The sequence below is a fragment of the Pseudomonas sp. CCC3.1 genome (genome assembly GCF_034347405.1).
Taxonomy (GTDB): Bacteria; Pseudomonadota; Gammaproteobacteria; order Pseudomonadales; family Pseudomonadaceae; genus Aquipseudomonas.
In genome coordinates this window covers 921120-1034827 of sequence record NZ_CP133778.1, presented here as the reverse complement: position 1 = coordinate 1034827, position 113708 = coordinate 921120, and the positions used below count along the sequence as shown (strand labels likewise).

The window sequence follows — 113708 nt, the reverse complement described above, 5'->3', positions numbered from 1 at the left end:
CCAACTGCTGCAACGCAACGATCTGGACCTGACGATCGTGACCCGTCAGCCGGGCAACGAAATGGGCCAGTTGCTGCGCCACGAACGTTTCGTGTGGATGGTGGCTCAAGGCTTCTCACCCCACGAACAAACGCCCCTGCCACTGGCCATGTTCAACACCGACTGCTTTTGCCGAACCTGGGCCTGCAATGCACTGGATATTCAGCAGCGCGAATACCGGGTGGCTTACACCAGTGCCAGCTTGGCGGCGATCAATGCCGTGGTCAGTACCGGGCTGGCTGTGACCGCCCAACTGGAAAGCCTGCTGACCCCGGATTTACGCATTATTGGCGAAGCCGAGAACCTGCCCGCGTTGCCTTCGGCCAGCATTGTGCTGATGCGCAAACACAGCGGCGCGGCCTCGCCGATCATTGAGTGCTTTGCCGAGTACATCGTTGAGGGCTTTAAGCTTTGACCGCCAGCAACGCCGCACACAGCAGCAGAAAACAGCAGTACAAGCCACGCAGCAAACGCTCAGGCATGGCATAGGCCACCTTCACGCCCCAACTGATACTCAACAAGCCACCCACGGCCATCGGCAGCCCCATCAGCCAGTTGACCTCGCCGTGCGCGGCATAGGTCAGCAAGGTGACCGTGGTGCTCGGCGCCGCCAGCGCCAGAGACAGGCCTTGAGCCACGACCTGGCTGGTTCCGAACACACTGGTCAGCACTGGCGCGGCGACCACGGCCCCGCCGACACCGAACAGCCCGCCCGTGGTGCCTGCCAACACACCCAGCGCGCCATACGAGGGCCAGCCAAAGCGCGAGCCGTTAACCGGCTGCCGGACTGAGCCATACAGTTTGAACAGGTTGTAAAGGGTGATGGCCAGCAAAAAGCCAATAAAGCCCCAGCGAATAAGGCCCGCATCCACGCCGACTGCCAGCATTGCGCCGAGCCAGGCAAAACAAAAGCTCATCAACACCAGCGGCAATGCCTGACGCAGTTCGATTTTGTTGCGCTGATGGTAGCGATACAACGCGAGATACACGTTGGGCACAGACATCACCAAGGCAGTGCCTTGCGCCATTTGCTGATCGAGACCAAACCACATCCCCAGCACCGGGATCGCGATCAAAGCCCCACCAATCCCGAACAGCCCACCCAACGCGCCTAAAACGACGCCCAACGCCCCGTACATCGCAAAATCAATCAGCATTACCAACCCCCAGTCAGAGTGGCCATGCTAACCAGTCAATCCTGCGCGGCAAAGCTTAAAACCGCAGCGGGGGCATGTTTTCACAGCCCAAAAAAAACCCGACGTTCAAGTCGGGTTTTTTATCGTGCGGTAACGCCAGAGTTACTTGGCGCGGCCCTTGTAGGAGCCACCTTCACGGGTGTCGATCTCGATCATGTCGCCGATTTCGATAAAGTCAGCAACGCTCAGCTCGGTACCGTTTTTCAGTTTGGCAGGCTTCATCACCTTGCCCGAAGTGTCACCGCGAGCGGAACCTTCGGTGTAGTCAACCTGACGCACGATAGTGGTCGGCAGCTCTACGGAAACCAGACGCTCTTCAAAGAAGACCGCTTCGCAAACGTCGGTCATGCCTTCTTCGATGAATGGCAGAACAGCTTCGATGTCTTCAGCGTTCAGCTCGTACATGGTGTAGTCAGTGGTATCCATGAACGTGTAGGTGTCGCCGCTGATGAAGGACAGGGTCGCTTCTTTGCGATCCAGGATCACGTCTTCCAGCTTGTCGTCTGCGCTGTATACGATTTCAGTCTTGTAGCCAGTCAGCAGGTTCTTCAGCTTGGTCTTCATGATTGCGCTGTTACGACCGGACTTGGTGAATTCAGCTTTCTGAACCAACCAAGGGTCGTTTTCGAGCTTGATGACTGTACCGGGTTTAAGCTCTTTACCAGTTTTCATTACGAATATCCGAATTTGGATTGAGATTTACAAAAATCTAGGCCGCGTATCATATCCAATTTCTATAAAACAGTACCAGCGCTTGCGCAAGATCAGCCTGCAATGACTGTTCCAGACACCATTGTTCGGCGTGATCGCTGATCTCTTGCCAGTGTTCCTGCACATCATTCCAACGTTGAGCCATGTCGGAACCGGCATTCCAGGCGTGCCACAACCCGGTGAACGCGTGCGCGGCGGCGGGCGAGAGGCCTTTTACATACAACGCCAAAAAGGCATTGAGCTTGACCCAATGCGCGTCTTCTTCCTGTTCATAGATGTGCCACAGCAGCGGACGCCCCGCCCATTGCGCCCGCACGAACGAGTCTTCGCCGCGCACTGCATTGAAATCACAGCTCCACAACAGGCGGTCGTAATCTTGTTGCCGGACGAATGGTAGCGCCTGAACGGTCAATGACCCACGCTGTTCAACCTGCCCGAGCGCCAGTTCATCAATGTCCAGCCAGCGCAGCAGATCGCCCATGATCCGGCCCTGCGGGACCAACAGGTGGGTAGGCGTGTTGCCCGTTGCCATGGCATCCAGCCAACTGGCCAGCCCGCTGTTCTCATAGGCAAACAGAGAGATCAGCCGCGCATTGTCTGCCGCAAAAACCCCCAACCCCTGCAAGAACGTCTGCCGGGCTTGTGCGTCTTGCTCAAAGGCCCGGCGCCGCACCAGCAAGTCAGCCTCGCGCAACAGGCCACCAGTCCCGGCGTCAAAACCCGGAAAAAAGAACATCCGCTTCAAGCCATCCGGCCGCAGGGAGGGCAAGCCATGGCAGCCGCTGACCCAGTCTTCAGCACTCAAATACTCAAGGTTTATCCACAGCGCCGGTTTTTCCCGCGCCTTCATGGCCTGCCGGTAACTGTCCGGCAAGGTGCAGGCGAAGGCTTCGATCACTACATCAGCGACCTCCACCGGCTGCCAGTCCTTGGGCCACACGCGCACCTCTACGCCCTGCTGCCATTGCTGAGCAGCGCTGGCATCGGCCTCGGGACAGAGCGGCACAAACGCCTGCACGTCATCGACCCACAACCGAACATGCACCTGATGCTCAGCCACCAACTGGCGGGCCAAACGCCAGGTCACACCAATGTCGCCGTAGTTATCGACCACACTGCAAAAAATATCCCAGGAGGCTTTCATTCCGGGCTCCAACATTCAAAGGGCTGATTGTCCGTATAAATCAACGCGTACAGAAGGCTTAAGGCGGATTAATCTGCCGAAGAGTCGTGCGACAATCGCCGCTCGCCTCTATCAAGCCCCCACCTATGAACAAGACCGCCGTGTACCAGCAGATGCTGGAAAAACTCGCCATCGACCTCGACGTGCTCCAGCGTGCCGCGCAAACCGCTTATGAAGCCGCGACCCACGAAGAGAACATCGCCGAGAACAAGTACGACACCCTTGGGCTTGAAGCATCTTATTTGGCAACCGGACAGGCACGCCGGGTTGAAGAAATTCGTCAGGCGCTGAAAAACTGCCAGGCCATGACCCTTGCGCCGTTTAACCCGGCGCAAGGCATTCAGGTCGGGGCATTGGTGCGGCTTGAAGCCGAGAATGGCAGCGAGCAGTGGTTATTTCTGGCCCCGGAAGCCGCCGGGCTCAAGCTTGAGCATGAAGGCAACACCGTGACCGTCATCACCCCGCGTGCACCGTTGGGCGCAGCGTTGCTCGGTAAGCAGATGGAGGATGAGGTGCAGATCAGTGTGGGTGGCGCAGTGCAGGGGTTTATGGTTTGCGAGGTTGACTAAAAGCTGCGCACGGCCACCTGTAGGAGCGAGCTTGCCTTGCGATCTTTTGGTCGTGTAAAAGATCGCGAGGCAAGCTCGCTCCTACAGGTTTGGGGATTACTTGGCCGCCATCAAGCGGTTCACTTCACTGCGCACCATGTTGGCGTATTCCGGCGGGGACATCGCGTCCAGCTCCGAACGCACCCACTCCGACCATTTGCCCTTGCGCTTGGCGCGCTCCCCGAACAGGCGCGCCGCGTCTGCTTTGGCTTTGCCCAAGTTACTCTGCCAAAGCTCGTACAAACGAGACTTTTCATCTTCAAGCGCAGCCCGCTCAGCGAGTGACTTATTGGCGAGGTTGAAGCTCATGAGATTTTCCTGCGGCGTAAATTAGGCGACATCTTACACCTTCAAAAGAAGTGTCTCAGTCTGGATTTTAACTACGCTCACACCTCAGCTTCACAATGCGTTTAAAAACAGATGCAACTTTTTAGCATTGGGTTGACTCCATTAGGGTCTGTACGAAATGTTTTCGAGCGAAGGTTAGGCAAGGCGAAAACAGGCTAGGAAGCGGAGTTTACGGGTTGTAAATGAGCATTCCGAGCCTGTTTTCAACGCCGCATAACCGAGCGCAGATACATTTCGTACAGAGCCTAGTGATCACCCTATTCACCTGCAAGGAGTACCGCAATGGCTCGAAAAAGTGCCGTACAAGCCGCTGAAGATCAAATCAAGGATCAAGCGTTCAGCGAGCTTCAAGAACTGATTGCCGAATCTGACAAGCTGCTTAAAGACAGCGCGTCTCTGCTGGGCGAAGAAGGCGAGACCCTGCGTGCGCAGGTCGGTTTGAAACTCAAGCAAGCGTTGGACTCTGTGAGCAACGTGCGCGAGCGCAGCAAACCCGTGGTCGATGCGACCGAAAACTATATCGGTGGGCACCCGTGGCAAACCGTGGCCATCTCGGCCGGTTTCGGCCTGGTGGTCGGCCTGCTGCTGGGACGTCGCAACTGATTCAGTGGCAACGCCCACACACCAAGCCCTCTCGCGATTAAGGCGAGGGGGCTTTGTGGTTTAAAAATCAAAATCTTTGACATATTCAGTGACATTACACTCAAGCATTCCGGATACTTCACCGTATTCCCCCTATGCCAACGAGACAGTCAATGTCCGAGTCCACTGTTGCTACAAAACCCTTGAGCACTGCCCTGATACTGCTGATGGCGATTGCCACCGGCCTTGCTGTCGCCAGTAATTACTACGCACAACCTTTGCTGCACACCATCGCCAAAGAGCTGGGCTTGACTATGGAAAGTGCCGGCACGGTGGTGATCACCGCTCAACTGAGCTACGGCGCCGGGCTGTTATTGCTAGTGCCGCTGGGCGACCTGTTTGAACAACGCCGCCTGATCGTCACCATGACCGTGCTCAGTGCCTTGGGCCTGTTGTTGAGCGCTTTCGCCCCGTCACTGACCTGGCTGTTGATCGGTACCGCAGTCACCGGGATGTTTTCGGTGTCGGCCCAGGTACTGGTGCCAATGGCCGCCAGCCTGACCGACCCGCAAAGCCGCGGTCGCGTGGTCGGCACGCTGATGAGTGGCCTGCTGCTGGGTATTTTGCTGGCCCGTACCGTGGCCGGAGCGCTGTCATCGGCCGGTGACTGGCGGGCCATTTACCTGCTGGCAGCGGCCCTGATGCTGATCAGCGCCATTTCCCTGTTCTGCGCCCTGCCCAACCATCACCACAGCGCTGGCCTGAGCTACCCCAAGCTGCTGGGCTCGGTGTTCAAGCTGTTTGTCGAAGAACCGGTGCTGCGCCTGCGCTCATTGCTGGGCCTGCTGACCTTCTCGCTGTTTGCCCTGTTCTGGACGCCGCTGGCGTTTTTGCTGGCCGTACCGCCTTACAACTATTCCGACGGCGTGATTGGCCTGTTTGGCCTCGCAGGTGCGGTGGGTGCAGTGGCCGCCAACTGGGCCGGGCGCATGGCCGACCGCGGCCGTGGACAAATGGCGACGACCGTCGGTCTGCTGGTTCTGCTGGCCTGCTGGCTGCCCATGGCGTTTGCTGGCCATTCATTGATCGCGCTGATTATCGGCGTGCTGGCCCTCGATTTTGCCGTGCAACTGGTGCACGTGAGCAATCAGAACGCCGTGTTCCAGGTCCGCCCTGCGGCGCGCAACCGCTTGAATGCTGGCTATATCACCTGCTATTTCATTGGCGGGGCGCTGGGTTCCTTGATCGGTGCACAGACCTATCCGGCTTATGGCTGGAGCGGCATCGTAATCGTCGGCGCCGTGATCGCAACCCTGGCGCTGGCCATCTGGGGCTATGTGCTGCAACGCGAAAGCACGCTGCAAACCGTCGGTTAACGGGCCATGTAGCGCTTTTCATCACCTAGCGAACTCGCTAGCATGCGAAAAACGCCCTGAAGACGGTCTGCCGCGCAGACCGTCCTAATCATCCGAGACGCCATATGATCCCTAAAGAATCCCGTAACGAACTGGCCCTGGATACCTTCATCAAGGCGCACCCAGAACTGCTCGAAGAAATGAAAGAGCTGAGCGCCGAAGACCGCCAGCAACAAATTTTGTGGGCCTTTGAAGACGAGGCCGAAAGCCGCGGTCTTGAAGCCTGGGAGTTGGCACTGGAACTGATTGCGCGCTCACCTGAGGAACTCAAGGTCATGCGCCTCGAAGTCCATCAGGAAGTGGCCGAAGCCCTGGACATGAGCTGGGAAGAGTACTGCGGGTTTAACGACATTGCCGTCTGAGCCCCGACGATCCAAAAGCGATGCACGGCCAGCCCGCCGTTCGTCGCTTGCCCCACGCCTCAGAGTGAATCAAGACTCGCTATAGGTGCGTTCCAGCGACTTTGCCACCGTCAGATTGTTTTCCAATTTCGGCAAGTACTTCTCTACAAAAGCCTTCAGCTCAGGCGAATCACTGTTGTCGGCCTCCTGCTTATAAAGCGCGATGGCAACCTCCTGAGCGCTCACTTGGCTGGCGATATAAGCAGCATCAAAATCATCGCCTTCTGGCACTTGAAGCATTAACGTCTTCGCCTTGCTGGCTATTTGGTCATCGCTCGACATCGGCAGGTCATGCTTTTTCACGATCTCCTTAAGGTCCCGATTCGCGTCCGTATAGTCCTTGATGATCTCCACCGCAAAACTGTTGATGCCCGTCGACGAGGTTTGGCTGATCGCCATTCGGCTGGTTTCAATCTGAGCAATCGCAGCGGCGGATGCCTCGTCAACAAAATGAGCCGGATTGGCAGCGACAGCATTGCCCGCCACAGCCAAGGCGCAGGCCAAAGCACAGCCTGCGACGAAGCGTTTGGGGCCCATCAGGTTTTTCATAACGTCCTCCAGAAAAGGCAGGTTTATTCCCTGCACAGAATCTGAAGGCCTGTGGCCGCAAAGGTTTAGATAAAAGCCGTATTTCTGACCAGCGGTTTCAAGCGTCGCGCACTTCACGCCCGCGCCCTGCTCCAGAGCATCACTTATGCATTCAGGTCATAACGTGGGGGCATTGTCAGAAGGTTCGCGATGATACTAATATAGAATCATTCCCATTTAAGCTGCCGACCATGAAACCTTCCACCCCCAGCGACACTGACAGTCTCGACGCGCTGTACAAGGGCTATCACGGGTGGTTACTGGTGTGGCTGCGTCGGCGTTTGGGCTGCCCGCACAACGCGGCCGACATGGCGCAAGAAACCTTTATCCGTTTGCTGACAACAGGGGCGTATGTCACCCCGCGCGAGCCGCGTGCGTTTTTGGCCACCGTGGCACGTCGATTGATGGTCGATCGCGGACGTCGGCAAAGGCTTGAGCAGGCCTATCGCGAAGAGCTGGCCCGGCATGTCGAGCACCTTGAACAGGCGCCCTCCCCCGAGCAAATACTCGCGGCGGTGCAAGCGCTGGAACATATCGCCCGCGCACTGGACAGCATGCTGCCGCGCGCGCGCCAGGCGTTTGTGCTGCGCCACCTCGAAGGCCTGAGCCACGCTCAGATCGCCGAGCGCCTGAACGTGTCGACCAAAACCGTGCAGAACTATCTGGTGCAAGCCCTGCTGCACTGCCATGCCGCAACCGAAGAGCCGCTGTGAGTCGCGCGCCCTCCCTCAAAGTCATGCGCCAGGCGGCGGTATGGCTGGTTCGTCTGGACGACCAGCCCAGCGACGCTGATCAGCGTGCATTCAGTGAATGGCTGGCCCTTGCGCCGGAACACGCCAATGCGATTGAGCGCCTGCAAGGCAGCCTCGCGCCGTTACGCAAGTTGCCACGCGCCCCGGCCCGAGCGGCGTTGGCCACATTGACGCACAAGACTTCTGGCGGGCGCGCGCTCAAAGCCTTGGCGCTGGCTGCGTTGGTCGTGGTGCCCGGCGCGCTGGCACTGCAACAGTTTCCGCCCGCTTACCTGATGGCTGACATTCGTACCGGCACCGGAGAATGGCGCGAGCAGCAACTGGCGGACGGCACATGGCTGCGCCTGGACGCACGCTCAGCCGTTGACCTGAATTTCGATGCGCAAAGCCGTACGTTGCATTTGATCAGCGGCGAAATCCTGCTGGACGTGGCCAAGGACGCCAATCGCCCGTTTAGGGTTATCACCGACCAAGGCAGCGTTCGCGCACTGGGAACACGTTTTGTGGTCGAGCGTCTGGACGGGGCCACGCGCCTGGCAATGATCGAGTCGAGCACCGAAGTCAAAAATGCCGAGCAGCAGCGCACGGTCCATGCCGGTCAGCAAGTGCGTTTCGATCACTCAGGCATTTACCCCCAAGCCGCCGTCGACGGGGCCGAGATTGAACAGGCGTGGACCCGGCACCAGCTCATCGTCAAAGATCAGCCGCTGTCGGAAGTCCTCGATCAATTGAACCGTTACCACAGCGGTTACTTGATGTTTGACCGAACCGAACTGGCCAAGATCAAGGTCACGGCGGTACTGCCCGCCGATGACAGCGCACGCGCTTTGCGTCTGCTGGCTCGCAGCCTGCCGATCCAGATTGCAACGTTTACCCCGTGGATGACCCGCGTCTCACTGGATTCAAACCCACCCAAATAAAAATTATTGTCGGCTGCTTCCAGTTCTCATTTCCCGACCGTCCTTGTAGTAGCCAAATCCACTAGAGAGTCGGGAAAATGCCTTCAACATCGCCCTCGCGCCCCCCATTCATTCCTGTCAGCGCCCTGACACTGGCACTCAAGCTCAGTGTCGGTAGCCTGGCACTGGCAGCCTTTGCGCCCGCAATGGCCGCGCCATTAAATCACTACGACATTCAGGGCGGGCCCTTGGCTGACGTTTTGAGTCGGTACGCACGCGAGTCCGGCGTGTCGATTTCTTTCGAGACGCGCCAGCTTGCCAATCAGACCAGCAGCGGCCTGAAAGGTGATTACGGGGTGGATGAAGGGTTTGCTGCGTTGCTGCGCGGGCAAGGTTTGCAAGCTGTGCCGAGCAGCGATGGTTACGTGCTGGTCGCCGTGCCGCAGACACAAGGGGCGGTCGAACTGGGCGCCACGCGGGTCAACGGCAACACCGTGGGCCTGAGTTCCGAGGACACTCGCGCCTACACCGTTGCTTCAACCAGCACCGCCACACGGCTGCCGATGAGCCTGCGCGAAACCCCGCAATCGGTGAGCGTGGTCACCCGCCAGCAAATGGACGATCAAGGCATGAAAAACCTCGACGACGTCATGCAAGAGGCGCCGGGGATCACCATCGTTAAAAACGGCGGCGAGCGCTCGCTGTACATGGCACGCGGCCAGTTGGTCGACACCCTGCAAATTGATGGCGTGCCGACCAACATCAGCAACGCCTATTCGATGGACGCCATATCCAAACCCACCACCGATATTTATGACCGCATCGAAATCGTACGCGGGGCGACCGGGTTGCTGGAAGGCGCCGGCAGCCCGTCAGCGGCGATCAATCTGGTGCGCAAGCGCCCGACCGCCGAGCCTCAGGCGCTGATCGAAACCTCAGTCGGCTCGTGGGACGACTACAAGACCATGGTCGACCTGTCGTCGCCCTTGAACGAGCAAGGCACGTTGCGCGGGCGCACAGTCATTACCTACAACAACGCCAACAGCTACATGGACACCGCGCAAAAAGAAAACCAGGTGTTCTACACCCTGCTCGAAGCCGACCTCAGCAAAGACACCCTGGCGACGCTGGGCTTTACCTATCAGAAAGAGCGCAACTCCGGGTATGACTGGTCCGGCTTGCCAACCATGGAGAGCGGCAAATTCTACCCGCTCTCGCGCTCGACCTCGCTGACCGGCAAATGGAACCATTTGGACAAACGCAACACCACAGTGTTTGGCGACATCCAGCATTACTTCGCCAACGACTGGAAGCTGGTGGTCGCTGCCAACCAGACCTGGGCCAAATCGGACTTTCTCGGCAACTACACTCAGCGTGTGGCCGGCACCGAGAATATGTTCTCGCTGAACCCGCGTCATTTCCGTTACGACGACACCCAAACCAGCGTTGACACGTACCTGTCCGGGCCTTTCAGCTTTATGGGCAAACAACACGATTTCGTGCTCGGCAGTAACGTGCGGATCGACGACTTCGACTATCACGGCGGTCGCGATGCGAGCTACAACTACGTGTTCGACATCACCGACCCCAGCAGTTTTAATCCGCCTACGCCTACAGGGCTTAACGTCAACCAGTGGAAGTACAACATCACTCAGAAACAGGCCGGGATCTACGCTGCGGGCCGCTTTAGTCTGACCGACAGCACCAAGCTGATCCTGGGCAGCCGCATCAGTTGGTTCAAAAACGAAAGCCTGTCGTTCGTGAGCAAAAAGGTTAACAACGCGTACGCAAAAAATGGAGAAATCACCCCGTATGCGGGTTTGGTCCAGGAGTTAAACGACAACGTCTCGGCCTACGCCAGCTATACCGAAATCTTCAAACCGCAGAACAACCTCGACAGCAGCGGCTCGATCCTCAAGCCGATGACCGGCTCCAACTACGAGCTAGGGCTTAAGGGTGAGTTCCTCGACAAGCGCTTGAACACCTCGGCCGCGTTGTTCCAGACCGACCAGACCGGGCGCGCTGAAGCCTATAGCAGCGCTCAAGCCAGCGCGCTGTGCCCTGCGCTGCCGAACGGTTGCTACAGGGCGTCAGAAAAAGTGCGTAACCGCGGGATTGATCTCGAACTGAATGGCGCACTGACCTCCGACTGGAACGTGTCTGCCGGTTACACCTACACGCAATCCAAGTACGTCGCGGGCAGTCAGAAAGGTGACGATTATTCAGCCCTGTCACCGCGCCACCTGTTTAAAGTGGCCACGGACTATCGCTTGCCGGGCGCCTTGAACCAGGCCCGAGTAGGTGGCAGCTTCTTTGCGCAAAGCAAAATGACCAACACCTACCCGGGCGATGATTACAAAATCCAGCAGCAGGGCTATGCCTTGACCAACCTGCACGCCATCTACGAGGTCAACAAAAGCCTCGAAGTCCAATACAACCTGGACAACGTATTCGACAAGAAGTACTACCAGACAACCGGCAACCCCAATTACTGGAACTTCTATGGAGCGCCGCGCAACTTTAATCTGGCGTTGCGGGCGAAATTCTAAGGCTCACATAAATCCTTGTGGGAGCGGGCTTGCCCGCGATGGTATCAGCGCGGTGCATCAGGCAAACCATGTTGCCTGCATCGCTGGCAAGCCAGACTCCCACAAATAATGTGTCGCCTATTACAACGACACACCCGCCGCCTTGGCCCGGGCCGCGTGCAGTTTTTTGTAGCTGTCGATCAGGCGCAGGTGTCGGTCCAGGCCTTCCAGCTTCATGCTGGTCGGCGTCAGGCCATAGAAACGCACGCTGCTGTTGACCGAGCCAATCGCCGCGTCCATCCGCTCGTTGCCGAACATGCGGCGGAAGTTGGCTTCGTAGTCTTCCAGCTCCAGATCTTCGTCCAGGTGCATTTCAAGCACCGCATTCACCGCCTGGTAAAACAACCCACGCTCAACGGTGTTGTCGTTGTACTGCAGGAACATTTCGACCGCTTCTTTCGCCTCTTCATACTGCTTCAAGGCCAGGTAAATCAGCAGTTTCAGCTCCAGGATCGTTAACTGGCCCCACGCGGTATTGTCGTCAAACTCGATGCCGATCAAGGTGGTGATATCGGTGTAGTCATCCAGCTCACTTTCGACCAGACGCTCAACCAGGCTCTCAAGACCGGCCTCGTCCAGACTGTGCAGGTTCAAGATATCTTCACGGAAAAACAGCGCCTTGTTGGTGTTGTCCCAAATCAGGTCATCCACCGGGTAAATCTCGGAATAATCCGGCACCAGAATCCGGCAGGCCTTGGCCCCAATGTGTTCATACACCGCCATGTAGACTTCTTTGCCCATGCCTTCAAGAATGCCGAACAAGGTCGCGGCTTCCTCAGCATTGGCGTCTTCATCTTGGCTGGTGAAGTCCCACTCCACAAACTCGTACTCCGGCTTGGCGCTGAAGAAGCGCCATGACACCACACCGCTGGAGTCAATAAAGTGCTCGACGAAGTTATTCGGCTCGGTCACCGCATGGCCTTCAAACGTCGGCTGCGGCAAATCGTTCAGGCCTTCAAAACTGCGGCCTTGCAGCAATTCAGTCAGGCTGCGCTCCAGCGCCACTTCCAAACATGGATGCGCACCAAACGAGGCAAACACACCGCCGGTACGCGGGTTCATCAAGGTCACGCACATCACCGGGAACTCACCGCCCAGCGACGCGTCCTTCACCAGAACCGGAAAACCCTGCTCTTCCAGCGCCTGAATGCCCGCCAAAATGCTCGGATATTTCGCCAGCACTTCTTGTGGCACGTCCGGCAGCGCGAACTCACCCTCGATGATTTCGCGCTTAACCGCACGCTCAAAAATCTCGGACAGGCACTGCACCTGCGCTTCAGCCAGGGTATTGCCCGCGCTCATGCCGTTGCTGAGGTACAGGTTTTCGATCAGATTGGACGGGAAATACACCACTTCACCGTCTGACTGACGCACGAAGGGCAACGAAACGATGCCGCGCTCTTCATTGCCGGAGTTGGTGTCGATCAGGTGCGAGCCGCGCAACTCGCCTTCGCGGTTGTAAATCTTGAGGCAGTACGCGTCGAGAATTTCAGTCGGCAGTTCATCTTTGCGCCCCGGCTTGAACCAGCGCTCTTCCGGGTAATGCACAAACGGCGCATTGGCGATGTCTTGGCCCCAGAACTGATCGTTATAAAAGAAGTTGCAGTTCAGGCGCTCGATAAACTCGCCCAGCGCCGACGCCAATGCACCCTCTTTAGTCGCGCCCTTGCCGTTGGTGAAACACATCGGCGAATGCGCATCGCGGATATGCAGCGACCAGACGTTGGGCACGATATTGCGCCATGAGGCAATTTCAATCTTCATGCCCAAGTCAGCCAACATGGCCGACATATTGGTGATGGTTTGCTCCAGCGGCAGATCCTTGCCCGCTATATAAGTGCCTGCTGTAGAAGCCGAGTCGGAATTAGACGCCGGCATCAGCAATGCTTGAGCATCGGCGTCGAGGTTTTCCACCTCCTCAATCACAAACTCAGGCCCGGCTTGCACCACCTTCTTCACCGTACAACGGTCGATGGAACGCAAAATGCCCTGGCGATCCTTGTCGGAAATGTCAGCGGGCAACTCGACCTGAATCTTGAAAATCTGGTTATAGCGGTTTTCCGGATCAACAATATTGTTCTGCGACAGACGAATATTCTCGGTCGGAATATTGCGCGTCTGGCAGTACAGCTTCACAAAGTAAGCCGCACACAACGCCGACGAAGCCAGAAAATAATCAAACGGGCCGGGTGCCGAACCATCGCCCTTGTAGCGAATCGGTTGATCGGCCACCACCGTGAAATCATCGAACTTGGCTTCAAGTCGAAGGTTGTCGAGAAAGTTGACCTTAATTTCCATGGGGGAATTACCACAATAACGAGCTAAAAAATATGGCCGCCATTATCCGATTTTTCAGCAGGAAGTCCCGCGCTTTTCCGATAGGGCGCGAATTATCCCCACGCATTCGGCGGTTCATTGACTCGCACATAACGTCATTTAGAGGGGAGTTACGAGCAGCTTCGCAAAAGACATTGTCTGCTGGCACCTCGATTCAGCTTCCACCTATCCAGGCAATTTGCATGCAGGGCTCGCGCAGATCAAACTCGCCAAGACTCCCACTTTTTCTGTAACTCAATATGCCTGATATGTTGCTAAAACCTTCGTTACCTGGGGTCATGCTCCGGCGATGGCGTCTCTTGCACCAAGTCAAACAATCCCATGCCGCAGAGTTGTTTAGCGTTACCCAATCGACTATCTCTCGCTGGGAAAGTGGCGTACTGGATTTGGATTCCCGCGCACACGAAAAGCTTGAGAAGTTGCTGGCTGCTCGCCTCACTACAGCCGCTGATCAAGCGCTGGGCCGAATGGTTCGTGAAAGCTCGCGCCCCGTTCATCTCATTTGTGATTTGACGCACCGTTTGCTTGCTTGTTCATCTTCGCGAGCAGCCCAGTTCGCGAGTCCTATCAGCGAGCTGCTGGGTAGTTCTTTATGGCGCTTCGCTACGCCAACTATTATCAGCATGGAAGCTGACCTAGATAGATTGGGTTGGCGGGAAGCCTTCGCACCACCAGCGCTGGAATTTCTAACGGGCGACAATCATTCGTCCATTGTTCCGATCAGCCAAAGCTTATGTCGCTGGACACGAATCCCCCTTTCGGACGGAGCAACAACACGCTTGGTTGAGTCGCTCTGACTGCACCCTGCATATTTTATGCGTAGACGCTAATCATCTTGAAACTTAGTCTGGCTGAATCAGGTGAGCGGACATTCCGTCCGGCCCACAGAGTCAGAGGTGTTCATGGACATCGAAAAAATCAAAGGGCGCCTCGAATTTCTACGCGAGGCGGAAAAGCTCAAGGATGTACTTAGAAGCGCGCACACCTCTTCCGGGCGAACCGAAAGCACGGCAGAGCACAGCTGGCGCTTATGCCTGATGGCCGTCGTCTTTGGAGATTATCTGACCGGTCTCGATAGGTTAAAAATGCTCAAGATGTGTGTCATTCACGACTTGGGAGAGGCCATCAGCGGTGACATTCCCGCCGTCAATAAAGATTCGTTTCCCAACAAGAGCGAGCAAGAGAGGAGCGACCTCATTCTCTTGACCAATGCTCTGGATGAATCATTAAAAGCCGAAATATTGGCACTTTGGGACGACTACGAAAATGCGTTGTCACCAGAGGCGGTAGCCGTCAAGGCGCTAGATAAGTTGGAAACAATGCTTCAGCACAACCAAGGCAAGAACCCATCGGACTTCGATTACGAATTCAATCTTGCCTATGGCAAAAAATACACAGATGCCGCCCCTCTATTCGAGGCGCTTCGCAATATCATCGACGAAGAAACCAAAGCTAATATGCTTTTGAATCCGAAGTGAACACGCTCACAGCATCGACAAGAACCCCCGGCCAAGCGAGGCGGACGTCGTCCGACCTGATGTGTATCCGTGTAAAAACCTGCTGGGAACTTTTTGAGTCGTGAGACGAAGAGACATGAGCCAAAGGGCGCGTAACCAATCCATAAAAGCCCCCCAGCCCCATTTCAGCCCCATATCGCCCATTTTCAGACGCCAGAAACCACAAACCCCCGACTTTCTCTAGGAAAATCAGGGGTTTGTGTTTACTTAATGTGGCGGTGAAGGAGAGATTCGAACTCTCGATACAATTTCTTGTATACACACTTTCCAGGCGTGCTCCTTAAGCCACTCGGACACTTCACCGTATCTCTTCAAACATGTTCTGTCTGTCGAGGCGCGCTAATGTAGTCGAAAGCTTTCGATATGACAAATGTTTTTTTCAGAATTTTCATGCGCTTACGGGTTTTGCCTTTTTTTGACCGCTTCCTGTGCGGGTGAATCTGCCAATTTCCAGCCTGGGTACTGCAGCGTCTGCACGGCAAACCTCAGGTACGCTGCCGTCTATATAGAAGGCACCGGGCATTTGTCTGACTCATCAGTCAGTCTCCGTGCTTTACCTGCGCCGTGGGGCTGGGTAACGTCTGCCTCACTTCAATACAAGGAATTGCGCCATGAGTGACTTGATTGCTTATCACCTGGAAGACGGTATCGCGACGCTGACCCTGAGCAATGGCAAGGTGAATGCTATTTCCCCGGATGTGATCGCGGCCTTTAACGCAGCGCTGGATCAGGCGGAGCAGGATCGGGCAGTAGTGATTATTACCGGGCAGCCAGGCATTTTGTCGGGCGGTTATGACTTGAAGGTGATGACGGCAGGTCCCGAGCAGGCAGTTGATTTGGTCACTAAAGGGTCGACGCTGGCTCGTCGCCTGCTGGCGCATCCTTTCCCGGTAGTGGTTGCCTGCCCAGGCCATGCAGTGGCCAAAGGTGCGTTTCTGCTGTTGTCGGTGGATTACCGCATCGGCGTCGAAGGCCCATTCAGCATTGGGCTGAATGAAGTGCAAATCGGCATGACGATGCACCACGCCGGAATTGAGCTGGCCCGCGACCGGTTGCGCAAATCGGCTTTTCATCGCTCAGTGATCAACGGTGAGATGTTTAACCCGACTTCCGCGGTAGACGCAGGTTTCCTCGACTTGGTGGTCAAGCCCGAAGCGTTGCAGGCGACAGCCCTGGAAGTGGCCCGTCAGTTGAAGAAGATCAATATGAAGGCGCACAAGAACACCAAACTCAAAGTGCGCAAAGAGCTGCTGGAGACGCTGGATAAGGCCATCGAGCTGGATAAGCACCACGCCGTCTGAATCTGACTGTCCCGGCTGCTACCTGCGGCCGGGCACGCGCCTGCCCCGCCCCCTTTGTTTTCCCGCTAACACCTCTGGGCCGTACCTCACAGCCTTCTTCGAAACATAAGCTTAAACATCAGTAATCTCCGGCGTGTATCCGAGTAATTGCCGAATACAGTGCACGTCCGTACACTGCGCCACCTTTTGTTTTGGCGTATCTGTAAATGCTACTTTCGTTTCGCATGGTGTTGATGAGTCTGCATTTTGTCGCTGCGGGCGTGCTCGGCGTGCTGCTGGGCATGTGCCGACCCTTCAATCCGGACAACAGCCGATTGTGCGCCCGGCTCTATGCCTGGCCGGCGAAATGGATCCTGGGCTATAAGCTCAAGACTGAAGTCGGGCCTTTGATGGATAAGCCTCAGAGCTGCGTGGTGGTCGCCAACCATCAGTCCAATTACGACCTGTTTGTGTTCGGCAATGTCGTGCCGCGCCGTACGGTGTGTATTGGTAAGAAGAGCCTGAAATGGGTGCCGCTGTTCGGCCAGTTGTTCTGGCTGGCTGGCAATGTGTTGATTGATCGCAGCAACGCTCAAAAAGCCCGTCAATCGATGCTGACCACCACCCGCACCCTACAAGAGAAGGACACCTCGATCTGGGTTTTCCCGGAAGGCACGCGCAACCTCGGCAAAACCTTGCTGCCTTTCAAAAAGGGCGCATTCCATATGGCTATCACTGCCGGGGTGCCGATTGTGCCGGTGTGTGTCAGTACCTATAGCCAGCACCTCAAGCTCAATCGCTGGCACAGTGCTGATATTCAAATTCGCTCGTTGCCTGCCATTCCCACGGCGGGCTTGACCCTGGATGATCTGCCTCAGTTGATGGAGCAATGCCGCGAACAGATGCGCGAGTGCATCGAGGCGATGGACCGTGAGTTGCTGGCAGAGCAAAAGCGCCGTCTGCCACCTGTTCCCGCCGACAAGACGACAGCCTCTAACCCGAACCTCTGAACGTTTGTAACGTCGAAGTGGTGGAATGCACGCTAAGCTGCATCTTCGAGCCATAACCCTTTGATGAAGAAGCGATTAGAACTATGGGCAGAGTTGTTGCTGCTGCGGTTTATAGCGAAGGCAAAAAAATCACCAACATCACTCTGGACGAAGGCAGTGCCTGGGCTGAAAAGCCCAACCACTTCGTCTGGATAGGTCTGGAACAACCCAATGCGCAAGAGCTGAGCAACTTGCAGCGTCAGTTCAATCTGCATGAGCTGGCCATCGAAGACGCCCTTGAACAACATAGCCGGCCAAAGCTTGAGACCTTTGGCGATGCGTTGTTTATCGTCATCTACTCGCCGATTCGCAATGAAGGCAAGTTAGAGTTCGTAGAAACCCATATCTTTGCGGGCAACGGTTACATCATCACCAGCCGTAACGGCCACTCCGCTTCGTACCGGGCTGTACGTCAGCGCTGCGAGGCACGGCCGCTGCTGCTGGAGCACGGCGAAGACTTTGTGTTGTATGCCCTGCTCGACTTTGTAACCGAGAGCTATCAGCCCGTCAGCGCAGCCATTCACGCCGAAATCGAGCAACTCGAACGCAGCATCATGGGCAATGCATTGAATGAAGCGGACATCATTCAATTGCATGATTTGCGCCGCGATGTGTTGCGGTTACGCCGCTACGTGGCGCCCATGGTCGAAATCAGTGAAGAGTTGCAGCGTCTGACCTTTCCTTTTATCGACAAGAACATGCGCCCGTATTTTCGGGATGTGCAGATTCACGTCACTCGGCAAATGGAAGACCTGACCACCTTGCGCGACATCGCCAGCCAAACGATTGAGATCGTTGTACTGCTGGAGTCGTCACGCCAGAGCATCGTGCAACGCAAGTTCGCCGCCTGGGCGGCCATTCTGGCGTTCCCTACGGCGGTGGCGGGTATTTACGGGATGAACTTTCAGAACATGCCGGAACTGACCTGGCATTACGGCTATTTCGGTGTGCTGAGCTTTATTGCGGTGGGCGTGACGGGGTTGTGGGCGAGCTTCAAGCGTTCTGGCTGGCTTTAGAGACCCCGTTTAATGTAGGAGCGAGCTTGCCTCGCGATCTTTTAAACAATCAAAAGATCGCGAGGCAAGCTCGCTCCTACAGATGTATGCGCCTAAAGCCCGGTGTTACACCGACTCGACCGCGGGCTTGTTTGAGACAAAACGCATCATCCACTCGGCAACGGTCCGGCCGTGGTGGTCTTGTTCCAGGCTGGCAATGCCGTTGTTGTAGATCGGCTGACCCAATTGTTCCTGGCGCAAATCAAGCAACGCCCGTGAGTAGTCGTGAATGAATTCAGGGTGCCCCTGGAAGCACAGCACCTGATCATTGATGTGGTAAGCCGCGAATGGGCAGAACTCGCTGGAGGCGACCACTGTCGCGTTTTCCGGCAGGGCCGTTACTTGGTCCTGGTGGCTGATCAACAGCGTCAGGTCTTCTACCACCGGGCTCATCCACGGTGCTTTGGCCGCCAATTTGTATTGATGGGTGCCCACGCCCCAGCCCTGAGTTGCCCGCTCACTCTTGCCGCCCAGCAGCAACGCCAGCAGTTGATGACCGAAGCAAACGCCGAGCAGCTTGTCGCCACGCTCGTAGCGGGTCAGCAAGAAAGCTTTCAGGGTTTCGATCCAAGGATCGGTGCCGAACGAGTCCGCCTTGCTGCCGGTCACCAGGTAGGCATCAAACACTTCATCATCGGATGGGTATTGGCCGTTCATCACATTGAAGATTTTGAATTCGGCGGGGATGGGCTGCTGGGAGAACAGGCGTTTGAACATCTGCCCGTAGCCCTGGTATTGATCAATAAACTCTGGACGCAGGATGTCAGTTTCCAGAATGCAGATGCGTAGCGACATAAAAATACCTGGCACGATAATGACGAAAGTAATAGCGGCAACACGCTAGAGCCTGCCTTGAAACAGTAATTAATGGCAAGCACTGAACACTACTGAGCGTACTGGAGCCTTGGACACCCGACTTCGTCGGGCATTTGGCGCCTGAATAATGCTCCCTGACGAACGGTAGGGTACTAATAATCTCCCGACCCCGAGTGTTCATTGCGTCTAGCTACGGGCTGACAGGGCACGCTTATAAAAGCTAATAGCGTTTTAGAAACCTAATGCACTTGGATGATGTAAAAGGGTTCTAAGCCATGTGTTATGAGGCCTCTAAGGTTAACTCTGTCAACGGGCAAGACGCTTTTTAAGGATGTGCGCCCTTACCGTGGAGCATTGGGGTTCAGGAATAACAACAAAAGGCAGGTCGCCATGTTCAAACACACGAAAATACGTCAAGCCGGGCTTATTCTCCTCGCCACCACTTTGCTGTTGATTTTGCCGAATCTGACCAAGGTGATCGGCTAAGGTGTCGTAACCCCGTTCGAGTCGATGCACTCAAACCACCGACAATCCATAACAGCAAATCCATTGAAATTACTGACGCTCTTCATCATCGCCTTATTCAGCCTGCCCGTTTGCGCTGCTCAACTCACCCTCGATTTGGGCAGCGGCATCCGGACGTGGCAAACCGCCGAGCTGTTGCAGCACCCGACAGCGCAAACACTGCATATCGTTGACGACGTGTCTTACAAACGGGACATGACTTACCGCGCCGTGCCACTGGCCACACTGCTTGAAGGCATCACGCCCGGCGACCACTTGCAAGCGGTCGCTCTGGACGGCTTCGCGGCTGAGCTGGCGGCTGACCCATTGCTGAGTCAAACCGGCGCCAAAGCCTGGCTGGCGATTGAAGACCCCGCTCATCCATGGCCACCTCTGGGCGCAGGCAAGCACAGTGCCGGACCGTTTTATCTGGTGTGGACCGACCCTCAAGCGGGCCGTATCAGCCCAGAACAATGGCCTTATGCACTGGCCACCCTGAAGCGCCTGCCCCCGGTGGCTGAACGTTTCCCGGCCTTGCGGCCCGATCCGGCGCTGACGCCTGACTCACCGATCAATCAGGGCTTTGCGCTGTTTCAGAAAAACTGTCTGGCGTGCCATCGCCTGAATGGCGCGGGTGATGCGCAGTTCGGTCCCGATCTGAACATCCCCTACAACCCGACCGAGTACTTTGGCGCCGACTTTCTCAAGCGTTACATTCGCGACCCGCAAAGCTTGCGCCAATGGCCGCAAGCGCGCATGCCCGGCTTTGCGCCCAACGTACTGCCTGACGCCGAGCTGGAGCAGTTGATCAGCTATTTGCAACACATGGCCAAGCGCAAAGTCACCACCCCGTAACAACAGAAACCCTCGCGCATAAACCAAAACGGCCAGCCTCAAGGCTAGCCGTACGTTGCGTTAATGGACATCAGGACGTCAGTTCAGCAGGCCACGCACCTCCTGCTTGACGCCCCAACCTTCGATAATGCCGCCCAGCGGTACCACGACCGCTTCGAAGTCCTGCTCAAAATCACCAATGCCGCCATACGTGGCGTACATCACTTTGCTCAACTCCAGATGCCAGGCACCGTCATCACGCACGTTGATCTGGGCATTCAGGGACTCACCACAAAATTTGCCTGCTGCTCTGCGCGCCCGCTCCTCATCCGGGAAGATCGCGTAAAACTCAATGGGATGGATTCGTGCAAAGTCAAAACCGCCTTCTTTCATGCGGCGCAGCACATAGCTGCTGAGGTCTTCTTGATGGGCTGTGCTCATGAAACGTCCTCCTCGCAATGGATAGACATTCAGCGCTCTCGGTACCGCAGTCAATGTGCCGTGGCCGAGAGAAATAAGCATGTAGCGAACAAGATCAGAGCCAGTCGATTACTTCGCTGGTCTGGGTGCAGAGTAGACCTGTCCGATATTCTCTGCCAAGAGGGAAATAAAATTTTACGCTTTTAAAGGGCGACTGATAACACTCAAAAAAATACAGGGTCAGGCACCTGGACAGATGCGCTGTCCAGGACCAGACCTATAGCCGTACGGGCCGCGTGTTACTTCTCCGCGCGCTCTTTGAGCCCTTTGAGGGTATTGAACGGTGCATCCACCACGAACTTGTTGGCGACAAAAGAAGGCACGCTGCCGCCTGGCTCGGTGTGCACCTGATACGTCACTTCGGTCAGGTTGTCGCCTTTAGGGACCAGCTTCCAGAAACCGTCCACCTGGGCCACCCGCACGAAGCCTTTTTCTTCAGGCTGATAGGTCGGTACGCCTTTGAGGGTACGGGTCAGCGTGCCGTCTGGGGCAACCGATGAGGTGACCTCCAGAATCGAGTCACGCGGGGTTACGGGCCACGGCGTATTGAATTGGGTATAAGTCCAGCTCTTGTCGCCTTCAATCTTGAGCAGCTTTTGCGATTTGCACTCATGAATCCAGGCACAAGCCCCTGCCACGTCCTCTTGCAGCGCTTTGATTTTAGCCAGCGGGGCCTTGATGGTGGTCACCCCCTGATAAGCCTTGTAGGCGGAGCCCGACACTTCACTCAACGAGACTTTAATACCGTCTTCGTTCTTCGCCACTTTCCAGTCTTCTGCGTGAGCCACGCCCACCAGCAGAACACTCAAACCACACGCCAATGCCACTCGATGCAACGAACCCATTGTTTTATTCCTTATTGTTGAAGGTCTGTTCATGGAACATGAACGCACTAGGCCGCCGTCATCTGTTCCCACCAGCCGATCAGATTGATAGCTTCTTCCCGGTTGCTGCCGCACACCTCAATGTCTGCCTGAAACGAACCGCACACGGCAGGACGCTCTGGCTGGCCGAACAAGCCACATAAGTAGTCGACAGATAGATGCAGGCAGCGTTCCCCGGCAGGTTTGCCATTGGGCATGCCAGGGATCGGTGTACTGATGGAGGGGGCTATACAGCAAGCGCCACAGCCTTCACGGCAGTTCATGACGTTAGCTCCTCGTTTGGGGCAAAGTGCGTTGATGACAAGGGATAGTACTCGCTGGAACGGGCGTTTGAAATTGACCGTCCAGCAGAATATACAGTGACTGAACAGTCAGTTTAGAAGTCCGTTTTCAGGGATTGGGCACTTATTGCTTGAATTCAAAATCAAGTGCCGCGCCATCGATCTCATTCTGCCGTGCTTCGTTGCGCAGTTGCAGGCCCATCTCATTGCTGAGCAAGCGCCCATTCAACTGAAAAGGGCTCTCTTCGGCAGGCTTTTCGCCGAACATATTGGGCAGCAACGGCTTGTGCTGAGGCATGGGAATGGTGCCCAGAGGTCGTAGCTGTCGAACCATATCGGGCGGCAGGCTCAAATCAAGCTTGGCGGCCGGTAAACGCTTTTGGGCGACTTCATGCGCTGACTTGGATTTCGAGGCGACCGGTGCGCGCTTTGGGGCCGGTGTTTTTCCCGCAGCGGCCGCAGGTTTGGTCGGGGTATGAGCGGTTTGAGACTTCGTAGTGACGGCCTCGGACTGTGATTGATTTGCGGGTGCCGCCACCGCGAAAAACGCAGTTAAAACGCCGACCAACATGAACCCCACACAATATTTCGCTCTCATAACTCCCACAGTTTTCATAGATAAGGCGCACATGCTCGCGCTTTAGGCTCGCGGAGACAAGCCGAATATGACCAAATGGCTATCACGCATGCCGTTCAGCCCTCAATAGAGGTTGGTCGTTTCCTGGCACAGCTGGCTGGCAAGCATACCTAATGTCATCAAGGCCCGTTCAGCCTCTTTGTTCCAGGGCGTGCCGCAGTTCAACCGGATGCAGTGATTGAATTGCTCGGTGTTACTGAAAATAAGCCCCGGCGCGATGCTGATCCCTTGCTGCAACGCGCGTACGTGCAACTCTTGGGTATTGACCCGGCCCGGTAAACTCACCCACAAAATGAAACCACCACTGGGGCGCGACATTTGTGTGCCTTCCGGGAAGTATTGCTGAACCGCCAGCTGGAACGCGCTCAGATTCTTGCGGTATTCCTGGCGTATGTAACGTAAATGACGGTCGTATCCGCCGTTTTCAAGGTAGGCCGCCACGCCCATTTGCGTCACGCTGCACGCCGAATGCGTGGTAAACGTTTGCAGGCGCTGGATCTCCTGCTGATATTTCCCAGCAATCATCCAGCCGATTCGCACACCCGGCGACAGCGTTTTGGAAAAGCTGGAGCAATAAATCACGCGATCCAGACGGTCGTAGGCTTTCAGCGCCTTGGTGCGACCGACTTCAAACATCAACTCGCCATAGATATCGTCTTCCACCACCTGGATATCGAAGTCCGAAGCCAGGCGCAGCAGTTGTTTTTGCCGCTCTTCCGGCATCGTGCCGCCCAGCGGATTGCTCAGGCGCGTGGTCAGCACCAGCGCCTTGATCGACCATTGATTGGCCGCCAATTGCAGGGCTTCAAGGCTCATGCCTATAGCCGGGTCGCTGGGGATCTCGATCACTTTCAACCCCAACAGATCGGCCAATTGCAACAAGCCGTAATACGTTGGCGATTCAGCTGCGATCAGGTCTCCCGGACGTGTGAGCACCCGCAGTGACATTTGCAGGGCGTCGACACAGCCGTGAGTAATGATCACTTCCGAAGGGTCGACCACCACCCCGGCGTCACGCATGCGAATCGCAACCTGACGGCGCAATGGCTCAAAACCGGGGCTGAACATGTAACTGAATGCGCGAGGGCTATGAAAGCGCGTGACCTTGGCCAATTGCTGATGCAACGCACGCACCGGCAAGTAATCGACACTGGGCACCGCAGCGCCCAGTGGAAACACGCCCTCGCGGCGCGACTCGACCAGTACCTGTTGAATGATGCTGCTGCGGGTGACCAACCCCGGGCGCTCTACACGCGCGATGTCCGGCGTGGGAGCCGTCAAGGCCGGGGTCTGATGCACATAGTAGCCAGACTGCGGCCGCGCCCGGATCAGGCCTTGGTCTTCAAGGTTGGCGTAGGCCTGTAACACCGTCGCATGGCTGACATTCAACTGCGAGCTCATCTTGCGCACCGATGGCACACGCTCGCCCGGCTGATAGACGCCGCGCCGAATATCCTCAGCCAGTTGCTGAGCAATACGTTGATAAAGCAAAAGGTTGGTCATGGCGCGGCACTCGATGTTCAGGCATTTTTTTTATAGGAAGCATTTTTGTGATGAACAATACCGGAACAGTTTAGAAGTGTACGGGCACAGTTGTCACCCTTCTGAACCGTACAGTGCAGAGGCGGGATTAACTGTATGGGTGCGGGTGAGTACGAGACAGGATTTGTAAGCAATAAATAATCTGTGGGAGCTTGGCTTGCCAGCGATGGTATCGGCACGGTCGGATAGCAAGACCGTATCGCCTTCATCGCTGGCAAGCCAGCTCCCACAGAAATAGGCGCAAGCCCGCATCCACAAGACAGTGTTGGGCTTAGCGAGCAGCGCCCAGTTGACCTTTTTCGTCGGAGAAGACGATTTCGACCCGGCGATTCTGCGCCCGACCACGCTCGGTGGCATTGACGTCTACAGGGTACTGGTCCCCGTAACCCGCAACTTGAATGCGCTTTTCGTCGATGCCCAGATCAACCAGCACATCAGCCACGGTCTGGGCACGCGCCAGCGACAGAGCGAGGTTGTCTTCGGTGCCACCCGTGTTGTCGGTGTAGCCCTCGATCCGCACGATCCGCTTAGGGTTCAATTGAAGAAACTGCACCAGCTTGAGCACGGTACGGTTAGCCGAGTTTTTCAAGTCCGCTTCGCCAGTGTCAAACAGCACATCACCCAACGTCATGACCAAACCACGATCCGTTTGAGTCGTGGCCAGGCTGATAATTTGTTCCTCCAGCCATTTACCCTGCTCTTGAACGCTCAACAATTTGGCTTCACGCAAGGCCAGTTGCAGGCGCTGACGTTCCAGTTCGAGCTTGGCAGCCCGTTCTTCGTTGAGCACTTTCTGGGTGTGTTCGCGGGCAATTTCGCTGTAGCGCTGGCTCAGATAAGCGTAATGCTCAACGTCTTCACCACTGCCCCAGTAGCTGGACAGCCGATCGGCACGGGCCAGCGACTCACCGGCACGGATCACGTCCTTGGGGGCGATGCGCAGCACGTTGCTGTCTTCTTTGACCGTCTGAAAGTCGCTGTTGGCTTGCTGCATGGCCTGATCGCTGGCGTGATGCCCCGCGCAACCGGCCAGGCTGATGCTACCGAGCAGTACCGCACTGCTGAAAATGCTGGACTTGAGGCTCATTGGGCCTCCGCCAGTTGTTTGCGCAAACGGGTAATGCGGGTATTGAGCACGTTCAATTGTTCCTGGCTTTTCTGCGTCAGCACGCGGGCTTCGGCCAAGCGCGCATCCAGCTCGGCTTGTTCGGCCTGTATGCGGGCGTCTTTGTAGGACTCTTCAACCATGTCGGCCTGAGCTTGGGCAAGCTTGTTTTCGGCGTGTTTGAGTTCAGGCATGTCGTCGGCATTCGCGCCGACTGCCTTGGCTTGCTCCAGGGCTTGTTCAGTCAAGCGTAATTGTTCATTGGGCGCAGGGTCGGTGGCGCAACCCGCCAGAGCCAGAACAGCCAGGGCTGCGAAAAGAGGTCGAATCGTCACTAAAAATTCCTACTGTTTTGGGACGCTGAGCGGTTGTTGCAGTTGAGCCTTCCACCGCTCCAGATTGCGTTGTAATGCCGCCTCGGCCAGACCGGAGGCGGGCAATTCTGTCATCTTTTTGGCGAGCTGTCCGCGCAACCACGGCTCATTGCAGGCCGAGTCATGGGAGATCGCCAGAAACAGCCCTGGCTGATCAATGGGTTGTGGATGTGCCTGCAGGTCATCGGCGATGCCCAGGGTTTGAGCGGTGGCCATCCCGGCATAACGCCCGGCTAAAACATACTCGACCTGCCCCAGCAACAGTTTTTGAAGCGCTTGAGTCAGGCTGGGCTGGGGTTTGAGGGTTAACTGATGCTGAGCAAACGCATCAAAGGTTTCGGTCAAGCGGGCCTTTTCCGAAAGCGCGCCCACGTGCCCGTGCAAATCGGCGGGTGTCTCGTAGTGCAACGTCGAGTCCTTGCGCGTCCACACCAGGTAATCGTTACGCACCAACGGCGGGTGGATGTAGTCCAGCGAGGTCAGTCCGGCCAATGTCAGCGGCGTATCCAGCAACATGTCGATACGTCCGGTGCGCACTTCGTCCTGGGCCTGAGAGCGCTTACCGGCATACAGCACGTCAACCTTAATCCCGAGTTCTTCGCCAGCCTGGCGCAACACGTCAGCACTGGCGCCGATCAAGTGCGTCGGATCGGCCGGATCCCGCCACAGATAAGGGGGCGCATCAGGGCTGCCGGTAACGATCAAGCGCTCGCACTTCCCCGCAGCTTCTGTCAGCAGCGGCAAAAATGCCAACCCCAATAACAACCTGCCTGCCTGTCGCACATCCATATCCCTACACCCCACCCACTCAATTCAAACGCATAAAAAAGCCCGGTCACTCAGGCTGCAAGGAAGGAACAGAACACTCAGTGCCCCGCCCTTCTCCACAGCCCGGAGAACCGGGCTCTTTATAAGTGAAGCGACTGGATTAAACCAGTTTCTCCAACTCTGGGACTGCTTCGAACAAGTCCGCTACCAGACCGTAATCGGCTACCTGGAAGATCGGGGCTTCTTCGTCCTTGTTGATCGCAACGATCACTTTGGAGTCTTTCATACCGGCCAAATGCTGGATCGCGCCGGAGATACCGACTGCAATGTACAGCTGTGGCGCAACGATTTTGCCGGTCTGGCCGACCTGCATGTCGTTGGGTACAAAACCTGCGTCGACCGCCGCGCGGGAAGCGCCAACAGCAGCGCCCAGCTTGTCAGCCAGTGCGTACAGGTGTTTGAAGTTGTCGCCGTTCTGCATGCCACGACCGCCGGAAACGACGATTTTGGCAGCGGTCAGCTCTGGACGGTCCGACTTGGCCAGTTCTTCGCCGACGAACGACGAAGTGCCTGCATCGTGAACCGCTGCAACGGTTTCAACCGCAGCCGAACCCCCTTCAGCAGCAACCGGGTCGAAGCCAGTGGCACGCACGGTGATCACTTTGACCGATGCCGTCGACTGCACGGTAGCAATGGCGTTACCGGCGTAGATTGGGCGGGTGAAGGTGTCAGCGCTGACAACCGAGATGATCTCGGAAATCTGATCAACGTCCAACTGGGCAGCAACGCGCGGCAGGATGTTTTTGCCGTTCGAAGTAGCAGCGGCCAGGATGTGGCTGTAGCTCTTACCTAGTTCAGCGACCAGCGGAGCAATGTTTTCTGGCAGTTGATGCGCGTAAGCGGCGTTGTCGGCCACCAGCACTTTAGCCACGCCAGCAATTTTTGCGGCCGCTTCAGCGACTGCGCCAATGCCCTGACCTGCAACCAGGACGTCGATGTCGCCACCGATTTTGGCAGCGGCGGCTACGGTGTTCAGCGTAGCCGGAGCCAGCGTTTTACCGTCGTGTTCTGCGATTACCAAGATAGTCATTGTTAGATTACCTTCGCTTCGTTTTTCAGTTTCTCGACCAGTTCAGCCACCGACTTGACCTTGATGCCTGCGCTGCGAGCAGCCGGCGCTTCAACTTTCAAGGTTTTGTTGGTCGAAGCTGTCGAAACGCCCAACGCGTCTGGCGTCAGCACTTCAAGCGGCTTCTTCTTGGCCTTCATGATGTTTGGCAAAGACGCATAACGCGGCTCGTTCAAACGCAGGTCGGTGGTGACGATGGCCGGCAGGCTCAGCGAAACAGTTTGCGCGCCGCCGTCTACTTCACGGGTCACAGCAACCTTGTCGCCCGCCACTTCAACTTTCGAAGCGAAGGTGCCCTGACCGTAGCCGGTCAGTGCAGCCAGCATTTGGCCCGTTTGGTTGTTGTCGCTGTCGATGGCCTGTTTGCCCAGGATCACCAACTGAGGCTGTTCCTTGTCAACCACAGCCTTGAGCAGCTTGGCCACGGCCAGCGAGGTCAGGTCTTCGGCGGATTCGACGAGAATGGCGCGATCGGCACCCAGAGCCAGCGCGGTGCGCAGTTGCTCTTGAGCGGTGGTCGGGCCGATGGAGACGACGACGATTTCAGTCGCAACGCCTTTCTCTTTCAGGCGTACGGCCTCTTCCACAGCGATTTCGCAGAAGGGGTTCATCGACATCTTGACGTTGGCGAGGTCAACGCCGGAGTTGTCCGCTTTGACGCGAACTTTAACGTTGTAATCGACCACTCGTTTGACAGCTACAAGAACCTTCATGGATTCCTCGTTACTCTCCGGTGAAAAGAAAGTCGCCTAGGCGAACCTGGCGGTTGATGCTCATCAGAACAAGGGCACCTCCAAAGATCGTTGCAGTGCCCTTCTTATATAAAGAATGACGAGTGCCAAATACTTCCCGTGCGACCGTCTGTCAGGTGTGACTCACAAGTCATCCACCAAAAGGACGTGTAAACTCCGCTCAAAAAATGGCAGGCTCCTACAGGCTTTTGCCTATGCCCTGTCTTTAGAGGTGCTCTTGAAACCAACAATCAGCCTACGGCGAGCGCAAAACCGCCCGTATCTTGACCGGAACGCCTTTTGCGGTCAATACAGCAAATCGGCCACTTTTGAGCCGCGCGTCTTTGATTTGTCTGGCTTGCAGCGAATTCAAACAAACGTTTGTATTGGACGCTGCTAGTGGTGTAGATATAATGCGCGCCCATAGAGAGAGCGGCGCCTCATCCATTGAGTCTTCGACCCCCGGTCGAGGGAATAATGGATGAAACGCCAAACCTCCAATTAGAAAAATACCGTTGAGCCTTGAGTAGGAGAGAACCTGTGGAACGCGAATACATGGAATTCGACGTGGTCATCGTCGGCGCCGGCCCTGCCGGTTTGTCCGCCGCCTGCCGTTTGAAGCAGAAGGCCGCCGAAGCCGGTAAAGAAATCAGCGTCTGCGTGGTTGAAAAAGGCTCCGAAGTCGGCGCTCATATTCTGTCCGGTGCGGTGTTCGAACCCCGCGCCCTGAACGAATTGTTCCCGGACTGGAAAGCGCTCGGCGCACCGCTCAACACTCCGGTCACCCGTGACGACATTTATGTACTGCGCAATGACAGCGCTGCGACAAAAGTACCTGACCTTTTTGTGCCTAAAACCATGCACAACGAAGGCAACTACATTATTTCGCTGGGCAACCTGTGCCGCTGGCTGGCACAGCAGGCCGAGAACCTGGGCGTAGAAATCTACCCCGGCTTTGCGGCTCAAGAAGTACTGTTCGACGAAAACAACGTGGTCCGCGGGATCATCACCGGTGATCTGGGCGTTGACCGCGAAGGCAACCCGAAAGAAGGCCTGTATACCCCCGGCATGGAACTGCGCGGCAAGTACACCTTGTTCGCCGAAGGCTGCCGCGGCCATTTGGGCAAGCAACTGATCGAACGCTTCAAGCTCGACAGCGACGCTGACAGCCAGCACTACGGCATCGGCCTTAAAGAAATCTGGGAAATCGACCCAGCCAAGCACCAACCGGGTCTGGTCGTTCACACCGCGGGCTGGCCGCTGGATGTGATGGCCAACGAAAACACCGGCGGCTCTTTCCTTTATCACCTGGAAAACAACCAGGTGGTCGTCGGCCTGATCGTCGATCTGTCCTACAGCAACACCTTCCTGTCGCCGTTCGATGAATTCCAGCGCCTCAAGCACCACCCCGTGCTCAAGCAGTATCTGGAAGGCGGCAAGCGCATCAGCTACGGCGCCCGCGCCATTTGCAAAGGTGGCCTGAACTCGCTGCCGAAAATGATCTTCAACGGTGGCGCACTGATCGGTTGCGATCTGGGCACCCTGAACTTCTCCAAGATCAAAGGCAGCCACACCGCGATGAAGTCCGGCATGCTGGCCGCTGATGCCGTGGCTGATTCGCTGTTCGCAGGCTCCGAAGGCGGCGATGCACTCAACACCTACGTTGAAGCGTTCAAAGGCAGCTGGTTGTTCGACGAACTGTTCGCCAGCCGTAACTTTGGCCCGGCACTGCACAAGTTTGGTCCTATCGTGGGCGGCGGCTTCAACTGGATTGACCAGAACATCTTCGGCGGCAAACTGCCGTTCACCCTGCACGACACCAAGCCAGACTATGCCTGCCTGAAGCTGGCCAAAGACAGCAAGAAGATCAACTACCCGAAACCCGACGGCAAGCTCAGCTTCGACAAACTCAGCTCGGTCTTCCTCTCCAGCACCAACCATGAAGAAGAGCAGCCGTGCCACCTCAAGCTGCGTGATGCGAGCATTCCGATCAGCGTTAACCTGCCGCTCTACGACGAGCCTGCACAGCGTTACTGCCCGGCCGGGGTCTATGAAGTGATCACACAGGAAAGCGGCGAGAAGCGCTTCCAGATCAACGCGCAAAACTGTGTGCACTGCAAAACCTGCGACATTAAAGACCCGTCGCAAAACATCACCTGGGTCACTCCGGAAGGTGCTGGCGGCCCGACTTACCCGAACATGTAAGTCATCGCCCAATATGTGGGAGCCTGGCTTGCCAGCGATGCAGACGATGCGGTTTTTCTGCTGAATCGCGTCGATACCCTCGCGGGCAAGCCCGCTCCCACAGGGGACAGGCGTCACTGACTGGCATGAGGCTCCTTCGGGAGCCTTTTTTGTGGTCATTTTCCAGAGCGAGTTTGTTTCTTTTAGCACACCGAGTTTTCATGCCCCGGGCTGCGCTCAAAATAGCGTTTGTACTCGCGACTGAACTGCGAGGTGCTTTGGTAGCCCACCCGCTCCGCCACTTGGGCCACGCCCAGCCCTTCGCTCAGCAGTAACTGCTGAGCCCGCAACAGGCGCAGGCGCTTGAGGTACTGCACCGGCGACAGCAAGGTGCTGCGCTTGAAATGCTCATGAAAGGTCGACGCACTCATGTTTGCGCAACGGGCCAGGGTCTCGACATTCAGCGGCTCGGCAAAGTGCTCATGCAAATGATTGAGTGACGCCGCCACCCGCGCAAACTGCCCCTGTTGCTCGACCAACGCCCTTAACACGCTGGCCTGCGGGCCACGCAATGCGGCAAAGAGCACTTCGCGCAAGCGCGCACGGCCCATGATTCGGCATTCCAGCGGGTCATGCAGACAACGCAGCAAACGCTCCACCGACTGACGCATGTCGTCATCCAGCACCGCCGAGGTCATGGACTCCGGGGTTTGCGCAACGCTGCGCTCAGGGTCCAGGCCCATCGCCAGCACCAACTCGCCCAACACCGCACGATCAATACTGATGGCCACGCCCAGCAAGGGGATTTCTTTTGAGGCAAAGGTTTCGCACTCAAAAGGCACCGACAAGGCTTGCACGAGGTAATGCCCCGCGCCGTATTCCATCGTGCGCGGCCCAAGATAGGCCACCTTACTGCCTTGAGCGATCACCATTAGGCTAGGCTCATAGATCTGCGGCATCCGGGCCACAGCGTTGCACGCCGAAACCACCCGTACCTCAGGCATCAAGGTGTGAACAAAGCCCAATTGGGTGGCCAGCGGTTTGATAAGTGACACCAGGGTGGCGTTCTCATCGCGATGACGCGTCAAAAACATGGAAATGATTTCGCAGAAGAGATAGACCGCCGCATCTTCGCAGAATTGGTCAATAAAGCGACAGTTGCTCCGCGACTCCGGACGAATAGGCATGACAGGCGGAGGAATCGTCATAGTCCTGAAAGGCCCACAAGCGCAGAATTGCGCCCTGTTCACTGTTAACGCTACTCGAGGTTCGCCATGTCTAACGTCACTTACAACGCCATCGGTTATGCCGCTCAAACCTCCACTGCGCCTCTTGCGCCAATGAAGTTCAACCGCCGTGCCCCGCGCCCGGACGACGTGGCCATCGAAGTTCTGTACTGCGGCGTTTGCCACTCTGACATCCACCAGGCCCGTAACGAATGGGGCTTTGCCGTTTATCCGGTCATGCCGGGTCACGAAATCGTCGGCAAAGTGACAGCGGTCGGCGACAAAGTCACCAAACACAAGGTCGGCGATCTGGTCGGTGTGGGCTGTATGGTCGATTCATGCCGCGAGTGCTCGGCGTGCAAAGAAGACCTGGAGCAATACTGCCTGGAAGGCGCGACCATGACCTACTGCACGCCAGATCGGGTTGATGGCACCAACACCATGGGCGGCTACTCGGACAGCATCGTGGTCAGCGAGCACTTTGTGGTGCGCATCCCTGAAAACCTTGACCCGGCCAGCGCTGCTCCGCTGTTGTGCGCCGGTATCACCACCTACTCGCCACTGCAGCACTACGGCGTAGAAGCAGGCGATAAAGTCGGGATTTTGGGCATGGGCGGCCTGGGCCACATGGGCATCAAGTTCGCCAAAGCCATGGGCGCGGAAGTCACCCTGTTCACCCGTTCGGCCTCCAAGGCTGAAGAAGCGTTCAAGCAAGGTGCCGACCATGTGATCGTGTCCACCGATCCTGAGCAGATGAAAGCCGCGGCTGACAGCTTCGACTTCTTGCTGGACACCATTCCGGTGCCGCACGACCTGAACCCCTACCTCGAAACCCTGCGCTTCGACGGCGTGCACATTCTGGTAGGCCTGATCGAGCCGGTTGATCCTGCTCTGAATGCCTTCAACCTGGTGTTCAAGCGTCGCGTACTGGCGGGTTCGCTGATCGGCGGCATCGCAGAAACGCAAGAAATGCTCGACTTCAGCGCAGCCAACGGCATCACCTGCGACATCGAAATGCTCGACATCAAAAACATCAACGAAGCCTTTGAGCGCGTGGTGAAAGGCGACGTGAAATATCGCTTTGTGATCGACATGAAAACGTTAAAGGCTTAACCACCGCCCCCTTGTAGGAGCGAGCTCGTCTCGCGAGCTTTTGATCCTTTAAAAGATCGCGAGGCAATCGAGCGTCGACCGGCTGCTCCTACAGGAGATCGAGTTACCCGCCCAACTCTGCCGATATGCGTTGCGCTGCTTGGGTAATGACCGGGATCAACCCGGTCATTTTCTCCAGTGACAGGTAAGGCACGGTGCTGGCAATGCTGATAGCCGCCACGATTTTGCGGCTGGCATCACGGATGGGCGCGGCCACGCACCGGATCGACGGTTCGTTGTCTTCCAGATCGAACGCATAACCGCCAGCCACGTAGCTGCGCATCCGCTGCTCAAACACTTCCCACGTCACTTCCTGATGATCCGGCCACAGCGGATTTTTGCCGCCCACAGGATGACTCTTCTCATACAAACGGCGCCATTCACCCAACGGCGAATCCAGCAACATGGCTTTGCCGATCCCGGTGCGCGCCAACGGCATTCTATGCCCTACCCGCGAACGCATTTCCGGGCCATTGCGCCCCGGATTTTTGTGCAGGTACAGCACTTCATCGCCTTCGCGCACGGCCAAGTGAATGGTGTCACCGGTCAAGCCCGACAACTGGTCCAGGTATGGCCCGGCCAGAGTCACCAGCGGCAGTTCTTCACGGGCCTGAAAACCCAACTCGATCAGTTTCGGTCCCAGCAGGTAACCCACCTGCGGCAACACCCGCAGGTAACGTTCATCGACCAGGCAACTGGCCAGCCGATGCGTGGTGCTGCGCGTGGTGCCGATGGCACGGGAGATGTCTTTGAGGTCACGCGCGCCATTGGCCACAGCGTGTACAACGGCCAGCCCGCGCAACAGGGTTTGGGTGCCGGTAGGTGCGGTTTTCGAAGCGTCGTCCTGCATAGCCAGCCTTTGCATAGAAGGGAGAGAACCGGGCGGCATTATGGTCGCCCGGCTGTCTGGCGGCTACAGCTCGATGCGCTCTACTTTGCCCACCAGCAAGATGTAGGACAACGCCCCCAGCAACGCCAACACCGAAATGTAGGTGATGGCCGGGGCAAACGAGTCACCGCTGGCCAAAAAGCCAATCACAATCGGCGTGGCAATCGCCGACAAGTTACCGATGAAATTGAACACCCCACCCGTCAGGCCCAGCAATCGGGCCGGGGCCAGGGTCGACACCAGCGACCACGTGATCGAGGCCAGACCGTTGCCGAAAAACGCCAAGGCCAGAAACGCAATCACCAGCGGCGTCGACTCGACAAAGTTGGCGCCAATGATCGAGGTCGAAATCAACAGCCCGCCAATGATCGGCAACTTGCGGGCAAAACCCACCGAATAGCCGCGACGAATCAGCCAGTCAGAGAAGAACCCCGAGCACAACACGCCGACAAACGCCGCCAGAAATGGCAACGATGCCAACAGACCGGACTTGATGAAGTCCATGCCGCGATATTTGACCAGATACGTCGGGAACCAGGTCAGGAAGAACCACAACGTGGAGTTCAGGCAGAACTGCCCCAGGTAAATGCCCCACAACTTGCGCTTGCTGAGCACGATACCCAAGTCCAACCAACTGAACGGGGCTTTACGCTTGGCGGTCTGGCTTTGAATATCCACCAGTCCGCCACCTTCGGCGACCAGGTCGATTTCGGCCTGTCGCGGTACACCGTCGCGGTACACCGCGTACCAGATTCCGGCCCAGATAATGCCCACTGCACCGGTGCAGATAAACACCATATGCCAGCCCCACTGGTGTTGCAGCCATGCCAGCACCGGAGTCAGAAACGCCAACCCGACAAATTGCCCGGAGGTGTAAAAACCAATGGCGGTGGCCCGCTCACGCTCAGGGAACCAGGTGGTCACCACGCGGCTATTGATGGGATACGCCGGGGCCTCCAACGCACCGACCGCCATGCGCAGCACGAACAGCGCAATAAAGCTGGCGGCAAACCCGAGCATGACCGTGGCCAACGACCACAGCAGCAACGCCACGCTATAGAGAATGCGCGGCGGCACGCGGTCCACCAGCCAACCACCGGGGATTTGCATGGCGGCGTAGGTCCAGCCGAATGCCGAGAAGATCAGCCCGACGTGAATCGGATCAATCCCCAGATCGCTGGTCAGCGCGGGGGCGGCGATCGACAGGTTGCTGCGGTCCAGGTAGTTGATCACTACGGTGATAAACAGCAGAACCATGATGAAAAAACGCTTGCGACTCGGCGCCACCAAGGACGCAGACGCGACAGTGCTAGTCATGAGACATGCCTCTTTTTTATGGTTATTGAGGTCGAAGCTGAATCCGTAGTCGCTGCCGCAGGCTGCGAGGGGGGCTGCGGGGAGCTGAAGGAAACGGGTTGCTACGCAACCCTTCGCAGCCTTCGGCAGCGACTACGCCGTGGTGAGCGGACTCACCATTCGGCAAAGCTGCCATCGGCATGGCGCCAGATCGGGTTACGCCAGCGATGACCGACGATCGCGCGCTCACGCACGTATTCTTCGTTGATCTCGATGCCCAGGCCCGGGCCGTTGGGGATTTTGACGTAGCCTTTGTCGTAGTCGAACACAGCCGGATCCTTGACGTAGTCCAGCAGGTCATTGCTTTCGTTGTAGTGGATCCCCAGGCTTTGCTCCTGGATGAAGGCGTTGTAACAAACCGCGTCCAGTTGCAGGCACGCGGCCAGTGCAATCGGCCCCAACGGGCAATGCAAAGCCAGCGCAACGTCATAGGCTTCGGCCATGTTGGCGATTTTGCGGGTTTCAGTGATGCCGCCTGCGTGGGACGCATCGGGCTGAATGATGTCGACATAGCCTTCGCTGAGCACACGCTTGAAGTCCCAGCGCGAGAACAATCGCTCGCCCAGGGCAATCGGGGTGCTGGTCAACGGCGCCAGCTCTTTAAGCGCTTCGTAGTTTTCGCTGAGCACCGGCTCTTCGATAAACATCAGCTTGTACGGGTCCAACTCTTTCATCAGCACTTTGGCCATCGGCTTGTGCACACGGCCGTGGAAGTCCACGCCAATGCCCACGTTCGGCCCCACTGCATCACGCACGGCCGCCACGTTGGCCAGCGCGAGGTCGACTTTTTCAAAGCTGTCGACAAATTGCAGCTCTTCGGTGCCGTTCATTTTGACCGCTGTAAAACCACGGCTCACCGCCTCTTTAGCGGCTTTGGCGGTGTCGGCCGGACGGTCGCCGCCGATCCAGGAGTACACGCGAATCTTGTCGCGCACCTGGCCACCCAGCAGATCACTGACCGAAACGCCCAGTGCCTTGCCCTTGATGTCCCACAACGCCTGATCAATACCCGCCAGCGCGCTCATGTGCACGGCGCCGCCCCGGTAGAAACCGCCGCGATAGAGCACGGTCCAGATATCTTCGATGTTGCGCGGGTCTTTGCCGATCAAATAATCCGACAGTTCATCCACGGCAGCGGCCACGGTGTGGGCACGCCCTTCAACCACGGGCTCGCCCCAGCCGGTCACACCTTCATCGGTTTCAATCTTCAGGAACAACCAGCGCGGCGGAACCAGGTACGTTGTGAGCTTGGTAATTTTCATCGTTTTGTCTCTCTTGTTCGATGGGGGCGCAAGCGCCAATCAATCAGCCTGACGCCCTGCATCCCAGGCGTGCACATAGGCCTTGGCGCGAACCGCCACGTCTTGAGGGCTCATACCGGGCTTGAACAGCCCCGAACCCAAACCAAAACCGGACACGCCTGCATCAAGAAATACCTGCATGTTGTCCGGGGTAATCCCGCCGACCGGGATCAATAAGGTTCCAGCCGGCAACACTGCAAGCCAGGCCTTGACCACGGCCGGGCCCATTTGCTCGGCCGGGAACATTTTCAGCACGTGCGCCCCTTCCGCCAGCGCCGCAAAAGCTTCGGTTGGCGTGGCGACGCCCGGCGACAGGTACAACCCGGCGGCCTTGGCGGCACGCAAGACCTTCGCGTCGCTGTGGGGCATCACAATCACCTGCCCGCCTGCGGCCTTGACCTGCTCCACCTGCTCAGGCGTTAGCACGGTGCCCGCTCCCACCAGACAATCGGCGGGCAAGCTGTCACGCAAAATACGAATGCTGTCGTAAGGCTGTGGAGAGTTGAGCGGGACTTCGAGGATTCGAAAACCGGCGTCGTACAACTCTTTGCCGATGGCCTGCGCCTCTTGCGGATGTAAACCACGAAGAATCGCGATCAGTCCATTCTTTGCCAGTGCTTGCTTGAGCATCTCAGCCCTCCGTTTGCATGTGGTGGAGCAACCCGGCGGCGTGGGCCAGGTGCCATAAACCCTGTTCGGTGGCCTGTTCTGCCAGACGCACGTCAGCGAAGCCGCAAGCATCCAGCGCCCGCCGGTAACGCTCACAGAGCTGGGAATTGCCAATCAGAATGATCGCGGGCAACGGCTGGTCGCCTCGGCGTTGGCGCAGCACTCGGCCCAAGGCAGACAGTTCGTGACCGATCAACAGGCCAGAGACGTAATCGGGTTGCTGCGTGGGCGTCAGCTGTCCGGTCAGCCCGAGCGTACGGGCGCTGAACAATGTCGATAGCGGCCCGAGTTGCCCGTCGGGCGACAGTGCCACGTGCACGCCACGCTCGAACGCGGCGCCATCAAATTGGCCGGAGTGCTGCTGGGTGCGCCCCAGAATGGTGTGTTCACATGCGGCAGCGTACAACTCGCCGGTCATGAAGGTATCGAAATGCACCAGGCAGCCGTCTTGCACCTGCACCCATTTGGAATGGCTACCGGGCAAGCCGATCAGGCAGTCATTGAGGTGCGGCTGGCTTTGCATCACGCCCAGCACTTGGGTTTCTTCGCCCCGCATCACGTTGGGCAAGGCCGAGCGCTGAATCACCCCTGGCACGATGTGCACATCCACCCCGCGCACGCTGCGCACGGTTTGCAACGCGGTGCTCAACGCATTGAGGCTGGCCGGAGTGTCGCGATAAGGGGCCTCGCGCCAGCCTTGGGCGCTGCCGACCATGCCACAGGCAATCACCGGGATGCCGGGGTTGGCGTCTAGCCAGTCGCCGCACGCCTCGTCGAATGCCAGCTCAAAGCCGTCAGCGCAGGGCTGACCTGCCACCTGGCGAGGCGTCGTCGGCAACTGCATGATCCCGCACGCCAGCGAGCGCCTGTTGTGCACCTGCCCTGCGGGACCGAGTAAATAAGCACGAAGGGAAGTTGTTCCCCAATCGAGCGCGATCAATTGCGCCTGCATCGCTTCACCTGTTTTGTTTTTAGCAGTGAATGCTGTGAATCAGTGCGGGCGACTATAAACCTGAGCGGATATAAATCTCAATATATAAATTCAACTCCCATATATTGGGATTTTATAACGAGCATGACGTTTTTAGGCGCGAGCTTGCGCGCGATCTTCTAAAGATCAAAAGATCGCGAGACAAGCTCGCTCCTATGTATGGACTCGCCCCCACTGTCAACCCGCTTTTTCCCACTGATACCCGGCTGCATCTATGTATAAGGCCTATTTTGGGAAGCCATAATCGGCTTCTGGCCAACATTTTATGAGCTCGCGATATGCCAATTACAGTTAGGCCTCAAGGGCCGGTAGGAGCGCAGGCATAAATTCGCGACGGTCTGACCTGTGATCAATGTTCTTAAGCATGGGTTGGAGCGGTTTACACCCCGGTGGCAGAACTCTTTAGATCCTTAACTCATCGCTGCCTCCTGGCCGTTGCTCACTTGGCGGCGATACGTTTGGTCGTTTTGTAACAGCACCCAGATGATGCGCAAGTTTCGGTTGGCTAACCGAACGGCCGCCTCTTTGCGACCCAACTTTGATACCCAGCGTTGCAAGCGCCGGTCATCTGGATCCTCTGAATCAGTGCGTACCTGTCTCAACACCGCGTGAGCGCCCTGAATCGCCAAGCTTCGCAAGTAGGCATCGCCATGCTTGCTCATCTTGCCCAATCGGACTTTCTCGCCGCTGCTGTGCTGCTTGGGCACCAAGCCGAAGTAAGCAGCGAACTGCCGCGCGTTGGCAAAGCGCTCAGGTTCGGTTTGTTTAGCGATCACTGCTGTAGAAATAATTGGGCCGATACCGCGTACGGTCATCAGCCGTTTGGCTGTTTCGTCATTTTTTGCCGCTGTTTCCAGTCGACCGGTCAGTACATTGATGCGCTCGCCCAACTGACTCCATTCGCCCAGCAACTCATCTATCAATTCGCGTAACAGATCAGGCAATGGTTGGCTGGCATCTTCCAGAATCCGGGGGATAACCTGGCTGATTGCTGCTTCGCCCTGCGCCATGGCAAGACCATGCTCTAGCAACAGGCCGCGCATCTGATTACTCATTGCTGTGCGACGGCGCACGTAACCTTGCCGGACACGATGAAGAGCTTGCATGGCCAAGGCAGCAGCACTCTTGACCGGTACCGACGAGATATTGATATCTCGCCCTGCGCGCAAGATAGCCAGTGCATCGTTGCGATCGTTCTTGGGTCCGCTGCGGTGATTGGCGACATGCTGGGCTGGCAATATCCGGACAGGATTGCCTTGGGTTTTCAGCAATTGCGCCCATGCCTGAGCCCCCGGACCTGTCTCCACCAACACGGTTACGCTTGTTGGCAATTTCCGAAGAAATGCATGAAAGGCCTCACGTGAATTGATGCGCTCCTCATACACCGTTAGGCCAAAGGCATCCTGGCCAGCCACCTGGAAGACCCTTTTAGCCAGGTCTACGGCGATGACGGTGCATTTCGAAACATCGGTTGGCATGGACTGATTGGTCGTCGTATTCTTTTTCATGGACTCGCCCTCGCTGTCGTTGGCTTCTAATAGAATGCCACCGTGGCGCACAGACGCCTCGGCTTGGGCGAGTCCATGTAATTACACGGAAAATGGGTGTTTGTTAGACCGGCTCTGGGCCGATGAGGAAGAATTCGCCGCTGCTCCACACGCCTAGCCAGGCTTGGCCGTCGAGGGTCCGCGATACGGCCAGTTCGATCAGTTGGTAGAACACGTTGCGATGGATCAGCGCTTCAAGGTTGCGGCGCACCAGCAGGTAAGGCGCCGGCTCTTGAGTGTCAGGGTCGATCACTACGCGCAAAGGATGCTCGCTGTCGGCGGCGATCTGTTCATCCACGTTAGTGGTAAACCGCAGCACTTGCTGTTCGCCCTGCCCTTCAACCTCCAACGTCACGGCGACAAACGGTGCGTCATCGACTGTGATCCCGACTTTTTCCACCGGCGTGATCAAAAAGTAATCATCGCCATCGCGGCGAATGATGGTCGAAAACAGTTTGACCATTGGCTTGCGCCCAATCGGCGTGCCCATGTAGTACCAAGTGCCATCACGGGCGATGCGCATGTCGATGTCGCCGCAAAACGCCGTGTCCCACAGATGAACCGGTGGCAGCCCCTTGTCGGCTTTGGGGATTTGCGCCAACAGGTTACTGACGTCTACCGGCTCACTCATGCTGCTCTCCTCGACTTATTGATCGCTCAAGCCTATCAAGCTGCGCGCGTACTTAGCCAGCGGCGGGCCAATCAGGTCGGCGGGCTTGTTGTCATGGAACGTCAGCAAACCGCCACGACTGCGGATGGTTGCCGTGTCGATCAGGTATTGGGTGCTGGTTTCGATGAGCATCACCTGAATCACCCCGCTGTCGATGCCCAGGCGACTGACGTCTTCCTGGTCGAGCCATTCGTCGCTGTTGCCAATGCGATCATCGGCCCGCGCAAAACGGGTGTACAGCAAGTAATGCGCACCAAAACCACGGGCTTCGGCCATCGCCTGATCAAGCCCTAGCGGCGCCTTGGCCCTGCGCACCATCGGGAAGTATTCGACAAAGCCGTTAAACGCTTCTTCGGCCACAATATTGGGCCGCACGTCAGGGTCGCCGATAGGGGCAAAAGGCCCTTGGGCGATGTAGATAAAGGAGTCAGGCTGGATACGCAGCGAGTTCGTGCGCCGCGTGTTGCTGTGATCGAGCAGACCGGCGTCGCTCATTTGATAGCGAGCGCCCTCTCCCATATCGCTGACCGTCATACAACCGCCCAGCGCTAAAAAAGCCAGCACCCCAAACAGACTACGCATCCCATTCTCCCGATGGCCGGCGACAGAAAACCGGCGAATAGTCGCGTGATGCAGTTTGCGCGCCAATTTGACTCTGAAGGTAGCGCACAGCTTTTGTGGGAGCCTGGCTTGCCAGCGATACAAGCGATGCAGTTTTTCGGTTAAACCGCGTCGACACCATCGCGGGCAAGCCCGCTTGTGTCTTACGTCGGGATTAGACTGAGGATGAGAGCGGTGAGTGGCAAGCTGAATGCCTGGAGTGCTTAAAGCACGTGTGGGAGCCAACGCTGCCACTCACCTCTCCACTCTGGTTATTGAGCCCGAACAGTTGAACGAGCCCACCTCGAACAGTTACAAGCGCGGGCCAAACCAGAGCGCTCTCATCTTGAGTGTAAGAGGGTTTGGCCATGTTTTCCTATCCTGCAGGGATTGATGTTTCCAAAGACAGCCTTGAAGTTCGGGTTAATCTGCTAGAGGTCGGGGTGAGTTGCCCCAATGCCGAAAGTGATTTCCCCGGGTTGATTGGGTGGTTGTTACTTCACCAAGTCGGCCGCGTTTTGCTTGAAGCTACCGGCGGTTATGAGCGCAATGTGATGAAGGCGCTTCAGACCGCAGGACTTGAAGTCATACGGATCAACCCGTGCCGTGCCAAAAGCTTTGCCAAGGCCATGGGGCAACAAGCCAAAACCGATCCGATAGATGCACGTTTTCTTGCGCAGTTTGCAGCCGTCATCAAAGCCCCTGGCGCCCGAATCACAAGTTCCGAGCAAGATAACTTGCGTGCGCTGGTCCAGCAGCGGGAACACTTTGTTCAGCAAATGGATGACGATAAGCGCAGGCTCAAAACGGCCTCATCCGACGTCGTCAAACCAGCGCTGCAAAGTCATATCGACTACCTGTGCAAGGCCATTAAAGCGATAGAAGTACTCATTAGTGAGTGCGCCGAAAGCCTGGACAGTGAAAAAACCGCTCGTTTGCGCTCAGTGAAAGGTATAGGGCTGATTACAGCGGCCAGTTTAATGTCCTATCTACCGGAGCTGGGCGAAGTTGGCAGGCGTCAGATTGCTGCGTTGGCGGGCATCGCCCCTTACAACGACGACAGTGGTAGACACCAAGGTAAGCGTCATATCAGCGGCGGCAGGTTCGCAGTACGCAGGTCGTTGTATATGAGTTGTTGGTCCGTGATTCGGTATCAGCCTGAGTTCAGCGCCCGATACAAGGCGCTGCGCGAGAAAGGCAAATGCGCCAAAGTCGCGCTCATCGCCTGTATGCGGGTCTTGCTGATACGTCTAAACGCGATGATCCGTGATGGATCTGAATGGAAGGAACACGTCGTCTGAACGGGACGGCAATACCTTCTTCAGACAGCTGCACGGTTAGATACTGTGGGAGCTTTGCTGCCTCTGAGTTGGGCGACTCAATAAAAGTCGCCAAGACAGTTGCTCCCACAGTGTTAACCGCCGATGATTTTCATCACGGTGGCGCCGCCTGAGAACGCAACGTCCTGTTTGTCACTCAAGGCTTTCATCAACAGCCCTTGAAGCGCCGGCAAGGCCTCATGACGCGGCTTGTTCAGCAGATCGCCCACATAGTGGCGATTGCTCGACGACAAACAGCCATGCAGCCAGCCGGTCGAGGACAAACGCAAACGCGAGCATGTTCGGCAAAACGGCACGCTTTCGTTGGCAATGACGCCAAAATAGCCGTGATCCGGTATGTGATAACGCACCGCCGTGGTATCTATTGGCGCGTCGGCTTGCAGGTATTCGTAGCGCTCGCCAATCAACGACAACAGCTGTTGCAGGCTGACAAACTGTTGCAGGAAAGCATTGTTGTCGCTGGCCAGGTGCCCCATGCGCATCAGTTCGATAAACCGCAGTTCGTAGCCGCGCTCCAAGCAGAACGCCAGCAACGGCATGACCTGATCAAGGTTTTGCCCGCGCAGCGGCACCATGTTGACCTTGATTTTCATCCCGGCGGCACTGGCTTGCCGCATGCCGTCCAGCACCGTCGGCAAATCGCCGCCGCGGGCGATGCTGCGAAACGCTGCCGGGTCGAGGGTATCAAGGGACACGTTGAGCCGACGAATGCCAGCATCGAGCAACAGCGGCAATTTGCGCGCAAGCAACTGACCGTTGGTCGTCAGGCTGATATCACTCAACCCCAACTGCCCGACGTCACGCATAAAGGTTTCAAGTTTTGGACTGACCAGCGGCTCACCGCCGGTGATGCGCAAGCGCTCGATCCCAGCCGCCTCAATCAGGTAAGCCACCCCGCGCACCATGGCCTCAGCCGATAGCTCGTCCTGCGCCGCCACCAGCCGCTTGCCGTTGGGCACGCAGTAGGTGCAGGCGTAGTTACAGGCAGACGTCAGACTGATGCGCAAATTGCGAAAGCGTCTGCCTTGGCGGTCAACAATCATGGATAACTCCGGCGCGAGGGGCACAGGCCGCACCAGAACCTGACTCACGCATCACGTTCTGGCAGGGCCCAAGCCTGAGTATAGGCCGCACAGCAATCGGCTCCGCAGGAAAACCTACTCGACCGCCGGCGTATCAGTGTCGCGCTTGCGCTTGTTGCCCATGCGCACACCGATGTCCATCAGGAACTGGAAGAAACCTTCCTGATCTTCCAGCACATTGCTCCAGAACGGCGAGTGATACAGCGCCACAGCACCGTGTACCAACGCCCAGGCAGCGCAATAGTGGAAGTAAGGCGGCACGTCTTCAAGCTTGCCTTCACTGATCCGGCCCTTGATCAACAGGGTCAGGCGCTCAAAGTTGGAGGCGCGGATTTTATGCAGCTCTTCAACCAGCTCAGGCACTTGATTGCCTTTGACGACCTTCTCTTCCAGGCGATCAAACAAGCGATAACGCTGAGGGTCGCGCATGCGAAATTCAAAGTAGGCGCGTGACAGCGCTTCTTTGTCTTTATCAACGTCAGCGGAATGCAGCAGCGCGTTCAAGTCACGCTCATAGTCGAGCATCAGGCGCAGGTAGATCTCGGCCTTGGACTTGAAGTGCTTGTAGATCGTGCCTTTGCCAATACCCACGGCATCAGCAATCATCTCGACGGTGACACTGTCTTCACCTTCTTCGAGGAACAGCTTGAGCGCGGTATCGAGAATTTCTTGCTCGCGGCGACGAAACTCACGGACCTTACGGGGTTCTTTGTGCATAAGAAAAGGTCTGTAGGGGTCAAAATAGAAGCGGAGTATTATGCATTAGTCACGCTAAATTGCACGGACCATCCTGCACGCCGATCTTTACCGATCAATTCAGATGAACAGATTGAGCACTCAAACGAATCACGCGTATTCCAAATCTGTTTAAAAAACGATCAATCGGCCACTGGACGTTCGACAAAGCTGACCAATACTTAGGGGGTCGGCGTTACATCCCCCCCAAGTGCCACGCCGACGATTAAGGCAGCATTGGATGTGTGCCTTTGTTTTACTCCTAATGGTCTTGACCCGGATTCCCCAGATTCCGGGTTTTTTTTGCCCGGCGCTAATGCCGAGGTCAACTGGATCTACTGTAGGAGCAAGCTTGCCTCGCGATCTTTTGATCGTTTAAAAGATCGCGAGGCAAGCTCGCTCCTACAGGGCAGGGTTAGGCTTTAACACGGGCCAGCGGAAACAGACGCTTGAAGTTTTCAGTGGTCTGTTCGGCAAAACGCTCGTAGGACTCGCCGCGAAGCATGGCCAGAAACTCTGCCACTTCACGCACGTATTGCGGCAGATTCGACTTGCCGCGATAGGGAATCGGGGCCAGATAAGGCGAGTCGGTTTCGACCAGCAGGCGGTCAGCCGGAACCTTGCTGGCCACATCACGCAGGGCATCGGCGTTGCGGAAGGTCACAATCCCCGACAGCGAGATGTAATAGCCCATGTCCAGCGCCGCCTTGGCCATGTCCCAATCTTCAGTGAAGCAGTGCAGCACGCCAGCCTGGGGCAGCGCCGCTTCACGCAGCAAGGCCAGGGTATCGGCGCGGGCGCCACGGGTGTGGATCACCACAGGCTTGCCAGTCTGCTGGGCCGCCTCCAGATGAACCCGAAACGACAGTTGCTGCAACTCGGCCGCTTCGGGCTCGTAGTGATAGTCCAGACCGGTTTCACCAATCGCAACCACCTGCGGGTGGTTCAATTCGCCCAGCAACCAGTCCAGCGCAGGCGCGGCGCCGGGCTGAACGTCCAGCGGGTGAACCCCCACCGAACAATCCACATCGCTATAGCGCTCGGTCAGGGTTTTGACGTCAGCGGCGTTGTCAGCACTCACGCCAATGCACAGGAAATGTCCGACACCGCGCTGACGGGCAGCGTCAAGGGCGGCGTCCAGCGAGCCGTCATGGGCGTTCAGATCAAGACGATCGAGGTGGCAATGAGAGTCAACCAACATACAAAATTTACCTACGTGTTTTTTAGCAAAGAGCACATTTCAGTTATATCAGCGCTGGCCGGGCAGGCTTGCCCATTGCACCAGTAACGCTTCGACCAACAAATCACGATTAAGGTTGGCTTTGCTCAAGACTTTCTGGCGCTGGGCAAGTATCCAGTCCTGAATAGTCAGAACCTTGTCTTGCGGGGCCTTCTGCGCCAGGTATTGCAGTACTTTGCGCATGTCCTCCAGCCCGAGACCGTTTTCGTCCTCAGTCAGTTGATAACGCAGGAGCAGGCTCGACCAATCGCAAAACCAGTCAAACAGCAACAACAGCGGGATAGCTTTCCAGCTTTCAGTCAATTGACTGGCTGACAGCTCGCGCTTGAGCAGCTTTTTAACGCCTTCCACCACTGCTGCACGCTGTTCGCGCACGCCCTGCGTCTGCAATTTGACGGCAGCCAACGGCGAACCCGCGGCCAGTGTCAGCAATTGCACGCGCTCCTCCGCGCTGCACTCAGGCAAAGCCTTGGCCAGCCATTCCAGGCTCATGGCTTCGCAGGGCAACGGGCAGGCCTGCTGTACGCAGCGGCTGCGAATGGTCGGCAACAAACGGCTCGATTGGTGGCTGACCAGGAGCAACACCGTGTCACCGGAGGGCTCTTCAAGGCTTTTGAGCAGTGCGTTGGCCGCGTTGATGTTCATCGACTCGACCGGCTCGACCAGCACCACCTTGCGCCCGCCCAACTGGGCGGTTTGCACCACAAAGCTGACCAGATCACGGACCTGATCGACCTTGATCGCCTTGTCGGCCTCTTCGGGCTCCAGGATGTAGTTGTCGGGATGGCTGCCTGCGGCCAGCAGCGAGCAAGACTTGCAACTGCCGCAGGCCTCAAGCCCGACCGGCGATTTGCACAGCAGGCGGGCCATCAGGCGCTCGGCCAGCGCCCGCTTGCCAATGCCCGCAGGCCCATGCAGCAAATACGCGTGCGCATGCTGCGCGCGGCCCGCCAACTGCTGCCACAGGCCGTCCTGCCACGGATAGGCTTCAGCCACGGTACAGTTCCAGCAATTGCGGCAGCAACGTGTCGAGCTGCACCTGAACGTTCTCCAGCGATTGCGCCGCATCGATCAAGCGATAGCGCTCGGGGGACGCTTCAGCCCGCTTGAGGTACGTGCTGCGCACGGCATCAAAGAAGGTGCGGCCTTCCTGCTCAAAACGATCCAACCGCCCACGGGCGCTGGCACGCGCCATTCCCACTTCAATCGGCAGGTCAAACACCAGGGTCAAATCAGGGCGCAACGGGCCCTGAACAAAGGTTTCCAGTGTGGCGATGCGCTCTTGAGACAAGCCTCGACCGCCGCCCTGATACGCGTAAGTAGCATCGGTAAAGCGATCACACAACACCACCGCACCCCGCGCCAGCGCCGGGCGAATCACGTGTGCCAAATGCTGGGCACGGGCTGCAAACACCAGCAGCAACTCGGTATCGGCGCACATGGTCTCGTCACTTGGCGCCAACAGCAATTCGCGGATCCGCTCAGCCAGCGGCGTGCCGCCGGGTTCGCGGGTCAACACCACGTCGATACCCGCCGCGCGCAGACGCTCGGCCAGGTATTCGCGATTGGTGCTCTTGCCCGCGCCTTCGGGGCCTTCCAGGGTAATAAACAAGCCAGTCACAGGCAGCAATCCTTAATCAGTGTCATTGCGGGCTTGGCACGTCGGCCGGAGCAGGCACAGGCTCAGCAGCCGGTTCTGCCGCGGGCGTCGGTGCAGGGCTTGAGCGGTAATCAGCCCGGCGTTTGATCTGGAACTCGCGCACCGCATTGTTGTGCGCGTCCAGGTTATCGGAAAACGTGTGGCTGCCATCGCCCTTGGCCACAAAGTACAGGCTGGTGCCGCTCACCGGGTGCAAGGCGGCATGAATCGCTTCACGCCCTACCATCGCGATCGGGGTCGGCGGCAAGCCGGGAATGGTGTAAGTGTTGTAGGGCGTAGGCTCGCGCAAATGGGCCCGGGTCAGTTTGCCGTTGTAGCGCTCGCCCAGACCATAGATCACAGTCGGATCGGTTTGCAGGGGCATGCCGATTTTCATCCGACGCACAAAGACCCCAGCAATTTGCCCTCGCTCTTGTGGCACGCCGGTTTCTTTTTCGACCAGCGAGGCCATGATCAGCGCTTGATACGGATCGGCATAGGGCACTTCAGGGTCGCGCTGCTCCCACTCCTGCGCCAAGACTTTTTCCAGGCGGTCGTAGGCTTTTTCCAGCAACTGGGCATCGGTCATGCCGCGCACGAAACGATAGGTATCAGGAAAAAAGCGGCCTTCGGGAAATTCACCCGGATGCCCCAGCTTTGCCATGACTTCGCTGTCGCTCAGTCCATCCAGGGTCTGCTCGATTTTTTCATGCTTGGCCAATGCGCTGCGCACCTGCCGAAAATTCCAGCCTTCGACCAAGGTCAGGCTGTATTGCACCACGTCGCCCCGCTGCCACAGACCAATCAGGTCTTGCGCAGTCATGCCGGGGGTCATGCGGTATTCGCCACTGTGCAGGGGCTGGCCATCTAGATTGAATCGCCAGTACAGGCGCAGCCAGAACGCATCTTGCAGCGTGTCGTTAGCCTCTAGACGATTAAATGTACCGGTCGGGGTAGCACCTGCCGGAACGTCGAGCAGTTGCTCTTGCGTCAGGTTAAGCGGTTGCTCCAGTGCCGAATTGAGCTTCCAGGCACTAACGCCCAGCACCAAGCCCGCCAGCACCAGACCCATCTCCAGCAGCACCAAGAATTTACGTTTCACGAATCAAACATCCAATAGGGCGCGAGCAATGCCTTGCAGTTTACGGGTGAGCGGCCCCACCGGCCAGCTCAGGTCTGCAAACGCGCGCACGGGCCAAATGCCATACACGCTGTTGCAGAGGAAGAGTTCATCGGCCTGCTGCAGCTGCGCAAGGCTGATGTCAGTGACTTGATACGCAATTGCCAGACGCTCGGCCTCAGCCAGCAGCGCAGCACGCATCACACCGGCCACACCGCAACGCTGCAGATCCGCCGTGATCAACACCCCGTCACGCACCAAAAACAGGTTACTGAACACCCCTTCAATCACCCGCCCGGAGGTATCGCGCATCAAGCCCTCGGCATAGGCCGGGTCTTGCCATTCGGAGCGCGCAATGACTTGTTCAAGGCGATTAAGGTGTTTGAGCCCCGCCAGCAGCGGCTGCTCGGCTAAACGCGTGGCGCAGTCAAACAGCTGAACCCCGTGCAAGGCGTAGGCCTGCGGGTAAGCAGTGGCAGGGCTGGCTTGAAGAATTCGTCGAGGCTGAGCCTCTGGAGAAACGCTGTAACCACGCTGGCTGTCGCCACGGGTCAGGATGAGCTTGAGGACGCCCTCGCCCATCGCTTGCGCATAGGCCAGCAATTCGCTGCGGATCAAGGCGTGATCCGCAACAATCGCCAGCCGGGAGCAACCGAGCGCCAGACGCTGCACGTGCAGGTCCAGCAGCAGCGGTTGGCCAGCACTGACCGCGATGGTCTCGAACAGACCATCGCCGTAGGCCAGCCCACGGTCTTTAAGCGACGCCAAGGCGCTCGCGGGCTGACCGTCGACCCAGCTTTGCATCAGTCGGCGTACCGGCGGAAAACCAGCGAACCGTTGGTACCACCAAAACCGAAGGAGTTGGACAACACCACATCAATCGGCATTTCGCGGGCGGTGTGCGCCACGAAGTCCAGATCACAGCCTTCATCCGGCTCATCGAGGTTGATGGTCGGCGGAGCTACCTGGCTGTTGATGGCCAGCACGCTGAAGATCGCCTCAACCGCACCCGCTGCACCCAACAAGTGACCGGTCATGGACTTGGTCGAACTCACAGCCAGCTTGTAGGCGTGGTCGCCAAACACCGACTTGATCGCTGACACTTCAGCCAGGTCGCCTGCAGGCGTCGAGGTGCCGTGCGCGTTGATGTACTGCACTTGATCAGCGTTCACTTTGGCGTCACGCAAGGCATTGACGATGCAGCGAGCGGCACCCGCGCCATCAGCCGGAGGCGACGTCATGTGGAACGCATCACCGCTCATGCCAAAGCCAATCAGCTCGGCATAGATGGTGGCACCACGCGCCTTGGCGTGCTCAAGCTCTTCAAGCACCAGCGCACCGGCACCATCAGACAGTACAAAGCCATCACGGCCTTTATCCCACGGACGGCTGGCCCGGGTCGGGTCGTCGTTGCGCGTCGACAGTGCACGCGAGGCGCCAAAGCCGCCCATGCCCAGACCGCAGGCTGCCATTTCGGCGCCACCGGCAATCATCACGTCCGCTTCGCCATAAGCGATGTTGCGCGCCGCCATGCCGATGCAGTGCGTACCCGTGGTACACGCTGTGGCGATGGCGTAGTTAGGCCCCTGTGTACCCAAGTGGATAGACAGAAAACCGGAAATCATATTGATGATCGAGCCTGGCACGAAGAACGGGGAAATCCGTCGCGGGCCTTGCTCGTGCAAGGTACGGCTGGTTTCTTCGATATTGGTCAGACCGCCAATACCTGAACCCATCGCCACACCAATACGCTCACGATTGGCATCGGTCACTTCAAGCCCGGCGTTACGCACCGCCTGAAAGCCAGCTGCCAAACCGTACTGAATAAACAGGTCAAGTTTGCGGGCCTCTTTGACGGAGAGGTAATCCTCAACGTTAAAGCCCTGAACCGAGCCGCCAAATCGGGTGGAATAGGCAGAAAGATCCGTGTGTTCGATCAGACCAATACCACTTTGGCCTGCCAGAATGCCTTGCCAGGTGCTTGGTACATCTGCCCCCAGTGGCGACAACATCCCCATACCGGTGACTACGACGCGTCTACGCGACACAGCACTCTCCTTTATTCTATTGACGACACTTTGCAGCACGCCTAAAGAAAAAACCGCACGCCATAGCGGCAGTGCGGTTTTTCCATGACAGCGCGCAGCGATTACAAACTATTAAGCCTGGTGGCTAGTAACGTAATCGATAGCGGCTTGTACAGTAGTGATCTTTTCAGCTTCTTCGTCAGGAATCTCAGTCTCGAATTCCTCTTCCAGAGCCATCACAAGCTCAACGGTGTCAAGGGAGTCGGCACCCAGGTCTTCAACGAAGGAAGCGCTGTTGGTCACTTCTTCTTCTTTAACGCCCAGTTGCTCGGCAACGATTTTCTTGACGCGTTCTTCGATGGTGCTCATACCTTGTTTTCACTCCTAATGGACAAATTCAGGCAGCTGGCCAGTGGGCAAGTGTATCGAAAGGCTTTTCAGTTTTTCAACTGAAAGCTTTGAACTTACCCATCAATAACCGACTACCTATAAATAGATTGCAGCTTTATAACGGATTTTAGACAGCTCGTATGACATTTTTTTGAAGCAATCCGTCACATTTAACTCATGTACATCCCGCCGTTGACCGGAATTGTAGCTCCAGTCACGTAGGCTGCACCGTCTGAAGCCAAGAAAGCGACCACGCTTGCGATCTCTTGAGCCTGACCCAAACGGCCCAGCGGAATCTGCGCCTGCAAGGCTTCACGCTGTGCTTCTGGCAACTCACGGGTCATATCGGTGTCGATGAACCCAGGTGCTACCGCGTTGACAGTGATTGAGCGCGAGCCCACTTCACGGGCCAGTGCACGGCTGAAACCTTCAAGACCGGCCTTGGCTGCGGCATAGTTTACTTGGCCTGCGTTGCCCATGGCACCCACAACAGAGCCAATACTGATAATTCGTCCCCAACGGGCTTTGGTCATGCCGCGCAAAACGCCCTTGGACAGACGGAACAGACTGTTCAAGTTGGTATCGACAACGTCATGCCACTCGTCATCTTTCATGCGCATCATCAGGTTATCGCGGGTGATGCCAGCATTATTGACCAAGATGGCCGGCGCGCCGAACTGCTCCTGGATGCTTGCCAACACCGCCGCAACGGATTCATCGCGGGTGACATTGAGTTCCATGCCAGTGCCTTGAATACCGTTTTCTTTCAGGGTGGCAGCAATACGCTCGGCACCGGAGGCCGAAGTCGCGGTGCCGATAACCACGGCGCCCTGACGACCCAACTCCAACGCGATAGCCTGGCCAATACCACGGCTAGCGCCCGTTACCAGTGCAACTTTACCTTGCAAGCTCATGCAGGCTTCTCCTAATTCAGATTCAGGCCAGCGCCGCGCGAGCGGCAGCGAAGGCATCTGGGGTATTCAAATTGTGCGTCGTGACGCCATCAGCGCAACGCTTGCTGATGCCAACCAGGACTTTACCCGGACCGCACTCAACCAACTCAACCGGACCATTGGTCGCCAGGTACTGAACCGACTCAACCCAACGCACCGGCTTATACAGCTGTTCAAGCAGATCGCGCTTGAGGGTGATCAGATCGGCGGCAACGCCAGCGCTGACGTTTTGCACCAGCGGGATTTGCGGCGCCTGCCAGTCAATCGCTTCGATGGACTCGGCAAAACGCTCAGCCGCAGGGCGCATCAGCTCGCAGTGCGACGGCACGCTCACCGGCAACGGCAAGGCACGCTTGGCGCCGCGCACCTTGCAGTTTTCCATGGCGCGCTCAACAGCGGCCTTGGCACCGGCGATGACAACCTGGCCTGGCGAGTTGAAGTTCACGGCGCTGACCACTTCGCCCTGCGCCGCTTCAGCACACGCATCAATAACAACAGCATCATCCAGGCCCAGAATCGCAGCCATGGCGCCCTGCCCAGCCGGAACGGCTTCTTGCATCAAACGGCCACGGCGCTCAACCAGCTTCACGGCATCTGCCAGACCCAGGCAGCCAGCCGCAACCAGCGCGCTGTATTCGCCCAAGCTATGGCCCGCAACGAAGTCAGGACGCTTGCCACCTTCAGCCAGCCACAGACGCCACAAGGCAATCGAGGCGGTCAGAATGGCCGGCTGAGTAATATCGGTTTGGTTGAGCTGTTCAGCAGGACCGTTCTGGGTCAATGCCCACAGGTCGTACCCTAAAGCGTCAGATGCTTCTTTAAATGTTTCCAGGACCAGCGGATGTTCCGCGCCCAACTCGGCCAGCATGCCGAGGGACTGCGAACCTTGCCCTGGAAAGACGAATGCGAGGGATGTAGACATGTAACAAGCCCCTAATGATCTTGTCGTCGGTGAATTGACGTCGCGCACTGGCGGACGCAAGAAACTGACAGTTGGATGGCAGATTTGACTGAGCGGTCACATTTAAGCACTCGCCCAACAAAACGCCTACGTTAACAACCCTTCAAGGCGTCCATGCAGCCGCTTTGGCAGGTCTTCATGGATTTCAATCAGTGCGCGCTCTATCGCACTTTGAAAGCCCTGAGCACCTGCCGAACCGTGACTCTTGATCACAATGCCTTGCAGCCCTAAAAAGCTTGCCCCGTTGTGCCGCGCGGGCGCCAGATCAGCTTGTAGACGACGCATCAGCGGCAACGCCAGCGCACCAACCAATCGACTGAACAGCGTGCGCTTGAACACCGCTTCGAGACGACTCGAAATCATCGTCGCCAGGCCTTCGCTGGATTTGAGCAAGATATTGCCGACAAATCCGTCGCACACTACGACATCCGCCTCACCCCGATAAACCCCATCACCCTCGACAAAGCCGATGTAATGCAGCCCGGACGCAGCCTGCAACAAAGCAGCCGCCTCCTTGACCTGCTGATTACCCTTGACGTCTTCGGTGCCGATATTGAGCAAGGCGACCCGAGGACGAAGAACACCCAGCGCCTGTGCAGCCACCGACCCCATGACTGCAAACTGAAACAGCTGTTCAGCCGTGCAATCGACATTGGCGCCCAAATCCAGCACCTGACAATAGCCGGTCTGCGTTGGAACTGCGGCCACCATCGCCGGACGATCAATGCCCGGCAAGGTTTTAAGCACATGCCGCGACAATGCCATCAACGCACCGGTATTGCCGGAACTCACACACGCCTGGACCTTGCCGTCACGCAACAGCTCTAGCGCCACCCGCATCGAGGAATCCGGCTTGCCACGCAAGGCGTGCGAAGGCCGCTCACTCATGGAGATGACTTCAGAGGCCGGGGTTATGGTCAGGCGCGAGCGATCCACAGCCGTATGGCCACTGATCAATTCTTCAAGCAAGGAGGGTTGACCGACAAGGGTCAGATGCAGCGAGGGTGTAGCAGAAAGGCAAGCAATGCAGGCCTGAACAATGCTGCGGGGACCGAAGTCCCCGCCCATTGCGTCGATCGCGATGACCTGAGCGGACAAGTGATTACTCGTCAGCGCCCTTGTCGATCACTTTACGACCACGATATACGCCTTCTGGCGATACGTGGTGACGCAGGTGAATTTCACCGGTGGTTTTTTCTACAGACAGAGTGCTAGCCGAAAGAGCATCGTGCGAACGACGCATGTCACGGGCAGAGCGGGATTTTTTGTTCTGCTGAACAGCCATAATTGATTAACTCCTAAACGTTTGGGTCACGCTTTAACTGCGCCAATACACTGAACGGGTTGGACCGCGTTACCTCGTCCTCGCCTGGTTCGGGCTCATCGAGACCCGCCGGCTGCTGGCATTCTTCCGGATGATGAGCAGGCACAATGGGCAAGGCGAGCAAAAGCTCCTCCTCGATCAGTGACTGCAGATCCAAAGGATCTTCGCCCAGTTCCAGCACGTCATAACCTTTCGGTAACGACTGGGTATTCGCACCCTCTTTCACCACAGCATAACTGCACTCGCTGTGGATCGGCAGGGTGACCAGCTCAAGACAACGCTGGCAAACCATCTTGACCTCGACGTCGATGGAGCTGTGTATTACCACAGATCTTCGCTCGTCGCGCTCAAAAACAAATTTAGCCTGGACCACACCGACATTGTCGGAAAGCGGGTCGCAGAGTCTCTCCAAATCAGCCAGCAGCACTTCACCTTGAAGGGTAGTGCCACGATCAGCTAATTTGCGCGGGTCAACGTGAGGTGGAATCGGGTCATTCAACATAGGCGCAGCATTCTAGGGACGACCCCCTCACGTGTCAAAGGAAATTGTGCCTGTGCGACAACCGATACTCTCGCTAGAATTCCCGGCCGCCTACAGGAGTCGCGCATGCTACCTCTATTACTCGCTTCAAGCTCGGTTTATCGCCGCGATTTGCTGTCGCGCCTGCGACTGCCTTTCAGTTGCAGCTCGCCCGACATCGACGAGAGCCACCGCCCTGGCGAGTCCGCCCTTGAGCTGGTCAAGCGCCTGTCCCTGGAAAAAGCCCAGGCACTGGCTGCCAGCCATCCCGCACACCTGATCATCGGCTCCGACCAAGTCGCGGTACTCAACGAACAGATCATCGGCAAGCCCCACACTTTCGACAAAGCCCGCCAGCAGTTGCTTAACGCCAGCGGCGCCAGCGTGACCTTCCTCACCGGCCTGACCCTGCTCAACAGTCAGACCGGCCACTGCCAGACTGACTGCGTGCCTTTCACCGTACACATGCGCGCACTCACTTCAGAGCAGATCGAACGCTACCTGCACGCTGAAGAGCCCTACGACTGCGCTGGCAGCTTTAAAGCAGAAGGTTTGGGCGTGCGCCTGTTCCAGCGCACCGAAGGCGATGACGCCACCAGCCTGGTGGGTTTGCCGCTTATACGCCTGATCGACATGCTGCTTGCGCAAGGGGTTGATATTCCGTGATCCGCATCACTGGCGCCACACCTTGGCAAACACTTCAGCAATCGGCTTGCGTGGTGAGCGTTTGATCAGAGCTTTAACCCTGGCGCTCAAACGCAGCAAATCGGCGCTGGGCTTGACCCACTGCTCAGGCGGCAAGGGTTCGGACCACTCGCGCATCGACTGCGGCAGCGCTCGGCGGCCGACTTTGGCGATGCGTTTTATCTCCCACTCGACCAAGTGATTGGGTAAGGTCCACAACGTCATCACGTGGTAGACGTACCAAAAAAAGCCATAGATCCATCCTGCCTCTTTTTCTCGAATACGCCGATGCAAACTGGCGCGGGCATTGCGGAAGGTGTGCAAGCCTTCGTGGGACGGGTCGCCGGGTTCATGCAGCTCCAGCGGGTCTTGAATGGCTTGCAGGTCGTTGAGTTCGTACTCCATGTAACCGCGAACCGCCTCCCAATTGGCGATTGCCAGTTGCAAGGCGCCGCATTGGAATTCGACACGAACCAACTCGCCCTCATGCTCAAACCCCATGCCCATTCCGTAGTGGCGAGTGACGCCGTATTGGCTCGCGCTCTGGCCTTGAACGATCCAGGCAGACAGGGATTCCCATGGGACGAATAGAGGTTCAGTGGCGCCGTCGGGCATGAAGCAGACTTCGCGGCGCTGGCGGTTGAAACGGGTGGGGATGACGGTGGTGAAGAGTTTGTGGTGGTAAAGCCAGATACAAAACGCCATAGCTAAAGCTCCACCCCCCCCAAACAGAGCCCACTTCCAAAAAATTGAAAACGACCCCTCAATGGAATCCATAACGTCCTCAACACCAAACCCTAAAGACGCCGCCAATAACCCAGTCAAAAGTGGAAATACGAAAGCGATTAGACACGCACAGCTAAATGGCCCGCCTAAACTGACTTGATACGAAAAAACGTTCGGCTCACCGCCCCCAAAATCTAAGTATGTGTCGTTGTAATCACTGATATATGGACAATGAGGCTCAGCTTCTGTGGGCAACGGCAAGGGGGCCAAATAGGTCTGACGACCGAAAGGGAAAAACTCAATGTCGCCAGCTTTTTTTTGCGCTCCACTCACCGACTGCTGAGGCGATATCGCGTGAGCATTGGTCATTGAGATAACTCCAATGCCATGACATCGACCACCAGCAAAGACATCTCACCATTTACTTCGAAATGCTGATTCGCTGATAGGAATCGCCCGCCTTTAGTCGGGTTAAAACGGATACGGTAATTACGCCGATCCAGTTGCCCCTTGTCATCCAATGACTGGAGCTCAAGCTCAATCAATAACTCTTCAAACACTTTGCCGAACACAGGCTCAGGGTTACGCGGATAAGTGAGCTTCAACAACAAGGGCGCCGGCCCCTTCTCTTCTTTCTCTGGTTTGCTCGCCACACGATACAAACCTGCTTGCACCTGCTCTGTTACCACTTCCCGTTGCTCAACGGGAATACCTCGATCCCCCCGAAGAAACGTAGTGATTCGCTGAGCGCCGATCTTAAGAGCGTGACTGACCCTCCCCTCCAGCGTGACTTGATAGTCGGGCACAGTCAGCCCCGGAAGAATCACGCAAATATCACCCGTTTTGGCGCTGGACAACATGCTTTGCCAAAACGACTCGTCCTCAGAGCGCTTGATCTCTACAAAGGGCGCCTGCTGTTGCACCTCAAGGTAATGCTGAAACTCTTGCAGGGTTAAATCTTCGCGCCTACTTGTATCAAGCCCCCACGGGGTGCTTTGCAACCAACGATCATGGGCGCTGGTGTTGTAACGGTTGTAAAGCCAGGCACCCGCTAGCTCCTGCATCGTAAATAAACCGCCGGCCCAACTGGAGCGAAAAAAAACGCTACCAAGACGAGTTCCCGAAGCCACCCATGCCGCCTTACGGGCCTCTCCCTTGGTAGCCATGAGCACCCGAAAACCTGCTTGTAAGGTGTTGCCAAACCCATAAGCATTCGTAAGCGCCAAACCACCCGAGGCAATCATCGTTATCATGGCCCCGCTTTGAGCACCTCGATTACCGCTACGTACAGCTTGAACCCACTGGCCTTGATAAACGTTAAAACCAGCTGCAGCAGCAAGAAAGCCGAGAACATAAGTAAAAACCCCCAACCCAACATGCAACCTGCCCATGCTGTTTCGCGCATCGTCTCGTGAGAGGTTGACGTTGTTGGGGTTTTTGGGCCTGAAGACAGTCGACATTAATGGGGCTCTCGCAGGTGCAGGGCTCGCCCTGACAGACCCCCATATACATCAACACTCATGCCAACAATTAAAAAATAGATACGAATCAATACGTTGAAATAAACACCCGTCAAAACAGCGACTCTATCGAGCGGAAAACAGGCAAAATTGCGCAATAAGTTGCGCAGCGCTGCGCAACTTATTGCGCAATCCTCTACAGCCCTTTATTCACGAAGCCTGCAGCCATAAAAAACACCCTGAAAGCACATTTAGATGCGCAATTTGTTGCGCACTCTTGCGAATGATTGCCTCCAACAAAAAAAACGTCGCACGCACAAAAAAACCGGCACCCATTATGAGTGCCGGTTTTTTTAAAACGCGAACAGTGCCGATCGAAACCTAACACTGATGACCACACAATTAGCGCAGTGTCGGCCCCTGAAACCCCATCCACATGGCCAACTGCTCAGCCACGCTGGCGCCCAGTTTTTTCGAAAAGCGGTCGAAAGCCGATTCTTGCACCGTGAAGTCAACCAGCTCTTTTTCGCCGATCACATCACGCGCAACCGAACTGGCGCTGCCCAGACCATCGATCAAGCCCAGCGGCAGCGCTTGCTGACCGGTCCAGACCAGCCCCGAGAACAACTCCGGATGATCCTTGTCTTTCAGACGATCGCCGCGACCCTGCTTGACGCTGGCAATGAACTGTTCGTGCGTAGTGTTCAACACACCCTGCCAGAACCTGGTCTCATCCGGCTTTTCAGGCTCAAACGGATCAAGAAAGGCTTTGTGTTCACCCGAGGTGTAGGCGCGGCGCTCAACACCCAGCTTTTCCATCGCACCGACAAAACCGAAGCCGGCCGCCGTCACACCAATCGACCCCACAAGACTCGCCTTGTCGGCGTAAATCTGATCGGCCGCGCTGGCAATGTAGTAAGCGCCAGAAGCCCCTAGATCGGAAATCACGGCATAGACCTTGATCTCAGGGTGCAAGCCACGCAAACGACGAATCTCGTCATAGACATAGCCCGACTGCACCGGACTGCCGCCCGGACTGTTGATGCGCAGCACCACACCCTTGACCTTAGGGTCTTCAAACGCAGCCCGCAGGCTGGTGATCAGGTTGTCAGCACTGGCGGCTTCTTTATCAGCAATCACGCCTCGCACATCAATCAGCGCGGTATAGCCCTCGCCCTTGGTTGCAGTGCGCTCAATATCCAGAAACGGTGTAAACACAAGCAATATCGCAATCAGATACAAGAACGTCAGCGACTTGAAAAAAATACCCCAGCGACGCGCACGACGCTGCTCTTGCACACCGGCCAATAAGGTTTTTTCCAATAACTTCCAGCTTTTGTCATCACCCACTGTTGGCTCACCCTCAGCAGGCGCCTTCCATTGATCAACCATGCTCTACCCCTGCAAAGACTTTAATTACCCTGCCGACCCAGCCAGGCACGCAACTCAGGAAAACTATCAATCGCCAATCGCGGTTCAAACGTGAGCAAACGCTCTATTGATTGAGCACCATAGCTCACGGCTACAGAATCGATGCCTGCATTGCGCGCCATCAGCAAATCAAAGGAGGCATCGCCCACCATCAAGGCTTGCCGGGGCGACACGCCGCAATGCGCCAGAATCTGATTCAGCATCAAGGGATCAGGCTTGCTGGCGGTTTCGTCCGCCGCCCGCGTGACATCAAAGAACCGCTCCCAACCATGCGACTTGAGCACACGATCAAGCCCGCGGCGCGCCTTGCCCGTCGCAACCGCCAGGTGATAGCCATCGGCACGCAAAGCCTCAAGCGAATCCACCACACCAGGAAACAGCGGTGAAGGCTCGGCGTCCATCGCGATATAGACATCGGCATAGTGCTGGCGAAACGCAATTACCTCAGCCTCGGCCATATCGGGATAAAGCGTCAGTATGGCTTCAGGCAAGCCCAAGCCAATAATCCCCCTGACCGACTCTTCATCACGCTCAGGGCGTCCCGAGCGCTGCGCTGCCACTTGCATCGAGGTAACAATCCGACCAACGGAATCAGCCAATGTGCCATCCCAGTCAAAAATCAGCAGCTTGTACTCACTCAGCACTCAGGCGCTCCACAGTTTTGGCCCACATCTCATCAACCGGCGCCTGCAGCTTCAGCTCGCCACCATCCGGCAACGGCACCGTCAGCATGTAGGCATGCAAAAACAGGCGCTTGCCGCCCAGATCGCGGATTTCTTTAGAAAAGCCTTCATCGCCGTACTTGGTATCACCGGCAATGCAATGACCCGCATGCAGCGTGTGCACGCGAATCTGGTGAGTTCGACCGGTAATCGGCTTGGCTTCGATCATGGTGGCAAAATCGCCGAAGCGACGCAGCACCTTGAACACGGTCACCGACTCCTTGCCCTCTTCATTCACCTCAACCATGCGCTCGCCCGACCGCAGATTGCTCTTCATCAGCGGTGCACGCACTTGCTTGATCGAGGCCGCCCAATTGCCACGCACCAGCGCCATGTAGCGCTTATCGACACCGTCACCACGCAGCGCTTCATGCAGATGGCGCAGCATGCTGCGTTTTTTGGCAATCATCAGCAGGCCAGAGGTGTCGCGGTCCAGGCGGTGCACCAGCTCCAGTTCTTTGGCGTCCGGGCGCATCTGACGGAAGGCTTCAATCACGCCAAACGTCAGGCCGCTGCCACCGTGCACGGCAATACCGGCAGGCTTGTTGAGCACAATCAGCGCCTTGTCTTCGTAGACAATCGCGGCTTCAAGTCGCTGCAGCAAACCTTGGGCCACGGGCACCGGCTCATCACGCTCAGGCACGCGAACCGGCGGCACGCGCACGATATCGCCCGCCTGCAACTTGTACTCAGGCTTGATCCGCCCCTTGTTCACGCGCACTTCGCCTTTACGCAAAATGCGGTAAATCAAAGTCTTGGGAACACCCTTGAGCCGGGCAAGAAGGAAGTTGTCGATGCGTTGGCCGGCATATTCCGGCGTGACCTCAAGCAGCTGAACGCTGGGGGTCGGGGGGGTAGTCGTCGTCATGGCGCGGATGATAACAATTTTTTATGGAATTGAAGCACTTAATCATTGCTGCTATAGTCGCGAACGCCGCCAAAAGCGGCCTGGACAGCGGATTAACGGTGAACAACCGGCCCTGACCAACGCTCTTCACGAGGACGCGAGGCCGTCCTACGGGGCTTTTGCTGCATACGGAACACATGGAGTTGTAACAAGCGCAGGTGACATGAGGCCTGAAGCGAGCCTGGAAAGCAGAGTGAAAACTCGCCTTTTACGCCGATATTCACGGCCAGTTCACAAAGTGCAGTCAGCTCCAGGTATTTCGAGCGAATGTTTCGGAAACATCGCCTTTATTAGCCATGATGCGTGAACTCCCCTTTTGGAGAACACGGTAAATGCCAACCCGCTGCGGATTCTGCGCGCGGCAGCACCCGAATTATCAGGGATACGTGTAGGGTGGAGATGCACAACCGTCGGACTGTGTAGCAATAGGCTTTATCAAGACGCTTCATCTCGTCCACAGCCGCTGGTTGATTCCTCCTCCTGACTGAGTGCTTATTAAGTCACCACAGCAAGCAGGAAGCGTAAGTCGCGACTTCGCCCCCATTGGTCGAACCTCGCTGGACACTGGAGTGGCCAACTACTCCTGACGCACCTGACACCGACCATGAGAAGTCGTGTGTGCCGAACGCCGTTTCCGGTAGCCCGGAAACCGACGGTACAACATGAAAAGAATGCTGATTAACGCAACTCAACCTGAAGAGTTGCGCGTTGCACTGGTAGATGGCCAACGCCTCTACGACCTGGACATTGAGTCGGGTGCACGCGAGCAGAAGAAAGCCAACATCTACAAAGGCCGTATTACTCGCATTGAACCAAGCCTTGAGGCTGCCTTTGTCGATTTCGGCTCTGAGCGCCACGGCTTCTTGCCACTCAAGGAAATCTCCCGCGAATACTTCAAGAAAGCACCTGAAGGTCGCGTAAACATCAAAGACGTCCTGAGCGAAGGCCAGGAAGTTATCGTGCAGGTCGAGAAAGAAGAACGTGGCAACAAGGGCGCTGCCCTGACCACCTTCATCAGCCTCGCTGGCCGCTACCTGGTCCTGATGCCAAACAACCCGCGTGCTGGCGGTATCTCCCGTCGCATCGAAGGTGAAGAACGCAACGAACTGCGCGAAGCCCTGAACGGCCTGATCGCCCCTGCTGACATGGGCTTGATCGTACGCACTGCCGGCCTGGGTCGCAGCAGCGAAGAAATGCAGTGGGACCTCGACTACCTGCTGCAACTGTGGACCGCCATCAAAGAAGCCTCGCTGGATCGCTCCGCGCCATTCCTGATCTACCAGGAAAGCAACGTGATCATCCGCGCCATTCGCGATTACTTGCGCCAGGACATCGGCGAAGTGCTGATCGACAGCGTGGAAGCTCAGGACGAAGCCCTGACCTTCATCCGCCAGGTGATGCCGCAGTACGCCAGCAAAATCAAACTCTACGAAGACAGCGTTCCGCTGTTCAATCGTTTCCAGATCGAAAGCCAGATCGAGACCGCATTCCAGCGCGTCGTTGAACTGCCTTCCGGCGGCTCCATCGTTATCGACCCGACCGAAGCCCTGGTGTCCATCGACATCAACTCGGCGCGCGCCACTAAAGGCAGCGATATCGAAGAAACAGCCCTGCAAACCAACCTTGAAGCGGCTGAAGAAATCGCCCGTCAGTTGCGTCTGCGCGACATCGGCGGCCTGATCGTCATCGACTTCATCGACATGACCCCTGCCAAAAACCAGCGCGCCGTGGAAGAAAAAGTCCGCGAATGCCTGGAAGCCGACCGTGCCCGCGTACAAGTTGGCCGTATCTCGCGCTTTGGTCTGCTGGAAATGTCCCGTCAGCGCCTGCGTCCATCGCTGGGCGAAAGCAGCGGCATTGTCTGCCCTCGCTGCAACGGCACCGGCATCATCCGTGATGTTGAATCGCTGTCGCTGGCCATCCTGCGCCTGATCGAAGAAGAAGCCCTGAAAGACCGTACTGCCGAAGTACGCGCCCAGGTGCCAATCCCGGTTGCCGCGTTCCTGCTCAACGAAAAACGCAACTCGATCACCAAGATCGAACTGCGCACCCGCGCGCGCATCGTCATTCTGCCGAACGATCACCTCGAAACACCGCACTTCGAAGTTCAGCGTCTGCGTGATGACAGCCCGGAAGCTCACACCAACCAGTCCAGCTACGAAATCGCTGCCGCTGCTGCCGAAGTAGAAGAAGTCCAGCCAGCCGCCGCGACCCGTACTCTGGTTCGCCAGGAAGCCGCCGTTAAAACTGCACCCGCTCGCGCTTCGGCTCCGGTACCTACCGAAGTTGCCGCCCCAGCTGCCGCACCGGCCCCGACCGTTTCCGAGCCAAGCCTGTTCAAAGGTCTGGTGAAGTCACTGGTCAGCCTGTTTGCCAGCAAGGAAGAGCCTGCCGCCCCGGCCGTGGCTGAAAAACCAGCAGCCACCGAGCGTCCAGCCCGTAACGAAGAGCGTCGCAACGGTCGTCAGCAAAGCCGCAATCGCAACGGTCGCCGCGACGAAGAGCGCAAGCCTCGTGAAGAACGTGCGCCACGCGAAGAGCGCGCACCTCGTGAAGAGCGTGCACCACGCGAAGTCCGCGAGCCGCGCGAAGAAGCACCGGCAGTTGCAGCCGTTCGTGAAGAACGCGCACCTCGTGCACCGCGCGAAGAGCGTGCCCCGCGCGCGCCGCGTGAAGACCGCAAGCCACGCGGCGAAGGTCGTGAAGAGCGCGTACGCGAATTGCGCGAACCTCTGGATGCAGCCCCTGCCGTTGCCGCTGCTGCCGCAGTTGTGACCGAAGAAGAGCGTCCAGCCCGCGCGCCACGTGAAGAGCGTCAACCTCGCGCCCCGCGTGAAGAACGTGCACCACGCGAAACCCAGGCGGCTGGCACTGCGGAAGACGAAGAAGCACTGTCGACCGAAGAGCAAGCGCAGGACGAGACACAGGACAGCGCCGAAGGCGATCGTCCACGTCGCCGCTCCCGCGGTCAGCGTCGTCGCAGCAACCGTCGCGAGCGTCAACGTGATGCCAACGGCAACGTGATTGAAGGTTCAGAAGAGAACAGCGAAGAAGCCAACGCCGAAAACGCTGATGCTCCACAACCGACTGCTGAGCAAGCTGTTGCCAGCCAGGCCATCAGCGCACCTGCTGAAGCCCAGGCTCATCAACAAGCCGAGCGCGCCACTCACGCCGTTCAAGAATCGCCAGCGGTCGAAACCGAAACCACGGCCGTTGTGCAAGCGCAAACAACCGAAGTGACTATTGTTGCAACACCAGCAGTTGAAGCCCCTGTGGTTGAAGCGCCGGCTGTTGAAACGCCCGTCATCGAAACACCGGTTGTTGAAGCACCTGCGGCACACACGCCGGCTGTCGAATTGCCAGTGGCAGAAGCCCCGGTTGTTGAAGCCGTAACCCCGGTCGAAGCATTCAAGGCGCCAGAAGTCGAGGTTGCACCGACTCCAGCAGCCGAGCCTGAAGTTCAGGTCGCTGCACAAGCCCCTGCAATCGAAACCCCGGCCGTTATCGCTCCAGAGCCTGTCGCCGAAGTCGTTGTCGAAGCTCCTGCGGTCGAAGCGCCACGCGCTGAAGCCCCGGTTGACGAGACGCCTGTCATCGAGAAAGCGTCGGAACCAGTCAAGCAAGCCCGTGTTGTTCGCGAGCCTGTTGCCGAACCCGCCGCCGTTGAGGCCGCACCGGCTCCAGCAGAAGAGCCTGCCGCTGCCGAAGTCGTTGTGACGCAAGCTGTGGTTGAAACCCCAGTGGCTGCGCAACCTGAACCAGTTGAAGCGGTTGTCGCCGCCGAAGTGGTTGAGGTTGTGGTAGCCGCTCCGGTTGTCAGCACACTGCCAAGCAACGGTCGCGCACCTAACGACCCGCGTGAAGTTCGTCGCCGCAAACGCGAAGAAGCTGCAGCCGCCGCTGCCGCCGCTCAAGCATCAGCGAGCGAAACCGTCGCCCAGGAAGAGCACGAGTCTAAACCCCTCGTCTAATTCCAAAGGCCACTAAAAAACCCCGCCAGTTCTGAACTGGCGGGGTTTTTTTATGGCATCAGAAGAACCAAAACGAGCGGCGGGCTTTCTCCAGCTCATCACGGCACTGGTTAAGTTGTGCACCGTAGGTTTGCGATTGCTGCTGGACTTTATTCGCCACCTGCATCAGCCAGGGTTTGGCGCGGTAGGTGTTGCGACTGTAACCACCTCGGCCTTCGTGATACGCCAGATACTGGTTGTAAGCATCCCACTTGGAAATCCCCAACTGCTGTTGGGTGCCCGCTGTGTACCAACCAATAAACATGATGGCATCGGCATAGTTATCGCGAGAACCTGAACGACCCATGCTTCCTTCAAAGTCTTTCCAGGCTGGAGGCTGAGCTTGTGCGTACCCGTAGGACGGGCTAACCCGACCCCACGGGATGATCCACAACAGGTAAGCGCGAGGTGGAAGCGCGTCGGCTACAAAGCTGCTTTCTTGCTTCATGATCGCCATTGCCACGTTGGGCGGCGTGCCCCAACGACTCTGCATCGCCACCGAGTCCTTGTACCAGGCTGGGTATTGGCGATAGATGTTACAGAGATTGTTTTGGTCTCTGGGCGGAGCGGTCGTGCACCCGGTCAACGCCACCAGAGTTATCGCTAACGCGCAGAGCGCAAGTTGTTTCATTAATCATCCCGTGGGCGTGAATACCGCAAACTGCGCTGAAACCCTCAATAGACGTTGGGTTCCATCTCCAACTGCACAGCAAACCGTTGCTTGATATCTGCTTGAATCCGCTGCGCCAGATCCAGCAGCTGCAAGCCAGTGGCCGAGCCATGGTTAACCAGCACCAGCGACTGAAAACGATGAACACCGGCATCCAGCTCACGAAAGCCTTTCCAGCCTGCCGCTTCGATCAACCAGCCTGCCGCCAGCTTGACCTGACCATCGGCCTGCGGGTAGCCAATCAGTTCGGGGTGCGTGCGCTTTAACTCGGCAGCCAGTACCGCCGAGACCAGCGGGTTTTTAAAGAAACTTCCGGCATTGCCCAGCACCGCCGGGTCCGGCAATTTTTCGCTGCGAATACTGCTGATCGCGCGACTCACATCACTGGCCGTCGGCTGTTCAATGCCCTGCTCAGTCAGACGCTGACGCACGGGGCCGTATTCCAAATGCAGGCGCGCCACGCGGCTCAGGGCAAATCTCACCCGCAGAATCAGCCAGCGTCCCGGCTGCTGCTTGAATACGCTGTCACGATAGCCAAATAAGCAGTGTGCCAAGGTGAAATCACGCAGCTCACCGGTTTGCCGATCCAGCGCCGTCAGGCCAGCAAAGACATCTTTGATCTCAACACCATAAGCACCAATGTTCTGCATGGGCGCAGCCCCCACTGTTCCGGGGATCAAGCTCAGGTTTTCAAGACCGGATATGCCTTGCGCCAGGGTCCACAACACAAACGCGTGCCAGACCTCTCCCGCCTCAGCTTCGACCACGACCCGTTCGCCATCATCCTCAAGTACACGAATGCCGCGACTGGCCATGCGCAACACCAATGCATGAACATCGCCGGTGAGCAGCAAATTGCTGCCGCCGCCGATGACCAGCAACGGCACCTGTTGATCAACCGAATACTGCAACGCTTCGCGCACGTCAGAGTCGTTGTGCGCCTCGGCGAACAGGCTCGCCAGTACCTCCACGCCAAAGCTGTTGAACGGCTTCAGTGACGCATCAACCTGCAACTGCAAACTCATAAACGTCCCTTCAACTCAATTACCAGCAGGTCGCAGGCTTGCTCGACCAGATCCAGCACTTCTTCAAAACCGTGGTCGCCATCGTAATAAGGGTCAGGGACTTCGTTCTTGACCCCTTCATAGCGGCGTAAAAATAAATCAAGCACAGCCGATGCACCTACTGGCTGCAACGCCTTGAGGTCTCGTAGATTGCTTTGGTCCATCGCCAGAATCAGATCGTAGCGGTTGAAGTCCATCGCCGTGACCTGCTGGGCGCGCTGTGCCGAAAGGTCATAGCCACGATGCTTGGCCGCCCGCTGGCTGCGCGCATCGGGCGGTTTGCCAACATGCCAGTTGCCCGTACCCGCCGAAGCGACCTCGATGCGCTGAGCCAGACCGGCTGCACGCAATTTTTGGCGCAGCACGCCTTCTGCGGTGGGTGAACGACAGATATTGCCCAGGCAAACAAACAGAACGCGCATTACCCCTCCAGCAAACGCCGAACGCGCTCAAGGTCTGCAACGGTATCAACACCGGCTGGCGGCGCTTCAAGCACATCAGCGACGTGAATCCGCACGCCATGCCAAAGGGCGCGCAATTGCTCAAGACGCTCAGTGTTTTCGAGCCAGCACGGGCCCCAACTGACGAAGTCATGCAGAAAACCTGCACGGTAGGCATAGATGCCGATATGGCGACGGTACGGCACACCGGCTGGCAGCACGTCCGGCTGCTGGGCAAAGTCATCACGGGCCCACGGCAACGTGGCGCGGCTGAACGTCAGCGCCAGTCCGTTGATGTCACTGACCACCTTAACCACGTTCGGGTTAAACAGTTGCTCAACGTCTTCAATCGGCTCAGCCAAAGTGGCCATGCTCGCTTCGCTGTGAGCGGCCAGGTTGATTGCCACCTGATCGATCACTTGCGGCGGGATCAGCGGCTCGTCACCCTGGACATTGACCACGATGGCATCGCTGGCCAAGCCCAGTTGTGTAGCGACTTCAGCCAGGCGGTCGGTGCCCGATTCATGGTCCGCTCGGGTCATCACTACGTCGGCGCCAAACGCCTTGCAGGCCTCGACAATGCGCGCATCGTCGGTGGCAACCACCACCCTCTGCGCACTGCTTTTACAGGCCTGCTCCCAGACGTGCTGGACCATCGGCTTGCCGGCAATCATTTGCAGCGGCTTGCCTGGCAAACGGGTTGACGCAAAGCGCGACGGAATCACCACTGTAAAAACCGGAATCATTTATCCAGACGCTCATCAGTGCTCAGGGTACGGGCTTCGGTTTCCAGCATTACCGGAATGCCATCACGGATCGGATAGGCCAGACCGGCACCCTTGCTGATCAGCTCGGTTTTATCGGCGCTGAGTTTGAGCGGGCCTTTGCACACGGGGCAAGCGAGGATGTCGAGCAGTTTGGTGTCCATAAGGGTTCCCTGAAATTAAAGATGAGTTAGGGCAAAAGACGCTGTAACTGTTGATCCAGCCAAAGGGCAAACGCCTCTGACGGAACAGCGTCAACCGCCAGGTACCACCAGTCCGGTGACGCAAAGTCGCGGCATTTCACGGCGTCCTTTTCGGTCATGACCAGTGGCAGTGACGGCGTAAAACTCAAGACCTCAGCGCTGTAGGGCGCATGGTCTGCGAAAGCGTGGGCGACTGGCCGCCAGTGTAGCGCTTCAAGGGTAGTGAAGAAACGCTGCGGATTGCCGATCCCGGCCACTGCGTGCAGCGCTTGGCCAGGCGCAAAAAAGTCCAGCGGCTGGCGTTCTCCGCTGCGCAGATTGATCAGCGCAGTGGGTTGCAACGTAAACGCAAAACCTGTCGGCGGGTCGCTGGCTGCGCCGTTATACAACACCGCATCGACGCTCTCTAAACGTTCGGCAGGCTCACGCAGCGGCCCGGCAGGCAGGCAACGGCCGTTGCCCAGACCTCTGGCGTTGTCGATCAGCACCAGCTCCAGGTCGCGGGCCAGCCGATAATGCTGCAAGCCATCGTCAGACAGAATTAGGTCCAGCGGCTCACTGGCCAGCAAGGCTTTGACTGCACGGCTGCGATCCGGGTCAATCACCAGCGGCACGCCAGTGCGCTGCACGATCAGCAAAGGCTCGTCACCCGCCTGTGCAGCGCTTTGCTGCGCCGTGACGCACCAGGGAAAGGTTGGCGGTTTGGCGCCATAGCCACGACTCACCACGCCGACCCGCAGGCCCTTGCGCTGGCAGTGCTCGATCAACCATAAAATCAATGGCGTTTTGCCGGTGCCGCCCACGGTGATATTGCCGACCACAATCAGCGGCACAGGCGGACGATAAATCTCGCCCTCACCCGCCATAAACCGTGCGCGCTTACGTTCAACCACACGCCGATACAGGTATTCCAGTGGGCTCAACACAGCGAGCAACGGGTGGCCGTTGTACCAGGCACGCAACAAACGATCGGACATGGCCATCAGGGCGTCGCCTGCGTCTCAACAGTGGTCATGCGCAAATGGCTGAAACCGAGCTTGCCGGCTGCGTCCATCGCCGTGATAACGAACTGATGCTGCGCCTTGCCGTCTGCACTGATCGACACCGGCAGGCTGGTATCACCACCTGAGGCGCTGTGCAACGCATCCATCAAACTCGCCAGATCGTTTTTCGGCAGCAACTGATTGTTCACCGAAAACACCCCATCGGCACTGATGGCGATGTCCAGCAGCTTGGTGTTCTGGTCTTCGCTTGGTGTGCCGCTGACGGCCTCCGGCAAATCGACGCGCAGCTGCGTTTCGCGGGTGAACGTGGTGGTCACGACAAAGAACAGCAGCAAGATGAACACCACGTCGATCAGCGACGCGAGGTTAATGTCGACCGTTTCTCGTGGCTTGCGGCGAAACTTCACGCTTTACTCCCGACCATGTCGACTTCGCGGTCGCCCTGCACCACTTCAACCAGCTTGATCGCTTCTTGCTCCATGCCGACCACCAGCTCGTCAACTCGACGCTGCAAGAAGCGATGGAAGAACACGGCCGGGATCCCCACCATCAAGCCTGCCGCAGTGGTGATCAGCGCCTTGGAAATACCGCCCGCCAGCACCGCCGCATTCGTGGTCATGCCCGTGCCCATAAAGGCGCTGAAAATGTCGATCATGCCCAATACAGTGCCCAACAGGCCCAGCAAGGGCGCCATCGCAGCAATCGTGCCCAAGGCATTGAGGTAGCGCTCCAGCTCGTGGATAACCCGGGCGGCGGCTTCTTCGATGCACTCTTTCATGATCTCGCGACCGTGCTTGGAATTCGCCAGACCAGCGGCCAGGATTTCACCCAGCGGAGAATCCGCGCGCAGAAGCTTGAGTTTTTCTTTGTCCAGCTGCTTGTCCTTGATCCAGACCCAGACCTGCCCGAGCAGGTGCGGCGGGGTCACGCGACTGGCGCGAAGGGTCCACAGACGCTCGACAATAATGCCCAGCGCGGCAACAGAACTCAGAATGATCGGCAGCATCATCCAGCCGCCGGATTTGACCAGTTCCCACACAGTGACAATCCCCTCGAAAAAGTGCGCCACTTTACCATAGGGGCAGCCACGCTCCCATGACGTATACACGCTAAGCGTGTGTGCCGCTCTCTGGATAACGGGTTGCTGTGCAACCCTTCGCAGCCTTCGGCAGCGACTACGGTTTTGTTTAGTCTCGCCAAAACCGCCGTTGGTCGCGCTGGCTTTCGGCCACGCCGAAAGCGCCCAGCCGAAAACGGATTGCCCCCTGCTCAGCGCTGTCCAGGATGGTCATGCCCAGCGCCTTATAGCGCGCCATCACCTGTGGATGCGGATGGCCAAAGGTATTGCCGTGCCCCCGAGAGATCAAGACCGCGGCGGGTGACAGTTTTTTTAGAAAAACCGCTGAAGAAGAGGTGCGGCTGCCATGGTGCGGTGCTTGCAGCCATTGCGTGGGCACCGCCAGCGGGCTGGCCATAAAGGCCCGCTCAGCCTGGATGTCTATATCGCCGGTCAACAGCAACCGTTCGTCGCTGGCTTCAACGTGCAGTACGCAGGATTTTTGATTGCCATCGGTCGCACCGGGCCATTGCCACAACGAAAACCTCACCCCGTCCCACTCCCAACTGTCCTCGCTCGTACAAGGTTGCGCCTTCAGCGACTCAGGCAGTCCGGGCACATCGCCGCTCACCACCCGCATCACCTTCATCGCCCGCTGCACCGCCAGCGCGCCGCCCGCGTGATCCGAGTCGGCATGGCTGAGCAGCATCATATCCAGCGTGCCAATGCCCATGGATCGCAGCGCCGGGACCACCACCCGCTCGCCTTGATCAAAGTCCCGGACTTTAGGACCCGCGTCATACAGCAGCGTGTGATGCCGCGTGCGCAATACCATCGCCAGGCCCTGCCCGACATCCAGTTGCAACACCTCGACCTGGCCATGAGGGATCTGCTCACGCGCGGCAAATACAGCCAGCAACACCAATGGCCAACCCAACGGCCTGAGCACCATCCCGGCGGGCAGCAGCAGGATCACGGCGCCCGCCGCACACAGCAGCCATATGCCAAGCGGCACCGTTGCGGGTGACCAGGGCGAGACCGTGTCAGCCAGCAACATCAGGCCGTGGATGAGCCCATTGAGTAATCCGCCCGCCACCCAAAGCAACCCGTCACCCAGCCAAGGCACCGGCAACAATAAGGTACCCAACAAGGCTGTGGGCAGTACCGCCAGGCTGATCCAGGGCACCGCCAGCAGGTTGGCCAGCGGCCCGCTCAGGCTGATGGGCAACCCCAGAATCCACAACATCGGGAACAGTCCCACAGCGATCAAGCCTTGAGGCCGAAGCCACACAGCCTTCCAACCCCATGGGCCCAGGCGCGAACCAAAGGTCAATATCAGCACCGCGACCGCCGCGAATGACAACCAGAACCCAGGCATCAAGCTCGCCAGTGGCTCAGCGATCAACACAGCATTAAGCGCGAGTAAAAAAGGCAGCCAAGCGCCCAAGTGCCGAAACCGCAAACGCCATATAAGCACCAGCCCGAGCATCACGCAGGCGCGCTGAACCGGCACTTCAAAACCGGCGAGCAAGCCGTAGCCCAGCGCGCCTGCGAAGGCCAGACCACAGGCCCAAGGCAGCCACGGCAGTCGCCGCGGCCACAGACCATAACGCGCCAGCAATGCGATCAGGCCGTAGATCAACCCGAAAAACAGACCAATGTGCTGCCCCGATATCACCAGTAAATGCACCGTGCCGGTCGCTTGCAGCAGCGTCCAGTCCTCGCGACTCAAGCCCGAGCCGTCGCCCATGACCAGCGCCGCCAGCCACGGTGCCCGGCCATTGGCATCGCTGCGCAGCAACTGTTGACGCAAGCCGTCACGCCAGGCGTGACGGGCTGGCGCCAATAGCTGCCCCTCTTTGATGGTGCCTGTGGCGCCAACCCGTTGCGCCAATAACCAGGCCTGAAAATCAAAACCTTGAGGGTTCAACAACCCTTTGGGACGTTTGAGATTGACCGCCAGTCGCCAGCGCTCACCACTGTTGACCGGCGGCCCGCCGTACCAGCTCAGACGCAGCGTCGAGGGCAGTTCGGCATGCCGTGATTGCGCGCCTTGCAACTCAAAGCGCACGGACACATCTGAACGCTGCGGCAGACCGACAACCCGCCCTTCGACCCACAGCGTTCGACCATCGAGCGCGGGTGCCAAACGATCATCAAGCGCCCACTGCCCCGAAACACAGGCCCAGCCCAATCCCAACAGAAACAATCCGGGCGGATACATACGCAATCCCAACAGCAGCAGTCCTGCTCCCAGCAACAGCAGCACCCACTCAACGGCGGGTATCACCGGTAAATAGCGCAACGCAATCAAGCCCGACGCCAGCGCCAACATCCTTGTGTGCATAACCCGATCCAAAGCAATCCTTGCCTACGGATTAGTCGGGATTGCGTATCGGGGACTAAAAAATTGTCACAAAGTCTGAATAGTCAGCCTGCATAATTTGGGCATACTGCCCCCTTGCTACGAGCGAGAAGCCCATGCCAAGGCGTTTAATAAAACGTTTCATGCCAGATCCGGCCCGCATAAGGGAACACAAATCCTTACGTTTCTTGGGCACCCTGCTGCATGACCCTAACCTCTGGCACCTCAATCGCCACTCCGCCTCACGGGCCATGGCTGTGGGTATTTTTGCAGCCTTTATCCCCATTCCCTTCCAAATGCTGTTGGCCGCCTGTCTGGCTATCACGGTGCGCAGCAACATGCCGATATCGGTCAGCCTGGTATGGCTGACTAATCCGATTACCATGCCCCCGGTTTTTTATTGCACTTATCAACTCGGCGCCTGGCTCATGGACGTCCCCCCGCGCAGCTTGCCCGATGAACTGACGTGGGAATGGATCAGCAGCCAGCTTTCGACTGTATGGCAGCCGTTTTTGTTGGGGTCAGTGGTGTGCGGCGTGGTGCTGGGAGGGGTGGCTTACGGCCTCACCATGCTGTACTGGCGATGGTGGGTGAATCGTCAATGGAAGCGCCGGAAAAACCAGCGCATATAACAAAGGCCCCGAGTGGGGCCTTTGTTGTGTGGGGCTGCGGGTGCGTTGAGAAACGGGCTGCTGCGCAACCCTTCGCAGCCTGCGGCAGCGACTACTGGCGGTTATTGACGCATCCCGCGGCCGCTGACCAGCAGCTTCGCGCAAGCGATGTACAACACCACCGTCGCCACGACCATAAAGGTCAGTGCCACGCTGATTTTGATGTCCGAGACACCCAAAATACCGAAGCGGAAGGCGTTGACCATGTGCAGCACCGGGTTGGCAAGCGACACGGTTTGCCAGAAGGGCGGCAGCAGGGTAATCGAGTAAAACACCCCGCCCAGGTAGGTCAACGGCGTCAGCACGAACGTCGGGATAATCGAAATATCGTCGAAGTTTCGGGCAAACACGGCATTAATGAACCCCAGCAACGAGAAAATCGTCGCTGTCAGCACCACGACCACAATGGTCAGGCCCAGGTGATGCACCTGCAAATGGGTGAAAAACAGCGACAGCAAGGTCACGATCACGCCGACCATCAGACCGCGCAGAATACCGCCCACAGTAAAACCAATCAGAATGGTGTGCGGCGACACCGGCGACACCATCAATTCCTCAATGGAGCGCTGGAACTTGGCACCGAAGAAACTCGATACCACGTTGCCGTAGGAGTTGGTGATCACTGACATCATGATCAAGCCCGGCACGATGTACTCCATATAGGTGAAACCACCCATATCACCGATTTGCCGACCGATCAGGTTACCAAAGATGACAAAGTACAAGACCATGGTGATCGCAGGCGGCAGCAAGGTTTGCGGCCAAATGCGGGTAAAGCGGCGTACTTCACGATAAATAATGGTGTTTAACGCAACCAGGTTGGGGCGCAGCTCCGAGCTCATATCGCCACCTTCGTCAGGTTTTTCTCGACCAACGACACGAACAACTCCTCAAGGCGATTGGTTTTATTGCGCAGACTCACCACTTCGATGTGTTGCGCGGCCAATTGAGTGAACAAACCGGTAATGCCGACCGCTTTGTCGACTTGTACTTCCAGTGTGCTGCCATCCAGCAATTGGCTCGGGTAACCGATCAACTGCGGAGCGACTGCCAGTGGATTTTTCAAATCAAGCAAGAAGGTTTCGACATGCAGCTGACCCAGCAACTGGCGCATGCTGGTGTTTTCAACAATGGTGCCGTGGTCGATGATGCCGATGTTGCGGCACAACTGCTCAGCCTCTTCCAGGTAATGCGTGGTGAGGATGATGGTGGTGCCCTGCTCATTCAACTCAGTGAGGAAGGTCCACATTGAGCGACGCAGCTCAATGTCTACGCCCGCCGTCGGCTCATCGAGAATCAGCAGACGCGGCTCATGCACCAGCGCACGGGCAATCATCAGACGGCGTTTCATGCCACCCGACAATGAACGCGAAGGCGTATCGCGCTTGTCCCAAAGCCCCAACTGCGTCAGGTACTTTTCGGCGCGTTCCTTGGCGATTTTTGCCGGAATACCGTAGTACCCCGCTTGGGTCACGACGATGTCGAAGGTCTTTTCAAACTGGTTGAAATTGAACTCCTGCGGCACCACACCGATGCTGCGCTTAAGCGCAGCCGGGTTACGGTCCAGGTCATGGCCAAAGATATTCACGGTGCCGCTGGTTTTGTTGACCAGGGTCGAGAGAATACCGATTGTCGTGGACTTGCCAGCACCGTTAGGGCCTAGCAAGGCGAAAAAGTCACCTTCAGCAACATCCAGATCGATACCACTCAGGGCCTGGAAACCGTTGCCGTAGGTTTTGGTTAGCTGCCGTATGGACAGAGCGGAACTCATATCGGATTACGCACCAAGATGGGGAGAAGATGGATGACTCAATAAGGGCGAACTGTCAGTAAGACAAGTCCGACAAAGCCGTTAAACACGCTGCATGGTGCTTGGCCTCGCCGCACAAGTACAGTCGCCCGTATTAATAATGGCTATTAAGTCAACGCAGTCATAACGGCATTGCGGTAGGCCGGACGCAGCTTCAGGCGCTCATACCAGGCGTGCAGATGCGGCAAGGGCGGGCGTTCGATGGGCATTTCAAACCAGGCGTAGATGAACGACCCCAGCGGGATGTCGCCCATGCCGATTTCGTCGCCCGACAGGTAAGGCTTTTCAGACAACGCCTGATCAGGGATCGCCAGCAATTTGGCGCAGACGTTGATTGAAGCGTTTATTTTGTCCCAATCCTGCTGCTCGGCCGGGGTGCGCAAGACGCCCCAAAACACATCACGAAAGGCGCCAGCAAAGGACGAAGTGGTCCAGTCCATCCACTTGTCAGCTTGAGCCCGGACCCGAACATCCGTCGGATACCACGATGTATCCGCCCCGTATTGCGCGCTCAGATAACGCACGATGGTGTTCGATTCCCACAACACAAAGCCATCATCGTCGATCACGGGCACTTGGCCATTTGGGTTCAACGCTCGGTATTCAGGGCTGTTAACGACTCCAAACGCACCACCCGCCTCTTCTCTGACATACGCCAACGCCAACTCTTCAACACACCACAGCGCTTTCCTGACATTTGACGAATTCTTGCGACCCCACACTTTCAGCATGATCCAACTCCTGATTGATAGACGCCGCAGCAGTCTACGCCGTGAAGATGAACTGCGCCTCTTGAACACGGTCACTATTGAACGACCTCGCTCAAGAGTTGCGACTAAGCTCACACGGGTGCCCGCTTGGCTTCACGGAGGATTGGATATGCTTTTGTTGTGGATTGTGGTGTTGATCGTTGGCGTAGCCTGGTTGGCTCATCGCCGCGTTGCGCCCCTGACGGCGATTGCCGTGGTGGCGATTTATCTGCTGATAATGGACTTTTTCAGCCATGCGCCGATTTGGGTGCTGGTGCTGTTGTGGGTGTTGCTGGCAGCGCCAGCGGCCTTGCTGTTATTGCCTGATCTGCGACGCAAGCTGTTCACCGCTCCGCTGTTCAGCTGGTTTCAAAAAACGCTGCCGCCGATGTCGCAAACCGAACGCGACGCCATCGACGCCGGGACCGTATGGTGGGATGGCGAACTGTTCAGCGGGCGCCCCGACTGGGATCAGTTGCTGGCTTACCCCAAGGTTCAGTTGACCGAAGAGGAACAGGCATTCATCGACGGCCCGACCGAAGAACTGTGCGCGATGGTCAGCGACTGGGAAATCGGCCAGGCCATGGACCTGCCGCCTGAAGCGTGGGCGCATATCAAGACTCACGGGTTCTTTGCCCTGATCATTCCCAAGTCGTTCGGCGGCAAGGGGTTCTCGGCGTACGCCCACTCGCAAGTCGCGATGAAACTCGCTACCCGCAGCGGCGACCTGGCGTCCACCGTCATGGTGCCCAACTCCCTCGGCCCGGCAGAACTGCTGCTGCATTACGGCACCGACGAACAGCGTAATCATTACCTGCCGCGTCTGGCACGCGGCGACGACATTCCATGTTTTGCCCTCACCGGCCCGCTGGCAGGTTCCGACGCCGGGGCGATGCCCGACACCGGGATCATTTGCAAAGGCCAATGGCAAGGCGAAGAAGTCATTGGTCTGCGCCTGAACTGGGAAAAGCGCTACATCACTCTCGGCCCCGTCGCCACCCTGCTCGGCCTGGCGTTCAAGGCACACGACCCTGAGCACTTGCTGGGCGACAAAGAGGACCTGGGCATCAGCCTGGCGCTGATCCCCACTGACACACCCGGCGTTGAAATCGGTCGTCGGCACTTGCCACTGGGCGCCGCGTTCATGAACGGCCCGAACTCGGGTAAAGACGTGTTTATCCCCCTGAGCTACCTGATCGGCGGCAAGGAGATGCTCGGCAAAGGCTGGATGATGCTGATGAATTGCCTGTCGGTCGGGCGTTCAATTTCGTTGCCGGCAGTCGGCACGGGCGCGGCCAAGTTCACCAGCCTGGTCACCGGGCAATACGCGCAGGTTCGCGAGCAATTCAATGTGCCATTGGCTGCCTTTGAAGGCATTCAAGAAGCCTTGGCGCGCATTGGCGGTAACGCTTGGCTGATGGACAGCGCACGCATGCTGACCGCCAATGCGGTGGATCTGGGCGAGAAACCCTCGGTGCTGTCGGCGATCCTCAAGTACCACCTGACCGAGCGCGGCCGCGAATGCATCAGCCATGCGATGGACGTGCACGGCGGCAAGGGCATCATCATGGGGCCCAACAACTACCTGGGCCGCAACTGGCAGGGCGCGCCGATTTTTATCACGGTGGAGGGGGCCAATATCCTGTCGCGCAACCTGATGATCTTTGGTCAGGGCGCGATACGCTGCCACCCGTTTGTGCTCAAGGAAATGGCCCTGGCCGCGCGTGAAGACCGCGATCAGGCCCTGATCGAGTTTGACGGCCTCTTGCTCAAACACATCGGTTTTGCCATTAGCAACGCCGCCAGCACCCTGGTCTTGAACCTGGGCCTGGGCCGTTTTGAACACGCTCCCGGCAACACACTGAGCCAAGGTTACTTCCGCGCCCTGAATCGTCAGGCAGCCGCCTTTGCGCTGCTTGCCGACCTGAGCATGATGCTGCTGGGTGGCGAGCTTAAGCGCCGCGAGCGTTTGTCAGCGCGTCTGGGCGACGTGTTGAGCCATATGTACCTGGCCTCTGCGGCGCTCAAGCGTTATCACGACCTCGACTCGCCGGAGCACCTCAACCCGCTGTTCAAGTGGGCCATGGAAGAAAGCCTCGGCCATTCGGAGCGGGCGCTGGACGAACTGCTGAAAAACTTCCCGAGTCGGCCTCTGGGCTTCTTGCTGCGCGGGGTTGTGTTCCCGTTTGGCCGCCGCCACACCGGGCCATCGGATGCACTGGATGCTGAAGTCGCCGCCGTATTGGGCCGTGCCAAAGGCGATCCAACCCTGGAAGCGGTACTTGCAGGCTGCTACCGTCCGCAATCACCGGATGACGCCGTGGGCGCCCTGCAACACGCGTCTGACCTGTTGAGCGCCGCTCGCCCACTGCACAAAAAACTCCACGAAGCACTGAAAAGCGGCCAGCTCAAACCAGTGCCGGGCGAACCGTCCATCGATTCGGCGCTGCACGCGGGCATTTTGCAACCGGCTGAAGCACAAACCCTGCATGCCGCCGAAGCCGCGCGGCGCAAGGTGATTGATGTGGATGACTTCGCCAAGGAAGCACTCACCCACAGCGAAGGAAAGATTCGCTAGCAGGACAGCGGGCGCGCAGGGCTTTATACTCTCGCGCCCGTTTTGCTCTAGAGGACTCCACCATGGCCACTAATGACCTCAACCACAATCTCGCCCTGCTCGATATGCTGCGCAGCATCCTGGTTGCCGTCGGTGACGCCGAGCAAATCCCGGAAGAAAGCCATGCGCTGTTTATTGAACGCTTCGATGAAATGAAAGCCGGTCTGTTGACCGATTTTGATGAAAGCCAGTACCTGGGCCAGGACATCCTCTGCCAGGTGATCGAACGCTACCCGCAGATCGCCCACGTTGTGCCGCGTGATCTGTTGTGGTTCTTCGGCGGCTCCTGCTTCAACTTCCTGGCCGATGAAGAACTGGACTTGTATGAGAAGTTGGAAGAACGCCGCTTTGAAGCCGAGGAAAACGGCGAGCCGTTCGACTGGAATCAAGAAAAACAGTTCATGGCGTTGCCGACCGACCAAGACAGCCCACAGCACTGATGGGTGCACTGAGTGCCCAAGACCCGCCCGGTTAACCGCGCGGGTCTTTTTTTTGCCACGTGCCCAATGTTGGCTCTTGCGCCAGCCGCTCCACCAGATAGTCGATAAACACCCGCAACTTGGGTGGCAAATAACGCGAGGGGGTGTGCAGAAGCCACACGCCACCATGGTAGGAAGCGATAAAACTCCAGGCTGGCAGCACGTGCACAATCAACCCCTGCTCCAGCGCCTGCCGTGCAGTGAAGTAAGGCAGGCTGCCAATTCCAATATGCTGCAACACCGCATCCAGCCTCACGCCCGTGTGATTGGCCGCGTAACGTCCCTTGACACCGACCGTCACCGTTTTGCTGCCTTGCTTGAACTTCCAGCGTGCATCTGCCGGGGTTTCACCCAGATAAATACAACTGTGCTCACGTAAATCCTCGGGTTGCCCAGGCGTGCCGTGTTCTGCCAGATAGGCAGGCGTTGCGCACAGTAAATGCTCGATCGGGAACAACTGACGGCCCACCAGCCCTGGCGGCGGCTGGTCAGTGATGCGCAGGCTCAAATCGACATTGTCATCAATCAGGTCGACATGGCGGTCCTCCAGAATTAACTGCACATCGACCTTGGGATAGCGCCGCAAAAACTCGGGCATATGCGGATGAACCACGAATCGGCCCACCGCCTTGGGCACACTGACGCGAATCAGCCCCTCAGCCTCCTGGCTGTAGCGACCGCTCAGGTCCATGACCGATTGCGCCGCCCCCACCAACTCCTGGCAACGCTTGAAGACCTCCTCGCCCGCATCACTCAAACGCAGCTTGCGTGTGGTGCGCTGCAGTAATCGCATCGCCAGGGCTTTTTCCAGTCGGGCCACACTGCGGCTGACGGCTGACGGCGAGGTGTCCAGCTGGCGCGCCGCCTCGGAAAAACTCCCGACCTCGACCACCCTCACGAAGATCACCATTTCAGCCAGTAATGACAGCGGTAGATTTATGCTCACAGCGCACAGGTCCATTGAAAAATTGACGGATTATCACGCACAAAGCCTGACCCTATACTAAAAATAGAAACCGAACAGGACCTCACCATGACCCAACGCCTCTTTTTTACCAGTGACGCACTCTGCGCCGATGTCGACGTCATAGACTGCACGCCTTGCGAAGACGGCTTTGTCGTCACCTTGCAGGCAACCCCTTTCCATCCTCAGGGCGGAGGACAACCGTGTGACACCGGCCGGATTGGCAACAGCGAAGTGCTCAAGGTGTTGCAACTGCAAGACGGCATCGCGCATTACGTCACGCAGGCCATTGAACCTGGGCCTGCGCGCGCAGAGGTTGACCCTGGGCGCCGGCAGTTGAACGCCCGCTTGCACTCCGCCGGGCATTTGATTGGGGTCATCGGTGAGCAAGCTGGCTGGATACCGACCAAAGCTCATCATTGGCCGGGTGAATGCCGGGTCAGCTTTACCCCCGCAGAACACGCACTGGCGCTTGATGCCCAGCAGATCCAGCAGCGACTCGAGCAATGGATCAGTGCGGACCTGCCGCGACATATGCGGGTGGACAACCAGCAACGGGTTGTCCAGTTTGGTGACTTGCCGAGTTACCCCTGTGGTGGCACCCATGTCCGCTCTCTGGCCGATTTAGGTGCCGTCAATGTGCTCTCGGCCACCCTCAAGAAAGGCGTGCTGTCGGTCCGTTATGACCTGAACTGACTATTCAACCGACAAGAACACCCGCATCGCCACGTCGAGGTTCAGCTTGGCGCGATAGACCTCGACATAGTCCTTGGAACTTTGCGCCTTGGAATAGAGCGCTTTCTCACTCAACGTGCGTTGCTCGGCCGTTTTCAAGTGCGCGACATCAAATTCGCGGGCCGGGGTCTGCAGGGTTTTGTAATGAAAATGAGCAAACCACAACGACTTCCCCTCCAGGTCCTTGACGGCATATTCCTGAAGATAATCCTTTCTTTGGCCTTTGGTTAAGTGCTTTCTTGGCCCTAGCCGGACAACCTCTACTGCGCCCTGGCTTTTTAAATATTCGACATTGGCTCCCGTCGGTGGCAAGCGCTTGATGATGCTGATACGAAGGTTGCGCCCCTCTTCCCTCAGTCTGGCGGCCCCTTCTTTGAGGTTATGGCTCATGGCATTGGCGGCCACTCTGCGTTCATCACTCAGCGTCTCAACGTGTGCGCTGGTGGACTGGATGAGGGTGTCCATCTGCGCGGCCACGGTCTCAAGTGCAATCGCCTTAAACTCAAGAATCTCCTGGATTTCGACTGGAATCCTGGCAAATTCAGCCGTTGCCCGGGCACTGGCAATCGCATTTCTGAATTGCCCCAACAATGTTCGAGCGTCACTTTCAAGCTTGGTTAATGTCTTGACGTGGGTGGCCTGCAACGTCGGTGGCCGTTGGCTGCCAATCTGTTGCCACTCTCCGCTTTGCGTTCTGCGATAGGAGTGAACCTTTAACCTGTCCACCCCCTCGATCACATCGACAATATCGTCTGCCGACTCAGAGCTTGAATCGCGCAGCGTGCCGACCAGCATCTGTTTTTTATCCGTTTTGATAATGCGCTGCATTTTTTTCAAGCCCTGCTCAGAGGGCTGAGGACCGACCTTGCGACTCGGACCTGGCCTCGGCTCCTCAGGCTCAGAAGATGAGCTTTCAGAGTCGATGATCACTGATGCCATTTGGTTTTCAGCAAACTCACGCAGGTTCTTGAGCACCTGCATGATGGAGGGCAGGTATTCATTTCGAAAGTGCTCGGAATTTAAATCCATTAAATTCAGGCATACCCCTTCAGCGGCGTCATAGTGCTGCAACGCATTATCAAAAAAATCCAGCTGCTCGGAGGTATTACCTATGGGCTCACGGCCCAGGCTTAATTGGGACCATGCGGTATCGACCAGCGATCCTTGCCCAAACAAGTCAAACGCGGATTGCTCCTCGGGCTGCAAATTTTCACTGCCGCGCCGGATTAATAACTCGCACAGCGTTTCCAGATACGTGGCCCCCCAATGCCGATCGAAGTTCTCATTGTTGGCCCTGTTGACTATTTCCGCCAATGGGCTGCTGTTAGCCAGCGGCCTCTTTTTAACCTGCTCTAGCGCTTCAACTTCCAGAGTGGCATTTTTAAACAGACGCTTTTCAAACCGCTCCGCGACTTTCAAGTCGTTGACCCACGACTCATAGGACGCTGTTGCTCCGCCTGCCACGTCCTCCAGCACCGCCTTCATCGACGATTCATACTCCGGGTGAGAGTTACGGACCGTTATCTCTCGTAAGTACTCCTCCACTATATTTTGATATTTCAATGATTTAAGCGCCAACTTCACCCAGGTGTTTTGGGTGTTCTGCTCATGCCCATCAATGGGTAACACTTTATGAGCCTCGTTCATTAACTGCAGAATCTCTTTAACCTTTTTTCGCCACTCAGCCAGTTCCGCTTCGTACCGATCTAAATGCGCCTCACGGCGTTCAGTGTCGGCCTCAAGAATGCCTTCCAGGATATTCATGGCCATCTCGCGACGACCCACATCGCGCTGAATGCTTTCGGCTTGTTCTATTAACCGATTGACCTTTTCGGCATTTTTGGCCTGTCTTGCCTGAATCGTTTTTTTAGGCCCGCCGCCGCGCAAACCCAAGCGTAAATCAAGGCTCCACTCACCTGACGCGCTGCTTTTCAAACGCGGCCCCAGGGTCTGCACATCGTGTTCTTTGTGTATGACTACACCGTCAGCATCCGCGCTGACGCAATAAGTTTTCTCATCCAGCTGCACAAAGTACTGGTCCTGAAGTTTGATCAGCCCCTTCAAGCGCCCCTCCTCAATACGCGTGCCTTGAGACAAATCAACCTCCACCGCAAAGGCGTCCAGTGCTGCCCGTAACGCTGGCGTTAATCGCACTGACGAACTGAACCAGGCGAAATCCAGCGAGGAATATTCGGCAATGGTTTGCGGCGTTTGACGATCAGGCAGTTTTTTCTGCACAAGCGCTGGCGCATCCGGAGTTACGCCAGGTTCAGGTTTTTTATCGCTGTACACCGAGAACATTGGCTCATCTATCGGGGCGTCGAGTTGCCACTTTTCGTTCGCAGTGGCGCGAAAAGTCAGCCCCTCATGCAACAGCGCCATGCTGATGTTGAACAACAAATCGATGAGCGTTTGCATGGCTGCGTCTTTGTCACCCTCAAGTCGGGCCTGCAAACCATTATCAAGGCTCACGAGTGCCTGAAAAATCCAGGCTGCTTTTTGCAACGGTCCACTGATAAAAAAGGTCAACCCATTAAACAGGCTCCAACCGTAACGCTTGATGGATGCCCAGCGCCGCTCAGAGGCCGACACGGTTTGTTTATCTGCCAAGGTCATCAGTGCCTGGGCATGGGCCTGATACATCGCCTCGAAGTAATCCCCGACGATGCGCTGAGTACTCAGACTTGCCGGGCTTCTGGGCAGCAGCGCCAAAAACCCTTCGTTCAATACCCCCTCAAGGTGCGGTCGTGCAAAACCTGCGTCGGCATAAAAGCCATGTGCGCTGTCATCAAACCAGGCCAGCACACTGTCCTGAAGCTCACCAGGCTGCTTAATAGCCTCCAGCAATGCGGACCAGCTCGAAAATTCAAGCAGAGGTTCTGTCGTTAACGGCCGGTAAAGGATAAAAGGCCCCGTATCAAGGTCCTGCGGCCCCAGCACATACATATCGCTCACAAGGTCAATGGCTGATCCTTCGTACGCATGGAACCCCAAAGGCCTGACACAGACATTGCAATTGCCCACGGCAAGCCCGTTCTCAGGGCGCATGAGGCGCGCCACTATTTGCCAGCCCTGCGGGGTAAACCCAGCTTCGCCCTTGATTTTTTTCTCAAGAGCCAGCATCGACAGCTGCACGCCGATCTGGGACTTGAATAAAGCCTGACGCTCGACCACGCCTGCTTCATCGTCAATCAATAAACGTTTGATGAGCTCGATGTATCGAGTGCTTATATCCAGTTCATCAATCAGATTTTTAACGTAGCTACCGGTCAGCCAGCCTGGCACCGGCCTGTCCTGTCTGTCCTGAACCTCAATCAAACCGACTGGCCAGCCACCTCTATAGCTCAATGCGAATTCAACCAGCGAGGTGCGCGCTACGTTGAATTGCGGCAACTGCAAGTTTTCAACGGTCAGTTCGAGGACCTGCAGGTTCGTCACATCGAGCAGATCTTCGGGATGGTCCAGGTGAAGTCGCTGCGTCAGCATCTGCTGGGCGTAGTCGGGTAAAGCATCTATCCCCTCAAGAAACGTGCGGCCCTTGGCCTTTTGTTGCCAAAAGACTTGAGCGGACAACAACTCGCTGTAGGACAACTGATCGTCGGGTTCTGCCTGCTGCAACCACGGCGGCAAATTCGCGAGCACATGCTCAAGGTAAGTTCGGTCTTGCGCGTCAAAGAGTGGTAACCGGGCGCCCGCATCATCAAGCGCCCGTACCAGCCGCGGTACGCTCCAGTGCTCGGCCTGCGCGGTTTCTCCCAGCCGCTCAAAGGTGTGAAGTTGGGCATCGAGCAACGTCAGCGCCAGCGCGTCAAACAGATCACCCGGCGGCTCATACAGGGTCCAGGTAAACAAGGACGCTGCGACTCGCTCCCTGACGCGGGGGATTAAACTGCTGCCCAACCACTGCATTGATCGAAACTGTTCAACACCACGTTCGGGGGCATAGCTGAGGATAAAAGAACGATCGGCCATGTCTCGGGTAACCACCAGCGCGCCCGGCAATTGAAAGCGCTGCGGCCCGGTTCTCTCGGTGCTTTGAATATTCACCAGATACGCATGCAAGGGCGTTTCTTCAGTCGCTTTCAAACGTTCGTCTTTATCGGGGAATGCACTCACTACGGCTAATGAAACTGCTTTTTCATTCGGTAGCTCAGGCACACGGCTACGATTGGCAACCGTCGAACTCAACCCCGATTTCAGTGCGCGCGACAACCATTGAAAAGGACTCTTATGGCCTTCTCGGCGCTCACTCCAGAACGTTGCAACAGCCTGTTGGTAAGCCCCGATCAGCAACGCAGCGTGTTCATTAATAATCTGTTGCAGGCTGTCCATGCTCACCGATTGAGCAGGCGGGTTTTCACGGTCGCGACTGGCGGTCAGGCGCTGCTCGCCCTCAATCAAGGTAAAAGCCGAGTCGTCTATAAACCGCTGAATCATGACCTCTTCAGGGGCCATGAAACGATAGTGCCGGGGTTGAGGATTATCGGGGTCAACGTCGGTTAATGGCTCTGCCAATGCCAAATCAGCAACGGGGACAGGCAAGGCGGGGTATTTCTCTTCCAGGGCTTTTTTGAACACGTCTTTGGCGACATCCAGAAAACTGGGACGCGGACCAAAATGCTGGGCTTTAAAACTGCTTAATGCCGAATACGCGGCGATCAAATCGGGGGTTTTCGAGAGTTCTTTCATGGGCTGTTCATCGCGTCAGTTAACAGACAATGGCTTAGCCAACGCACGCGTGGTGGCTAAGCCCGTTTCTGTGATTTAACGCATGAACGCCTCACCCAAGGCGGTAGCGGGATATGTTAGTGCCCGGCGCGGGCATGATGGCGCTGAACGAAGCGGCCCACATAATCATCCGCCGGAGACTGCACGATCTCTTGTGGGCTGCCTACTTGAATGAGCTGCCCGTCTTTGAGTATCGCAATACGGTTACCGATGCGCAGTGCTTCGTCCAGATCATGAGTGATAAACACGATGGTCTTTTGCAGGGTGCGTTGCAGCTCCAGCAACTGGTCTTGCATCTCGGCGCGGATCAGCGGGTCGAGGGCACTGAAGGCTTCGTCCATCAAAATGATGTCGGTGTCGGTGGCCAAGGCCCGCGCCAGACCGACGCGCTGGCGCATGCCACCCGAGAGCTGGTGAATAAACGCCTGCTCATAGCCTTGCAAACCCACCACTGTGATCCAGTGCCGGGCGCGCTCGTTGCATTGCGCCGTGCTTTCACCCCGGACCTTGAGGCCGTACGCCACGTTGTCGAGTACGTTGCGATGGGGCAAAAGGCCAAAGCTTTGAAACACCATGCTGATTTTTTGCCGACGAAACTGACGCAAGGTCGGCATGTCGTACTCAAGAATGTTTTCGCCATCCACCAGGATCTGGCCGCTGGTGGGGTCAATCAGCCGATTGAGGTGGCGTACCAGCGTCGATTTGCCCGACCCGGACAGCCCCATGATGACGAACACTTCGCCTGCATGAATCGACAGCGACAGGTTGTTGATCCCGATCACGCAACCGGTTTGGGCCAGCACTTGCTCCTTGCTCTGACCTGCCTTGATCAGCGCCAGCACTTCTTTTTCACGCTTGCCGAACACCTTGAATACATTGCGCACTTCAATCTTGTGGATCACACCGTCACTCATCTTTTGCCCCATGCCGAGGTCGGCCATAGGCTTGGGTAATGCGGTCGATGACCACGGCCAAAATTACGATGGCCAACCCGGCTTCCAGCCCTTTGCCAACGTTAAGCGTCTGAATGCCCACCAGCACGTCTTCGCCCAGACCACGGGCACCGATCATCGAGGCGATGACCACCATCGACAACGCCATCATCGTGGTCTGGTTGATCCCGGCCATGATGCTCGGCAGGGCCAGCGGCAATTGCACGCCGAACAGTTGCTGCCAAGGGTTGGCGCCAAACGCGTTGATCGCCTCCATCACCTCGCGGTCGACCTGACGCAAGCCCAGATCGGTGAGGCGGATCAGCGGCGGCACCGCATAAATCACGGTGGCAAAAATCGCCGGGACTTTGCCCAGTCCAAACAGCATCAATACGGGAATCAGGTACACGAAGCTGGGCATGGTTTGCATGATGTCCAGCAGTGGCATCAACACCGAGCGCAGGCGGTTGTTACGCGCGGCCAGAATGCCCAGCGGAATGCCGAGCAACACCGAAATCAGCGTGGCCACCATCATCAGCGCCAGGGTTTGCATCAGCTTGTCCCACAGCCCGACTGCGCCGACCAGAAACAGCAGGCCGACGATCAGCAAGGTGCTGAGGACTTTGCGCGTGGCGTGCCAGGCGATCACCCCGACAATGAGCAGCATCAGCCACCACGGGGTCATGCGCAGCAGGTTTTCGAGGTTAACGATGGCCCACAGCAAGGTGTCAGAGATGTGCCGAAACACATCCCCATAATTGCTGACCAGTGAGTCCACTGCGTCATTGACCCATCCGGCGATGGAAAACGTCAGGTTGTCAGGAAACATGCAGTGCTCGTGTTCAGTGAATTAATGGGCGTTGAGCGCCGCGTCGACCTTTTGCGCTGCATCGGCGGTCACCCAGGCGTGCCAGATCTGTGGCTGCTCACGCAAGAAAGCTTCGGCGGCTTTGCGCGGCTCGGTGCGTTTTTCGCTCATTTGGGCCAAGGTCTGATTCAGCAGGTCGATAGGGAAATCGACTTTTTCATAGAACTCGACCAACTGCGGGTATTGAGCCTTGAAAGGCCCCGATACGCCAATTGCCAAGTGCGCCGGCAACGAACGAGTGCCCTTGGGGTTCGGGTTGTTGACGTCAGCCAGGGTTTTCCAGGCTTCGGCATCAAACGCAGGCTCTTCGAGCTTGATCAGTTTGTAGCGGCCAATCAGCGGGGTCGGAGACCAGTAGTAGAACAACACCGGCTTGCCACGACGAATCGAGGAGCTGATTTCGGCATCCAGCGCGGCGGCTGAGCCGGTGCGAAAGTTCACGAAATCCTTGTCCAGACCATAGGCTTTAAGCTTTTGACTGTTAACAATCTCGGACGTCCAACCGCTGGGGCTGTTCAGAAAACGCCCGCGGCTCGGGTCTTCCTGGTCACGGAACACGTCCTTGTAACGCGCCAGGTCGTCGACCGACTTCAAGTCCGGGGCCAGCGGCTTGATGCCTTTTTCCGGGTCGCCCTTGATCACAAACTCAGGCACCCACCAGCCTTCGCTGGCCCCTTTGACGGTATCGCCCAACCCATAAACCTTGCCTTCAGCCTGCGCCTTGATCCACACCGGACTGCGCCCTGCCCACTCTTCGCCAATCACTTGAATATCGTTTTTGGCCAGCGCGGCCTCAAGGCTGACGGTGCTGCCAGGCAAGGTATCGGTCGGCAAACCGTAGCCCTTTTCAGTCAGGATACGCAGGACCTCGGTGATCAAGCTGCCGCTTTCCCAAGTGATATCACCAAAGTGAATCGGCGTAGTTTTAGTGTCGGCCAACACTGGCTGGCTCAACATCCCAAGTGCCAGTAGCGAGCCACCGAGCCATTTTTTCAGGTTATTCATACGGATTCTCTTGTCATGAAAAGGGGCAAAAGTATCGGCCGCACAACTTTCAGCGTAGCTGCTGGAATCATCAGAGCGGCACAAACGGTTAAACCAGCACGTCATAACCTACCGCGCGGGCCTCACGCTGATAGTCGAGAACGACCTGATAATCGGCTTCGCTGGCGGGCAGCACCTCCTGCAATCCCAGGGTGGCGCTTACGTGTGGCAACTGCTGCAAGGCAAGGTTCATTGCCTCGCGAATGCGCTCAGCCCCGGCGGGGCCGGTACTGAGCGCGGTGATGTAAGGCAGGTTCGGGCTCAGTGCCGTACGCGCCACAATTCGCAAACCCGCGACGTCGCCAGGCGCGTACCGCGCCAGATAGGCGAACGTCACACTGTCGATGGACGCAAGGTCGGCCCAACCTTCGCGCACCCAACGCAGGCTTTGTTGATGGGCGCCGCTGATCGCCACCGAGGCAAAAAATCGCCCTGCCTGCTGCAAGGGCGCCAGCCGATGACGAAACAGGTTCATGCCGCTGTTGGAATGCCGATCGTTAATCACTCCGCGACTGCCTTTGAAGTCCACCAACGCCCGGCGCGGGTCGGTGTCACGGCTGACGATCACGCTGCAATGCGTCCCCGCGCTGCTGTCTTGCCATTCATAACGGGGGCGGCCCACCACCTGCACCTGCCCGCGCAACTGAGTCATCAGCGGGTAGCCGCAGGTTTGGCTCAATAGCAACGCGGGCGCCCGGAACAGCGTCAGTAACTCAAGCCCCTGCGCGTCGCGGCGACTGACCTGCAGCAATTCAAGAATGCGTGTCAGCCATTGCTCGTTGGCCTCACGCACCTGCGCTGGAGCAACGTACATCAATAATTCTGCGTAACGGCCTGGCATGTGGCGCTCCTGATGATTTACGTAAACGGGTGCTGCGGGCTGTCGATGGCCTGCACGGCGTGGCGGCGAATCAACTCACCGTAGCCGTGAACCACATAGCCGCCACTGCGCTGCTGCCATTGCTCACGTCGCGCCTGGTAAACCCTAGGCATGTAAAACCACGGCAAACGCGGCAAGTCGTGGTGCACCAGATGCAAATTCAGATTAAGAAACAACCAAGTCCAGGGCCAACCGGCTTCATTGAGCACCGTGCGTTGTTCTGGCTGGGCAGCGGGACGGTGTTCATAGAAGGAGCGGACCATACCGATTGATAACACCGGGACAGTGACCAGAAACACGTATTGCCAAATAGCCACATCGCTGTAACGCGCAATGAAGGCAAACATCAGCAAGGTGAAAAAGCCGTGGGTCAGCCACATCAGCCAGGCCTGGCGATCGCCTTGACGCAAGCGGTGCAATTCTTCTGCGGCCATGCCGAGCAAGGCCAGCGGCGGGCCCACCAACAGGCGGCCGAACACCGTTTTGTTGAGCCAGAGCAGGCCGCGCAACCACTTGGCACTGCGTTGCCAGTCGGCGCGCTTCAGGTAGCGGCTTTCGGGGTCGATACCGGGGATGGTCAAGTCGTGGTCACGGTGATGCTGCAAGTGACTGTCGCGGTACAGCGTGTACGGGTACCACAACGCGAACGGGGCGTAGCCCAGCACTTTGTTCACCCCATTGAAGCGCGTGGGATGCCCGTGCAGTAATTCGTGCTGAACGGACATCCACAGCACGACCACAGGAATCAGCAGCACGATGGTCAACCCGGCGCCCAATAGCGGACTGGCCAGCAGCAAGGCGAACCAGGCGCCGGGAACTGCAATCAGGAGTAGCCAGGTGGGCCACTGCGTACGACCGGTAAAGGTGTGAGACAGGGCCTGAATGTCTCGTTGCTGGGCGCTATCAAAAAAATGCGACATCGGAAGGACTCAAAAACAGGTTTGAATCCTTGTGTGGCGCGAGGCGTGATTATCTTGCAGATTGTTTGGTTATTAGCTTAGAACGCTTTAAACACTGGACTGCGTTCAACAGACACCGCTGTGTGGGAGAGGGCTTACTCGCGATGCAAAACACTTCAGTACCCGTTCGCGGGCAAGCCCGGCTCCCACACGCTTACAGTCGTGCAAGCAAACCTGCTTGCTACGTCTTGAGCTTTTGCCTGGCGCGTAACTGAGTCGTGGTTTCACCGCCCACACCCCAGTTATCGGTCGACACCTCGTCAATCACCACATAGGTGGTCGACGGCGGCTTGTTCAGCACCCGCTCCAGTAACTCGGTGACGCCTTCGATCAGCAGGCGTTTTTGCGCGGCGGTGACCCCTTCTTCAGTCACTTTGATGTTGACGTAAGGCATGACGATTTCCTCATTGATTACCAGGTGCCGCTGGCGCCACCGCCATCGACCGGAATGATTGCACCACTGACAAACGTTGATGACGTCAGGTATAGCACCGCATCGACGATGTCTTGCGGGGTGCCGATGCGACCACTCGGGGACAGCGTTTTAAGAAAAGCCTGAGTGCCCTCATCCGTGCCGTGCATCGGTGTCGCAATGATGCCTGGGGCCACGCCGTTGACCTTTACCTGGGAAGCCGCCAGTTCCAGCGCCAAGCCACGAATAGCACTGTTGAGGCCGCCCTTGATCAACACGGGCAACAACGCCGGGACTTTCACGTTAGGTTGCAGGGCAATGGACGCTGTTATGGCAACGATGTGCCCGCCACCATTGGCGCTCATGTGTCGGGCGGCTGCTTGCGCCGGGTAGAAGAAACCTTTGAGGTTGGTGTCGACAATCGATTCCAGTTGCGTCTCGGTGTAATCGCCCACGGGGCTGGGTACGAATATCCCGGCATTGCTGATCAGAATATCGACCTTGCCAAAGGCTTCCACGGCGCGTTCAAACAAACGAGCAGTGGTTTGCGGCTGGGCGATGTCGCCTTCAACCAACAGAAAATTCGCCGGATTGCCGAGTGAAGCCGCAGCCTCCTGCAAACGGGCCAGGGTCCGGGCGTTGCCCACCACATTAAAGCCCAGGTCCAGATAAGCCTTGGCAATGGCCAGGCCAAGCCCACTGGAAGCGCCGGTGACGATGACTGTTTTATGTGAACGCATGGTGTTTCTCCGCAGGTTCAAGGCTCATGCCTTGGGTGTGGAGGCACTCTAGGTCAGGTCTGAGACTTGAAAAATGAGGCATATAGCATTTGAATAGATACCTCATGTAATTAATTGGCCGTGCGATGACCCGTCATTTTGATGATGTTCAACTGGGCAGTATTGAGCTGTTTTGCCTGGCTGCCGACACCGGCAGTTTTACTGCGGCGGCCAATCTGGCTGGCGTCACACCGGCTGCGGTAAGCCGCTCGGTGGCCCGCCTGGAAGAGCGCTTAGGGGTTCGATTGTTCGTGCGCACCACCCGCCAGATGCGCCTCACTGATGGCGGACGGCTTTACTACCAGCAATGCCGTCAGGCCCTGATGCAATTGGTGGATGCCGAACGTGAAGTCACGGGCCGGCAAAGCCAGCCTTCTGGCTTGTTACGTATCAGTGTGCCCACGCCTTATGCTCACTACCGGTTGCTGCCAAAGTTGCCCGCGTTTCGTCGGCAATTCCCCGACGTTCAGGTCGATGTACACATCAGCAATCGCAACATCGACTTTGCCGATGACGGTTTTGATCTGGCGATCAGAGGCAAGGCGCCGACCGATTCCGGGCTGATTGCCCGCACGCTGGAAGAGGCTGAACTGGTCGTGGTGGCAACGCCTGAGTACTTGCGCGATGCGGGGACGCCCACCTCGCTTGAGGAACTGGCCCGGCATGACTGCATTCAGTACCAACTCCCCAGTAGCGGGCGCAATCTGCCGTGGGCGTTTCAGCGGGACGGTCAATGGATGGAGCTGGAAACCTCAGGCAACTGCGCCTGCCTGGATGATTACCTGGGCGCGGTAACCCTGGTCAAACATGGCGCAGGCCTGATGCAGACCTACCGTTTCACGGTCCAGCAGGCACTGGACAGCGGCGATTTGGTTGAGGTGTTGCGTGAGTTTGGTGGCACCCATCGCCCGTTTATCCTCCTGTACCCGCACGCGCGCCATGTGCCGCAACGGGTACGGGCGTTTATCGACTTTCTGATTCAGGATCGAGAAGTGTGAAATACACGTCGCTGAAACGCAAAAAGCAGCCCTAAGGCTGCTTTCTGAGTGTTTTTTGAAACTGCGTAGCTCCAAAAAACAAAATTTGGAGCGGGAAACGAGACTCGAACTCGCGACCCCGACCTTGGCAAGGTCGTGCTCTACCAACTGAGCTATTCCCGCAATAATGGCGTCCCCTAGGGGACTCGAACCCCTGTTACCGCCGTGAAAGGGCGGTGTCCTAGGCCACTAGACGAAGGGGACGTTGCCCGAAACACACACTGTGCATTTCAGTGCCAGCCGCAGTAACCGAAGTCATCGCTCTGGCTTTTCACTCAACCCTGCCGAAGCAAAGCTGCTGGTGACACAAAAAAAATCAGCCTTCGGCTGATCTTTCAGTCTTCTGGACTATGCGTAGCTCCAAAAAACAAAATTTGGAGCGGGAAACGAGACTCGAACTCGCGACCCCGACCTTGGCAAGGTCGTGCTCTACCAACTGAGCTATTCCCGCAATAATGGCGTCCCCTAGGGGACTCGAACCCCTGTTACCGCCGTGAAAGGGCGGTGTCCTAGGCCACTAGACGAAGGGGACGTTGCCCGAAACGCACACTGTGCATTTCAGTGCCAACCACATTAACCGAAGTTACTGTTTTGGCTTTCACTCAACTTCGCCCTAGAGCAAAGCTGCTTAAAAATGGAGCGGGAAACGAGACTCGAACTCGCGACCCCGACCTTGGCAAGGTCGTGCTCTACCAACTGAGCTATTCCCGCAATGGCGTCCCCTAGGGGACTCGAACCCCTGTTACCGCCGTGAAAGGGCGGTGTCCTAGGCCACTAGACGAAGGGGACACACTACAACTTCACTGGTTACATGCGTTTGGCTGTTCGCTTTACGCTGCAATTGGCGCGCATTCTAGGGATGGTTTAGGAAGTCGTCAACCCCAATATGAAAATTTATTGAAATCAATGACTTCCCTCCCAGAGAGGCTTTTTCTGACACCGTGTAGCGCCGGACTCCTGACGCCTATATTCCAGCATCCTACAAGACGCTATGATGAGCAGGCTTGAGTGATGGCCATTTGCATCTATCGGATCACCACCTTTTTATAGATAGTCAAAACCTTGGTTTTCCTCATACGACACACTCAGAACATGCCTATATAGCAGCACTGCCTGCAACACCATTCACCGGCAAACCACCCTGAAGAGGTTTTAACGTTGACGCCTTCCATGATCACCCTGCTTGTCGTCGCCGGGATCGCCCTTTTGGTCGCCATCGGCTACATGATCCACGTGGTGGAACATAACAAAGTAGAAAAGGCTCGCCTGAAGGTTGAGCTCAATGACCGGACCCGCCGCTGCAGCGAGGTCAACGAGACCTTTCCTGGCCAACTGATGACATCGGCCCTCAAGCTGCTGCTGACACGCCTCGAGCTCAACGCCACGCAGCGCCTGTTGCAACTGCAAAAATCCAGCGCGTCTTTGAAGGCCCGGGTTGCCGAACTTCAGGCACTGGTTGCATTGGGTGAGTCGATTCCGGTCAACAACCCTCCTCGCCCTATCCTGAGCGAAGCCAGGGCAAAGGATGTGCGCTTTTTGCTGGAGACGCTGCACGGGCAAATCACCCGCGCAGCCAAGGATCGTGTGCTTCCAGCCAACGAAGCCAAACAGTGGCTCAAGGAGATCCGCCACTTGCTGGTGGCGCTGCATATCGAGTTCTTCAACAACCTGGGCCAGTTGGCGCTACAACAAAACCAACCGGGCCAGGCACGTCTGGCCTATGAGCGCGCCGTTCAGTACTTGCGCAAACAGCCTGATCTGGCGCCGTACAATGAATCGCTCAGAGCATTTGAAGCGCAACTGGCCCGCGCCAACGCTATTTTGACAAACACACTTGAGCCCAACAGCGATGAAGTCAATGAACTGACCGAAGGCCTTAAAACGGATGAGGCCGATGGTGACTGGAAGAAGAAAGCTATTTACGACTAAAAATCTCGTCGTAGCAGTTGCCGAGCTTTGCGAGGCTACGTCCGACGACGCAGTCGTCGTAAAACCACATTTTGCAGTCACTGCGCTAAAACGCACTCGCCGACCTTTCGATCGCTTCGCAATCGGACGTAGCCTCGCAAAGCTCGGCAACTGCTACAGAGAGACACGCGAAATCACGCAAGGCTTTGCGGACAGTCATCAGAAGGATTCGAAACAGCGCCCAGAACGGGCAAAGGCAATAAATACACAAAGGCAGCCGCGCGGGCTGCCTTTGTGTTTGACGTCAGGCTACCGGATTGATTGGCTTTTCCGGGTACCACACGTCCAACAGCGGGCTAACTTCAGCGCTGGTCAGCTCGGTGCGAGCTTTCAACCAGGCTTCAACAGCTGCACGCTGCTCTGCGCTGACCGAACCGCGCTTCTGCAGGCAAACCAGACCGTAGTCATCGCCGCCCACATAGCCCAGGCCGTTAGCTTCCATGGCTTCTTTCAAGAAAGCGTCAAGGAATGCGTCGATAGCTTCTTCCGACAGGTCTTCTTTGAAATCCAGGTTCAGCTCAAAACCCAGCTCCTGAAATTCATCAACGCACAATTTTTTGCGCAGACGCTGGGAACGATTAGTAGCCATTGAACAATCCTCATAAGTAATTACGGGCGGCACTTTACCAGCTTAAGGCTACGGCTGCCCGGTTCCGTGTGAACGGCTCATCGTTTTCTACTATAAATAAGCCGTTGCCTGTAACAGGCTAATGCACAAGCCCGATGACCTTCGGGCATAATGCCAACACTTTTATGACCATTGAGGGTCTTTTTTCATGCCCTCGTATTTTCCCCCTCGCCTGCAGGGTTTTACTTCATATGATCAAATCTTTACGACCATTGCTTCTGGCCAGCCTGTTTTTGCCGCTCGCCTTCGGCGCCAATGCCGCCCCCGTCAACACCACCCTTTCGCCTAAAGTTCAACAAGCACTCAAGACCAACAAACTGCAAAACGATGCGCTTTCACTGGTATTGCTACCGCTCACCGGCCCCGGCGTGCCTACCGTGTTCAATGCCGATGTGTCGATGAACCCGGCCTCGACCATGAAACTGGTGACCACTTACGCGGCCCTCGAAATGCTCGGCCCGACCCATCAGTGGAAAACCGAGTTCTACACCGATGGCACGCTTAATAACGGGATCCTGCAAGGCAACCTCTACCTCAAGGGCGGCGGCGACCCCAAGCTCAACATGGAAAAACTCTGGCTGCTGATGCGCGACCTGCGCGCCAATGGCGTGCAGCAAGTGACCGGCGATCTGGTACTGGACCGCAATTTCTTCGAACAACCGCAATTGCCGGCGTTTAACGATGACGGCAACGACGAAAACAAACCGTTCCTGGTCAAGCCCGACGCCCTGATGGTCAACCTCAAGGCCCTGCGCTTTGTGGCACGCAATGACTCGGGCAAGGTACTGATCTCGGTCGAGCCGCCGATTGCGAGCATTCGCATCGACAATCAAGTCAAAGCCATCAACGCCAAGCAATGCACCGGAGACGTACGCTACAACCCTGTCACGCAGGCCGATGGCTCTGTTGTGGTCACGGTCAGCGGCCAATTGGCAGATGGCTGCAACTCTCAGACTTACCTGTCTTTGCTTGACCACGCGACCTACACCGCAGGCGCCGTGCGCGCCATCTGGAAAGAACTGGGCGGTAGCATTCAAGGCCAGGACCGTCAGGCCAGCGTGCCAAAAAGCGCTAAATTGCTGGCTCGCGCCTACTCGCCCGATTTGGCCGAGATCATTCGCGACATCAACAAATACAGCAACAACACCATGGCCCAGCAACTATTCCTTAGCCTCGGCGCGCAGTTCCGTACCGACGCCGACGGTGACGACGCCAAGGCCGCCCAGCGTGTTGTGCGCCAATGGCTGGCCAAAAAAGGCATCACCGCACCGCATCTGGTCATGGAAAACGGCTCTGGCCTGTCGCGCGCTGAACGCGTCAGCGCACGAGAGATGGCGCAAATGCTCCAGGCCGCCTGGAAAAGCCCTTACGCTGCCGAGTTCATCAGTTCCATGCCGATTGCCGGTAAAGACGGCACCATGCGCAAACGTCTGAAAACCACCGCCATGAACGGCCAGGCCCATATCAAGACGGGCACCCTGAACACCGTTCGCGCCATTTCGGGCTTTAGCCGCGACAGTAACGGCGACACCTGGGCCGTTGTCGCCATCCTGAACGACCCACGCCCCTGGGGCGCGTCCTCGATTCTCGACCAGGTATTGCTCGATCTGTATCGCCAGCCAGCAGTCGCAAACACCGCGGTATCCATCGCCCAATAAGGGTTTAGCAGGAGAACGCCGCTTCAAATGCAGCGAGAAACCTGTGGGAGCCTGGCTTGCCAGCGATGCGGACGATGCGGTTTCCCTGTTGAACCGCGTCGATAGCATCGCGGGCAAGCCCGCCCCCATGGGTTGGCTTTAGCGCTGAGACCGGTATTTTTAGCAGGCCATAAAAAACGCCCCTGACCTTGCGATCAGGGGCGTTTTTTTATGCCTGTATCAACAGCCCTTAACGGGCCATGATTTTCCAGGCACGGTGGATTTTGCTGTTGCGGGCAAAGTCCGGATCAATGGTGCTGGCGGTGATTTCTTCAACGGCGTAACGCGCTTCCAGATGCTCATCCAGGATGAACTTGCGGAAGTTGTTCGAGAAGTACAACACGCCGCCCGGCGCCAGGCGCGCCATGGCCAGGTCCAGCAACTGCACGTGGTCACGCTGGACGTCGAAGATGCCTTCCATGCGCTTGGAGTTGGAGAAGGTCGGCGGATCAATGAAGATCAGGTCGTACTCTTCACGGCACGCATCCAGCCACACCATCACATCGCCCTGCTCCAGGCGGTTTTTGTCAGAAAAACCGTTCAATGACAGGTTGCGACGCGCCCAGTCCAGATAGGTTTTCGACAAGTCGACGCTGGTGGTGCTGCGCGCGCCGCCTTTGGCTGCGTGCACGCTGGCGGTCGCGGTGTAGCAGTACAGGTTGAGGAAGCGCTTGCCAGCCGCCTCTTTTTGAATCCGCATGCGCATCGGACGGTGGTCCAGGAACAGACCGGTGTCCAGGTAGTCGGTGAGGTTCACCAGCAGCTTCACGCCGCCTTCATTGACCTCAGTGAACTTGCCCTGCGCACTTTGGCGCTCGTACTGCTTGGTGCCGCTCTGACGCTCGCGACGCTTGACGATCACGCGGCTCTTGTCGATGTTCAGCGCCTGCGGGATGGCCGCCAGCGCATCGAACATACGGGCCGAGGCTTTTTCCGGGTCAATGGATTTTGGCGCCGCGTATTCCTGAACGTGAACCCAGTCGTGGTACAGGTCGATGGCCATTGAGTATTCAGGCATGTCGGCATCGTAAACGCGGTAGCAATCAATGCCTTCACGCTTAACCCACTTACCCAGCGCCTTGAGGTTCTTTTGCAGGCGGTTGGCAAACATTTGCCCGCCTTCGCTCAAGCGCGGCTGCTCGATCACCACAGGAGCCGGTTTGATCGGGTTGCCGTTTTTGTTGAATTTCTCGTATTTGGTCGGCGCTTCGATGTTCGACGGCAGGTCCGATTCGGCCTGCTCGCGCTCTGCTTGACGCTGCTCAGGGGTACGACGCTCGCCGGTGACGAACTGGTCTGGCGTGACCTTGATCAACAGCAGCTTGCACGGCAAAGCGCCGTTCCAGAACGAATACTGTTTGTGGCTGCGAATACCCATGCGCTTGCCCAGATCCGGGGCGCCGGTAAACACCGCAGCCTCCCAGTTCAGGCAGGCCTGACGCAGGCGCTCACCCAGGTTCTGGTAGAGGTAGAGCAAACTCGCCTCATCACCCAGACGCTCGCCGTACGGAGGGTTGCAGATGACCAGGCCTTTCTGGTTTTGGTCAGGACGCGGCTCGAACGTCGCGACTTCGCCCTGGTAGATCTTGATCCAGTGGCTCAGCCCCGCACGCTCGATGTTATTGCGCGCTGGCTGGATCAGGCGCGGGTCGGCTTCGTAACCACGGATCCACAGGGGCGGTTTGGCCATGCCAATTTCCGCACGCTCGGTCGCTTCTTCGTGAAGTTTTTTCCAGATGGCCGGTACGTGGCCCAGCCAAGCGTCAAAACCCCAATGGATACGATTGAGGTTCGGCGCCATGTCGGCGGCGATCATCGCGCCTTCAACCAGGAACGTACCCACGCCGCACATCGGGTCAGCCAGCGCTGCGCCTTCGGCCGCCATACGTGGCCAGCCGGCACGGATCAAAATCGCGGCTGCGAGGTTTTCTTTCAGCGGTGCCGCACCTTGCTGCAGACGATAGCCGCGCTGGTGCAAGCTGCTGCCCGACAAGTCGAGGGACAGAATCGCTTCGCCACGGTCCAGGCGCAAATGGATGCGCAGGTCAGGGCTGAACTTGTCAATCGACGGGCGCTCGCCAGACGGCGTGCGCAGTTTGTCGACGATGGCATCCTTAACTTTCAAGGCACCAAAGTGAGTGTTGTCGATGCCCGAGCCGTGACCGCTGAATTCAACAGCCAGCGTGCCGTCCGGGACCATATGGTCATGCCATTCAACGTCCAGTACGCCGTGGTAAAGGTCTTCAGCGTCCTTCATCGGGAAACGCTTGAGCACCAGCAGCACACGGTTGGCCAGACGCGACCACAGGCACAGACGGTAGGCAGTTTCCATATCTGCCATGCCGCGAATAGCCGAGGTGTGCTCGCGGGCTTCCTCAAGACCAAGGCCGATAGCCTCCTCAAGGAGAAGGCCTTCAAGGCCTTTGGGGCAGGTAAGGAAGAGTTCGTAACGATCCGACATGGGATTCCTGAGCTTTTAGCTTTCTGTGAGGAGGCAACGCATTGCCTGCTCCGTTTTCAATCAAGCGCTTTTCTTGAAGAGCGCTCGTGTGGCACGAAACTGTGCCGTTCCACTTCAGCGACAGAGCCCTGCCTGATGCAGGGTGAGTCTAGACGCTGATGCAGTTCATTCATTAAGAAACAATTGGTCATATTCAGACCCTTCGTCGAATAGTACCTGAGTAAAACGAGAGGCTATTCGCGACGGAGAATGAAACTCATCATCTTTGCAAGCACTCGCCCTATCAGGCTTTAGTCGAATCCGAGCCTGTAAAAACAGCCTTTCTTATGGCTCTAACACCATTATCGTTACGTCCTTATGACAAAACGATCATTCCATCCTCTGAGTGCTTTGGTTAGAACTGAACTCAGGTTGTCGCCGCACAGGTGATAACGAAAAGGCTCGCCACGCCGGCAGCGAGCACCCAACGGCAGAACACTCTGCCCCGACCTCTGGTAGGTCGACGCTATATAAAACAGTCAACAAGTGAGGGCAACACCCTATGAGAAGACTTAAGCGTGATCCGTTGGAAAGAGCTTTTTTACGCGGATATCAATATGGCGTTCATGGTAAATCCCGTGAGCTTTGCCCTTTTACTCTACCGTCGGTACGCCAAGCCTGGATTAACGGCTGGCGCGAAGGACGCGGCGACAACTGGGACGGTATGACTGGCACTGCGGGCATCCACAGACTCAACGAACTTCACGCCGTCGGTTAACAACGGGCACGTAAAACCACCACGAAGCAACAACGTCTTAACCTTGCCGTCCTATCCAGGCGGCGGGCTTCGGCCCAAGGGCTCCTTATGGGAGCCCTTTTTTATGCCTGTTTTCGGCGGCGCTGCTTATTGGCGGCCCAAGGATGAAATGGCATCCACCGACTCACGAATCAAGGCCGGGCCTTTGTAGATGAACCCCGAGTAAATTTGTACCAGGCTGGCTCCTGCGGCAATTTTCTCAGCCGCATGCTTGCCTTCCGTAATCCCGCCTGCGGCGATGATCGGCATCCGCCCAGCCAACTCAGCGGCCAGCACCTTGACCGTATGGGTGCTTTTTTCCAGAACCGGGGCGCCAGACAAACCGCCCGCCTCGTCAGCGTGCGCCAAACCTTCTACACCAACGCGGCTAAGCGTGGTGTTGGTGGCAATCACGGCGTCCATACCGGTCTCTAGCAGCGCCTGAGCCACGAGCACGGTTTCCTCGTCCGTCATATCAGGTGCGATCTTGATCGCCAGAGGTACGCGCTTACCGTGGCGCTGCGTGAGTTCGTTCTGACGCAGCTGTAGGGCTTCAAGCAATTGCTTGAGCGAATCACCAAACTGCAAGCTGCGCAGACCCGGCGTGTTAGGTGAGCTGACATTAACGGTCACGTAACTGGCGTGAGCGTAAACCTTGTCCAGGCAAATCAGATAATCGTCAACGGCACGCTCAACCGGCGTGTCGAAGTTCTTGCCGATGTTGATCCCCAGGATGCCGGTGTATTTGGCTGCCTGTACGCGACTCAACAGATGATCAACGCCAAGGTTGTTGAAACCCATGCGGTTGATGATTGCCTGCGCTTCAGGCAACCGAAAAATACGCGGCTTTGGATTACCGGGCTGAGGACGCGGAGTCACCGTGCCGACTTCAACAAAGCCAAAACCCAATTGGGCGAAGCCATCGATGGCAGCACCGTTTTTATCCAGACCTGCAGCCAGACCGACCGGGTTTGGGAAGTTCAGCCCCATGACTGTCACTGGCAGCTTCGCCGGTGCCTTGCACAACAAACCATTGAGCCCCAGACGGCCACCCGCACCGATCAAGTCCAGCGACAGATCGTGAGAGGCTTCGGGGGAAAGTTTGAAAAGCAGCTGGCGGGCCAGGTTATACATGGGCGTAATGGACTCGAAGGGTAACGGAATAAGGGCGCAATTATAGCTGCGACGCCCGGCGAATCACAGGCAAAGAAAAACCCGGCCTGAGCCGGGTTTTTCTGATCAGGCTAGCTAAAAATTAATTAGCTTGAGCTTGAACGACCGCTTCTACGCGACGGTTCAGAGCTTGACCTTCTTTAGTAGCGTTGGTAGCGATTGGATCTGCTTTACCGTGGCCAACTGCGTCTACACGACCAGCAGAAACACCTTGCTGAACCAGAGCTTGACGAACAGAGTCAGCACGACGCTGCGACAGTCTCAGGTTGTAAGCATCGGTACCGACGCTGTCAGTGTAACCATTCACAGTAGTGGTGGTTGCAGGGTATTGCTGCATGAACTGAGCAACGTTTTTGATGTCTGGCAGGTACTGAGATTTAACAACAGCTTTGTCGAAGTCGAACTTAACGTCCAGTTCAACCTTAACAACTTCAGCGATTGGAGCTTCTGGTTCTGGCTCAGCGATTGGTGCTGGAGCTGGAACTGGAGCCGGGGCTACTTTGCCGCCGCTGCCGCCGAAGTTAACACCCAGGCCAACGGTAGGAGCGTAGTCCCACTTGCCGTTGTCCAGTTTGTAGTCAGCTTCAACGCCTGCACGGGCGAACAAGTTGTCAGTGATGTACCACTTAACACCAGCGCCAGCAGTCAGGAAAGTAGACTGGTCGCGACCGCTGTGGCCGTCAGCTTCTACGTTGGTCATGCTCTTGTGAGCAACACCACCAGAAACGTATGGACGCAGTGCGTCACCTACGTTGCCGAAGTGGTACTGAGCGTTCAGACCAAAGTTGTCGCCTTTGATTTTCTGATGGCCAGTGCCGTCGTTCGAACGGGTGTGGTTAGTGGTGTCGTAGGTCAGGTTCAACGAAACGTCGTCGGTCAGGAAGTAACCGATCGATGCGCCTGGGTTGTAACCGTCTTCTACGTGCTTGACGCTGTCGTTGTACTGTTTTTTGTAGAACAGTTCACCCTCGACCGCGCCTTGGCCTTGTGCCAGGGCACCGAACGAAGTTGCGGCTACAAAGGAACCAATGGCAATGCCCAAGGTGTTTTTCAGTTTCATCCGTTAAATCCCCATCTGGTGATTGTAAAGCAGTCCCACATACCGGGGGACAACTCGGCGGCAAGTCTATCAGACCTTGCCTAAACGTAGATCCATTTGCACTGAACTAAGTTTCAGCAATACCTGCAAATTTCTCACGCAATTTATCAAGAGCACGCTTGTATCTCATCTTCGTCGCGCTCAAACCCATATGCATTATGTCCGCGATTTCCTGAAATTCCAGTTCTGCGACAAAACGCAGCACCAAAATCTCGCGATCAATCGGATTCACATGCACCAGCCAGCGATCAAGTCCGCCCTTTTCCTCAGGTTTCGGCGCCTTTTCTTCAGACGCTTCCTCAAGGGGGTCAATACTTAATGCGTCCATCAAGCGACGCTTTCGCCGTTCCTTCCGATACTGTGTGATGCATTCGTTGTAAGTGATGCTATATAGCCATGTCTTGAATTTCGATTTGCCCTCGAAATTCTTCAAGCCGTACAACACCTTAAGCATCACTTCCTGACAGACATCGTCAGCGTCCCTATCGTTCCCTAAATACCTTGAACAAACGTTGAACAAAGTGCGTTGATAGCGACGCATCAATTCTTCATAAGCACGTGTGACGTGAAACAACTCATCATGCGCGCGCGCAACCAACTCCTCATCAGAGAGCTCGCGGGGGTCGTAGCGCATGGATAGCGATTGGGCTTTATTCAAAACGAGTCGTGCCGACAGTCAGGTCAATGGCCGCCGTATCAGCCACAGGAGCAGGCGTTTTTACGGCGGCATACATTAGCAGGGTTTGCCGCATCAGCGGCTTGTCACGTGCTGCTCCAGCAAGATCCGATTGGAAATTGAGACTAGCTCACCTTCCTCGGTCAGCAACGTGGTTTTAACCGTGCCGATCTCTTCGATCTGCCCTTCGACCTCGCCAATTCGCACTTCTTGCCCCACCTGATACAACTCACGCACATAGATCCCGGCAAGAATCTGCCCGGCAATTTCACGGCTTCCCAGCCCCATCGCCAAGGCAACAGCCAGACCAACGGTAATCAGCACAATCACAATCACATGGTTCAGGAGGTCGGTTTTAACCTCTAACTGACTGATTGCGACCGAAATACTGATGATGATGACCAAGCCCTGAGCCACACGCCCCAGGCCGCTTGCGTAATCAAACCCGACACTCTCGGCAGCGCCACGCACCAGACCATTGAGCAGTTGTGCTACCAGCACACCCGCTAACAACACTAGCAGCGCGCCAAAAACCTTGGGCAAATAAACCGTGAAAATATCCAGCGCCGCAGAAACGCGATCCAGCCCCAGCGATTGAGCCGCCGACACCAGAAAGACCAGCAGGATGAACCAATAGACAATTTTTCCGATCAGGGTCGAGATGGGCACCTTGATGCCCACACGCGCCAGGATCTTGGTCAGGCCAGTGCCGCCCATGAGGCGATCAAGGCCCAGCTTGGCAAGCAGTTTCGACAGCAAGGTATCAAGCAGTTTGGCAACCACGAAACCTAGCAGTACGACCACCAGCGCCCCGAAAAGGTTCGGAATGAAGTTGGCAATTTTAGTCCACAAGGCAGTCATTGCCGTGACCAGGCTCTGGGTCCAGAGATCAAGTTCCATGTTCAATCAGCCTTATCAACAGGGCGAGCAGCAGGTTTGCGCCGCGAAACGGGCGCAATATGAGCGGAACCGCTATTCAAAGCAATCGTCAGTGCTTGCATCCAGCGACCCGGCAAACTGAAAAGGTCACCCGCGCCAACCTGTCGATTGGCGGTTTTCAGAACTCGGCCCAAACACGCATCGTCGTCTCGGGTGGACGATGGCGCCTTGAGCATTTCACGTAACGACTGTTCAAACGGATCGTGCATAAGCACCTCTCGATATGTCTGTGAAAGACGCAGGCAACGCTCATCGGGTCACATGACCCGCATTCAAAGCCACTGCAAACGTCGATAAAACCACCACTGCCCCACACCAATAATCAGCATCACGACGCACATCACGGTAAAGCCATAAGGATTGTTGGAGAACGGCACACCGCCCACGTTAATCCCCAGTAAGCCGGTGATAAATGTAATCGGCAGGAAGATCCCGGTGAGCACGCCAAAGCGGTACATGATGCGACTCATGCGCACGTTCAAACGGCGATCCACGGCCTCAAGGACCAGCCCCACGCGCTCGCGAGTCAGTTCGAGCTCTTCCAGATAGCGCGTCAGACTGTTGTTGAGTTCGTTCCAGTAATCAGCCACATCGCTGCTGAACCACGGTAATTTTGTCCGCGTAAGCTGCCCAAAAATATCCCGCTGGGGAGCCAGAAAACGACGCAGACCTGCTGCCCTGCGGCGGATCTGCAAGATAGCGCTGTGCTCGGGGGTATACCGTTCGTCGGCATCTATCTTATCTTCTTCATCATCGACGATTTCAGACAGCTCACCGATCAAATCCTGGACTTTCAGCGTCAGGTACTGAGCGAGGTACAGCATCAATTCTGCGGGGTTTTTCGGACCTTCGCCCTGCTCGAAATCACTCAACATTTCATCAATCGCGCGCAATGGGCGAAAGCGCAACGAAATGACCCGTTGTGAGCTGCCGAAAATACGCAGCGACACCATGTCTTCCGGCTCGGCACCCGGATTGAGGTTCACGCCGCGCAAAAACAGCAACAGCTCGTTATTGGGCAATGGCAGCAAGCGTGGACGGGTGTTTTCTTCAAGCAGCAAGTCGCAACTGAAGTCACTTAAACCGCTCGAAGTGCGCAGCCAGCTCTGGGTTTGCGGATGACTGCGATCCCAGTGCAACCAAAGGCTTTCGTGGCTTTTCAGCTCAAGATCATTCAGGTCGGTGCGCGAAATGGCCCGCGCACCGCCTTCACCGTCCAACAGCAGGGCATGCACCAGCCCCCACTGCGCGTTGTCTTCCTCAAACATCCGTGATCCTTGTCGTCAAAGCGTTTAGTCCGGCATTTTCAGCGCAGAAGGCGAAATAATAACGCCATTGTTATCCGCATAAATGAATTCTCCCGGGCGGAACGTGACACCTGCAAACGTAACCGCCACGTTCAAATCACCGATCCCGCGCTTGTCGGTCTTCAACGGGTGACTGGCCAAGGCCTGAACGCCAAGGTCTGTTTGCGCGATGACGTCCACGTCGCGAATACAGCCGTAAATCACCAAGCCTTCCCAGCCATTTTTGGCCGCTTTTTCAGCCAGCATGTCACCCAGCAAGGCCCGGCGCAGGGAACCACCACCATCAACCACCAATACCTTGCCATTGCCCTTGAGCTCGACCTGGTCTTTGACCAGCGAGTTATCTTCAAAGCATTTGATGGTCACAATCTCGCCACCAAAGGAATCACGCCCGCCAAAGTTGCTGAACATGGGCTCCAGCACCTGCACCAGCTCAGGGTAGGCATCGCACAAATCGGGAGTGATGTAGTGGTTCATGAAAAAGCTCCTGTTTAGGGTAGGCGCAACGAGGGTTGTTAACGTTATAGACGTTCTGGTGGAAGCTGGCTTTATAGATGACCCAGAGAACCAATCAACCAAGCCTTCACAAAATATGACCAAATCAAGCTGATGCGTCACATCTTAGCCGCAACCTTTGCCGCCCGAAACCCCGCTGACACTTATCCGCGGGGCTCAACCTGTGCCAGCCAGTCACGCACCAATGGCCACACTTCTTGCTGAGCTGCCGGGCTCACCAACATCTCGACATGCCCAAAGTCGGAGCTAAAAGCCTGCCCACGCGCCAAAGAGAGGAACGTGCGCTGGGCAGAGCCTAGCTGGTCATACACTTTACGGCATGCCCACTCAGGCGTTACCCGATCACCTTGCGCAGCGACAACCAGCGCAGGCAGCTGCACCTCGGCCAGCCCGGTCCACCAATCGCGCTCAGCGTCTTTGAAACGACCCAGAAAGCCATTCCAGCGCAAGGTTTCCAGGGCAATGCTGACAGGCTCATCTTCCGGCCCACGCTTGAGCCGCGTGCCCGACAAGTGCGTAAACCGTTTCAACAGTAGATAAGCGCACCATTGCACCGGAGGTATTTTCAGTGACCAGTAACGGCGATTGATCTGGCAACCAAAAAACGCGACCGAGGCCACGTCATTCGCTTCCAGATACTGACCACCGAGGGCCGCAGCCAGGCTGACAGCCCCTTGAGAATGGCCGATCCAGTGCGGGACTTGCCCACTCTGCTCGCGCACAAACGCGTTAATGGCCGGCAAATCGTAGCGGGCATAGTCAGCCACGCGGTTTTTGGCCCAGTGAATATTGCGCGACGACAGACCATGGCCGCGCATTTCCGGCAGCCACACATCAAAACCTGCACGCGCCAAAAACGCGCCCAGCCCGACACCTTTGGGTGAGTACCAGAAACGTCGATTGGAAAAGCTGCCGTGCAACAGAATGACCGGCACGCCCCGCACCTGGCTGGCGTCGGCCATGCCCAGGCGGGTGACCACCAACTCCACGGAAATATCCGGGCTGTTAGCGGGCTTCAAGCGATAAACGTCCTCGCTCAGATCCCCCCGACGCTCAGCGCTAATCAGGGCTACGGGAAAAAGATGACTGCTGCTTTGCATAATGCTCTTGCACAAAAAAGGGCGAATCCACCTCGGAACTCGCCCTAAAACTGCTTATAAAGAGCAGAACTGCCGAATGCAGCCCTGCCCTTCTCTCAACGACTCAAGCTTGCGCTTGACCTTCTGCCAGGAAGAACCAGGTTTCCAGCACGGTGTCCGGGTTCAGCGACACGCTTTCAATGCCCTGCTCCATCAACCACAGCGCCAGATCCGGGTGATCGGATGGCCCTTGGCCGCAAATACCGATGTACTTGCCGGCCTTGTTGCACGCCTGAATAGCGTTGGACAGCAGCTTTTTAACTGCGGGGTTACGCTCGTCGAACAAGTGCGCGATCACGCCGGAGTCACGGTCCAGGCCCAGGGTCAGCTGAGTCAGGTCGTTGGAGCCGATCGAGAAGCCGTCGAAGAATTCAAGGAACTCTTCAGCCAGAATCGCGTTGGACGGCAGTTCACACATCATGATGATGCGCAAACCGTTCTCACCGCGCTTGAGGCCATTTTCGGCCAGCAAGTCGATCACCTGGCTCGCCTCGCCCAAGGTACGCACGAACGGCACCATGATTTCGACGTTGGTAAAGCCCATGTCGTTGCGCACACGCTTGAGGGCGCGGCATTCAAGCTCGAAGCAATCGCGGAAGTTTTCGCTGATGTAACGCGAAGCACCACGGAAGCCCAGCATCGGGTTTTCTTCTTCCGGCTCGTACAGCTTGCCGCCGATCAGGTTCGCGTATTCGTTGGACTTGAAGTCCGACAGGCGCACGATCACTTTCTTCGGGGTAAACGCGCCAGCGAGGGTGCTGATGCCTTCAACCAGTTTGTCGACGTAGAAATCGACTGGATCGTTGTAGCCAGCGATGCGCTTGTCGACGCTGTCTTTGATTTCTTGCGGCAATCCGTCGTAGTTCAGCAGCGCCTTGGGGTGCACGCCGATCATACGGTTGATGATGAACTCCAGACGGGCCAGGCCCACACCGGCGTTTGGCAACTGTGCGAAGTCAAACGCGCGGTCCGGGTTGCCCACGTTCATCATGATTTTGAATGGCAGTTCCGGCATCGCATCAACCGAGTTCTTCTTGATGTCGAAGCCCAGTTCGCCTTCAAAGATGAAACCCGTATCGCCTTCGGCACACGAAACCGTCACGCCCTGGCCGTCTTTCAACAGCTGGGTGGCATTACCGCAACCCACGACCGCCGGGATGCCCAGCTCACGCGCGATGATCGCTGCGTGGCAGGTACGCCCGCCACGGTTGGTCACGATGGCGCTGGCGCGCTTCATCACCGGTTCCCAGTCCGGGTCGGTCATGTCCGATACCAGCACGTCGCCCGGCTGGACTTTGTCCATCTCGGAGACATCTTTAATGATGCGAACCTTGCCCGCGCCAATACGCTGGCCAATTGCGCGACCTTCCACCAGCACAGTGCCGGTTTCTTTGAGCAGGTAGCGCTCCATCACGTTGGCCTGGGTGCGGCTTTTCACGGTTTCAGGGCGGGCCTGAACGATGTACAGCTTGCCGTCATCGCCGTCTTTGGCCCACTCGATGTCCATCGGGCACTTGTAGTGTTTCTCGATGATCATCGCCTGCTTGGCCAGTTCACTGACTTCAGCGTCGGTCAGGCAGAAACGCTCGCGATCGGCCTTCTCAACGTCGATCACCTTGACCGACTTGCCAGCCTTGGCTTCGTCGCCGTAGATCATCTTGATGGCTTTGCTGCCCAGGTTACGGCGCAGAATCGCAGGGCGACCGGCTTCCAGGGTTTGCTTGTGAACGTAGAACTCATCCGGGTTTACCGCGCCTTGTACGACGGTTTCGCCCAGGCCGTAGGCGCCGGTGATAAACACCACGTCCCGGAAGCCCGATTCTGTGTCCAGGGTGAACATCACACCCGCCGTGCCGGTTTCGGAGCGCACCATGCGCTGCACGCCTGCCGACAGGGCGACCAGTTTGTGGTCAAAGCCCTGGTGCACGCGGTAAGAAATCGCACGGTCGTTGAACAAGGAGGCAAACACCTCTTTGGCCGCACGAATCACGTTTTCAACACCACGGATGTTCAGGAAGGTTTCTTGCTGGCCGGCAAAGGAAGCGTCCGGCAAGTCTTCGGCGGTGGCCGAGGAACGCACGGCGACGGCCATGTCCGGGTTGCCTTGAGACAGAGAGGCAAAGGCAGTACGAATTTCAGCGTTGAGTTTCTCTGGGAACTCCGCCTCCATGATCCATTGACGGATCTGGGCGCCAGTCTTGGCCAGGGCGTTCACGTCATCAACATCCAGCGCATCCAGCGCTGCATGGATCTGATCGTTCAAACCGCTCAGCTCAAGAAAATCACGGTAAGCCTGGGAAGTCGTTGCAAAACCGCCGGGAACCGAAACGCCAGCGCCTGCCAGGTTGCTGATCATCTCGCCGAGGGATGCGTTCTTGCCCCCTACGTGCTCCACATCATGGACGCCGAGCTTATCGAGGGAAACTACGTACTCTACCAAGGTGATCTCTCCACTAACTGTGTTGGGAAAAGCTCAGGGCGCTGGACACTCATCTCTGGAGCATCTCAGCGTTTGTGGCCTGGACCTGGAAAATAAGTGACACTGCCTGCCATTCAGGGCGACAAGATCGCGCCTATCATATCCAAGAAACGTCACCAGCTTAAGGCCCAAGGCGCAAATGAAACGATCTGCTTTCTTTATTTCCGACGGCACCGGCATTACGGCCGAGACCCTCGGTCAGAGTTTGTTGGCACAATTTGAAAACGTAACCTTCAACAAATTCACACGCCCTTACATCGATAGCGTGGAAAAAGCGCGGGTAATGGTACAACAAATCGATAACGCCGCCGAAAAAGACGGCGTTCGCCCGATCATCTTCGACACCATCGTCAATCAGGATATTCGCGAGATCCTGGCCACTTCCAATGGTTTCATGATCGACATTTTTTCCAGTTTCCTGGCGCCACTGGAGCAAGAACTGGCGGAACATTCTTCATACTCAGTCGGTAAATCACACTCTATTGGCCACAACTCCAACTACATGGAGCGTATCGAGGCAGTCAACTTTGCCCTCGACAACGATGACGGCGCGCGCACTCACAAATACGACAAGGCCGACCTGATTCTGGTCGGCGTGTCGCGTTGCGGCAAAACCCCGACCTGCTTGTACATGGCCATGCAATTTGGCATTCGCGCGGCCAACTACCCGTTGACCGAAGACGACATGGAAAACCTCAAGTTGTCACCGGCCCTGCGCCAGCACAAACACAAACTGTTCGGCCTGACCATCGACCCCGACCGTTTGACGGCCATTCGCAACGAGCGCAAACCCAATAGCCGCTACTCAAGTTTTGCCCAGTGCGAATTTGAAGTCCGCGAAGTCGAGCGCCTGTTCCAGCGCGAAAACATCCCGCACATCAACTCCACGCACTTCTCGGTCGAAGAAATCTCGGCCAAGATTCTGGTCGAAAAAGGCGTAGAGCGGCGCTTCAAGTAACCCGGAGCCCCGTAGGAGCGAGCTTGCCTCGCGATCTTTTAAAGATCAAAAGATCGCGAGGCAAGCTCGCTCCTACAGGATCAGTGGTGGTATTTAGATCACCAGCAAATCGACAAATTTATGCACCTGCGTCGCTTCAAGCGTTGCCTGGTCTTTGCACAGGTCAAAAATCTGCTGGCAGCGCTGACCCACAAAACGCGTGGCCAGGTTGGCTTTGAACTTGTCTTCCAACAGTGGAATGCCCTCTGCCCGGCGCCGACGATGGCCAATCGGGTACTCCACCACCACTTGCGCGGTGCGGGTACCGTCCTTGAAAAACACCTGTAGGGCGTTGGCGATCGAGCGTTTGTCCGCTTCAAGGTATTCGCGGGTGTAGCGCGGCTCTTCGACAATGACCATCTTCTCGCGCAGTTCATCGATGATCGGGTGCGCCGCGTGGAAGTCGTCTTCGTACTGCTCGGCCACCAGATTGCCGAACACCAGCGGCACGGCGGTCATGTATTGAATGCAGTGATCACGATCCGCCGCGTTGGCCAATTTGCCTTGTTTGGAAATAATCCGAATCGCTGATTCGTGGGTTGTAATCACGATTTTGTCGATCTCGTGCAGGCGGTCTTTGACCTGTGGGTGCAAGGTCACCGCCGCCTCGCAAGCGGTTTGCGCGTGAAACTCGGCCGGAAAACTGATCTTGAACAGCACGTTTTCCATCACATAGGTGCCGTAAGGCTGCGACAGGCTGAACTGGCGCTGGTCTTCGGGCTTGAGCGCCAAGTCCTTGTTGGTGTGGCTGAACAGCACGTCGTAAAAGCCCCATTGCGGCGCCGTCAGCACGCCCGGGATACCCATCTCACCGCGCAACGCAATATCGGCCAGGCGCACGCCTCGGCTTGATGCATCGCCCGCCGCCCAGGACTTGCGCGACCCGGCATTCGGCGCGTGGCGATACGTGCGCAACGCCTGACCATCGACAAATGCGTGGGACAGCGCCGATAACAGCTGCTCTCGGTCAGCGCCCATCAGCTTGGCGCATACCGCCGTCGAAGCCACTTTCACCAGCAACACGTGATCCAGCCCGACACGATTGAAGGCGTTCTCCAAGGCCATGACGCCTTGAATCTCATGCGCCATGATCATCGCTTCAAGCACTGCACGCACCGTCAACGGCGCCTCGCCATTGGCCACGCGCTTTTGCGAGAGGTGATCGGCCACCGCCAAAATCCCGCCCAGATTGTCCGAAGGATGCCCCCACTCCGCCGCCAGCCACGTGTCGTTGTAATCCAGCCAACGCACGATGCAACCGATGTCCCACGCAGCTTTCACCGGATCGAGGCGAAACGAGGTGCCGGGAACGCGAGCCCCAAACGGCACCACCGTACCTTCGACAATAGGGCCCAGGTGCTTGGTGCACTCGGGAAAACGCAGCGCCAGCAGGCCGCAGCCTAACGTGTCCATCAGGCAGTTGCGTGCAGTGTTCAGGGCTTCTTGGGAGGTGATGCGATAGTTCAGGACGTAGTCGGCAATGTCCTGCAGAACCTGGTCATAGTCGGGACGGTTGTTGAGGTCGACGTTGGCGCTCATGTGGATTGACTCCAATGGGGTGAGTGAGTGTCGTGTTCCATCCTCAGGGTCATCGTGCAGGTCTACATGCCCGCTATACATACTTGTGTAGGAGCGAGCTTGCCTCGCGTTCTTTTAAAAGATCAAAAGATCGCGAGACAAGCTCGCTCCTATGTATGGACTCGCCCCCACTGTCAACCCGCTTTTGTTCACTGATACCCGGTTGCATCTATGTATAAGGCCTGTTTGATGAAGCCTTAATCGGCTTCTGGCCAACATTTCATGAGCTCGCGATATGCCAATTACAGTAAGGCCTCAAGGGCCGGTAGGAGCGCAGGCATAAATTCGCGACGGTCTGACCTGTGATCAATGTTCTTAAGCATGGGTTGGAGCGGTTTTACACCCCGGTGGCAGAACTCTTTGGATCCTTAACTCATCGCTGCCTCCTGGTCATTGCTCACTTGGCGGCGATACGTTTGGTCGTTTTGTAACAGCACCCAGATGATGCGCAAGTTGCGGTTGGCTAACCGTACGGCCGCCTCTTTGCGACCCAACTTTGATACCCAGCGTTGCAAGCGCCGGTCATCTGGATCCTCTGAATCAGTTCGCACCTGTCTCAACACTGCGTGAGCGCCCTGAATCGCCAAGCTTCGCAAGTAGGCATCGCCATGCTTGCTCATCTTGCCCAGTCGGACTTTCTCACCGCTGCTGTGCTGTTTGGGCACCAAACCGAAGTAAGCAGCGAACTGTCGTGCATTGGCAAAGCGCTCAGGCTCGGTTTGTTTAGCTATCACTGCCGTAGAGATAATCGGACCGATACCACGCACCGTCATCAGCCGTTTGGCTGTTTCGTCATTTTTTGCAGCTGTTTCCAGCCGACCGGTCAACACCTTGATGCGTTCACCCAACTGACTCCATTCGCCCAGTAACTCATCAATCAATTCGCGCAACAGGTCAGGCAATGGTTGGGTGGCATCTTCCAGAATACGGGGGATGACCTGGCTGATCGCTGCTTCGCCCTGCGCCATGGCAAGACCGTGCTCTAGCAACAGACCGCGCATCTGATTACTCATTGCTGTGCGGCGCCGCACGTAACCTTGCCGAACACGATGCAGAGCTTGCATGGCCAAGGCCGCAGCACTCTTTACCGGTACCGAAGAGATATTGATATCTCGGCCTGCGCGCAAGATAGCCAGTGCATCGTTACGATCATTTTTTGGCCCGCTGCGGTGATTAGCGACATGCTGAGCTGGCAATATCCGGACTGGATTGCCTTGGGTCTTCAGCAATTGCGCCCATGCCTGAGCCCCCGGACCTGTCTCCACCAACACGGTTACGCTTGTTGGCAACTTACGAAGAAACGCATGGAAGGCTTCGCGCGAAGAGATACGTTCTTCATACACCGTTACGCCATGAGCATCCTCGCCGGCTACCTGGAAGACCCTCTTGGCCAGATCTACGGCAATGATGGTGCATTTCGAAACATCGGTTGGCATCGACTGATTGGTCGTCGTATTCTTTTTCATGGTCTCGCCCTCGCTGTCGTTGGCTTCTAATAGAATGCCACCGTGGCGCACAGACGCCTCGGCTTGGGCGAGTCCATGTAATTACAGATTTTCTTTCAAATCGGGGGCACCCGCACCCAACCTTCCATCAAGACCCGCGCACTGCGGCTCATGATGGCTTTAGTGACGGTCCATTCGCCGTCAACCTGTTGAGCTTGCGCACCGACACGCAAAGTGCCCGACGGGTGACCAAAACGCACAGCGCTGCGCAATTCGCCGCCCGCCGCCAGGTTAACCAAGGTGCCCGGAATGGCTGCCGCCGTGCCAATCGCCACCGCCGCCGTGCCCATCATCGCGTGGTGCAATTTACCCATCGACAAGGCCCGCACCAGCAAGTCCACGCTGTGCGCACTCACCGGCTTGCCGCTCGATGACAGGTAATCCACAGGCGCGGCCACAAACGCGACTTTTGGCGTGTGCTGACGCTTGGCCGCATCGTCCAGCGTGTCGATCAACCCCATGCGCAACGCACCATGGGCGCGAATGGTTTCGAACATGGCCAGGGCTTTCGGATCGCTGTTGATGTCGCTTTGCAGTTCGGCACCGGTGTAACCGATGGCGTGCGCGTTGACGAAAATCGTCGGAATACCGGCGTTGATCATCGTCACTTTCAAGGTGCCCACGCCCGGTACTTCAAGGTCGTCCACCAGGTTGCCGGTGGGGAACATCGAGCCGCCCGCGCCTTCTTCATCCGCTGCCGGGTTGAGGAATTCCAGTTGCACTTCTGCCGCCGGAAAGGTCACGCCATCCAGTTCGAAGTCGCCGGTTTCCTGCACCGCGCCGTCGGTGATCGGCACATGCGCGATGATGGTTTTGCTGATATTGGCCTGCCAGATACGCACCACTGCGGTGCCGTTGCGCGGGATGCGGCTCGCGTCGACCAAACCGCTGCTGATGGCAAACGAACCCACCGCTGCCGACAGGTTTCCGCAGTTGCCGCTCCAGTCGACAAAAGGCTTATCGATCGAGACCTGCCCAAACAGATAATCGACGTCATGATCCGCTTGCAGGCTTTTGCTGACGATCACGGTTTTACTGGTGCTGGAGGTGG

Annotated in this window: 108 protein-coding genes and 7 tRNA genes (2 of these 115 cut by a window edge); 28 read left to right on the top strand and 87 right to left on the bottom strand. The window is 57.0% G+C overall.

Annotated features, from left to right (window positions below):
* A protein-coding gene (locus RHM56_RS04755) for a LysR substrate-binding domain-containing protein (protein WP_322239080.1) crosses the window boundary here: on the top strand, positions 1-454 show its 3' portion. 404 nt of this gene lie to the left of the window's left edge; only the last 454 of its 858 coding nucleotides appear in the window; its start codon lies beyond the left edge, outside the window; its stop codon occupies positions 452-454.
* On the opposite strand, the gene RHM56_RS04750 is transcribed toward RHM56_RS04755, so the two are convergent.
* The 3 genes from RHM56_RS04750 to earP form a co-directional block, all read right to left on the bottom strand.
* Complete coding sequence (locus tag RHM56_RS04750; protein ID WP_322239078.1) at positions 444-1196, bottom strand: sulfite exporter TauE/SafE family protein; 753 nt, start codon at positions 1194-1196, stop codon at positions 444-446. The genes RHM56_RS04755 and RHM56_RS04750 overlap by 11 nt on opposite strands.
* A 141-nt stretch (positions 1197-1337) precedes the next feature.
* Complete coding sequence (locus tag RHM56_RS04745; protein ID WP_322239076.1) at positions 1338-1907, bottom strand: elongation factor P; 570 nt, start codon at positions 1905-1907, stop codon at positions 1338-1340.
* A 49-nt stretch (positions 1908-1956) separates the two neighbouring features.
* The gene (earP, locus tag RHM56_RS04740; protein ID WP_322239074.1) at positions 1957-3090 is read right to left on the bottom strand and encodes an elongation factor P maturation arginine rhamnosyltransferase EarP; all 1134 of its coding nucleotides are present in this window, start codon (positions 3088-3090) and stop codon (positions 1957-1959) included.
* 125 nt (positions 3091-3215) lie between these two features.
* Between earP and RHM56_RS04735 the strand changes: the two genes are divergently transcribed.
* Positions 3216-3698 carry a transcription elongation factor GreAB gene (locus RHM56_RS04735; RefSeq protein ID WP_322239072.1) on the top strand — a complete coding sequence of 161 codons (483 nt, stop codon included), beginning with the start codon at positions 3216-3218 and terminating at the stop codon, positions 3696-3698.
* Between the two features lie 96 nt (positions 3699-3794).
* On the opposite strand, the gene RHM56_RS04730 is transcribed toward RHM56_RS04735, so the two are convergent.
* Positions 3795-4046, bottom strand: coding sequence for a hypothetical protein (locus RHM56_RS04730; RefSeq protein ID WP_322239070.1), 252 nt, complete (start codon positions 4044-4046; stop codon positions 3795-3797).
* Between the two features lie 321 nt (positions 4047-4367).
* Between RHM56_RS04730 and RHM56_RS04725 the strand changes: the two genes are divergently transcribed.
* The 3 genes from RHM56_RS04725 to RHM56_RS04715 all read left to right on the top strand — a co-directional run bounded on the left by RHM56_RS04725 (position 4368) and on the right by RHM56_RS04715 (position 6444).
* Positions 4368-4688, top strand: a complete 321-nt coding sequence (locus tag RHM56_RS04725; protein ID WP_322239068.1) for a DUF883 family protein — start codon at positions 4368-4370, stop codon at positions 4686-4688.
* 152 nt (positions 4689-4840) lie between these two features.
* Entirely contained in the window at positions 4841-6043 is a 1203-nt protein-coding gene (locus tag RHM56_RS04720; RefSeq protein WP_322239066.1) for an MFS transporter, read from the top strand.
* A 104-nt stretch (positions 6044-6147) separates the two neighbouring features.
* Positions 6148-6444 carry a DUF6388 family protein gene (locus RHM56_RS04715; RefSeq protein WP_322239064.1) on the top strand — a complete coding sequence of 99 codons (297 nt, stop codon included), beginning with the start codon at positions 6148-6150 and terminating at the stop codon, positions 6442-6444.
* 69 nt (positions 6445-6513) lie between these two features.
* Here the strand turns inward: RHM56_RS04715 and RHM56_RS04710 are convergent, their stop codons facing one another.
* Entirely contained in the window at positions 6514-7032 is a 519-nt protein-coding gene (locus RHM56_RS04710; protein WP_322239062.1) for a DUF4142 domain-containing protein, read from the bottom strand.
* Between the two features lie 230 nt (positions 7033-7262).
* Here RHM56_RS04710 and RHM56_RS04705 point away from each other — a divergent pair, with 230 nt between their 5' ends.
* The 3 genes from RHM56_RS04705 (at position 7263) to RHM56_RS04695 (ending at position 11271) form a co-directional block, all read left to right on the top strand.
* Positions 7263-7784 carry a sigma-70 family RNA polymerase sigma factor gene (locus RHM56_RS04705; RefSeq protein WP_322239060.1) on the top strand — a complete coding sequence of 174 codons (522 nt, stop codon included), beginning with the start codon at positions 7263-7265 and terminating at the stop codon, positions 7782-7784.
* Complete coding sequence (locus RHM56_RS04700; protein ID WP_322239058.1) at positions 7781-8743, top strand: FecR family protein; 963 nt, start codon at positions 7781-7783, stop codon at positions 8741-8743. Before RHM56_RS04705 ends, RHM56_RS04700 begins: the two co-directional genes overlap by 4 nt.
* Before the next feature lie 77 nt (positions 8744-8820).
* Positions 8821-11271, top strand: coding sequence for a TonB-dependent siderophore receptor (locus tag RHM56_RS04695; RefSeq protein WP_322239056.1), 2451 nt, complete (start codon positions 8821-8823; stop codon positions 11269-11271).
* 120 nt (positions 11272-11391) lie between these two features.
* Here the strand turns inward: RHM56_RS04695 and RHM56_RS04690 are convergent, their stop codons facing one another.
* Positions 11392-13608 carry an OsmC domain/YcaO domain-containing protein gene (locus RHM56_RS04690; RefSeq protein ID WP_322239054.1) on the bottom strand — a complete coding sequence of 739 codons (2217 nt, stop codon included), beginning with the start codon at positions 13606-13608 and terminating at the stop codon, positions 11392-11394.
* A 278-nt stretch (positions 13609-13886) separates the two neighbouring features.
* Here RHM56_RS04690 and RHM56_RS04685 point away from each other — a divergent pair, with 278 nt between their 5' ends.
* On the top strand, positions 13887-14444 hold the full coding sequence (locus RHM56_RS04685; RefSeq protein WP_322239053.1) for a helix-turn-helix transcriptional regulator: 558 nt from the start codon (positions 13887-13889) through the stop codon (positions 14442-14444).
* Between the two features lie 105 nt (positions 14445-14549).
* Complete coding sequence (locus tag RHM56_RS04680) at positions 14550-15125, top strand: HD domain-containing protein (protein WP_322239051.1); 576 nt, start codon at positions 14550-14552, stop codon at positions 15123-15125.
* Positions 15126-15377: 252 nt separating this feature from the next.
* On the opposite strand, the gene RHM56_RS04675 is transcribed toward RHM56_RS04680, so the two are convergent.
* Positions 15378-15467 (bottom strand) — tRNA-Ser (locus RHM56_RS04675).
* A 308-nt stretch (positions 15468-15775) separates the two neighbouring features.
* Here RHM56_RS04675 and RHM56_RS04670 point away from each other — a divergent pair.
* The 3 genes from RHM56_RS04670 (at position 15776) to RHM56_RS04660 (ending at position 18509) form a co-directional block, all read left to right on the top strand.
* Entirely contained in the window at positions 15776-16465 is a 690-nt protein-coding gene (locus tag RHM56_RS04670) for a crotonase/enoyl-CoA hydratase family protein (RefSeq protein ID WP_322239049.1), read from the top strand.
* A gap of 206 nt (positions 16466-16671) precedes the next feature.
* Positions 16672-17454, top strand: coding sequence for a 1-acylglycerol-3-phosphate O-acyltransferase (locus tag RHM56_RS04665; protein WP_322239047.1), 783 nt, complete (start codon positions 16672-16674; stop codon positions 17452-17454).
* Positions 17455-17537: 83 nt separating this feature from the next.
* Positions 17538-18509, top strand: a complete 972-nt coding sequence (locus tag RHM56_RS04660; protein ID WP_322239045.1) for a magnesium and cobalt transport protein CorA — start codon at positions 17538-17540, stop codon at positions 18507-18509.
* Positions 18510-18614: 105 nt separating this feature from the next.
* On the opposite strand, the gene RHM56_RS04655 is transcribed toward RHM56_RS04660, so the two are convergent.
* On the bottom strand, positions 18615-19343 hold the full coding sequence (locus RHM56_RS04655) for an amidotransferase (protein WP_322239043.1): 729 nt from the start codon (positions 19341-19343) through the stop codon (positions 18615-18617).
* A gap of 531 nt (positions 19344-19874) precedes the next feature.
* On the opposite strand from RHM56_RS04655, the gene RHM56_RS04650 reads away from it, so the two are divergent.
* Complete coding sequence (locus RHM56_RS04650; protein ID WP_416194883.1) at positions 19875-20723, top strand: c-type cytochrome; 849 nt, start codon at positions 19875-19877, stop codon at positions 20721-20723.
* Between the two features lie 78 nt (positions 20724-20801).
* Here RHM56_RS04650 and RHM56_RS04645 read toward each other — a convergent pair whose 3' ends face one another.
* From RHM56_RS04645 to RHM56_RS04600, 10 genes are all read right to left on the bottom strand, one after another.
* Complete coding sequence (locus RHM56_RS04645) at positions 20802-21143, bottom strand: ribonuclease E inhibitor RraB (RefSeq protein WP_322239041.1); 342 nt, start codon at positions 21141-21143, stop codon at positions 20802-20804.
* A 278-nt stretch (positions 21144-21421) separates the two neighbouring features.
* On the bottom strand, positions 21422-22027 hold the full coding sequence (locus tag RHM56_RS04640) for an START domain-containing protein (RefSeq protein ID WP_322239039.1): 606 nt from the start codon (positions 22025-22027) through the stop codon (positions 21422-21424).
* A 47-nt stretch (positions 22028-22074) separates the two neighbouring features.
* On the bottom strand, positions 22075-22329 hold the full coding sequence (locus RHM56_RS04635) for a YkgJ family cysteine cluster protein (RefSeq protein ID WP_322239037.1): 255 nt from the start codon (positions 22327-22329) through the stop codon (positions 22075-22077).
* Positions 22330-22471: 142 nt separating this feature from the next.
* On the bottom strand, positions 22472-22945 hold the full coding sequence (locus RHM56_RS04630; protein ID WP_322241704.1) for a translation initiation factor 2: 474 nt from the start codon (positions 22943-22945) through the stop codon (positions 22472-22474).
* A gap of 102 nt (positions 22946-23047) precedes the next feature.
* Complete coding sequence (locus tag RHM56_RS04625; RefSeq protein ID WP_322239035.1) at positions 23048-24487, bottom strand: PLP-dependent aminotransferase family protein; 1440 nt, start codon at positions 24485-24487, stop codon at positions 23048-23050.
* A gap of 310 nt (positions 24488-24797) precedes the next feature.
* A complete protein-coding gene (locus RHM56_RS04620; RefSeq protein WP_322239033.1) occupies positions 24798-25613 on the bottom strand; it encodes an OmpA family protein in 816 nt (271 codons plus the stop codon).
* Positions 25610-25966 carry a DUF4398 domain-containing protein gene (locus RHM56_RS04615; RefSeq protein ID WP_322239031.1) on the bottom strand — a complete coding sequence of 119 codons (357 nt, stop codon included), beginning with the start codon at positions 25964-25966 and terminating at the stop codon, positions 25610-25612. Before RHM56_RS04615 ends, RHM56_RS04620 begins: the two co-directional genes overlap by 4 nt.
* A 9-nt stretch (positions 25967-25975) precedes the next feature.
* Positions 25976-26794 carry a transporter substrate-binding domain-containing protein gene (locus tag RHM56_RS04610; RefSeq protein WP_322239029.1) on the bottom strand — a complete coding sequence of 273 codons (819 nt, stop codon included), beginning with the start codon at positions 26792-26794 and terminating at the stop codon, positions 25976-25978.
* 139 nt (positions 26795-26933) lie between these two features.
* The gene (locus tag RHM56_RS04605; protein WP_322239027.1) at positions 26934-27863 is read right to left on the bottom strand and encodes an electron transfer flavoprotein subunit alpha/FixB family protein; all 930 of its coding nucleotides are present in this window, start codon (positions 27861-27863) and stop codon (positions 26934-26936) included.
* Positions 27864-27865: 2 nt separating this feature from the next.
* Positions 27866-28615, bottom strand: coding sequence for an electron transfer flavoprotein subunit beta/FixA family protein (locus RHM56_RS04600; protein WP_019411250.1), 750 nt, complete (start codon positions 28613-28615; stop codon positions 27866-27868).
* Positions 28616-29173: 558 nt separating this feature from the next.
* On the opposite strand from RHM56_RS04600, the gene RHM56_RS04595 reads away from it, so the two are divergent.
* The gene (locus RHM56_RS04595; RefSeq protein WP_322239025.1) at positions 29174-30838 is read left to right on the top strand and encodes an electron transfer flavoprotein-ubiquinone oxidoreductase; all 1665 of its coding nucleotides are present in this window, start codon (positions 29174-29176) and stop codon (positions 30836-30838) included.
* Between the two features lie 182 nt (positions 30839-31020).
* On the opposite strand, the gene RHM56_RS04590 is transcribed toward RHM56_RS04595, so the two are convergent.
* The gene (locus tag RHM56_RS04590; protein ID WP_322241703.1) at positions 31021-31911 is read right to left on the bottom strand and encodes an AraC family transcriptional regulator; all 891 of its coding nucleotides are present in this window, start codon (positions 31909-31911) and stop codon (positions 31021-31023) included.
* Positions 31912-32091: 180 nt separating this feature from the next.
* Between RHM56_RS04590 and calA the strand changes: the two genes are divergently transcribed.
* Positions 32092-33156 (top strand): vanillin reductase, encoded by a 1065-nt coding sequence (gene calA / locus RHM56_RS04585; RefSeq protein ID WP_322239023.1) that lies wholly within the window; start codon positions 32092-32094, stop codon positions 33154-33156.
* Positions 33157-33259: 103 nt separating this feature from the next.
* Here the strand turns inward: calA and RHM56_RS04580 are convergent, their stop codons facing one another.
* The 8 genes from RHM56_RS04580 to RHM56_RS04545 all read right to left on the bottom strand — a co-directional run bounded on the left by RHM56_RS04580 (position 33260) and on the right by RHM56_RS04545 (position 41200).
* The gene (locus tag RHM56_RS04580) at positions 33260-34045 is read right to left on the bottom strand and encodes an IclR family transcriptional regulator (protein ID WP_322239021.1); all 786 of its coding nucleotides are present in this window, start codon (positions 34043-34045) and stop codon (positions 33260-33262) included.
* A gap of 63 nt (positions 34046-34108) precedes the next feature.
* A complete protein-coding gene (locus tag RHM56_RS04575; protein ID WP_322239019.1) occupies positions 34109-35401 on the bottom strand; it encodes an MFS transporter in 1293 nt (430 codons plus the stop codon).
* A gap of 152 nt (positions 35402-35553) precedes the next feature.
* On the bottom strand, positions 35554-36702 hold the full coding sequence (gene dgoD, locus RHM56_RS04570; RefSeq protein WP_322239017.1) for a galactonate dehydratase: 1149 nt from the start codon (positions 36700-36702) through the stop codon (positions 35554-35556).
* Between the two features lie 39 nt (positions 36703-36741).
* Positions 36742-37371: a 2-dehydro-3-deoxy-6-phosphogalactonate aldolase gene (locus RHM56_RS04565; protein WP_322239015.1), complete on the bottom strand. Its 630-nt coding sequence runs from the start codon at positions 37369-37371 to the stop codon at positions 36742-36744.
* 1 nt (position 37372) lies between these two features.
* On the bottom strand, positions 37373-38362 hold the full coding sequence (locus tag RHM56_RS04560) for a 2-dehydro-3-deoxygalactonokinase (RefSeq protein ID WP_322239013.1): 990 nt from the start codon (positions 38360-38362) through the stop codon (positions 37373-37375).
* A gap of 449 nt (positions 38363-38811) precedes the next feature.
* Complete coding sequence (locus tag RHM56_RS04555; RefSeq protein ID WP_322241702.1) at positions 38812-39879, bottom strand: IS110 family transposase; 1068 nt, start codon at positions 39877-39879, stop codon at positions 38812-38814.
* A gap of 133 nt (positions 39880-40012) precedes the next feature.
* The gene (locus RHM56_RS04550; RefSeq protein WP_322239011.1) at positions 40013-40579 is read right to left on the bottom strand and encodes a DUF1285 domain-containing protein; all 567 of its coding nucleotides are present in this window, start codon (positions 40577-40579) and stop codon (positions 40013-40015) included.
* 15 nt (positions 40580-40594) lie between these two features.
* Complete coding sequence (locus RHM56_RS04545; protein WP_322239009.1) at positions 40595-41200, bottom strand: DUF4823 domain-containing protein; 606 nt, start codon at positions 41198-41200, stop codon at positions 40595-40597.
* Positions 41201-41586: 386 nt separating this feature from the next.
* Here RHM56_RS04545 and RHM56_RS04540 point away from each other — a divergent pair, with 386 nt between their 5' ends.
* On the top strand, positions 41587-42519 hold the full coding sequence (locus RHM56_RS04540; protein ID WP_322238760.1) for a transposase: 933 nt from the start codon (positions 41587-41589) through the stop codon (positions 42517-42519).
* Between the two features lie 113 nt (positions 42520-42632).
* On the opposite strand, the gene RHM56_RS04535 is transcribed toward RHM56_RS04540, so the two are convergent.
* The 14 genes from RHM56_RS04535 to RHM56_RS04470 all read right to left on the bottom strand — a co-directional run bounded on the left by RHM56_RS04535 (position 42633) and on the right by RHM56_RS04470 (position 54531).
* The gene (locus tag RHM56_RS04535) at positions 42633-43601 is read right to left on the bottom strand and encodes a GTP 3',8-cyclase MoaA (protein WP_322239006.1); all 969 of its coding nucleotides are present in this window, start codon (positions 43599-43601) and stop codon (positions 42633-42635) included.
* 114 nt (positions 43602-43715) lie between these two features.
* Positions 43716-44357 carry a TetR/AcrR family transcriptional regulator gene (locus RHM56_RS04530; RefSeq protein WP_322239004.1) on the bottom strand — a complete coding sequence of 214 codons (642 nt, stop codon included), beginning with the start codon at positions 44355-44357 and terminating at the stop codon, positions 43716-43718.
* Between the two features lie 433 nt (positions 44358-44790).
* The gene (locus RHM56_RS04525; RefSeq protein WP_322239002.1) at positions 44791-45576 is read right to left on the bottom strand and encodes a TatD family hydrolase; all 786 of its coding nucleotides are present in this window, start codon (positions 45574-45576) and stop codon (positions 44791-44793) included.
* A gap of 48 nt (positions 45577-45624) precedes the next feature.
* The gene (locus RHM56_RS04520) at positions 45625-46611 is read right to left on the bottom strand and encodes a DNA polymerase III subunit delta' (protein WP_322239000.1); all 987 of its coding nucleotides are present in this window, start codon (positions 46609-46611) and stop codon (positions 45625-45627) included.
* On the bottom strand, positions 46604-47236 hold the full coding sequence (tmk, locus tag RHM56_RS04515) for a dTMP kinase (RefSeq protein ID WP_322238998.1): 633 nt from the start codon (positions 47234-47236) through the stop codon (positions 46604-46606). Before tmk ends, RHM56_RS04520 begins: the two co-directional genes overlap by 8 nt.
* 22 nt (positions 47237-47258) lie before the next feature.
* Positions 47259-48356 carry an endolytic transglycosylase MltG gene (gene mltG / locus RHM56_RS04510; RefSeq protein WP_322238996.1) on the bottom strand — a complete coding sequence of 366 codons (1098 nt, stop codon included), beginning with the start codon at positions 48354-48356 and terminating at the stop codon, positions 47259-47261.
* A 3-nt stretch (positions 48357-48359) separates the two neighbouring features.
* Positions 48360-49178, bottom strand: a complete 819-nt coding sequence (gene pabC, locus RHM56_RS04505; RefSeq protein WP_322238994.1) for an aminodeoxychorismate lyase — start codon at positions 49176-49178, stop codon at positions 48360-48362.
* Complete coding sequence (gene fabF, locus RHM56_RS04500; RefSeq protein WP_322238992.1) at positions 49178-50422, bottom strand: beta-ketoacyl-ACP synthase II; 1245 nt, start codon at positions 50420-50422, stop codon at positions 49178-49180. The genes pabC and fabF overlap by 1 nt, the downstream gene beginning before the upstream one ends.
* A 111-nt stretch (positions 50423-50533) precedes the next feature.
* Positions 50534-50770 carry an acyl carrier protein gene (gene acpP / locus RHM56_RS04495; protein ID WP_004371293.1) on the bottom strand — a complete coding sequence of 79 codons (237 nt, stop codon included), beginning with the start codon at positions 50768-50770 and terminating at the stop codon, positions 50534-50536.
* A 191-nt stretch (positions 50771-50961) separates the two neighbouring features.
* Positions 50962-51705 (bottom strand): 3-oxoacyl-ACP reductase FabG, encoded by a 744-nt coding sequence (gene fabG / locus RHM56_RS04490; RefSeq protein ID WP_322238988.1) that lies wholly within the window; start codon positions 51703-51705, stop codon positions 50962-50964.
* 22 nt (positions 51706-51727) lie between these two features.
* On the bottom strand, positions 51728-52666 hold the full coding sequence (fabD, locus tag RHM56_RS04485) for an ACP S-malonyltransferase (protein ID WP_322238986.1): 939 nt from the start codon (positions 52664-52666) through the stop codon (positions 51728-51730).
* Between the two features lie 126 nt (positions 52667-52792).
* Positions 52793-53803: a phosphate acyltransferase PlsX gene (gene plsX, locus RHM56_RS04480; protein ID WP_322238984.1), complete on the bottom strand. Its 1011-nt coding sequence runs from the start codon at positions 53801-53803 to the stop codon at positions 52793-52795.
* 4 nt (positions 53804-53807) lie between these two features.
* The gene (gene rpmF, locus RHM56_RS04475) at positions 53808-53990 is read right to left on the bottom strand and encodes a 50S ribosomal protein L32 (RefSeq protein WP_003442519.1); all 183 of its coding nucleotides are present in this window, start codon (positions 53988-53990) and stop codon (positions 53808-53810) included.
* A 13-nt stretch (positions 53991-54003) separates the two neighbouring features.
* Positions 54004-54531: a YceD family protein gene (locus tag RHM56_RS04470; protein ID WP_019411272.1), complete on the bottom strand. Its 528-nt coding sequence runs from the start codon at positions 54529-54531 to the stop codon at positions 54004-54006.
* Between the two features lie 105 nt (positions 54532-54636).
* Here RHM56_RS04470 and RHM56_RS04465 point away from each other — a divergent pair, with 105 nt between their 5' ends.
* Positions 54637-55215, top strand: a complete 579-nt coding sequence (locus tag RHM56_RS04465; RefSeq protein WP_322238982.1) for a nucleoside triphosphate pyrophosphatase — start codon at positions 54637-54639, stop codon at positions 55213-55215.
* A gap of 6 nt (positions 55216-55221) precedes the next feature.
* On the opposite strand, the gene RHM56_RS04460 is transcribed toward RHM56_RS04465, so the two are convergent.
* The 5 genes from RHM56_RS04460 to rluC form a co-directional block, all read right to left on the bottom strand.
* A complete protein-coding gene (locus tag RHM56_RS04460; protein ID WP_322238980.1) occupies positions 55222-55938 on the bottom strand; it encodes a hypothetical protein in 717 nt (238 codons plus the stop codon).
* A gap of 386 nt (positions 55939-56324) precedes the next feature.
* The gene (locus RHM56_RS04455; protein WP_322238978.1) at positions 56325-57419 is read right to left on the bottom strand and encodes a hypothetical protein; all 1095 of its coding nucleotides are present in this window, start codon (positions 57417-57419) and stop codon (positions 56325-56327) included.
* A 402-nt stretch (positions 57420-57821) separates the two neighbouring features.
* On the bottom strand, positions 57822-58811 hold the full coding sequence (gene sppA, locus RHM56_RS04450; protein ID WP_322238976.1) for a signal peptide peptidase SppA: 990 nt from the start codon (positions 58809-58811) through the stop codon (positions 57822-57824).
* A gap of 20 nt (positions 58812-58831) precedes the next feature.
* Positions 58832-59494: an HAD-IA family hydrolase gene (locus RHM56_RS04445; RefSeq protein ID WP_322238974.1), complete on the bottom strand. Its 663-nt coding sequence runs from the start codon at positions 59492-59494 to the stop codon at positions 58832-58834.
* Positions 59484-60440, bottom strand: coding sequence for a 23S rRNA pseudouridine(955/2504/2580) synthase RluC (gene rluC, locus RHM56_RS04440; protein WP_322238972.1), 957 nt, complete (start codon positions 60438-60440; stop codon positions 59484-59486). The genes RHM56_RS04445 and rluC overlap by 11 nt, the downstream gene beginning before the upstream one ends.
* 710 nt (positions 60441-61150) lie before the next feature.
* On the opposite strand from rluC, the gene rne reads away from it, so the two are divergent.
* A complete protein-coding gene (gene rne, locus RHM56_RS04435; protein ID WP_322238970.1) occupies positions 61151-64450 on the top strand; it encodes a ribonuclease E in 3300 nt (1099 codons plus the stop codon).
* Positions 64451-64508: 58 nt separating this feature from the next.
* Here the strand turns inward: rne and RHM56_RS04430 are convergent, their stop codons facing one another.
* The 9 genes from RHM56_RS04430 to RHM56_RS04390 all read right to left on the bottom strand — a co-directional run bounded on the left by RHM56_RS04430 (position 64509) and on the right by RHM56_RS04390 (position 72038).
* Positions 64509-65120 (bottom strand): hypothetical protein, encoded by a 612-nt coding sequence (locus tag RHM56_RS04430; RefSeq protein ID WP_322238969.1) that lies wholly within the window; start codon positions 65118-65120, stop codon positions 64509-64511.
* A 44-nt stretch (positions 65121-65164) separates the two neighbouring features.
* On the bottom strand, positions 65165-66184 hold the full coding sequence (murB, locus tag RHM56_RS04425; protein ID WP_322238966.1) for a UDP-N-acetylmuramate dehydrogenase: 1020 nt from the start codon (positions 66182-66184) through the stop codon (positions 65165-65167).
* A complete protein-coding gene (locus tag RHM56_RS04420; RefSeq protein ID WP_322238964.1) occupies positions 66181-66645 on the bottom strand; it encodes a low molecular weight protein-tyrosine-phosphatase in 465 nt (154 codons plus the stop codon). The genes murB and RHM56_RS04420 overlap by 4 nt, the downstream gene beginning before the upstream one ends.
* Positions 66645-67409, bottom strand: a complete 765-nt coding sequence (gene kdsB, locus RHM56_RS04415) for a 3-deoxy-manno-octulosonate cytidylyltransferase (protein ID WP_322238962.1) — start codon at positions 67407-67409, stop codon at positions 66645-66647. Before kdsB ends, RHM56_RS04420 begins: the two co-directional genes overlap by 1 nt.
* The gene (locus RHM56_RS04410; protein ID WP_003442540.1) at positions 67406-67591 is read right to left on the bottom strand and encodes a Trm112 family protein; all 186 of its coding nucleotides are present in this window, start codon (positions 67589-67591) and stop codon (positions 67406-67408) included. The genes kdsB and RHM56_RS04410 overlap by 4 nt, the downstream gene beginning before the upstream one ends.
* A 26-nt stretch (positions 67592-67617) precedes the next feature.
* The gene (lpxK, locus tag RHM56_RS04405; RefSeq protein WP_322238960.1) at positions 67618-68613 is read right to left on the bottom strand and encodes a tetraacyldisaccharide 4'-kinase; all 996 of its coding nucleotides are present in this window, start codon (positions 68611-68613) and stop codon (positions 67618-67620) included.
* The gene (locus RHM56_RS04400) at positions 68613-69041 is read right to left on the bottom strand and encodes a biopolymer transporter ExbD (protein ID WP_322238958.1); all 429 of its coding nucleotides are present in this window, start codon (positions 69039-69041) and stop codon (positions 68613-68615) included. Before RHM56_RS04400 ends, lpxK begins: the two co-directional genes overlap by 1 nt.
* Positions 69038-69673, bottom strand: coding sequence for a MotA/TolQ/ExbB proton channel family protein (locus tag RHM56_RS04395; protein ID WP_322241701.1), 636 nt, complete (start codon positions 69671-69673; stop codon positions 69038-69040). Before RHM56_RS04395 ends, RHM56_RS04400 begins: the two co-directional genes overlap by 4 nt.
* A gap of 148 nt (positions 69674-69821) precedes the next feature.
* A complete protein-coding gene (locus RHM56_RS04390) occupies positions 69822-72038 on the bottom strand; it encodes a DNA internalization-related competence protein ComEC/Rec2 (protein WP_322238956.1) in 2217 nt (738 codons plus the stop codon).
* 134 nt (positions 72039-72172) lie between these two features.
* Between RHM56_RS04390 and RHM56_RS04385 the strand changes: the two genes are divergently transcribed.
* Entirely contained in the window at positions 72173-72688 is a 516-nt protein-coding gene (locus RHM56_RS04385; protein WP_322238953.1) for a DUF2062 domain-containing protein, read from the top strand.
* A gap of 101 nt (positions 72689-72789) precedes the next feature.
* On the opposite strand, the gene RHM56_RS04380 is transcribed toward RHM56_RS04385, so the two are convergent.
* The 3 genes from RHM56_RS04380 to RHM56_RS04370 form a co-directional block, all read right to left on the bottom strand.
* Entirely contained in the window at positions 72790-73569 is a 780-nt protein-coding gene (locus RHM56_RS04380) for an ABC transporter permease (protein ID WP_322238951.1), read from the bottom strand.
* Positions 73566-74498, bottom strand: coding sequence for an ABC transporter ATP-binding protein (locus RHM56_RS04375; RefSeq protein WP_322238949.1), 933 nt, complete (start codon positions 74496-74498; stop codon positions 73566-73568). The genes RHM56_RS04380 and RHM56_RS04375 overlap by 4 nt, the downstream gene beginning before the upstream one ends.
* 146 nt (positions 74499-74644) lie before the next feature.
* Complete coding sequence (locus tag RHM56_RS04370) at positions 74645-75268, bottom strand: glutathione S-transferase (RefSeq protein ID WP_322238947.1); 624 nt, start codon at positions 75266-75268, stop codon at positions 74645-74647.
* 148 nt (positions 75269-75416) lie between these two features.
* Here RHM56_RS04370 and RHM56_RS04365 point away from each other — a divergent pair, with 148 nt between their 5' ends.
* Both RHM56_RS04365 and RHM56_RS04360 read left to right on the top strand, forming a co-directional pair.
* Complete coding sequence (locus tag RHM56_RS04365; protein ID WP_322238944.1) at positions 75417-77864, top strand: acyl-CoA dehydrogenase; 2448 nt, start codon at positions 75417-75419, stop codon at positions 77862-77864.
* 62 nt (positions 77865-77926) lie between these two features.
* Positions 77927-78343, top strand: coding sequence for a PA2817 family protein (locus tag RHM56_RS04360; RefSeq protein ID WP_322238942.1), 417 nt, complete (start codon positions 77927-77929; stop codon positions 78341-78343).
* Between the two features lie 31 nt (positions 78344-78374).
* Here the strand turns inward: RHM56_RS04360 and RHM56_RS04355 are convergent, their stop codons facing one another.
* Positions 78375-79328, bottom strand: coding sequence for a LysR family transcriptional regulator (locus RHM56_RS04355; protein ID WP_322238940.1), 954 nt, complete (start codon positions 79326-79328; stop codon positions 78375-78377).
* An 87-nt stretch (positions 79329-79415) separates the two neighbouring features.
* Here RHM56_RS04355 and RHM56_RS04350 point away from each other — a divergent pair, with 87 nt between their 5' ends.
* Positions 79416-80042, top strand: a complete 627-nt coding sequence (locus tag RHM56_RS04350) for an alanyl-tRNA editing protein (protein ID WP_322238938.1) — start codon at positions 79416-79418, stop codon at positions 80040-80042.
* On the opposite strand, the gene RHM56_RS04345 is transcribed toward RHM56_RS04350, so the two are convergent.
* From RHM56_RS04345 to RHM56_RS04310, 8 genes are all read right to left on the bottom strand, one after another.
* The gene (locus tag RHM56_RS04345) at positions 80043-84413 is read right to left on the bottom strand and encodes a dermonecrotic toxin domain-containing protein (RefSeq protein WP_322238936.1); all 4371 of its coding nucleotides are present in this window, start codon (positions 84411-84413) and stop codon (positions 80043-80045) included.
* A 473-nt stretch (positions 84414-84886) separates the two neighbouring features.
* Positions 84887-85723 carry a glycine betaine/L-proline ABC transporter ATP-binding protein gene (locus tag RHM56_RS04340; protein WP_322238934.1) on the bottom strand — a complete coding sequence of 279 codons (837 nt, stop codon included), beginning with the start codon at positions 85721-85723 and terminating at the stop codon, positions 84887-84889.
* The gene (locus RHM56_RS04335) at positions 85716-86570 is read right to left on the bottom strand and encodes a proline/glycine betaine ABC transporter permease (RefSeq protein WP_322238932.1); all 855 of its coding nucleotides are present in this window, start codon (positions 86568-86570) and stop codon (positions 85716-85718) included. The genes RHM56_RS04340 and RHM56_RS04335 overlap by 8 nt, the downstream gene beginning before the upstream one ends.
* Positions 86571-86591: 21 nt before the next feature.
* A complete protein-coding gene (locus RHM56_RS04330) occupies positions 86592-87614 on the bottom strand; it encodes an ABC transporter substrate-binding protein (protein WP_322238930.1) in 1023 nt (340 codons plus the stop codon).
* Positions 87615-87702: 88 nt separating this feature from the next.
* The gene (locus RHM56_RS04325) at positions 87703-88494 is read right to left on the bottom strand and encodes a phosphate/phosphite/phosphonate ABC transporter substrate-binding protein (protein ID WP_322238928.1); all 792 of its coding nucleotides are present in this window, start codon (positions 88492-88494) and stop codon (positions 87703-87705) included.
* Between the two features lie 17 nt (positions 88495-88511).
* Positions 88512-89453 carry a fatty acid desaturase gene (locus tag RHM56_RS04320; RefSeq protein ID WP_322238926.1) on the bottom strand — a complete coding sequence of 314 codons (942 nt, stop codon included), beginning with the start codon at positions 89451-89453 and terminating at the stop codon, positions 88512-88514.
* 220 nt (positions 89454-89673) lie between these two features.
* Complete coding sequence (locus RHM56_RS04315) at positions 89674-89886, bottom strand: 4-oxalocrotonate tautomerase family protein (protein ID WP_322238924.1); 213 nt, start codon at positions 89884-89886, stop codon at positions 89674-89676.
* 17 nt (positions 89887-89903) lie between these two features.
* Positions 89904-90644 carry an SDR family oxidoreductase gene (locus RHM56_RS04310; RefSeq protein ID WP_322238922.1) on the bottom strand — a complete coding sequence of 247 codons (741 nt, stop codon included), beginning with the start codon at positions 90642-90644 and terminating at the stop codon, positions 89904-89906.
* Positions 90645-90769: 125 nt separating this feature from the next.
* Between RHM56_RS04310 and RHM56_RS04305 the strand changes: the two genes are divergently transcribed.
* The gene (locus RHM56_RS04305; RefSeq protein ID WP_322238920.1) at positions 90770-91681 is read left to right on the top strand and encodes a LysR family transcriptional regulator; all 912 of its coding nucleotides are present in this window, start codon (positions 90770-90772) and stop codon (positions 91679-91681) included.
* An 86-nt stretch (positions 91682-91767) separates the two neighbouring features.
* Here the strand turns inward: RHM56_RS04305 and RHM56_RS04300 are convergent.
* The 6 genes from RHM56_RS04300 to RHM56_RS04275 all read right to left on the bottom strand — a co-directional run bounded on the left by RHM56_RS04300 (position 91768) and on the right by RHM56_RS04275 (position 92509).
* Positions 91768-91843, bottom strand: a tRNA-Gly gene (locus RHM56_RS04300).
* 5 nt (positions 91844-91848) lie between these two features.
* Positions 91849-91924: transfer RNA gene (locus RHM56_RS04295), tRNA-Glu, on the bottom strand.
* Between the two features lie 171 nt (positions 91925-92095).
* Positions 92096-92171: transfer RNA gene (locus RHM56_RS04290), tRNA-Gly, on the bottom strand.
* 5 nt (positions 92172-92176) lie between these two features.
* Positions 92177-92252 (bottom strand) — tRNA-Glu (locus RHM56_RS04285).
* Between the two features lie 103 nt (positions 92253-92355).
* Positions 92356-92431: transfer RNA gene (locus tag RHM56_RS04280), tRNA-Gly, on the bottom strand.
* Positions 92432-92433: 2 nt separating this feature from the next.
* Positions 92434-92509 (bottom strand) — tRNA-Glu (locus RHM56_RS04275).
* A gap of 381 nt (positions 92510-92890) precedes the next feature.
* Between RHM56_RS04275 and RHM56_RS04270 the strand changes: the two genes are divergently transcribed.
* A complete protein-coding gene (locus RHM56_RS04270) occupies positions 92891-93649 on the top strand; it encodes a hypothetical protein (RefSeq protein WP_322238918.1) in 759 nt (252 codons plus the stop codon).
* A gap of 283 nt (positions 93650-93932) precedes the next feature.
* Here RHM56_RS04270 and RHM56_RS04265 read toward each other — a convergent pair whose 3' ends face one another.
* Positions 93933-94277, bottom strand: a complete 345-nt coding sequence (locus tag RHM56_RS04265; protein ID WP_322238916.1) for a YggL family protein — start codon at positions 94275-94277, stop codon at positions 93933-93935.
* A gap of 230 nt (positions 94278-94507) precedes the next feature.
* Here RHM56_RS04265 and dacB point away from each other — a divergent pair, with 230 nt between their 5' ends.
* The gene (gene dacB / locus RHM56_RS04260; RefSeq protein WP_322238913.1) at positions 94508-95974 is read left to right on the top strand and encodes a D-alanyl-D-alanine carboxypeptidase/D-alanyl-D-alanine-endopeptidase; all 1467 of its coding nucleotides are present in this window, start codon (positions 94508-94510) and stop codon (positions 95972-95974) included.
* A gap of 229 nt (positions 95975-96203) precedes the next feature.
* Here dacB and rlmKL read toward each other — a convergent pair whose 3' ends face one another.
* Positions 96204-98474, bottom strand: a complete 2271-nt coding sequence (gene rlmKL / locus RHM56_RS04255; protein ID WP_322238911.1) for a bifunctional 23S rRNA (guanine(2069)-N(7))-methyltransferase RlmK/23S rRNA (guanine(2445)-N(2))-methyltransferase RlmL — start codon at positions 98472-98474, stop codon at positions 96204-96206.
* 541 nt (positions 98475-99015) lie between these two features.
* Between rlmKL and rmf the strand changes: the two genes are divergently transcribed.
* Entirely contained in the window at positions 99016-99231 is a 216-nt protein-coding gene (rmf, locus tag RHM56_RS04250; protein WP_002553055.1) for a ribosome modulation factor, read from the top strand.
* A gap of 126 nt (positions 99232-99357) precedes the next feature.
* Here the strand turns inward: rmf and RHM56_RS04245 are convergent, their stop codons facing one another.
* The 9 genes from RHM56_RS04245 to ppsA form a co-directional block, all read right to left on the bottom strand.
* On the bottom strand, positions 99358-100383 hold the full coding sequence (locus RHM56_RS04245) for a quinone-dependent dihydroorotate dehydrogenase (RefSeq protein WP_322238909.1): 1026 nt from the start codon (positions 100381-100383) through the stop codon (positions 99358-99360).
* Positions 100384-100504: 121 nt separating this feature from the next.
* Positions 100505-101482: an OmpA family protein gene (locus RHM56_RS04240; protein WP_322238907.1), complete on the bottom strand. Its 978-nt coding sequence runs from the start codon at positions 101480-101482 to the stop codon at positions 100505-100507.
* Positions 101483-101588: 106 nt separating this feature from the next.
* Positions 101589-102179, bottom strand: a complete 591-nt coding sequence (sigX, locus tag RHM56_RS04235) for an RNA polymerase sigma factor SigX (protein WP_029612359.1) — start codon at positions 102177-102179, stop codon at positions 101589-101591.
* Positions 102180-102272: 93 nt separating this feature from the next.
* Positions 102273-103097 carry a mechanosensitive ion channel family protein gene (locus RHM56_RS04230; protein ID WP_322238904.1) on the bottom strand — a complete coding sequence of 275 codons (825 nt, stop codon included), beginning with the start codon at positions 103095-103097 and terminating at the stop codon, positions 102273-102275.
* Positions 103098-103099: 2 nt separating this feature from the next.
* Complete coding sequence (locus tag RHM56_RS04225) at positions 103100-103345, bottom strand: hypothetical protein (RefSeq protein ID WP_019407992.1); 246 nt, start codon at positions 103343-103345, stop codon at positions 103100-103102.
* Between the two features lie 63 nt (positions 103346-103408).
* Complete coding sequence (locus RHM56_RS04220) at positions 103409-104404, bottom strand: zinc transporter ZntB (protein WP_322238901.1); 996 nt, start codon at positions 104402-104404, stop codon at positions 103409-103411.
* A 24-nt stretch (positions 104405-104428) separates the two neighbouring features.
* Positions 104429-104920, bottom strand: a complete 492-nt coding sequence (rraA, locus tag RHM56_RS04215) for a ribonuclease E activity regulator RraA (protein ID WP_019407990.1) — start codon at positions 104918-104920, stop codon at positions 104429-104431.
* 182 nt (positions 104921-105102) lie between these two features.
* A complete protein-coding gene (locus RHM56_RS04210) occupies positions 105103-106059 on the bottom strand; it encodes an alpha/beta fold hydrolase (RefSeq protein ID WP_322238898.1) in 957 nt (318 codons plus the stop codon).
* Between the two features lie 103 nt (positions 106060-106162).
* Complete coding sequence (ppsA, locus tag RHM56_RS04205; protein WP_026013930.1) at positions 106163-108538, bottom strand: phosphoenolpyruvate synthase; 2376 nt, start codon at positions 108536-108538, stop codon at positions 106163-106165.
* A 178-nt stretch (positions 108539-108716) separates the two neighbouring features.
* Here ppsA and RHM56_RS04200 point away from each other — a divergent pair, with 178 nt between their 5' ends.
* The gene (locus tag RHM56_RS04200) at positions 108717-109535 is read left to right on the top strand and encodes a pyruvate, water dikinase regulatory protein (protein ID WP_322238895.1); all 819 of its coding nucleotides are present in this window, start codon (positions 108717-108719) and stop codon (positions 109533-109535) included.
* A gap of 93 nt (positions 109536-109628) precedes the next feature.
* Here RHM56_RS04200 and prpD read toward each other — a convergent pair whose 3' ends face one another.
* From prpD to prpF, 3 genes are all read right to left on the bottom strand, one after another.
* A complete protein-coding gene (gene prpD / locus RHM56_RS04195; RefSeq protein ID WP_322238892.1) occupies positions 109629-111113 on the bottom strand; it encodes a 2-methylcitrate dehydratase in 1485 nt (494 codons plus the stop codon).
* A 407-nt stretch (positions 111114-111520) separates the two neighbouring features.
* Entirely contained in the window at positions 111521-112588 is a 1068-nt protein-coding gene (locus tag RHM56_RS04190) for an IS110 family transposase (protein ID WP_322241700.1), read from the bottom strand.
* 125 nt (positions 112589-112713) lie between these two features.
* Positions 112714-113708, bottom strand: partial view of a 2-methylaconitate cis-trans isomerase PrpF gene (gene prpF, locus RHM56_RS04185; protein ID WP_322238889.1) — the 3' portion only. The gene runs 190 nt beyond the window's last position; only the last 995 of its 1185 coding nucleotides appear in the window; its start codon lies beyond the right edge, outside the window; the stop codon is at positions 112714-112716.

Excerpts from the sequence above, each read along its gene's own strand:
- RHM56_RS04465 (WP_322238982.1), top strand. The coding sequence starts at position 54,637 with ATGCTACCTCTATTACTCGCTTCAAGCTCGGTTTATCGCCGCGATTTG.
- RHM56_RS04200 (WP_322238895.1), top strand. The coding sequence starts at position 108,717 with ATGAAACGATCTGCTTTCTTTATTTCCGACGGCACCGGCATTACGGCC.
- RHM56_RS04550 (WP_322239011.1), bottom strand. The coding sequence starts at position 40,579 with ATGAGTGAGCCGGTAGACGTCAGTAACCTGTTGGCGCAAATCCCCAAA.
- RHM56_RS04245 (WP_322238909.1), bottom strand. The coding sequence starts at position 100,383 with ATGTATAACCTGGCCCGCCAGCTGCTTTTCAAACTTTCCCCCGAAGCC.
- RHM56_RS04565 (WP_322239015.1), bottom strand. The coding sequence starts at position 37,371 with ATGCTCAAGCAAGCACTGGCAAAGAATGGACTGATCGCGATTCTTCGT.
- RHM56_RS04635 (WP_322239037.1), bottom strand. The coding sequence starts at position 22,329 with ATGAACTGCCGTGAAGGCTGTGGCGCTTGCTGTATAGCCCCCTCCATC.
- RHM56_RS04650 (WP_416194883.1), top strand. The coding sequence starts at position 19,875 with ATGCACTCAAACCACCGACAATCCATAACAGCAAATCCATTGAAATTA.
- RHM56_RS04590 (WP_322241703.1), bottom strand. The coding sequence starts at position 31,911 with ATGTTTTTGACGCGTCATCGCGATGAGAACGCCACCCTGGTGTCACTT.
- RHM56_RS04605 (WP_322239027.1), bottom strand. The coding sequence starts at position 27,863 with ATGACTATCTTGGTAATCGCAGAACACGACGGTAAAACGCTGGCTCCG.
- RHM56_RS04630 (WP_322241704.1), bottom strand. The coding sequence starts at position 22,945 with ATGAGAGCGAAATATTGTGTGGGGTTCATGTTGGTCGGCGTTTTAACT.
- RHM56_RS04240 (WP_322238907.1), bottom strand. The coding sequence starts at position 101,482 with ATGAAACTGAAAAACACCTTGGGCATTGCCATTGGTTCCTTTGTAGCC.
- rmf (WP_002553055.1), top strand. The coding sequence starts at position 99,016 with ATGAGAAGACTTAAGCGTGATCCGTTGGAAAGAGCTTTTTTACGCGGA.
- RHM56_RS04540 (WP_322238760.1), top strand. The coding sequence starts at position 41,587 with ATGTTTTCCTATCCTGCAGGGATTGATGTTTCCAAAGACAGCCTTGAA.
- RHM56_RS04190 (WP_322241700.1), bottom strand. The coding sequence starts at position 112,588 with ATGCCAACCGATGTTTCGAAATGCACCATCATTGCCGTAGATCTGGCC.
- fabG (WP_322238988.1), bottom strand. The coding sequence starts at position 51,705 with ATGAGCTTGCAAGGTAAAGTTGCACTGGTAACGGGCGCTAGCCGTGGT.
- RHM56_RS04560 (WP_322239013.1), bottom strand. The coding sequence starts at position 38,362 with ATGCAGGCGCAATTGATCGCGCTCGATTGGGGAACAACTTCCCTTCGT.
- RHM56_RS04525 (WP_322239002.1), bottom strand. The coding sequence starts at position 45,576 with ATGTTGGTTGACTCTCATTGCCACCTCGATCGTCTTGATCTGAACGCC.
- RHM56_RS04530 (WP_322239004.1), bottom strand. The coding sequence starts at position 44,357 with ATGCACAAAGAACCCCGTAAGGTCCGTGAGTTTCGTCGCCGCGAGCAA.
- RHM56_RS04580 (WP_322239021.1), bottom strand. The coding sequence starts at position 34,045 with ATGCAGGACGACGCTTCGAAAACCGCACCTACCGGCACCCAAACCCTG.
- acpP (WP_004371293.1), bottom strand. The coding sequence starts at position 50,770 with ATGAGCACCATCGAAGAACGCGTCAAGAAAATCGTTGCCGAGCAACTG.
- RHM56_RS04360 (WP_322238942.1), top strand. The coding sequence starts at position 77,927 with ATGGCCACTAATGACCTCAACCACAATCTCGCCCTGCTCGATATGCTG.
- rne (WP_322238970.1), top strand. The coding sequence starts at position 61,151 with ATGCTGATTAACGCAACTCAACCTGAAGAGTTGCGCGTTGCACTGGTA.
- RHM56_RS04575 (WP_322239019.1), bottom strand. The coding sequence starts at position 35,401 with ATGACTAGCACTGTCGCGTCTGCGTCCTTGGTGGCGCCGAGTCGCAAG.
- RHM56_RS04210 (WP_322238898.1), bottom strand. The coding sequence starts at position 106,059 with ATGCAAAGCAGCAGTCATCTTTTTCCCGTAGCCCTGATTAGCGCTGAG.
- RHM56_RS04690 (WP_322239054.1), bottom strand. The coding sequence starts at position 13,608 with ATGGAAATTAAGGTCAACTTTCTCGACAACCTTCGACTTGAAGCCAAG.
- RHM56_RS04390 (WP_322238956.1), bottom strand. The coding sequence starts at position 72,038 with ATGCACACAAGGATGTTGGCGCTGGCGTCGGGCTTGATTGCGTTGCGC.
- RHM56_RS04230 (WP_322238904.1), bottom strand. The coding sequence starts at position 103,097 with ATGGAACTTGATCTCTGGACCCAGAGCCTGGTCACGGCAATGACTGCC.
- kdsB (WP_322238962.1), bottom strand. The coding sequence starts at position 67,409 with ATGATTCCGGTTTTTACAGTGGTGATTCCGTCGCGCTTTGCGTCAACC.
- RHM56_RS04660 (WP_322239045.1), top strand. The coding sequence starts at position 17,538 with ATGGGCAGAGTTGTTGCTGCTGCGGTTTATAGCGAAGGCAAAAAAATC.
- RHM56_RS04345 (WP_322238936.1), bottom strand. The coding sequence starts at position 84,413 with ATGGACAGCCTGCAACAGATTATTAATGAACACGCTGCGTTGCTGATC.
- rluC (WP_322238972.1), bottom strand. The coding sequence starts at position 60,440 with ATGACGACGACTACCCCCCCGACCCCCAGCGTTCAGCTGCTTGAGGTC.
- RHM56_RS04335 (WP_322238932.1), bottom strand. The coding sequence starts at position 86,570 with ATGTTTCCTGACAACCTGACGTTTTCCATCGCCGGATGGGTCAATGAC.
- RHM56_RS04695 (WP_322239056.1), top strand. The coding sequence starts at position 8,821 with ATGCCTTCAACATCGCCCTCGCGCCCCCCATTCATTCCTGTCAGCGCC.
- RHM56_RS04670 (WP_322239049.1), top strand. The coding sequence starts at position 15,776 with ATGAGTGACTTGATTGCTTATCACCTGGAAGACGGTATCGCGACGCTG.
- RHM56_RS04470 (WP_019411272.1), bottom strand. The coding sequence starts at position 54,531 with ATGTTGAATGACCCGATTCCACCTCACGTTGACCCGCGCAAATTAGCT.
- rpmF (WP_003442519.1), bottom strand. The coding sequence starts at position 53,990 with ATGGCTGTTCAGCAGAACAAAAAATCCCGCTCTGCCCGTGACATGCGT.
- murB (WP_322238966.1), bottom strand. The coding sequence starts at position 66,184 with ATGAGTTTGCAGTTGCAGGTTGATGCGTCACTGAAGCCGTTCAACAGC.
- dacB (WP_322238913.1), top strand. The coding sequence starts at position 94,508 with ATGATCAAATCTTTACGACCATTGCTTCTGGCCAGCCTGTTTTTGCCG.
- RHM56_RS04655 (WP_322239043.1), bottom strand. The coding sequence starts at position 19,343 with ATGTCGCTACGCATCTGCATTCTGGAAACTGACATCCTGCGTCCAGAG.
- RHM56_RS04750 (WP_322239078.1), bottom strand. The coding sequence starts at position 1,196 with ATGCTGATTGATTTTGCGATGTACGGGGCGTTGGGCGTCGTTTTAGGC.
- dgoD (WP_322239017.1), bottom strand. The coding sequence starts at position 36,702 with ATGAAAATTACCAAGCTCACAACGTACCTGGTTCCGCCGCGCTGGTTG.
- RHM56_RS04350 (WP_322238938.1), top strand. The coding sequence starts at position 79,416 with ATGACCCAACGCCTCTTTTTTACCAGTGACGCACTCTGCGCCGATGTC.
- RHM56_RS04680 (WP_322239051.1), top strand. The coding sequence starts at position 14,550 with ATGGACATCGAAAAAATCAAAGGGCGCCTCGAATTTCTACGCGAGGCG.
- sppA (WP_322238976.1), bottom strand. The coding sequence starts at position 58,811 with ATGGTTGATCAATGGAAGGCGCCTGCTGAGGGTGAGCCAACAGTGGGT.
- RHM56_RS04725 (WP_322239068.1), top strand. The coding sequence starts at position 4,368 with ATGGCTCGAAAAAGTGCCGTACAAGCCGCTGAAGATCAAATCAAGGAT.
- RHM56_RS04555 (WP_322241702.1), bottom strand. The coding sequence starts at position 39,879 with ATGCCAACCGATGTTTCGAAATGCACCGTCATCGCCGTAGACCTGGCT.
- RHM56_RS04430 (WP_322238969.1), bottom strand. The coding sequence starts at position 65,120 with ATGAAACAACTTGCGCTCTGCGCGTTAGCGATAACTCTGGTGGCGTTG.
- fabD (WP_322238986.1), bottom strand. The coding sequence starts at position 52,666 with ATGTCTACATCCCTCGCATTCGTCTTTCCAGGGCAAGGTTCGCAGTCC.
- RHM56_RS04730 (WP_322239070.1), bottom strand. The coding sequence starts at position 4,046 with ATGAGCTTCAACCTCGCCAATAAGTCACTCGCTGAGCGGGCTGCGCTT.
- earP (WP_322239074.1), bottom strand. The coding sequence starts at position 3,090 with ATGAAAGCCTCCTGGGATATTTTTTGCAGTGTGGTCGATAACTACGGC.
- RHM56_RS04305 (WP_322238920.1), top strand. The coding sequence starts at position 90,770 with ATGACCCGTCATTTTGATGATGTTCAACTGGGCAGTATTGAGCTGTTT.
- RHM56_RS04710 (WP_322239062.1), bottom strand. The coding sequence starts at position 7,032 with ATGAAAAACCTGATGGGCCCCAAACGCTTCGTCGCAGGCTGTGCTTTG.
- RHM56_RS04270 (WP_322238918.1), top strand. The coding sequence starts at position 92,891 with ATGATCACCCTGCTTGTCGTCGCCGGGATCGCCCTTTTGGTCGCCATC.
- RHM56_RS04665 (WP_322239047.1), top strand. The coding sequence starts at position 16,672 with ATGCTACTTTCGTTTCGCATGGTGTTGATGAGTCTGCATTTTGTCGCT.
- RHM56_RS04745 (WP_322239076.1), bottom strand. The coding sequence starts at position 1,907 with ATGAAAACTGGTAAAGAGCTTAAACCCGGTACAGTCATCAAGCTCGAA.
- RHM56_RS04225 (WP_019407992.1), bottom strand. The coding sequence starts at position 103,345 with ATGCACGATCCGTTTGAACAGTCGTTACGTGAAATGCTCAAGGCGCCA.
- RHM56_RS04385 (WP_322238953.1), top strand. The coding sequence starts at position 72,173 with ATGCCAAGGCGTTTAATAAAACGTTTCATGCCAGATCCGGCCCGCATA.
- RHM56_RS04645 (WP_322239041.1), bottom strand. The coding sequence starts at position 21,143 with ATGAGCACAGCCCATCAAGAAGACCTCAGCAGCTATGTGCTGCGCCGC.
- RHM56_RS04310 (WP_322238922.1), bottom strand. The coding sequence starts at position 90,644 with ATGCGTTCACATAAAACAGTCATCGTCACCGGCGCTTCCAGTGGGCTT.
- RHM56_RS04715 (WP_322239064.1), top strand. The coding sequence starts at position 6,148 with ATGATCCCTAAAGAATCCCGTAACGAACTGGCCCTGGATACCTTCATC.
- RHM56_RS04625 (WP_322239035.1), bottom strand. The coding sequence starts at position 24,487 with ATGACCAACCTTTTGCTTTATCAACGTATTGCTCAGCAACTGGCTGAG.
- RHM56_RS04720 (WP_322239066.1), top strand. The coding sequence starts at position 4,841 with ATGTCCGAGTCCACTGTTGCTACAAAACCCTTGAGCACTGCCCTGATA.
- prpD (WP_322238892.1), bottom strand. The coding sequence starts at position 111,113 with ATGAGCGCCAACGTCGACCTCAACAACCGTCCCGACTATGACCAGGTT.
- rraA (WP_019407990.1), bottom strand. The coding sequence starts at position 104,920 with ATGAACCACTACATCACTCCCGATTTGTGCGATGCCTACCCTGAGCTG.
- RHM56_RS04370 (WP_322238947.1), bottom strand. The coding sequence starts at position 75,268 with ATGCTGAAAGTGTGGGGTCGCAAGAATTCGTCAAATGTCAGGAAAGCG.
- RHM56_RS04325 (WP_322238928.1), bottom strand. The coding sequence starts at position 88,494 with ATGCCAGGCCGTTACGCAGAATTATTGATGTACGTTGCTCCAGCGCAG.
- RHM56_RS04410 (WP_003442540.1), bottom strand. The coding sequence starts at position 67,591 with ATGGACACCAAACTGCTCGACATCCTCGCTTGCCCCGTGTGCAAAGGC.
- RHM56_RS04620 (WP_322239033.1), bottom strand. The coding sequence starts at position 25,613 with ATGAGCCTCAAGTCCAGCATTTTCAGCAGTGCGGTACTGCTCGGTAGC.
- RHM56_RS04460 (WP_322238980.1), bottom strand. The coding sequence starts at position 55,938 with ATGGCGTTTTGTATCTGGCTTTACCACCACAAACTCTTCACCACCGTC.
- calA (WP_322239023.1), top strand. The coding sequence starts at position 32,092 with ATGTCTAACGTCACTTACAACGCCATCGGTTATGCCGCTCAAACCTCC.
- RHM56_RS04380 (WP_322238951.1), bottom strand. The coding sequence starts at position 73,569 with ATGAGCTCGGAGCTGCGCCCCAACCTGGTTGCGTTAAACACCATTATT.
- RHM56_RS04420 (WP_322238964.1), bottom strand. The coding sequence starts at position 66,645 with ATGCGCGTTCTGTTTGTTTGCCTGGGCAATATCTGTCGTTCACCCACC.
- RHM56_RS04365 (WP_322238944.1), top strand. The coding sequence starts at position 75,417 with ATGCTTTTGTTGTGGATTGTGGTGTTGATCGTTGGCGTAGCCTGGTTG.
- RHM56_RS04545 (WP_322239009.1), bottom strand. The coding sequence starts at position 41,200 with ATGCGTAGTCTGTTTGGGGTGCTGGCTTTTTTAGCGCTGGGCGGTTGT.
- pabC (WP_322238994.1), bottom strand. The coding sequence starts at position 49,178 with ATGCAAAGCTGGGTCGACGGTCAGCCCGCGAGCGCCTTGGCGTCGCTT.
- RHM56_RS04265 (WP_322238916.1), bottom strand. The coding sequence starts at position 94,277 with ATGGCTACTAATCGTTCCCAGCGTCTGCGCAAAAAATTGTGCGTTGAT.
- RHM56_RS04320 (WP_322238926.1), bottom strand. The coding sequence starts at position 89,453 with ATGTCGCATTTTTTTGATAGCGCCCAGCAACGAGACATTCAGGCCCTG.
- RHM56_RS04705 (WP_322239060.1), top strand. The coding sequence starts at position 7,263 with ATGAAACCTTCCACCCCCAGCGACACTGACAGTCTCGACGCGCTGTAC.
- lpxK (WP_322238960.1), bottom strand. The coding sequence starts at position 68,613 with ATGGCCATGTCCGATCGTTTGTTGCGTGCCTGGTACAACGGCCACCCG.
- RHM56_RS04220 (WP_322238901.1), bottom strand. The coding sequence starts at position 104,404 with ATGTTTGAGGAAGACAACGCGCAGTGGGGGCTGGTGCATGCCCTGCTG.
- RHM56_RS04685 (WP_322239053.1), top strand. The coding sequence starts at position 13,887 with ATGCCTGATATGTTGCTAAAACCTTCGTTACCTGGGGTCATGCTCCGG.
- RHM56_RS04535 (WP_322239006.1), bottom strand. The coding sequence starts at position 43,601 with ATGATTGTTGACCGCCAAGGCAGACGCTTTCGCAATTTGCGCATCAGT.
- RHM56_RS04455 (WP_322238978.1), bottom strand. The coding sequence starts at position 57,419 with ATGTCGACTGTCTTCAGGCCCAAAAACCCCAACAACGTCAACCTCTCA.
- RHM56_RS04330 (WP_322238930.1), bottom strand. The coding sequence starts at position 87,614 with ATGAATAACCTGAAAAAATGGCTCGGTGGCTCGCTACTGGCACTTGGG.
- RHM56_RS04375 (WP_322238949.1), bottom strand. The coding sequence starts at position 74,498 with ATGAGTTCCGCTCTGTCCATACGGCAGCTAACCAAAACCTACGGCAAC.
- RHM56_RS04600 (WP_019411250.1), bottom strand. The coding sequence starts at position 28,615 with ATGAAGGTTCTTGTAGCTGTCAAACGAGTGGTCGATTACAACGTTAAA.
- rlmKL (WP_322238911.1), bottom strand. The coding sequence starts at position 98,474 with ATGTCGGATCGTTACGAACTCTTCCTTACCTGCCCCAAAGGCCTTGAA.
- RHM56_RS04315 (WP_322238924.1), bottom strand. The coding sequence starts at position 89,886 with ATGCCTTACGTCAACATCAAAGTGACTGAAGAAGGGGTCACCGCCGCG.
- RHM56_RS04735 (WP_322239072.1), top strand. The coding sequence starts at position 3,216 with ATGAACAAGACCGCCGTGTACCAGCAGATGCTGGAAAAACTCGCCATC.
- RHM56_RS04640 (WP_322239039.1), bottom strand. The coding sequence starts at position 22,027 with ATGGGTTCGTTGCATCGAGTGGCATTGGCGTGTGGTTTGAGTGTTCTG.
- RHM56_RS04340 (WP_322238934.1), bottom strand. The coding sequence starts at position 85,723 with ATGAGTGACGGTGTGATCCACAAGATTGAAGTGCGCAATGTATTCAAG.
- RHM56_RS04610 (WP_322239029.1), bottom strand. The coding sequence starts at position 26,794 with ATGGATGTGCGACAGGCAGGCAGGTTGTTATTGGGGTTGGCATTTTTG.